We start from the raw sequence: 114,875 nt of genomic DNA on the forward strand, positions 1-114,875 counted from the left end.
GTCGCGCGCGCCGAAGAACCAGGCGAGCAGGATCACCGTGTAGATGGCCATCACGACGGCGGTGATGCGTTGCGCGAGCCAGTCGCGCAGACCGTAGTGCGCGCCGACGACAAGACGCTTCGGACCGATTCGGTTAGGGGCTGCCATTTTTTTAGAATGCTCCGAAGAGTTTCGCCGCGAAGGCGATCGTGAGAAGCGAGGACACGACGAACACGACGATGGAGGTCTGCTTGCCGCCTTCCTTGTTGACCGCGCGGTGCGTGTCCATCACGAGGTGACGGATGCCCGCGCAGAAGTGGAACAGGAACGCCCAGGCGAGCACCAGCGTGATGAGCTTGACGATGATGCCGGAGAGAAAGGCCTTGAAGACCTCGAAGCTCAGTTCGGAAGTCAGGCTCTGGTCGAAGAGGTACAGCAGGAACGGAAGGAAAACAAACAGCAGACCACCGCTCAAGCGATGAAGAATCGACACGCGCCCCGCAAGCGGCAGGCGGTACGCCGTCAATATCTGCCCGATACCGATGTTCCGGTATTCCGGCCTCGGTTTTTTTAATGTGTCAGCCACAGTAGACCCCTTTGCCTCTTTAGATAAACACAACGGCGCGCACCGCCGCTCGCTCCGATATAGGCGCGAATCGTGTCCTACCTCATCCTTTAATGATCGAACGGCGCTGTATTGCGGGAGGATTTATAGGACGGACCGCGCGATAGCGATATTTTGTCGCACCGCTGATATACTGTCCAATATCTATCGCGTCTTACTGAAATAGCTTTTTCAGATATCAGATGGAACTGCGTCATATTCGCTACTTTGTCGCCGTCGCTGAAGAACGCAACGTCACTCGCGCGGCCGAAAGACTTGGCATTGGGCAGCCGCCGCTCAGCCAGCAGATCCACGCTCTCGAAGACGAAATGGGCGTGCGGCTGTTTCGCCGCACCGGTCACGGCGTCGTATTGACAGAGGCTGGCGAGGCATTCGCCGCCGACGCAAAGCGCATCCTGTACGACACCCGGCTTGCGGTCGAAAAGGCGCAGAGCGCGGGCCGTGGCGAAATCGGGCAGCTCAACATCGGCTTTACCGGGTCCGCAGCGTTCAATCCTGTCGTGTCCAAGCTGATTCGCGGCTATCGGCAGGACTATCCGAACGTCACCCTCACGCTTGCCGAAGGCAACACCGCACAACTGCTCGCCTATCTCGGCGACGGCCGCGTGGACGTCGCCTTCGTGCGTCTCGGCAGCCAGTCGCCGGCGGGCGTGCAGTTCCACCACATTGCGATCGAGCCGATGCGCGTCGTATTGCCGGCAACGCATCGCCTCGCGAAGAAACGCAAAATCGCGCTGTCCGCATTAGCTGAAGACCCGTTCGTGATGCTTCCGCGAGAGGCGAGCCCCACGCTGCACGACGTCATTGTCGGAGCATGCAGGGAAGCCGGGTTCGAGCCGATCGCGGGACAGCAGGCGCCGCAGCTGTCGTCGGTGGTGAATCTGGTTGCTGCGGAGTTTGGCGTCTCGCTGGTGCCGGCTTCCGTGTGTCAGATACAGGTGGAAGGCGTCGCTTATACCGACGTGCTCGGCAACGCCATCTCGATCCGGCTCGTGCTGGCCTCACGCATCGAAGCCGCGCCAGCAAAGACAGCGAACTTCCTGCAGAAGGCGTTTGCGCTGGCGTCGTCGGTTACGTGAGGTGTCGAAGCCTCAGCTAAGTTCGACCGCTCGGAACGAGTTGTGCGCTGTCGTTGAGCGAAGTCTTGCGGCGCCTTCGAAGCAACTGTCGGCGTGAGTCGTCACGTCGGCGAGGAGCAGCGTTGCGGCGCTGTCTTTTTTAGCAACACATCAAGCGTCTATTGCGTCAGCGTGCAACAACGTTAGTCACGTTGCGTAGCGTGCTTATTCCTATCGTTACTCCCGATCGTTCCCGGCCTGGCGCGTCTTGCGCCGTAGCGCTGCCGCAATGGCATGCGACTTGCCTTGAACGACTCGCAGCCAGCCTGCGTTCCCCAGACGATGACGCCACTGCGGCTTCACGTCGATAACTCAACATCAACCATGTGGCATCAACCGGAGCAGCTGCTTTGCGCGAACTCTGGTCGACCGCAACGAGTTGCATGGGACCAGAGTAACGCGCCAAGGCGCGAACTCTGGTCGACAAGGAGACAAGGATGAAAGCTCGTTCTATTTCGACGATGCGGCCAGCGACGCTTGCGTTAAGCGTCGCCGCGGCCGTCAATCTGTTATGCGGACCGGTCGCCATGGCCGACGACTATCCGGCCGTCACCTACGAGCGTCTGACAGCCGCGCAAAGCGACCCCGGCTGGCTGACGTACTACCGCACCTACAACGGGCAGGCGCACTCGCCGCTCAAGCAGATCGACACGTCGAATGTGAAGCAGCTGAGACAGGTCTGGAGCTACAAGTTTCCAGCAGAGCTTCAACAGGGTTTTGAAGCGACGCCGATCGTCAATGGCCGTTATCTGTTCGTGACGACGCCGAAAGACAACGTCTATGCGTTCGATGCGGCGAGCGGCAAACAACTGTGGAAATTCGAGCCGAAGCTCGGCGCCGAGTCGTTCAAGACGGCATGCTGCGACGTGATCAACCGAGGCGTCGCGCTGTACGGCAGGAACGTCTATGTCGCGATGCTCAACGGCGACGTCGTCGCACTGGACGCACAAACGGGCTCGCTGGCCTGGCGCAAGGCGATGTTCGAGCCCGGGCTCGGGTACGCGTTTTCTCTTGCGCCGCTCGCGCTCGACGGCGCGCTGGTGGTGGGCAGCGCAGGCGGGGAATATGGTGCGCGCGGTTTCATCGCGGCATTGAATCCGGACAACGGCAACGTGCTGTGGAAGCGGTTCACCGTGCCAGCGGCTGGCGAGAAGGGAGCCGATACATGGCCCGACGGCATGCAGGAACATGGCGGCGCTCCCGCGTGGCTCACGGGCACGTATGACGCGGCATCGAAAACACTCTACTGGGGCGTGGGCAATCCGGGACCGTGGCTCGCCGATCTGCGGCCAGGCGACAATCTGTATTCGGACTCGCTGCTCGCGCTCGATCCGAAAACCGGCGATCTCAAATGGCACTACCAGTACACCAAACACGACACCTGGGACTATGACGGCGTCAACACGCCGGTGCTTGCAAACATCAAGTATCAGGACAAGGACTACGACGCGATTCTTCACGCGGACCGTAACGGCTTCTTTCACGCAATCGACCGCGGCACCGGCAAGCTGATCTACGCCAAGCCCTTCGTCAAGGCGACTTCTGTCACTGGCTATACAGCCGACGGCGCCCCGATTCAGGACCCGTCAAAATATCCGAAGACCGGCACGACGATCGAAACGTGCCCGAGCTTCCTCGGCGGCAAAAACTGGTGGTCGGTTTCATACGATCCGGACAAGCACATCGCGATCGTTCCCGCGTTGCATGCGTGCATGTCGCTGTCCGGCAAATCGGTGACTTACATGGAAGGGCTGCCGTACCTCGGCGAGGGCTTCGAGATCAAGCCGGAACCGGGAAGCAAGGGCTACGGAGAACTGCAGGCGATCGACGTCAGCACGGGCAAGAAACTCTGGAGTCACTGGAGCAAGCTGCCATGGAATGGCGGCGTGGCGACGACCGCGGGCGGCCTTGCGTTCAGCGGCTCGCTCGACGGCTATCTGTACGCATTCGACTCGGCGACCGGCAAGGTGCTATGGAAGAGCCCGAAACTCGCAAGCGGAATCGTGGCGCAGCCGTCGGTTTTCGAGGTGGACGGCAAGGAGTATGTCGCCATTCTCGCCGGTTACGGTGGCGCTAATCCGATCTGGGGCGGTCCGATGGCGAAGGCCGCGGAGAAGGTCCCACGCGGCGGCACGCTCTACGTGTTCGCACTCAATCACAGCTAATGTTGATGCGGCCGCCGCACCCGACTGCCCAGCGCATTAGCGTAAGCAGACGGAGCGCAGCGGCCCGGCCTTTCCCGGAAGCAAGATCATGAAGACTCGACTCAATTCCTTTGCTCTCGCCAGTGTGTTGCTGGCCGCCGGCGCGTCCATGCCGGTCGATGCCAGCGCCGGCGTGCGTGTTTGCACGTTCCCGGGCAGCCCGTCGACAGTACTCGACGAAGCGGTTGCGCGCGAAGCGTTCCGCACGGCGGGGATCGCACTCACGCTCGCTCCCGGCGGCTTCGCCAGTAGCGACGACGACGGCGTGTCGCTGAAAGAACTCGACAAGGCGCTTGCGCGCAAATGCGACGTGATTGCCGGCTTTCCGCGCTCTACAGTCGCGGATGGCTCCGACAGCAAGCTAACTTTCTCACGCGAGTACCTGCACTCGGGCTACGTGAGCGTGACCCTGCATGAGCCGGCCGCGCAGACAGGCGGTGCCGAGATCGTTGCGGCAACTTATGCGAGCCCCGCGCAGTTGATCGCCGTGCAGCAGCCGAACGTCAGGCTCGATCTGGAGAACACCGCTGAGCTTACCGTCGATGCGGTCGCAACAGGCCATGCGCAACGTGCGATCGTCTGGTATCCCGCTGTCGTCGCTTATACGAAAACGCATCCGGAGCCGCGCTTCAGGATCGCGCAAGCTGCTTCTGCGTATGCCGACTGGCATCTGGTATTCGCGTTCGGCAAGAGCGGTGCGACGTTGCAGCCGCGTATCGACGCGGCGTTACGCAAGATGGAGTCCGACGGCAGGCTCTCAACGTTGACGCGCGCCTGGACGCTGCCTCGCACAGCGCAGGCGAGGGTGCCGGACGCAACGGCGGTTGCCGCGGTTGCCGGGTTTGCCTATCGCGACGGTCCGCGCCATGCCGATACCGCGTGGGGAATTAGGCGGGCAGGCGGTCGTGAACTCCAGCAAGGCGGTTTCATCAAGGTCGATGCAACCGTATCAGCGGACGCACCTGGTTTTGACCGGTCGCAGGTGGCGCACGGCAAGACCTTATACTCGAGCGCGTGCGCGAAGTGCCATGGTCCGGATCTGCAAGGCTTGAATGCGCCCGCATTGCGCGGTCCGTCGTTCGCCCCGGCGGCGAATGCGAAGCTGACCATCGGCGGCGTTTACGGATACATGGCGACTAACATGCCCGCAGATCGTCCGGGCAAGATGAAGCCGCAAGACTACGCGGACATCATGGCGTTCCTGCTGTATTCGAACGGCTACAGCGCCGGGGCGAGCAAGCTGACGGACGACAATGCGAGAGCGTCGTCGAGACCGCTGAACGCCGGTACTTCGCAGTAGGTGCATCGGTTAGGAGGAGGCGCCGCAATCGGAGCGCGAGTCCCGGATTTGATAAGCCATCCTACTGACGCCGCCACGCGAGTCGCGCATCATGACTCGCGTGGCGGCGTTTTCTCGTTGCTTCAGCGAGTGGCGATATACATCGTGATCTCAAAACCAAAGCGCAGGTCGGTATAGGCGGGTGTAGTCCACTGCATGGATGTCTCCTTGGATATGACAAGTGATTCAAGAACCGCTTCGTGCAAGCGGTCATGTATTAAACGCAAGGTCTATGCCGAGCAGGTCAGGAGTATTTCGGAGTTATTGAAGCGCTAGACAAAGCGCTGTATCTCGACCGAAAACTTGACGGCGGATCAACGCGCCTTGCAACGCGCCGATGCGGCGCGTTGCGTCTGGCCCGAAGGTCACGCGCTGCTCAATTGCAGCACAGCGGTGTTCCAGAATGGAACACCGCAACGCAATGCAATGCGTGCAGTGCTGCAGCGCGATTTACGCAGCGTCTTCGCTATTATTCGCGTGCTGCGTCGGCAGCTTGCGATAGATCGTATTGCGCGAGATGCCAAGCGTGCGAGCCGCCGCCGACACATTGCCGCCATGTTGCGCCACCGCGTTCGCGATCACGCTGGCCGCTACGTCGTGAAGCCGCCCGCTCGCGAGCGGCGGCGCATCGACGGGGCGCGGGGACGACTGACCAACGGCGCGCAGATCGTCGAAGAAGTCATCGGGAAGATGCTCGCGCCGGATTTCGCCGTCGGCATCCACCATGACGGCCGCAGTGCGCAGCAGATTGCCGAGTTGCCGGAAGTTGCCTGGCCAAGCGCATCGCTCGAACAGCCTCATCACGTCGTCGGCAACACTGAGCGGCTGGCCGTCGGCGTTCTCGGCCGACGCACAATGCAGCATCTTCTGAATCACCGCCGACAGATCGGTGCGCTCGCGCAACGGAGGCAACTTGACCACCAGTCCATTGAGCCGGTAATACAAGTCTTCGCGAAAGCGGTTCTGCGCGATCATGGCGCGCAGATCGCGATGGGTCGCGCAAATGATGGCGACGTCGACCGGAATTGACTTTGCGGAGCCAAGCGGATTCACGAGACGCTCCTGCAGCACGCGCAATAGCCGCACTTGCAACGGATAGGGCATGTCGCCGATTTCGTCGAGAAACAGGGTTCCGCCGTCGGCCTGCAGCAGTTTGCCGACCGCGCCTTTGCGCCGCGCGCCGGTAAATGCGCCTTCTTCGTAGCCGAACAGTTCCGATTCGATCAATGTTTCGGGTATCGACGCGCAGTTCACCGCAACAAAGGGCGCTGCGCGGCGCGGCGAATCGTTGTGGATCGCCTGAGCGAGCAGTTCCTTGCCGGTACCTGTTTCTCCGGTGATCAGAATCGGGATGTTCTTGCCGATTACCTTGCGCACCTTCGCAATTACCGCTGCGATCTGCGGATCGCCGGTGTCGAGGTAGCCGAGCTTCGACAGCGGAGTCGCAGACGCCGCCGACTGGCCGCCGCGCTGCGGTACCGCTTCGGCCTGCGCGCGCGGCGCCGACGGGTCGTCGGCGAGCGTGGTGCGCCGGAATTGAACATGCGCGCAAACCACCGCGCCGTTGCTCAGGTTCAGCGACAGATGGCGGTCGCGGTGCATGCGCAGACGGTCCATCAACTGTGCGCTGGTGAGGCCGAATAGCGACGACAGCGTATGCGCCCGCAATCCGGCCAGCGGCAGACCCAATTGGAACTGTGCACTGCGATTCGCGGACAGGAAGCGGCCGTCGCAGGTGAACGCGGCAATGCCTTCCATCAACGTGCCGAGAAACTCGGCGCGCCCGTGAAAAGCAATCTGCAACGTCTCGCGAAAGGTGTTTGCAAACAGATGATTTTCGATCATCTGCACCGACATTTTCGCCAGCGCCATGGTGTGCTGATGATAGCTGCGGTGGTCGCCGGTGACATCGAGTACGCCGATCAGGTCGCCGTAAGGATCGAGGATCGGCACGCTTGAGCAGGTCAGAAACCGGTTGGCCGCGAGATAGTGCTGCTGGCCATGCACGACGGTCGGGCTGCGCTCGGCGAGCGCCATGCCGATCGCATTGGTGCCCTGGCGGTCTTCTGCCCAGTTCGCGCCCGGGCGCAAAGCGACTTTCTCCGCGCGCCGCAGAAAGTCGTCGTCGCCGATCGAATGAAGGATCAGGCCTTCGGCGTCGGTCAGCACGATCATGCTCTGGGTGTTCACAATCTGCTCATGCAGCGTCTCCATGACCGGCGTCGCGTGCGCGCACAGAATGCGGTTCTGCTCCAGCTTCAATGCGAGGTCGGCGGCGGGCAGCACGTCGTAGTCGGGGCGCGTCGAAGCGCTCAAACCGAAGACTTCCGAGCGTTCATGGGACTTTTGAATCGACGGCGTGAGCCAGCAATCCCCGTGAGGGGCGATTGGCGTTACAGCGTGATAAGTGTCACCGCGCATTGTCTCCTCCTGTTTGGCCCCGGTCGTTTTGCCGGGGTCGTGCTGGCGTGGCACGATGCAACTTCTGCGCCAGGAGTGCGTGCCTGGGGTGGTCACGCGCGATGTATAGAGTTATGCCACGTTCCGGCTAGCTCGATTGCGAGCCGGAGACCGATTCCCGGCAGGGCGCGTGACGCTCCTGTCTACGTTCGCGTCGAGCGCACAGCTACGCCATACGTGCTGACGATCCGCGCATCCTGTTCAGCGGCCGAAAACAGCTCCCACTCGAGTCCGTTCACATCGACGCTGCTTGAATACGCGTTGGCGGTATCGTCTTCGAATCCGACGTGCCGCAGTTGACCCGCCTGCTCCGGTTTCTCGTTGATCGAGAAGTTGAGCAGGTCGGTTCGCCACATGGCGTACTTGCCCGGCACGACGGCGTCGGGCGAATGTCCGAGCCGGCGGCTGTAGTCGGCAATAGATTCGTCGAGGCTCGCAACAGCGAGTGCAATGTGAAAACGCTTCATGATGGGCTCCGCGATGGTTATTCGTTTGGACGGTGCGCCCATCGTAGCCACTGCGCGCGAGCGCAACTAGGCAAGCGGTTATGCTGGTATGTGCGTTACCCGGTTATGCTCGCGCAGGTCGATCATGCCTGGCTTGCCTACCTCGGCGCCGCGACCTTGACGTCGTGCCAGTGGATCGCGCGTCGCCACGCCGCTTCGGATCGTGACACGCTGAACGCAGCCGCTGGCTTCGCGGCACTCTGGCCTCAGGTGCCTTTACAATTCAGCACTTGAATCCGATAAACGTGAAACGCGCGATGAGATACCACTTTGCATTGATCCTTGCGGCCGCCGCCGCGAGTACTGCCGCGAACGCTCAAACGTCCGCGAACGGCGAGACAGCCGCACTGCAATGTGCGATCGGGAAAGTGACGGGTGTGGGCGGGTCGGAACAGAGCGTTCGCGAATATCTCGCGACGCCTGAGCGGGACAAATACCGCTACATTGCGGACAACCCGATTCAATGCCGCATTTCCGACGAGGGCCGGGCGTCCGCATGTACCGGCATCACCACGCTTAAGCGCGAACAGGTGAGCGTGTACGATCAGATCGACAGCACGATGATCACCGTGGTCGCGCGCGTCGAGCTGGATCACGGCACGTATCCGGTGCTTATCGCCGTGCCGAGGAAAGACGTGCAGTGTCAGGAGTAAGTGATCTGGCTCTGCCGGCTTCGCGCGCTGCCGCGATTCCTATTGCAAAGGTAACTCGCCCATGCAAGCCAGATTCCGAATCGACGTGCTCGCGAGCATTCCTCGAAGCGTCTGGGTACTCGGAGGTGTGAGCCTTTTCATGGACATCTCGTCGGAGATCGTCCATAGCCTCTTGCCGATGTTCCTGACAGTGAGCCTCGGTGCAAGCGCGGCGACCATCGGCCTCATAGAAGGCATCGCCGAAGCGACCGCGCCGATAGTGAAGGTGTTCTCCGGCGCGCTTAGCGACTACCTTGGTAACCGCAAGTGGCTCGCGGTAACCGGCTATGCATTGGGTGCGTTGAGCAAGCCGCTCTTCGCGATTGCGCCGACCGTCGGCGTGGTGGTGAGCGCTCGCGTCATCGACAGAATCGGCAAGGGGATCCGCGGTGCCCCGCGGGACGCACTCGTTGCGGACGTCACGCCTGTCCACCTCCGAGGCGCCGCGTTCGGCTTGCGTCAGTCGCTCGATACCATCGGCGCGGTGTTGGGGCCGCTGTTCGCGGTGGTCATCATGTCGGTGTGGGCAGACAACTTCCGGCTTGCCTTCTGGCTTGCCGTCATACCTGGTGTACTGGCCGTCGCGCTGTTGATGTTCGGCATCCACGAGCCGGCGCGTGAAGCGGGAGCGAAGCGCGTCAATCCTGTGCGGCTCGAGAATCTGAAGAAGCTGGGGGCTCGCTACTGGTGGGTCGTCGCCATTGGCGCTGTGTTTGCCCTCGCCCGGTTCAGCGAAGCATTCCTCGTTTTGCGTGCGATGGGCAGTGGGGTACCCATCGCTCTGGTTCCGCTCGTCATGGTGGCGATGAATATCGTGTATTCGCTGTCGGCCTATCCGTTCGGTAAACTCGCGGACACGATGAATCACACGCGGCTGCTGATCGCGGGCGTCGTCGTGCTGATCGCTTCGGACCTAGTGCTCGCACACGGCAGCCACTGGGGCATCGTGCTGCTCGGCGTCGCATTGTGGGGTTTGCATATGGGCATGACGCAAGGGCTGCTCGCGACCATGGTTTCTCACACCGCGCCGGCGCAATTACGCGGCACTGCGTTCGGCTTTTTCAATCTGCTGGGCGGCGTCGTCACACTGCTTTCGAGCGTTATTGCCGGTGAGTTGTGGGACAAGTTCGGGGCTGCGGCTACCTTCCATGCAGGCGTCGTTTTCTGCGTCGCGACAATCGCGCTGCTGGTAGCCGGCAAGGCACCCGACACGCGCGCAGCGGCGGACTGACGAGCAAACAATGACCAAAGGCCGCCGCTATCCGTTGAGTTCCGCGACGAGGCGCGACAGGCGGGCGATGCGGTTACGGTACATGGGTGCTTGCGGACTCGTCTTCAGATGTTCGACGCGGTCGCGCCAATAGGTCGGCGGAAAAGGCGTCTGGGACGCCCATGAGATCACGCGCTCGAGGTGAACAAGCTCGTTTTCGAAAATGTGGTGGTGCATTGTTGACCCCCGTGGATGGCCAGTCTGGTCTGGTCACGACGTCGTTGAAATCTGACGCCGCGTAGGGCTGCTCAAGCAGCTCGTTTTCCGCGACTCATTACAACAGGGTGAGCCGTCGCAGCCTTTTCCCGGAGGAAAGGCAACGACGGCTGGACCAATCCCGCAGCGGATCTTCGGTGCATAGCCAAAAGATTTTCCGCTATTCAGTGCCACGCATTGCGAGCCGCTCCTCTGCGGGAGCATGGTCGTCATCTTTCTACACGGTCACCGCTACAACAGCACAGCCCTCTCTCAGTCTGGTGCCAACGGTGCTTTGCCGTTGGCGGCGATCTTCGTTGCACGCATTAGTTCGTATGACTAAACGACGGATTGCGACGATGAATCGCGATCGCACGATCCGCGGTGTCGACGGTCCCGTAACGGACGCGGCCACGCGGGCGTAGAACGTCGAACACATTGCAACGCGCGATCTTGTTTGGTCTCTCAGGCTCCCCGGTCATTCGGACAAGTTCGTTCGCAGCTTTCCGGCCACCTGCTTTCGTATAAGCAATGGTCGTGCCATATGTTGAGATGGCGTATGCGCGGGCGCATCGGCCAATCCGCTTTGCCTGTGTTGGTCGATCCCGTCCAGATGGACGGTCAAAGTTGGTCGTTTTCGTCCAGATGGACATGCGGCGCGCGTAATGGGGCGATTTCGTCCGGTGCGGGAGGACGCTTGGCAGCTTGATGGAAGAAACGCGGGGAGCACGAAAGGCGCAGAGGGGAGATCCGGCGCGGCAATGCGCGCCGCGCCGGACGAAAGCGGACAGAGGAGGGACTTTACGCCTGCAGGCTGACCTTGCTGTACGTCAGCCTGCTCGGGCGCACGCGCATACGCACCAGCGACACGAGGAAGCTGAACCCCGCCTGATTGGGATCGATCACGGGCACGTAAGCGCCGAGCGCCTCACCGAGCAGCGTCGAGACCCGGCTCGCGACGTCCACGAATCCCGTACAGCCGAGCAGAATCGCCTGAGCGCCGTCGTCCTTGATCGCTTTTAACGCCGCTTCGAAGGTGCGGACCACCACGACGTCGATGTTTTCCAGCTGCGCGACAGGGCAGTCGATCGCGCGAATCGACGCGAAGGTGTTCTCTATGCCGTAGGTTTCCGGATGACCGCGCTGCATCGCGAGCGTGCTTTGCAGGATCGTGATGATCGAGAAGCGCTGGCTGAGCGCGAGGGCCGTAAACGCCGACGCCGGAAAGCCACCGATGATCGGAATGTCGATCACTTCGCGCGCGGCTTCGACGCCGCACATATCGAAGTCGGTCAGCCAGATGCCGTCGAAACCGTCGTTTGCGATGGTCTGCGCCAGCTCGACCACCGGCATGCCGTTCTGCAGCCAGTTCGTGCGGTTCTCGATATCGGGATGGCCCGCGGTAATGTTGCGAATCTCCACCTCGACGTCGGGCGGCACGACCGGCGCAATCGCCTTCATGATGCGGTCGTTGTACTGAGACGTGGCGACGGGCACGAGCACGCAGATGCGGATGGGCGAGTTCAAGATGCGTCTCCCTTGCGTGCGGACTGCAGCGATTCAAGCGGCACGTAAGGGCCAAGGTAGCCAAGCGAGTTCAGCAACTGCATGAAGCTGTCGAGAATGAGGCCCGGTTTGCGCAATTCGGCTTCGGCGCGCCAGGCGATCAACGTCACGGGGCGTTTGCCGATCGCCGGATTCAGCGAACCATCGCCATTCACGAGGTCGCCGTTGCTAAAGACGGACTGTCCCTCGCCGCCGACGAAATACGCGACGCTGTCGGGCGCGAGCACGACCGGTTGCGCACACGTGCTGTCCCATACGAGTAGCGACTCGTTCTGATACATCACCGTATAGGTATGCTGTCCGGCCTGAATGCGAATCTTGCCGACGTCGAAGCCGCCGCTCGTATCGACTTTGGCCGAGACCAGTTCGCCCGGCTCGGAAACTGCCCGCGCCGCAAGTCCGCAACGTTCGACGAGATAGCCGGTCATCTGCCGGGCGCTGCCGATCTCTCCGCTTAGCAGCGCACGCCCGAGGTCCAGCGCGCGTGTCAGTGTGCCGCGAATCGGCGTCGCGCGGCCGATATCGGCCGGCGTCATCACCCACATCGCGAGTCCGCCGAACTGGCCGAACTCCGGGTCGGCCACGACCGGGCGCATCATCTGTTCGACAATCGCCGACACGTCCCGCTGATGAGTCGGCGCGCCCTGGCTGCCGCCGCGCGGCGTCACGTCCAGTTCGACGCACAGGCCGCCCTGGCTCACGAGGAACGCGGGCCGCGGATCGATCTCCGCAGCGGCGAAAGTCAGCATCGGCAACGAGGGCACCGCGCGCCCGGCGCCGTCGGCGTCGATGACGGCAAGGCCGAGTTTCGCCGCCACCAGTGCGGCCACCGTGAAGCCCAGCGCACCGCTTTCCGGCGGCATCACGTAGGCGAGTTTCGTGGATTGCGAGGCGAGCCGGGCCTGAACGTTCTGCACCGCCGTCACGGGGCCGAGCGGGTAGGTCGCTGAGTTGATCGCCTCGGGCGCGCCGAGATAGGCGACCATGACTGCCGCGCCCTCGGTGGCTTCATCGACGGAGACGACCTTGACGGTGTCGGTCGGGTAGTAGTCGCCGGCCACGAAATGCGCGGCCAGATGCCGTGCGGATTCGATGGTGCCGCCTCCGCCGCTGCCGAAGAAAGCTGCGCCCAGTAGCAGCGGTTCCAGATCTTCCCGGCTTAGCTCATATGCCATTTACGATTCCTTTAGTGTAGTTGTGGAACGAAGCATGTTGCTGGAGTTCGGCAAGCAGATTCGCGGCGCCGGCGACGCGGGGCGTTGCATCCGTCGGCAACGAACGCAGGCCGCGTTCGAGCGTCTCGATGGCTTCGGCGACGCGGCCAGTCGAGCGCAGCAAGTCGGCGAGATGGTGCGCGGCATCCACGCGCCCAGGCACCGAGCCGAACGCGAGTGCCGTCGACAGCGCCGTGCGCAGACCGAGTTCCGCGGCGTTCACGTCGCCGAGTGCCCACTGCGCGCGTGCGCGTGTGACGAGCAGCTTGCCCAGATACACGCGCTCCTGACGGGCGAGCGTCTCATCGATGGCCGTCGCCAGAATCGCCTCGCACGTTTTCGCGCGGCCGGCGCGCAGCAGCAATTCCCCGTGCTGCCACGTCTTGAACGAATAGAACAGGGCACCGCCATTGCAAACGACGTGGTTATCGTAACCGTCGAGCATGACAGTTTCCGCCTCGTCGGACTGCCCGAGCGCGCTGAGATGGCAGCCGCGCAGCACCTGCCCGACGCCCCGATAGAACGCGAAGCCGTGGGCGATCGACACCGACTCCAGTTCGCTCGCCAGCCGACCCAACCGGTCCACGTCATCGAACAGTGCGGCGAGCCACGCGGCGCCCTGCAGATTGACCACGTGAGCGAGCGCGTGCACGCCCGGTTCGGAGGTGCGCAGGATCAGCATTTCCATGGCGCGGCGTGCCTGTCCGAAGGCGCCGATCTGATAGGCGGCGAGTCCTTCGAAAGTCAACGCGAGACTCGCGAGGTCGATCCCTTGCGAGCCGGTGCGGATGTCGTTGCGCCCCACGCCGAGCAGATTGCCGCGCGCGAGGCAGGCGAGGGCTTCTTCGCTGTCGCCGAGCCAGAACAGCGTGTTTGTCATCGCGACGTGGGCTTCGTCGAGCGACACGCGATCGCCGCCGTTCTGCGCGCGCTCCAGCATGTTCTGCGCGGTTGCACGAGCCTGCTTGAGTTGCAGCGTCGTCAACTGCGTGGTCCAGATGCCGAACTGGATCGCGGCGATTTCAGCAGGGGTGCAGACGCCTTCGCCGACCGCCAGCGCCGCGGCGTAGCAGGCGGTGGCTTCCGCATACAGCCAGCCGTGCACGCTGCGCAAGCTCATGCCCAGAAGGCGATAGGCGTCGAACTGCAGGCGGCGCGCGGCATCCTGTTCGTGCGGCGTTTGCAGCACGTCGAGACAGCGGCGCAGCGGCGGAATCGCTTCGGCGAATTTCGATTCTTCGATCAACGCGCTTGCATGCTCCAGGCACTTGCGCGCTTCGCGGTGATGTTCCTCTCGCGACTTCAGACGTCGTTCGATTGTTTTGCGACCCACGCCGAGCATTGCGGCGGCCGCACTCTTGTTGCCGCTTGTCCGTTCGAGCGCGCGGTCGATCAGCAGGTCCTCGGCGGCGCTGAGCTTGTCGCGGCCTTCGAGCTGCATCAGCATGTCGGCGAGACTCGCGCGCGACACAGGCCCGCTGGTCTCGTTGGCGAGAAACGGCTCGAGCGTATCCACGTCGATAACCGTGCTTTCCGCAAGCACGCTCAACTGGCTGATCAGATTGCGCAGTTGCCGGATATGACCAGGCCACGAGTGCTGCGCAAGACGCCGCAGCGCGGCCGGCGCAAACTCCAGGCGGCGCGTGTGTTGTAGCGCGAAGTGGTTGACGAGCGCGGGGATATCCTCGACGCGCTGCTCGAGTCCCGGCACAGCGAGTACGAAGACCGCGAGCCGATAGAACAGATCCTCGCGGAAGAGTCCCGCGCGCGCGAGTTCGCGCAGGTCGCGGTGCGTCGCGGCAACCACGCGTCCGGCAAAGTGCAGACTGGTCGACGATCCCAGCGGACGGAATGTGCGCGTTTCAAGTACGCGCAGCAGTTTCGGCTGCATCGCGAGCGGCAATTCGCCGATTTCATCGAGCAGCAGCGTGCCCTTGCCAACCTGCTGGAAAAGCCCCTGGCGGTTTTCGCCCGCGCCGGTGAATGCGCCTTTGACGTGCCCGAACAGTTCGGCTTCGACGAGATGTTCGGGAATCGCGCCGCAATTGACGTCGACGAATGGTTGATCCTGGCGCAGGCTGTGTGCATGAACACGGCGCGCAACGAGCTCCTTGCCAGAACCGGTCGGCCCGATAATCAGCAGCGGATGATCGGTGGGAGCAACCCGATCGATCATCCGGACCAGTTGGCGAAACGCTGGCGCGCCGCCGACGAAAGAGCCGGAGTCGGCCTTGTCGTCGGCGAACGGAACGACTGGGGTATAACTCATTAGAAAGTAGGCTCCACATGATCCGCGTGCGGCGCTACGCGGAAATGGCCGTCGCAAGGACGGCAGTCATGCATCGATCCGGTGTCTGACGAACTTCCGATTCCGCTGTCGGAATAGTCCGCCTATGAAGTGACAGAGTATGAAGGTTAGTTGTCGATGTTGTCCTTCGAAAATAATCCTCGCGCCAGTACTTATGCGCTTTTCATCGCGCATCGAAACAGCATAAAAAGACGGGTGGCCGCCGCGGCGCAAGCGCGCCACGCCGGCTCACGGTACGTGGCTGGTATAACGGCGCCGCGCCAACGGTTCTTTAATGGCTGCGCGTGGTGTACATCGTGTACATCGTGTACAGGGGGGGTGCGTGTGGCCGCTGCCGGGCCGGCGATGTGAGGCGAAGGTAGTTGAACAGCCAGTTGGGTGCAGCTTTGTTGCGCATTGACGCGCAGGCTTCGATTTGTGAAATCGCCTCGGGCCGGTGACAACGATAGACGAGCGTGACGATCTATGATCGCCATGCTCGTGTTGCTTTATGACCGACCGATGCAACGGCCGGACAATCGGTGCTTACGGCCCGACGCGCAGGACGACTCCCGTGGAAATCTGCACCATCAGATAGTCGCCGCCAACGCCGACCCACGAATAGCCACGCGGCGGCGGAGCCAGCCGGTACGCGCGCCAGTCGTCGATCACATACTGACGGTCGCGGTATTCGGGAGGCAGGCGATCGCCCTTGCGCCAGTGTCCGGGCGCGTTCGCGGAGTTGCCTGGGCCGTCGGGGCTGTGTCCGGGCGGCATCTGCTTGTGGCCATGACCATTCGATTCATGACCATGGTTGGACCCATGACCGTGGCTCTCTTCGTGACCGTGGTCGCCGCCCTTGCCGGGGTTGTCGTGCGGCGGTTGTGCGAGAACGAGCGACGAAGCCAGCATACCCGCGCTCATCATCGACGCGAGAAATATGCGGGATTTAATCATTGACTATCTCCTGGGAACTAGCAGCTTGAAGGTTGCAGGGCACTGAAACGGACAACCGGAGCTAAATCCGTCAGGTTTGTATGTTAGCTGGCCGCAGTCACCGGCGCGCATACAAAATCTTGCTAACTGTTGCTCGCACAACTAGCGATGTTTTGCGTGCATTCGCGTAGCCCACAGCCGCAGTTCCCTTACGCTTTGCCGCGAATTCGCGATTCAAAGCTATGCCATGCATCGGAAAAATGCATTGGAAATTCTCCGATGCCGGCTTATCGCGGCACCGTATCTGCTAGCTCGTGCTGATTGCAATCTGCGAGGCGGCGCTATTCGAAGCTTGCGCTTCGAGTTCGTCGAGCCGCAGCAGAAGAAGGTCGAGCGAACGCAATTGCGCGTTCGTAAGGTGCTGCGAATCGAGCAGTCGATGAAGCCGCAGGCGCCAGTAGGCGGCCGGCAGGATCGGCCCCGCGAGATCTCCTGCCATTGACGCGCTCATTACTCGCGCAAGATGCGCGATCTCCAGGTCTATTAAAGTGACCATGCCCCACCTCGCAACGTTCGTTCTTGTTGTCTAACCAAGAGCTATTAAACATTAGTCCAAATGCGGCAAATAACCAATCAGGTCGATTATTGGCAGATGGCTAATGCCTGCAGCGCTCTTTTGGGAAAATGCACACAGCATCAGGCGCAAGCGGAAGCCGAGGTCTTTTCCGTTGCGACAGCAAATGGTAGATATTCCTGGTTACCGGCTGTTGCAATTTACACGATTTGCCGAGAGTCACGCTTAACACATCTTCACACGCGACGACACATAACGACACGCAACGACACACGACTGCATGCGACGGCATGCAACCCAACGCGGGCCGCATGCCGTCTCTCGCAGTCGCAACTCAGGCTCTGCTTCGCGGCGAAACAACGCGATTGTTGCCCGGTACTGCATTCCGGCCAACGGCCGAGCCGCCGCTTTCTTCCACGGGCGGTTGATGGCGGAAACCTGCATTGCCCGACACGATCGCGATAATCGCGCCGACGATCAGCGCCGCGAAAGAGAACCAGCTCGCGCGAGCGACGCCGCGTGCAGCCGTATCAGCGGCTTCGCGCGCCTGTTGTCCGGCTTCGGGGCTGGACGCCATCGACGCTGCCGACGCGATGGCCGACTGCATCTGCTGCTTGGCGGTGTCGACCATGGAGTTGGTCCCGCCTGCCTGGTTGGCCGCGGTCGCGCCCACTTGCGCGCCGACTTGCGCACTCGTCGCCGCGACACTACCCGCAGTGCTAACCGCGCCCGTGATGAGCGAAGTCATCCCGTAGAGGATGAACAGCGTCATCACAGCCCATGCTAGCAGGCCGTGCAGCCACCCGAGCACGGGCGCACACCGTCCTGCGTAGTACGAACCGACGAAGACCGCGAGAACCGTCGTTATGATTACCCACACGCCGGAGCCGAAGCCGAAGCCTTGCAGCGGGTCGGGTTTGGACATCGGCGCGAGCAACGACGCGCCGATTGCCGTGCCTAGCACGCTCATGACCAGATAGACGATCATTGAGAGAATAACGCCCGCGAAAATCGGGCCCCATGACAGCCGAGGCAGGCCGTCTTGTGTCGTGAGAAGTTTCATGATGTCTCCTGCAGAGAGGGAAGAGGTCGCCTGGTGCCGCGCACATAGCCCGGCACTTCCGCTTGCGCAAGCGCCATGCCGTGAACGGCCCGTGACGCGCCGCGTCAGCGCCTTGGCGCGCTATAAGCGCCGGCTTCCTCGATCAGCCAGGTTCTGAAGAGTTCGAGTGGTTTGCCGTGACTTAGCTCTGTCGGGTAGACCAGGTAGTACGCGGATTCCTCGACCGTGGTGGCCGCGAACGGAATAACGAGGCCGAGTTGCGAGAGCTGTTCGTCGACGAAAAATTTTGGAACGAGGGCGACGCCGAGGCCAGCGGCAGCGGCACTGATCAGCATGGAGTGCAGTTCGTACCGGACGCCTTGCATCGTGGCGTTATCTTCGACGCCGAGATTCGCGAACCAGCGGGACCAGGCGTCGGGGCGCGTGGTCGAATGGAGAAGCGGGTAGTTCAGTAATTCGTGTGCTCTCCTGACGGGCTTCGCAAGCAGTGACGGCGCGCAGACCGGCACCACTTCCTCGCCGAACAGATAGTCCGACGAGGTGCCCGGCCAGGTCGGCTTGCCATAGTGAATGGCGGCTTCGAAATGCGACTCTTCGAAGGGGAACGGGTCGGTGCGCACCCCCATGTTGATTCGAACGTCCGGGTTGCGATCGTTGAAGTCCTTCATTCGCGGAATCAGCCATTGCGACGCAAACGTGGGAAGCACCGCCAGTTCGAGGTAACCGCCGCCGCTGCCGTGCGCAATGATCGACAAGGTGTCGCGATCCAGGTTCTCCAGCGCGCGGCGCACCTGCGTGCCATACAGACGCCCGGCGCGAGTGAGCATCACGCGCTGCTTCGAGCGGACGAACAGGCGCACGCCAAGATTCGATTCGAGCGTCGCGATTTGCCGTGAGACCGCGCTCTCCGTGAGGAACAACTCTTTCGCAGCATGAGTGAAGCTTTCGTGCCGCGCCGCGGCCTCGAAGGCCAGCAACGCGCTCGTGCCGGGAATCTTGAACTTGCGCATGTTAATTCCGAAAAGTCATCAAGTGGCAATTTTATCTCGCTTTACGCCGCTTGCAACACTTTGAATAATGCGGTTCACGTATGCTTGGCTATTCCTTTGGTTATCCCTTGGCTACCGGTTTCGGTATGCCGTCGTTGAACACCTTCCGCTGCGGCGGTGCGCCCCGAGATAAAAGCAAATGCGCAATTCGAACGTTGAACGCCTGTTACTGAAACTGCTTGGTCCCGCTAAAACGGAGTCGCTCTTTACAACCCTGAGATTCCCCAGCGCGCTCGCGGATTGGGAAGACGGCACCGTGACGCGCGCCGAACTCGCGCAGGCGATGAACATGGCCTTGTTCGAGGATCTGCTGGAGCGTTCGCCGAATGGGCGCGCCTATACGACCGAAGCAATCGCGAACGGCGGATCTGTGTATTTCGATCATGGCGCGTTGCGCACCGTGCGGTGGGAGAGCAATGGGGCGCTACCGCCTGGCGAAGCGGCGTTCACTCGCATCCTGCGTCCGCTCGGTTTCAGGCTGAACGGCCGCTATCCGCTCGACAAGCTGGGCATGACCGGCCGCGCGTATGCGCATGAAGACGCGCCGGATGAAATCGCGCAGTTCTTCGTGAGCGAGTTGCATCCCGAACGCTTCTCCAGCGAATTCCAGCAGGCGGTCACTAACGTAGTGAATTCGTCGAAAGATCCGTTGACGCCGCTCGCCGTTTCGCAACTCTGGGAACTGGAGCGCGAAGGCTCGCTTCCTATCGACGCAGCTCACAAGCTGCTGCCGGTCATTGTCGGCGCGTTCGCTCGCCAGCACGCTCTGCCGAGCGAGGCGGATTACGAAGTCCTGTTGCGCGAGTCAGCGGAAATGGCGTGGATCGCTACCGAAGGCAACGCCTTCAATCACGCGACGGATCGCGTCGAAGACGTGTTCACGCTGTCGGAAGAAGAGAAAGGCAAGGGGCGGCCCATGAAGCCCGAGGTCGAGCGCTCGCGCTCCGGCCGTGTATTCCAGACCGCCTATCGTGCGGATACGGTCGAGCGCCAATTCCGATCCGTTGGCGACAAGCTCGTCACTCGTACGGTGCCCGGCTCCTTTTATGAGTTCATTACTCGCAAGCGCACGTTCGATCAGACATCGCGCAGCTGGGTTACGGACCTGCGTTTCGACGCCGGTAATGCACAAGGCATTTTCAAAATGACCGCAAACGCGGCACAGTAGGCGTATCTCAAGCCGATTCAACCGCAAGCCGGCATTTCCTATCAGAAATTCCGCTTGCTAATCAACGGCCGCAGCGGGGGCGGTTGGTGTTGCCGGCAAAAACCCGCGCGTGTATAGTTTCCGAACGTACCAAAATTTCGTATTGGAAATTCAAAGAGGTCTCAATCGTGAAAGCATCCGTCATTCTCTCGGAACTCGGCATTTCCCATCTCGCGGAAGCGGGCGATATTGCCGTTCATTCGCCGATCAACGGTGAACTCATCGGCCATGTAGCGAGCAAGACGGTTGCCGAGGTCGACGCCGCACTGGCTAACGCGCAAAAGGCTTACGCAAGCTGGCGCAACGTGCCGGCGCCGCGCCGGGGAGAACTGGTGCGTATTCTGGGTAACAAGCTGCGCGAGCAGAAGCACGCGCTCGGCAGCATCATCACGCTCGAGACAGGCAAGATCCTTCAGGAAGGCCTGGGCGAAGTGCAGGAAATGATCGACATCTGCGACTTCGCAGTTGGGCTGTCGCGTCAGCTTTACGGCTTGACCATCGCGTCGGAGCGGCCGGGCCATCGCATGGCTGAAACGTGGCATCCGCTCGGCGTGTGCACCGTCATTTCCGCGTTCAACTTTCCCGCAGCCGTGTGGTCGTGGAATGCGGCGCTTGCGCTGGTTTGCGGCAATGCGGTCATCTGGAAACCGTCGGAAAAGACACCGCTCACCGCGCTTGCAGTCGACAAGATTCTGCAAGACGCGTTGAAGGAATTCGGCGACGCTCCCGAAGGCCTCACGAGCGTCGTGAACGGTGGCCGCGATGTCGGCGCAAAGCTGGTTGCCGATCCGCGTTCCAATATCGTGAGCGCGACGGGCAGCACGGAAATGGGCCGCGCGGTCGGCGTCGAAGTGGCGCGCCGTTTTGGCCGCTCGATTCTCGAACTCGGCGGCAATAACGCGGGCATCGTCTCCGGCAGCGCCGATATGGAACTGGCGCTGCGCGGCATCGTCTTCTCTGCGGTCGGCACGGCCGGTCAGCGCTGCACGTCGCTGCGCCGCCTGTTCGTTCACGAAAGCGTGTACGACAAGGCCGTCGAACGATTGAAGGCGCTATACAGCAAGGTCGTGATCGGCAATCCGCTGGAGCAGGGCGTATTGATGGGGCCGCTGATCGACGAGCAGTCGTTCAACCGCATGCAAGCGGCACTTGAACAGGCAAAGAGCGAAGGCGGCAAGGTGTTCGGCGGCGAGCGTCATGCGGTGGCCGGCAATGAGAAGGGCTTCTATGTTCGTCCGGCAATCGTCGAAATGCCTTCGCAAACATCGGTGGTGCTGAAGGAAACCTTCGCGCCGATTCTCTACGTGCTCAAGTACAGCGATTTCAATGACGCGATCGGCGGAAACAACGCAGCGGTTCATGGTCTTTCGTCATGCGTCTTCACGACCGACCTGCGTGAAGCGGAGCGATTCCTGTCGGCGTCGGGCAGCGACTGCGGTATCGCGAACGTGAACATCGGACCGAGCGGTGCGGAAATTGGCGGTGCGTTCGGCGGCGAAAAGGAAACGGGCGGCGGCCGCGAATCGGGCTCCGATTCGTGGAAAGCCTATATGCGGCGCGCGACCAACACCGTCAACTATTCGTCGGCACTGCCGCTCGCTCAGGGCATCGATTTCAACATCGGCTGAGCGTTTTGCGCTGCATGTACACGGCTGTTTAACCACGGCCGTTTTTTCCGCGAGCTGTCGTTGCGGCCCTGCCGGACAAGTCGGCCACTGTATGTCGGCGGGCCCTTTTCCGGGGCCGCCCGGTCATGTGCAACCTGGAGCGAGTCGTGAGTTCACAAGTCGTTATTGTCGGTGGCGGCGTTATCGGCAGTTCCATTGCTTACTTCTTGCGCGCTTCCGATCCGACGGTTTCCGTGACCGTTATCGAACGTGATCCGAGCTACGCGAAGTCGTCGTCGGCATTATCGGCCGCTTCGATCCGGCAGCAGTTCTCCACGCCGCTGTCTATTCAGATGTCGTTGTACGGTATCGAATTTCTTCGCAATATCGGCGAGCTTCTTGAAGCGGACGGTAACAAGCCCTCGATCGATTTGCACGAAGGCGGTTACCTGTTCCTCGCCACGGCCGCCGGCGACGCAACGCTGCGTGAAAATCACGCGTTGCAGAAGAGCCTTGGCGCGGACATCAATCTGATGGACCAGCAAGTGCTGAAGGCCAGGTTCCCGTGGCTGAATGTCGCCGATCTCATGTCGGGCGCCTTCGGCGAGAGCGGTGAAGGATGGTTCGACGGCTACGGCCTCGTGCAGGCACTTCGCAAGAAAGCGCAGTCGCTCGGCGCGCGCTACATTGCCGCCGACGTGACCGATGTGGTTCGCTCGGGCCGCAAGATCAGTCACGTAATCGACAGCAATGGCGAGCGCTATGCATGCGATACGGTCGTGAACGCGGCAGGCGCATGGGCGCGGAAGATCGCAGGAATGATGGACATCGACATTCCGGTCTTTGCTCGCCGTCGCAGCATTTTTAATGTGTCGTCTCCGGCTCGCCTCGCGGCCTGTCCGTTGCTGATCGATCCGACCGGCGTCTATTTCCGGCCGGAAGGAAAGACCTACATTTGCGGCACATCGCCGGGCGCGGATAACGATCCTGACGACCTGCCGCTCGACGAGGTAGATCACCGCCTTTTCGACGACGTCATCTGGCCGGCGCTTGCGCATCGCGTGCCTGAGTTCGAAGCGCTGCGTGTCGAGAACTGCTGGTCGGGCTACTACGAGTACAACGTATTCGACCACAACGCGATCATCGGCTATCACCCGCAAATCGAAAACTGCGTGTTCGCAAACGGCTACAGCGGGCATGGTCTTCAGCAAGGCCCCGCAACGGGCCGCGGCGTGAGCGAACTGATTCTGAATGGACGGTATGTGTCGCTCGATCTCTCTTCGTTGAACTGGGACCGTCTGCTCGAAAACCGCCCCATCGTGGAAAAAAACGTGGTGTAGGCCCGCCACGAACAATGCCTGAACGACCGGGGCTCAGCCGCCGAAAACATGTACGAATTCACCGCGCCTTTCCAGAATCCTTCTGGCTCTCCCATTCGCGAACTGTTCAAGTATCTGGGTGAGCCGGGCATGATTTCATTCGCCGGCGGCTATCCCGCTAGCGATCTGTTCGACGTCGACGGTTTGCAGCAGGCCGCAGCGCGCGCTTATCGGGACCCGAACAGCTGCCTGCAGTATGGGCCGACCGACGGGTTGCCGCGTCTGAAGCACGAGCTCATGAACCTGATGGCCCATCGCGGCGTGTCATGCGCGCTGAACGAAATGCTGGTGACTACGGGCTCCCAGCAGGGGCTCGATCTGCTGCTTCGCGTGCTGGTGAGTCCCGGCGATGTCGTGCTGACCGAACAGCCTGCGTATCCGGCAACGCTTCAGGCGCTCAAGCTCCAGCAGGCCAGAATCGTTACCGTGCCTGTCGATGCACATGGCCTCGACGTCGACCACCTCGCCACGCTTCTGGCGTCGGGCACGTTCGCGCGACCGAAGCTGCTCTATACGGTCCCGACGTTTGCGAATCCGACCGGCGCAACGATCCCACGGGAGCGCCGCATCGCCTTGCTCCGGCTTGCGGTGCAATACAGGTTTCTTATCGTCGAAGACGATCCCTACGGCGATCTGCGCTTTTCGGGCGACGCGGTTCCGTCGATCATCTCCCTTGCGGCCGAAGTGGAGGGCTCACGTGACTGGGTCGTTCATTTCGCGAGCCTTTCGAAGATCGTCGCGCCTGGACTGCGCGTGGGCTGGACAATTGCACCGGCCGAAATCACGCGCCGTTGTGTGATTGCAAAGCAGACAGTCGACTTGTGCAGTGCGCCGTGGACGCAAGCCATTGCCGCCGAATATCTGGCGGACGGTGCGCTCGAACGACACCTGCCACGCATTACCGCAATGTACGGGCGCAAATGCGAGGCGCTATGCGAAGCACTGCGCTCGCTGCTCGGCGATGCGCTCCAGTTTCATCGGCCCGAGGGCGGCATGTTCGTCTGGGCGCGCATCGAAGGCATCGACGCCTCCGCGCTTCTACAGCGGGCGATCGACAACAAGGTCATGTTCGTTCCGGGCAAGGCATTTTTCGCGGACAGGCTCGACCCTGCATCGCTGCGTTTGTCGTTTGCGGCGCCCGGTATTGCCGATATCGAAGAAGGCGCAAAGCGGTTGCGGCGCGCATACGACATGGCATCCGCGGACAGCGCATGAGTCGTTGCTGTCGCTGTTTCTCGCGCGCTCACGCCAGATGAAACAGCGCGACGGTGGCACGCGGACTGGTCGCCTGTTGGACTAGCGCAGCGTTCTGCTGCGTCATCTGATCCATGTACCGGCGCGAACGGCGGCACTCAACGTTGTCCTACCGTGACGCCGGCCCCGTCGACTCTCTAACCTGTAGTAGCGCGCGCACTTCGTGGCCGCGTTGCGCCCGCTTGCCGTCCAGCATGTCGAGCAGATGTTGCGCGGTGAGTTTTCCGATTTCATGGGTATCCACGCGCATCGTGGTGAGCGTGGGGTGAATCTCTTTGGATATCTCGAGATCGTCGAAGCCCGTTACGGAAAGCTCGTGCGGTATCGCAATGCCGAGTTCTTCCGCTTCGCGCAGCACGCCGAGCGCGATGTGATCGTTGCCGCAGATAAGTGCAGTCGGGCGTTCGCTCGCGGCTTGCCAGATGGAGCGCAGACTGCGGCGCCCGAATGCGATTGTGGATTCCCCCTCGCACATGTGTTCGGGTCGCACCGCGAGGCCGTGGCGTTCGAGCGTCGCGCGAATGCCGGCGACGCGCGCCTGCACCCGGTCGTTGTCGCGCGTCGGCTGAATGCACACCGCGAATGAGCGATGACCGAGGGCGATCAGATGTTCTGTCATCTGCACATACGCTGCAAAATTATCGAAGCCGATGCAAACGTGCGGACTCTCCTTGCGATACGCGTATGTCACCGCGTACGGCACGCGATAGAGCCGCAACGCATCGAAGAGTTCTGGCGGATGAGCCTCGCCCACGATTGCCATCGCCTCGACGCCTCGCGCGAGCATCGCGCGCACCTGCACGAGCGCTTGCGCGGGATCGTAGTTCGAGCAGCCGAGCACAAGCGTGATGCCGCGCGCCGCAAACGCGGCCTGCATGCCGCTTACCTGTGAGGCGAACACCTGGTCGTCGAGCGTCGGAATGATGATGCCGGCAATGTGGCTGCGCGTGGACGCAAGCGCGCGCCCCGCGGCGTTGGGAAACCAGTTCAGCGTGAGCGCCGCCTGTTCGACGCGCTCGCGCACCGCAGCCGATACTTTCTCCGGCTCGTTGTAGACGCGCGATACGGTCGCCGTCGACACTCCCGCGAGCTTCGCGACATCCGACAGCACTGTGCGGCCCGTTCCGCGGCGCACGCGGCTCGTCTGGGTTCGGGCTGTGGCGGCGAAGTCGGCTGTGTCTGGTGTGTCGGGCGTGTCGGACATGAGTTCGGAAAGCAGGGGTGAAGCGGCAAGCCTGACATCTTACCGTCGCATCACTCGTAGCGTAGCCGCGGCGATCGCGCGAGCACGGCTCAAGCACTAGCGGCTGGAATCCAGTGCCGCGATGCGGGCGCGGAAATGCTCGGTGCCGGCCACGATCTTGTCGAGTATCGCATCCACCGCCCAGAACCGTTCGCGCACGTCGTAGTCGATTACGCGGCAGCGAATCGAGTTGAACGTGCCGATGCGCTGGTGATACATCTTCGCAAGCGCCGGATAGCCGAGCGATTCGGAGACGGCAGCGAGCACGAGGAACGTCGCGAGTTCATCTGCGAGGGCAGGGTCCTGGGCGGCGTCGTTGCGCAGCCATTTGTACAGGTCCGTATGAAAGTTCGTGAACACGCCGTTAAAGCCTGCCGAACCGGCTTTCATCGCGTCCCACGCAATCGCCGCGTTGGCATTGAGGATCTTCAACGGCGAGCCCTGCGCTAGCGCGACACGGCGCTTGACGGTCGCGAGATCGCAGCTCACGTCCTTCAACATGATGAAGCGGCCGGTGTCGATGCATAGCTTTAGTTCGTCATCCGAAAGAAGTCGCCGATACGGCGCAGGACACTCGTAGAGACCGAGCGGCATGTCGGACGGAAGACGCGCGAGCAGCCGCTTCAGATTCGCGGCGAACGCCTGCGTTCCCTCGCGAGCGGGATCGAGCCGGTTGGTGACTATCACAACGCCTTGTGCACCCGTCGCTGCCGCGACGTTGAGTTCTTCGGCTTGTGCGTCGGGATCGTCGCTGATGTGGCCGGACACCACGACAGGAATCCGCCCCGCGACCTTCTCGACGACGAACCGCCCGAGCGAGCCGCGCTCGGCGAGCGTGAGGAATTGCATCTCGCTCGACTGCGCGACCGCGAAGAGCGCGTCCGATCCCTGCGCGATATACCACTCGATCAGACGTTCAAGGCCGGCGTAGTCGATGGCGCCCGAGTCGTCGAACGGGGTCAGCATCACGGGGACAATGCCTTCAATTGACACGGTAGGTTGCTTCGCGATTGTCATGCTGTTGTACTCCAGAAGATATTGATTGGTCGGGCGAGAGGTGAACGGCTCATGCCGGTGCCTGGAGCGTCTCGTTTGCGGCGGGCTCGTCGGCGATCGGCTTGCGCACCAGCAGCAGATAACTCATCGCGCCGATAAACGCGATGCCCGCAGCCGTTAGCAAAGCCGGCACGAACGACCAGGTTTGCGCGATATAGCCGGTCAAGATCGGCGCGAGTGCGCCGCCAAGAAAACCGCCGAAATTCTGGATCGCGCCGAGCGAGCCGACGCGGTTCGGCGGCGCGGCCGCTGTCGCGAGCGCCCACGAACTCGCCGATGCGGCGTTGGCCAGAAAGATCACGACCGAGATACAGACGATTGCCAGCACGTTGCTCTCGACGAGCGCGGCCGGAATCGTGAACGCGACCATGCCGAGCATTGCGATAACCACGGCGTTACGGCGGCTCGCCACCGGGCTCGCGCTGCGGCTCGTGATGAGATCGGAAAACCAGCCGGCTGTGAGCGAGCCGAGAAAACCGCAGAAGAACGGCACCGATGCGGCGACACCGGTGTGCATCAGGCTCATGTGACGCTCCATCGTCAGATAGCCCGGCAGCCATGTCAGGTAGACCCAGTTCAGATAAACGGAGCCGAAGAAGCCGATCAGCATGCCCCACGTGGTGCCGTGCGAGAACAGCGAGCGCCATTCGGCGAATGTGACGGCCGGTGCCGGCTTGCGGTCCGCTTCATCGCCTTCCAGATAGCGGCGCTCCGTCTCGCTCATGGTCGCCTTGACCGGGTCGCGATAAACCGCGAACCATACGGCCGCAACGATCAGACCGGCCGCGCCCGTCGCGATGAACGCCCAGCGCCAGTGGAAGTTCACGACGAGCACCGAGAGGCAGAGCGGCGCGAGCGCGGTTCCGAGTGGTGACGCCGAGTTGAAGATGCCGGTCGGCTTGCCGCGTTCGCGCAACGGAAACCAGTTGCTGACCACGCGAGCCGCCGACGGAAATTGCGGCGCTTCGCCGATGCCGAGTACGATCCGCGCAAGCACGAACCAGCCGAATGTCGAGACAAAGCCGCCGGCGGCCTGCGCGAGCGACCACACGATCAGCCCCATGCCGAGCAGCTTGCGCGGTCCTATCCGGTCGACAAGCCCGCCAACCGGCAACTGGAAGAGCGCATAGCTCCACGAGAATGCGGACAGCAGCAGTCCCATTTGCCCGAGCGTCAGGCCCATGTCGTGACGGATCAACGGATTGGCGACAGCGAGGGTTCCGCGGTCGAGGTAGTTGACGATGCCGCTCACCATCAGCAGCGTGAGCGCCACGACCTGGGCGCGGCGAATTTTCGGTGGGGGCTGCTCGTGGCTCGGGGTTGCGCTCATGATCGTTGTCTCCGTTTCATGTTGCGTTTCAGCTAGGCGGGGCGTACCGATGCGATGTCGGGCGGCCGGGAGTTGCACGGCGCATCAGGCGGGCGCTGGCTTAGGGTCTGTGCCCTTCGGGTGTGGCGTTCGGCGCTTGATTCCGTTGCAGTTGTGTTTCCGATGCAGTTCATCACACTCCATGTTAGCGCTTACATTTGAGGCCAAGGCCACAGCTGTTGCGGCGGCCGCAGCGGGTAAGCTGTCCACGGAGTACGATGATAGCGCTTACATTCTGTGTCGCGTCGCTTCCACGCGCAAGCTCGAAAACACGGTTGACGGGTAAACACCGACCATCGCCGCATGGCGCTCTGAAGCGCGCGCACCGACACGCCGTAACTGGCACAGGGTTTGCGTAGGCCGTGTGCCCACACAGTATTAATAACGAGAACAACCATGCAACCTGACCAGACCGCTACTGAGTTTTCCCAGTCTCAACCTCTGCTCGCGACTTCGCTTGCGGGCGTGAGCGAGCGGGCGCCTCACCGCCAGATTGGCCTGCTTGCGCGCGTGACGTTCTGCTTTGCGTGGCTATTCGGGCTGGAGCCGTTTCTCACTGGCGTCGCCAGCGATCCATCGCAGCCCGGTCGGGATCGCCATTGATGCGTGTGCGCTGCCGAACTGACGGCGCGTGAAAGTTTCGCCAGTGAGCAGGGCAATTTCTACATTGGTGGCCACGGCGGGCACCAGAAGGGCCGCGAGCGCCCTTCGCGGGAATATCGGTTGCGATGCTGCTAGCGGGAGGAGCCTTTCCCGTCCACAGGAGCCTGTCATGCAAACCGACCCAACCGTTGATCCCGTAGCCGACCCTTCGAACCAACCCCTCGACGCGCCCGAAGATCAGCCGCGTCCGCTCCCCGGCACGCCGCCCGAAACCGATCCGCTGACCCCCGGCAGCGCTCCCGACGACGATGGCTCGCCAAGGCAATCCCGCACGCGGCCGTAGACCATGGCAGCAGCGCTGCTGGAATTGGGGAAACTACGCGTGAAAATGCGCACGGCCGTGCCGTTAATTTAGATGGAAGGCTGTTCGATGCATTGCCGTCCGCTTTCAGCACAGGGTTGGTCACGCGGCGGTCGGCGCCGCAGTTCACCTCCGGACACACCCGTGCTGAAGGCTTCACTTACTAGCCATCCAATGTAATTTCATGCGGCATCTGCGCCGCAATTTCGCACCGGCCGCCCGAAGGGCGGTTTTTTTATTGGCTCAGCCTGAAACCGTTGAGCCCCGTACATTGTGCACATCACCCGCGGTTCGACGTAATAACCGCGTTAATCAAAGCCGCTGAATGCCGTGATAACTGATTATCACGAATAAGCGCGGATTAAGCCGACTATACTGGGTGAATTAAGTTCCCCGGAATTCCAAACGTTTGATTGCTCGCCCATAGCGACTGCGACACTGCTCAATTAATCATCAGCAATACGTTTAGAAGTGCGGTTTTCCACGCCGCGCATTACTTCGCGCGTATTACAAGCTGTTGCATTCGCACAACTTTAGTTATTGAAAAGTTGCAAAGATTTAATGTTCGGCGCAGGCGAACGCCCTGTCCCTCATTCGAATAAATTTCCCAAAAACAAAGACTTAGCCTCTAAGGGCAACCGATTATTGCCAAATCGGCAAGACCGTGTTGTGCGAATTGCGGGCGCTCGCTACCAGGGTGGCCCCCTACACTCACGCTTCGTTTAGAGGGTGCCCCGGCCGGGCCAGAACGGTTCGGCGACAAGGGCGGCGGCGCGTTCGCGTACTGCCGAGGCTGGTCCCGCTCCCCCGCGAAATTTATCGAACAGGAGTCCCACGCATGAAAAAGAGTCTCATCGTCGTTGCGGTTGCCGCATCGTTCGCTTCCGTCGCTCACGCACAAAGCAGCGTCACCCTGTACGGGCTGCTGGACGCTGGCGTGACCTACACGAGCAACGTTGCTCACAACTCGAAGTGGGCAGCCGGCAGCGGCGGCATCGAACAGAGCCGTTTCGGCCTGCGCGGTTCGGAAGACCTGGGCGGCGGTCTGAAGGCAATCTTCACGTTGGAAAGCGGCTTTAACGTCAACAACGGCCGTTTCGCGAACAACAACGGCATGTTCAACCGTCAGGCATTCGTCGGTCTGTCGAGCGCGCAATTCGGTACGGTCACGCTGGGCCGTCAATACGACGCAGCGCAAGACTTCCTGGCACCGCTGACCGCAACGGGCAGCTGGGGCGGCACGTACTTCGCGCACCCGTTCAACAACGACAACCTGAACACGAACGGCGGCTTCGCAGTTAACAACTCGGTCAAGTACTCGAGCGCTAACTACGCTGGCTTCACGTTCGGCGGCACGTACGGCTTCTCGAACCAGGCTGGCGCATTCGCAAACAACCGCGAATACAGCCTCGGTGCTGCTTACCAGTGGCAAGGTCTGCGTTTGGGCGCTGCTTACGCACAGCAGAACAACCCGGGCGCAACGAACGCTGCTGGCACGGCTAGCAACGGCGGCGCGACCGACGGCGGCTTCCTGGGCGCAACGGGCAACTTCCGTCAACGTGAATTCGGCGCAGCAGGTTCGTACGCTTTCGGCCCGGCAACTGTCGGTCTGGCATGGACGCAATCGCGTATCGACAACGTTGCAGGCGTTCAGCAATCGCTGCGCGCTAACAACTACGAAGTCAACGGCAAGTACAACCTGACCCCGGCTCTCGGCCTGGGCGTGGCGTACACGTTCACCGACGGCAAGGGCTATGGCACTGCCGCAAACGGTGGCTCGACGTCGGTTCGCTACCACCAGATCGGCCTGCAGGCTGACTACTCGCTGTCGCGTCGTACGGACGTCTACGCTCAAGCCGTGTACCAGCACGCAATGGGCGACGGCGGTGTTGCTTCGATCTACAGCGGCGACATCACGCAAGCTCCGTCGTCGTCGAAGAACCAGACGGCTGCTACGGTCGGTCTGCGTCACCGCTTCTAAGCTTCAGCAGAAGCTGCTTGTTGTACAAAAAGGTGCCGTTCGCGGCACCTTTTTTTATGCGCGTTCCGTTTGAACGCGACAGCCAGATCAGGCAGGCTGGCCGACTTTGAACACCGCGACAGCCTCGCGCAAGTGCTCGGTCTGCTCATCGAGCGAACCTGCTGCGGCCGCGGCCTGTTCGACGAGCGCGGCGTTGCGCTGCGTGACGTCGTCCATCTGTCGAATCGCCAAGTTGACTTCGCCGATGCCGGAACTCTGTTCCTTCGACGCCGCCGAGATCTCGTTCATGATCGCCGTGACGCGGCGCACCGCCTCGACCACTTCGCCAATCGTACTGCCTGCTTTCCCGGCCAACGTCGAACCTTCGCCGACCTGCTCGACCGACTGGTCGATCAACACCTTGATTTCTTTCGCGGCTGTCGCGCTGCGCTGCGCGAGATTGCGGACTTCGCCCGCGACGACCGCAAAGCCGCGACCTTCCTCGCCGGCGCGTGCAGCTTCCACGGCTGCGTTGAGCGCGAGAATATTCGTCTGGAACGCAATGCCTTCGATCACGCTGATGATCTCGCCGATCTTGCGTGAGCTGTCGGTGATACCGGCCATTTTCTGAACGACGTCGTTGACGACTTCACCGCCGCGCGCGGCGATGCTCGATGCGTCCTTCGCAAGTTCGGACGCGGTGGCCGCGTTGCCGGCGTTCTGCGTGACGGTCTTGGTGAGTTCGTCCATGCTAGCGGCGGTTTGCTGCAACGACGCGGCCTGTTCTTCGGTACGGCTCGACAGGTCGAGATTGCCTGCGGCGATTTCCTTCGAGGCGACCGTGATCGTTTCAGCCGAATTCTTGATACGCGCGACGGTGGCCGCAAGCTGATCGCGCATTTCGCGCAGCGAGAAAAGCAGGCTGGATGCGTCGTCGCGGCGCAGGTCGATAGGTGTGGCCAGATCGCCGCGGGCAATGCGCATGGCGATTTCGGCCGCGGCGGACGGCTCGCCGCCGATCGAGCGCGACACGTTGCGCACGACGCGCGACGCGACGAACGACACGAGCACGCCCAGTACCAGCAGCATGCCGCCGGAGCGCAGCAGAGTCGCGTAGAACTGAGCCTGGATGTCGTCCATGTAGGCGCCGGCGATGAAGTCCCAGTTCCACGGCGCAAAGCGCTTCACGTAGCCGATTTTCTCGCTCGGCTTCGTGTCGCCGGGCTTCGGCCACCAGTAACGCAAATAGCCTGCGCCGCCCGCCGAGGCGCCCGCCGCGGCGATGTCGTGGTACAGCGCATTGCCCTTGGCGTCGCGAAAGCCGCTCATGTCCTTGCCGTTGAGTTGCGGGCTCATCGGGTGCGCGACCATCACCGAGTCGCTGCGCACAATCGTCACGTAGCCCGAGGTGCCGTAACGCTGCGCATTGACGCGGGCGATGGCTTGCTGCTTCGCTTCGTCGATGGAAAGCTTGCCGGCGTCCGCCTGCTTCGCGTAGTCGGCGACAATCGACGCCGCCATGTCGGTCACATCGGCCAGCGCGGAGCGCCGTGCGTCCATCTGTGCGCTACGCGCTTCGAACGCGTTCACTACGGTGACGATCAGCAGTGCCGCCCAGCAAAGCAGCAGGGGCACCCATAACTTCTGTTTCAAGGTCAGACGGTTCATTATTGGATTCGACGGTTCGTTGAGCGCGAGATAGGGGCGCTTGCCAGGCAGCGCCATAGTTCGCATAACGGCTGTCGAAGCAAATTCTTTATCCCTTGCCCGACGGTCGAGTCCGCACCGCACGCCAAATAAATCAAATAGTTGCGCGGTGGTCACATGGTTTGCGTCGAAGAGCGCGCGACCCTACGCATTGAATAGTTCGCTCCGCGCCGCGTCGATGATCGTCGCGACAGCCGGATGGCTGATGCGGCGTTCGATCGAGATCGCAAAGAATTCCTCGACGATGGTGTTGATTTGCCCGACGGTCGTGAGTTTATGTTCGGCCTGCAACTGGTTCTCCAGGACCGTCGGCGCGAATAGAAGGCCGCGGCCTTCACGGCCGAACGCCAGTGCCATCGCACTGTCGTCGAACTCGCCGACGATGCGCGGTGAAATTGCGCGCGATGCGAGCCAGTGATCCAGCTTGCGGCGCACCGCCGATTCGGTGCCGGGCAGCAGCAGCGGCAACTGTCCGAGCGACATGGGAAAGCGTTTCCGCACGCCCTGCAGTAGCGCTTCAGCGCCAAAGCAGCTTAGGGTCGAACGGCCGAGCCGGTGATTGAACGCCTTGATATTGACATCGGCGGGAATGGGCGCGTCCGCGATGATCAGGTCGAGGCGGTGCACGGCCAGTTGAGCGAGCAGCGCGTGCAGCTTGCCTTCGTGACAGATCACGCGCAGCGAAGCCGGTGCGCTCAGCGCCGGTTCCAGCAGCCGGTACGCGATCGCCTTGGGCACCGAGTCCGCAATGCCGACGCGAAACCGGGATTGCGTGCCGACCTCCTGCTCGCGGCGCACCGCGCTTTCCAGTTCCGAGCCTAGCGAGAATATTTCGTCGGCGTAATCGAGCGCCAGCCGGCCGGCGTCGGTTAATTCGAGCGTGCGCCCGCTCTTCTTAAAGAGCTTTTTATCCAGCGCTTCCTCGAGCAATTTGATCTGCCCGCTCAGCGTTTGCGGCGTGATGTGCAGTTGCTCACCCGCACGGACGATGCCGCCCGCGTGTGCCGCGACCCAGAAGTAATACAGATGCTTGAAATTCACGCGCCCTCCGTCGATTACACGACGTTACGGTTTTTGCGAACGATCAGCAACAAAAATACGAATTTTCCGTTGTCTCCAGTTCGGTTAGATTCAAGGCTCGTCCCGAGGCGTCAGCGGGCGGCTAATTGGAGCTGACAGAGGTGACCTATGGCATCCGTTGCACAGTTTCTGCGTTCGAAAGCGTCCCAGACAGTCTGGTCGATCGAGGCGTCGGCGTCGGTGTACGACGCGATTGCGGTCATGGCTCACCGGCAGGTCGGCGCGCTCATCGTGGCGCACGAAAGGCGCATTGCCGGCATCGTCACGGAGCGTGATTACGCACGCAAGATCGTTCTAATGGACCGTTCGTCGCGCAATACGCCGGTGCGCGACATCATGTCGACGGCGGTGCGCTATGTCGGCCCGGAGCAGACGACTGAGGAGTGCATGGCACTCATGACCGGACACCGCATACGTTATCTGCCCGTGATCGCCGCAGGGCAGGTGATCGGAATGGTGTCGATCGGCGACCTGATCAAGAACCAGATGTCGGAGCAGGAACACACGATCCGGCAACTGGAGCACTACATCCACGGCAACAGTTTGCAGGCCGCGCATGGCGGATTGCAGGCTGGCCGGTGGCAAGTTTAGAGCCGAAAAATTTTACTGTCCGTAAGGTAGCCGCGAGAAGATGACGCGCGGCGCGGGCGGCCCCTGACACATCAAGAGAGGTTTATATGTACAAGCAAACTGTCGATCACTTGCGGCGCGTTGCCAGCAAGGTGACACGCGGCACCGTAGCACTCGGTCTCGCGGGCGTGCTCGCGCTCGGCGCGCTCGCGGCCAACGACGCGCAAGCGAAGCGCGTCGGCGGCAGTCAAAGCATTGGGCGCCAGTCGCAGATGGCGTCGCCGTCCGCTCCGGCGCAACGAAGCCAGCAAGCTCAGCCGACGCAACAGTCCGCACAGGCTCCGGCCGCCACTCCGGCGCGCAACCGCTGGCTCGGTCCGCTGGCAGGCCTTGCCGCCGGCTTTGGTATTGCCGCGCTGCTGTCGTCACTTGGCCTCGGCGCGGGGCTCGCGCAAATGCTGTCGAACGTGCTGTTGATCGGCCTCGTAGTCGTTGCCGGCGTGATGCTGTTCAGGTTCATCGCTAATCGGCGCCGCCCGGATCTGGCTTATGGACACGGCGCGGCGAACCGGTCGCAGACCAACGGCTCGCCGCTCCACAACCAGGCCGGTAACGCGCGGCCGGACACGAACTTTTTCGGCATGCAACGCGCCGCGACGAATCTGGCTGGAGCAGCGGGCACGGTGAAGGCGCCCGTGCAACCGCTCGGGCTCGATCAGGCCGAGTTGGTGGCTTCGGCGAAAAGCATGTTCATGCGTTTGCAAGGCGCATGGGACCGCAACGAGCAAGGTGACCTGTTCGAATTGACCACGCCGGAGATGTTCGCGCAGATCAAGCGTGATCTGGAAAGCCGCGGTAGTGAGCCGAATCGTACGGAAGTACCGCAACTGGATGCCGAAGTGCTGGGTGTGGAAAGCAGCGCGAACGAGACACTCGTCAGCGTGCGCTTTTATGGTCAGATGCGCGAAGACGGCGCAGCGGCTGCCCAGCCGTTCCAGGAGGTGTGGAACATTGTCCGCGGCGCACAAGGCGACCAGGCGTGGCGGCTCGCGGGCATTCAGCAGCTCGACCGGTAAGGGAAGGACGGGGGAATCCATCAGTGGATGCCCCGTCTAACCATGAGAAACCGACGCAACGGCCGCGGAGTATCGTGCTCTATTTCACATTAGCCGAACGCTTCTTCCACCATGTCGACAGCACCCATTCGTCGGCGGCGAAATAAAGCGGGAGCTTCGCGGGATATCCAAGGTCGTTACGGTATGCAATGCGGTGGCTTGCGGAATACCAGTGCGGGACCACGTAATAGCCGTTCATCAATACCCGGTCCAGCGCGTGTGTCGCGTCAACAAGCTGCTCATGCGTTTGCGCCGATACGACCTGTTGCAGGATGGCATCGATAGCCGGGGACTTTACGCCGACCAGGTTATCGGAGCCCTGCCGATCGGCATACTTGCTGCCGAAACGCGAAAGCTGTTCGGTACCCGGCAACTGGACATCGGGCAAACGCACGGTTGTCATGTCGAAGTCGAACGCGTCGAGACGCTTTTGAACGAGCGCGAAATCGGCGGTGCGGAAATTCATCGTAATCCCCAGCTTCTGCAGATTGCGGCCAAACGCGGCGGCGACCGGCTCCATTGACGTGCCGCCGCCACTGTCGTCGAGAAGTTCGAACACGAACGGCTGCCCGTTCACGTCGCGCAGCGCACCGTCGCGATAAGACCAGCCCGCCTGCGCCAGCAGTTGGCGCGCCTTGACGAGATTGGCGCGCAGTGAACCTGGCGGGTCGGTGTCGGGCTGTTGCGGCATGTCGCCGAACACGGCCGGGTCCAGCTGTCCGCGCAGGGGCTCCAGAATCGCTAGCTCGCCTTCGCCTGGCTTTCCGCTCGCCTGCAACTCTGTGTTGGCAAAGAAGCTGCCGGTACGCTTGTACTGATCGAAAAAAAGCTGACGGTTGAGCCACTGGAAGTCGAGCGCGAGATCGAGTGCCTGACGTACCCGCACGTCGCGGAAAATGGGCCGTCGCAAGTTGATGAAGAAGCCTTGCATGCCCGCGCCGTTGTGGTGAGGAAACTCGCGCTTGATCAGCTCGCCGCTGTCGAAGCGCTTGCCGACATCGCGCCGCACCCAGCTCTGCGCGACGTTCTCGACGAGCACGTCGTACTCGCCCGCCCTGAATGCTTCCAGCTTCGCGACCGCGTCGGAATACAGTTTGTATTCGATGCGTGCAAAGTTGTGCGTGCCCACGCGCACCGGCAGCGACGCGCCCCAGTAGTTGGGGTTGCGCTTATAGCTGATAGTGCGACCGTTGTCGTATTTGTCGATCAGGTAATCTCCGCTCGCAATCGGCTTCTCGAACGCGAGCTGGTCGAAAGGAATGCGCGTGCCATCCGGCCTCATGCCCCACTTGCGCGAAAACACCGGGATTCCGCCCGCGAGCAGCGGCATTTCGCGCGTCGCGACCTTGTACTCGAAACGGATCGTGAGCCGGTCGACGACCACGGCCCGCGCGATCTGCCCGAAGTACACCGAGAACTGCGGCAGAGCCTGCGGACTCTTCAGCGTGTCGAACGAGAACTTGACGTCCTCGGCCGTGACTGCGTCGCCATTCGAAAAGCGCGCTTCCGGATTGATGTGGAAGGTTGTCGAAAAGCCATCCGGCGCTACGTCGATGTCGTCGGCGAGCAGGCAGTACGCGCTCGCGACTTCGTCGGAACTGCCGGTCGTCAGGCTCTCGAACATCAGTCCGAGTCCGGGCGCGGGATTGCCGCGCAGCGTGAACGGGTTGAATTTATCGAAGCTCGTCAGACGATTCGGGTTCGCGAGGACAAGCGTGCCGTCGCGCGGTGCGTCGGGGTTCACGTACTCGAAGTGCTTGAAGTCCGCCGGGTACCTGGGCTCGCCATATTGCGCGATGGCGTAGAAGGCGCACGCAGGATTCGCAATCCACATGGCCGATCCGCTGAGCACGAGCGCGGCCAGCAAGCGCCAGGTGTTGCGCGAGCGTACCCTCGTGTGAGTCATAAACTCCCTTGGCGCAGTGCTCCCATTTGAACGTCAATTGGACCGCCACGCGCCGCCGGCGTTTCATACAGCGAGTCGCAAAGCCGCGTCCGTGCGTTCGAGTTGGGGTATTCGGGCGCCCGCCGTCAGCGCCGACCAGGTCGCGAAGGCGGGAGCCCGTGTTGCGCAAAAGTGAGCACGTCACTCCACATGGGGCGACGCGGCAGCCGGCGACATTTCCGCGAGCAGCGACATCAGATATTCAATGTCCACCGGCTTGACGAGATGATGGTCGAATCCAGCGGCCTGCACGCGCAGATGATCGTCCGCCTGGCCGTACCCCGTCACCGCGATCAGCACCGGCCGGACCTCGCCCTTCAGGCGGATCAGCCGGGCGAGTTCATAGCCGTCCGTATCGGGCAGCCCAATGTCGAGCAACGCTGCATCGACGGGCTCGGCCTCGGCTATCGCGAGGGCGTCGTTGGCGCAGTATGCAACGTTGACGCGATAGCCCTCGCTCTCGCAAAGCAGCGCGAGTGAGTCGGCGGCGTCCTTGTTGTCGTCGACGATCAGCACATGCAGCGAAGCGCGCTCCGCATGCGACAGGCCCGCAACCGACGGTTCGTCGTGCAACGGCGCAGACACTTCGGGCGCGTGACAGAGCGGCAGCCTGATCGAAACCGTGGCGCCGCGGCCGGGCCCGGGACTCGTAATGTCGATCGAGCCGCCGTGCAATTCGACAAGCTTCTTCACGAGCGACAAGCCGATGCCGAGGCCACCATGCGCCCGGTCCAGCGTTCGCTCACCCTGTGCGAACAGATCGAAAATATGCGGCAGAAGATCGGGCGAGATGCCGCTGCCGTTGTCTTCAATGGTGACGGTCGCGAAGCGTTCGTCGGCGAGCGCGGTCACGCACACGTTGCCGCCGGGGTCCGTGTACTTGCACGCGTTGTTCAACACGTTGACGAGAATCTGCGACAGGCGCAGCGGGTCCGCGTGCAGCCAGACCGGCGTGGGCGGCAGCCGCACGGTGAGGTGCTGGCCGCGCGAGCTCGCCATTGACGACACCGTTTCGAGCGCGCCATAAACCGCGGTGCCGACCAGTAGCGGCTCGCGTCGAAGCACGATGCGGCCGTGCGTGATGCGCGAGACTTCCAGCAGATCGTCGACGAGTCGTGCCATGTGATCGACCTGCCGGCTCAGCATGCCGACCAGTTCGCCGGCCTTCATGCCGGCTTCTTTTTCTCGACGCAGTAGTGCAATGGCATTGCGCATCGGCGCGAGCGGGTTGCGCAGTTCGTGCGCGAGCATCGCGAGAAATTCGTCCTTGCGGCGGTCCGTTTCGCGCAATGCGAGTTCCAGCGTCTTGCGCTGCGTGATATCCACCGCGCTTGCAATTACGCGCCACGGGCGGCCGTCGGCGTCGCGCTGCAACACGGCCTGGCTTTGCAGCCAGCTTTCCCTGTTACCCAACGAGATGCGGAATTCCAGCGGCTTGTCGAATTCGCCAGTGAGCGCGACGCGGCGCATCGCTGCGTCCACCGACGCGCGGTCTTCAGCGTGCACGCGATGAAGCGCGGCGTCGTAGGTGAGCGCGCTCGGCGCGGCTGGCATGCTGGGCACTGCGTCTACGCTGTCCCAGCAGACCGTCCATGAATCGAGCGACAGATAACCAATCGTCATTCTGGCGGCACGCATGGCCACCTGTAGACGCAGATTGCGCTCTTCGAGCGCGGCGGCTGCGGCACGCTCGTCGGTGACGTCCGTCGCCATGCAAAACCATTCGCGCAACGTGCCGTCGTCGTCGCGTAAAGGCGCGGCCCGCGCGACCAGGGTCCGCCAGCTGGAATCGCGCCGGCGCAGCCGGAACGTCATCGAGGCGGGCATCTCGGCCTTCACGATCCGCGACCACTTCTCGCGAGCGCTTTCCTGGTCGTCGGGATGAACGAGGTCGAGCCATTCGCAGCCCGCGCTCAGGCCGTCCTGCGCCGCGAATGACTGCCAGTTGCCAAGCTGATGCGTATTCCCCTGTGCGTCCGCTATCCAGGTCAGTTCGGAACTCGCTTCGACGAGCGCGCGATAGCGCTGTTCGCTGCGTTCGCGTTCTGTCTGCGCGTCGTGCTGTTCCGTAATGTCGTATGTCACGCCGAATACGCGTTCGATTTCCGAGCCGGTTCCGCAGTCGGTTTCGCCGCGCGTTCTAAGCCACAAGCGCTGCCCATTCTCGAGCTGGACTGGAAAGTCCAATTCGAAAGGCACGCACTGATGCAAGCGGCCGGTCAGCTCGCGCGCGAACCAGGCGCGATGACTCTCGGGGATTCTGTCGAACAACCATTGCAGCGGCACTTCCGCCTGCTGGGGATCGAGACCGTAGATCTGCGCCAATTGAGCGCTGATTCGCGCCGTGCGGCTGCCCATGTCCCATTCCCACGCGCCGACACGCGCCGCGTCGAGCGCGAAGCGCAGACGCCGTTCGCCGACCTCGTAGGCTTCGCCGGCCTTCACGAAGTCGTCGATGTCCATCGCGATGCCGCATGCGCCGGACACGACGCGCGCGTCGTCGAAGATCGGCCGTATGCGCAGTTTGTGCCAGCGGTATTTGCCGTCGAAACGCTGCAGGCGCGCATTCACCTTCACGCTCTCGCCATCGGTAAGCGCGGTGCGCCATGCGTCGTGCACTTTCTTGACGTCGCATTCGAGAACGAACTGGTCCCAGTGCAACGTTGTATTGGGTGCGAACGGATTGCCGAGATATGTGCGGCAGGCAAGGTTGGCGTAGGTGACGATTCCGCGCGCTTCCGCGGTCCACACCAGAGCCGGAACCTGATCGGCAATATCGTTGTTGCTCATTGCGTTATCAATCGCACTGTTCGTACTGCTTCCAGGAGGACGTCTGCTCGGATCCAAGTGAGATTGAAGCGCCGCCCTGCACGGGCTACGCGAAGTTAATCGTCGTTTGCACGGTGCCTGGTTGCTATAGGGGAAACCATGGGATTGCGCGTTGCAGTGCCGCACTCGCTGCTCATGCGGTGGCCAATTCTGCAGACGTTTAGGCACGATCCGTGGATATCCCGCTCACCTCTGCTCATTGTGCTCCTGAAACCGACTGTAATAATACGTCGTGCGTGCAGCGGTACCGCCGCGCCATAACCGCAAGACATCAGACAATGCGGCGCCCATCGAGTGGGACAGGAGACGTGATGATCAAGACTTCGCCGGCAGGGTATGACCTCGGAAACTCACGTCGGCGGGGCGCGCGCATTGCGCTTCTGCCGCTTGCTGCGGCGCTGCTGTGCTGCGTCGCTTCAATCGAAGCGCGCGCCGCGGGTGCGCTGCCCGCGGGCGGAAGCTTCGTCCGCGGAAACGGCTCCATCAGCGGCGACGGCACGACGTTGACCATCAATCAGGGTCCGGGCCGGGGCGTGGTCGACTGGAATAGCTTTTCGATAGGCGCCGGCAACCGCGTCGTGTTCGCCAACGGTAACGGCGCGACGCTCAATCGGGTCACTGGCGGCTCTCCGTCCGTCATCATGGGTACGCTGACGGCCAGCGGCAGCGTCTACCTGATCAATCCGCAAGGCATCGTTGTCGGATCGAGGGGCGTCATTTCGACGAACGGTCGTTTCGTCGCGTCGACGCTCGACGTCGTCGACCCCGACGCTTTCATGAACGGCCAGTCGTTGACACTCGCGGGCAACTCCGGCGCGAGCATCGTCAACATGGGCACCATCGCATCCGGCACCGGCGACGTGTTTCTCATCGCGCGACAACAGGTCACCAACTCCGGCACTATCAGCGCGCCGAACGGCACGGTGGAACTGGCAGTCGCGCAGCAGGTGTTGCTGCAGGACTCGTCTTCGGGCAGACAGGTCTTCGTGCAACCTGGCCAGGAGGGCGCGGGCGGAACTATCACGAATCGCGGCTTGATCGAGGCGGCGCAGGTCAGCCTGCAGGCCGTGGACGGCAACATCTACGCGCTCGCCGGCAATCACGAAGCGATCCGTGCGACAGGCACGACCACACGCGACGGACATGTCTGGCTGGTCGCGGGGCATGGCACGCTGCAACCGGGCGGCTCGATCGAGGCAACCGGCGGCACCGTCGACATGAGCGCGGACACGCTGGCGTTTCCCACCGGCGGCGCGACGGTGCGGGCAAACCAGTGGAACATTGCGACGCCTGCATTCACCGTAGACGGCAATGCGGCGCAAGCGCTCTCCGCGAGCCTCGGCACCGGCACATCGGTCAACCTGCAGACGACCGGCGCGAACGGCAGCACCGGCGACATCGACGTGAACTCGGGAATCGGCTGGCAGGGCAACGCCTCGTTGACGCTTGCGGCGTATCGGAACCTGACGGTTGCGCAAGGTGCAACCATCGGCAATCAGGGCGGCGGAAGCCTAACGTTGCGCGCGGACTCCGCGAGTGTCGACAACGGCGGCAGCGTGGCGAATCGCGGTGTGATCGACTGGTCGCGCAGCACGGGTATCGTCAATGCGCTCTACGACATGAACGGGTCGTACAGCGCCGGCACGTTGCTGGGCAATCCGGCATGGACCGCCCCGGCCGGCAGCGGCCAGGTCACGCAGATCACGGCCTACAAGCTGGTCAATAACGTAACGGACCTCCAGAACATTTCGCAGGACCTGGCGGGTAATTACGCGCTCGGCACGGACATCGACGCGACCGGCTATACATTGGCGCCGATCGGCAACCATACGACGCCCTTCACCGGCCAGTTCGACGGCATGTGGCACAACGTGCGCAACGCAAAGATCGAGATTGCCGACTTCAGCAAGGATTATTCGTCGGGCCTCTTTGGTCTTGTCGGCCAGGCCGGCGTGTTGCGCGATGTCGGCGTGGAAGACAGTTCGGTGAACACGAGCCACTCGGGCAGCGGGCTGCTCGCCGGCGTGAACCAGGGCGTCATCGCGAACGCGCATTCGACCGGCACGGCCTCGGAACTCTTTCAAAACGGCACTACGTTCGGCGGCCTGGTAGGCCGCAACGAAGGCCGCATCGAGCGCTCGTGGAGCAGTGCCGCGATCTCTGGCTCGGACGCGAACGGCGGACTCGTCGGCTACAACCTCGGTTCCATCGCGCAGTCGTATGCAACGGGCAGCGTGAGTCCGGTTTTCTCGACGGGGTACGGCGGCGCACTTGTCGGTATCAACGACGGAACCGTCACGCAGTCGTTCGCGACAGGCGCGGTTCAAACGCGATACATGCCGACGCATGGCGTGAGTGCGTTCGGCTCGGGCACGCTCGCGCAGGACGTCTATTGGAACAAGGAGACGACAGGGCAGCCCGCGAGTGGCGGGAGCTTGCCGCCGTCGAACGGGCTTACCACCGCGCAGATGAGCGACCCGGCGAATTTCGCGGGCTATGACTTCGGAGCGAACGGCGTGTGGGCGATGCCGTCTGGCGCGACGCAACCCGTGTTGCGCTGGCAGCTTGCCCATTAGGCGGCGCGCTTCATTCGCGGATGAACCGTCGCGCGTGTCGCCCGCGTGTTGGGCGCTGCTGACGTCATGCGTCGTCGCGGCTCTTCAGTCTTCGCCCGTGTTCGCGCAGGCCTGGCGCGACGTTGCTCCGCGGCCGGCGCCGCCGACTCCGCGCAGTGCGCCATCGCAACCTCCCGCGCAGTCCGAAGCGGATTCCGCGCAGATCGCGGTGACGAAGCTCGAAGGTCTGGTGTTCGAACCCGCGGGCGCGAACGCGCCAGCGGCAGCCGCACAGCCAGGCATTGCCGCTGAATCTTTGCCCGTACTTGACCCGGCTTTTCTCCGCACGTTCGCGACCGATCTCGGCAAGCCCCTCACCTTCGGACGGCTTGCCGAGATCCGCCGCGCCGTGGTCGAGCGTTATCGCGCGGCCGGCAAGCCGCTCGTGGATGTCTATGTGCCGGAGCAGGACGTAAGCTCGGGCGTCGTGCATATCGCGGTCGCGGAATTTCGCCTGGGGCAACTGCGCACGAGCGGCAACCGCTACTTCTCCGACGATCTGCTGAAGCGCGAAATGCCGCTCGAAGCGGGCGGGCCGATCCTGCAATCGGACGTGTCGCTGGGTCTGGCCGTACTCAACGCGAATCCCTATCGACGCGTGGATGCCGTCTTCGCGCCCGGAGAAGCGGCGAATTCGACCGACGTCATCCTGCAGACCGACGACCGTCTGCCGCTGCGGGTGAACGCCGGCTACGACAACGCGGGCGTGCGCGACCTCGGTCGCGACCGCTTTTTCGCAGGCGTCGACTACGGCAATCTGTTCGGGCTCGACCAGCACATCGCGTATCAATTCACGGCCAGCAACGATTTTTTCAGCGGCAACCCGGACATTGAAGGGCGCGCCAACCGCGCGCGTTTCACCGCACACGCGCTGAGCTATATCGCGCCGCTGCCGTGGCACGACAGCATCGAGCTATTCGGCGTCTATGCGCAAAGCACGCCGCGTCTGCCGGACAGTTATGGGCAAACCGGCATTTCGGCGCAGATGAGTTTCCGCTACGACTGGCGTTTGCCGACGACAGCGGATGCGGCGCAACTCGTCCAGTTCGGGTACGACTTCAAGCGCAGTAATAACGATCTGGAATTCGGCGGCTTTCAGGTGTTCAACTCGAACACGCACATACACCAGTTTCTGCTGACGTACGACTTCAGCAAGCCGGGCGATGCAGGAGCAGGGCATGCCTCCGCAACGCTTGTGGCAAGTCCCGGCAGATTGGACGGCTCCAACAACGACGCGGCGTTCGCCACGGCGCGGCACGGCGCGACAGTGCGCTACGCGTATCTGCAACTCGCTGCGCAGCGCGCGTTCGCGCTCGGCGGGGGATTCACGTTGACCGGGCGAGGCGCGTTCCAGTGGACGCCGAATACGCTACTGCCGAGCGAGGAAATGGGCCTGGGCGGAGAGTCCAGTGTGCGAGGTTACGAGCCGTATGTCGTGCTAGGCGATCGTGGCTGGAACGTACAGACCGAATTGCGCGCGCCCGCGCTGCCGTTCGGCACGAGCAACGCGGCGGCGCAGCCCTTTGTGTTTATCGACGCCGGCCATGTGTGGAATCGAATCGATCAACCTGCTGAGATGAGTAACGGGTCGCTGGTCAGCGTCGGCGCGGGGGTGCGTTTCCAATGGTCGCGTTTCGTCGATTTTCGCTGCACTTACGGCGTGCCGCTACGTGCGCCAACGCCGGGCGGCTCGAAAGCGCCGATGGTGCTTCTCTACGTTTCGATCGGTACTTAAAGCGCAAGCGATTCTGCGCAGCACATTTTTAATCGGAAGACAATTACTTAGCGTAACTGATGACTAGCAATCGACGATTTTTCACTAGATCGGTTGCATATACTTGGCTTACGCGCGGGATGCTTGGCAAAGGAGCGTGAGCGCGGAGCCGTTCGCGTTCGTCTTGCGCGTCTGGGTCCCGGCTGGAAGTAAGGGGAAACGTCATGGCGACATATGTTGTTCTTGCACAATTTACTGACCAAGGCATACGCAACGTAAAGAACAGCGCGCAACGCGCTGGTCAGGCAGCGGAAATGGCCAGGAGCTTCGGCTGTGAAATGAAGGAGATCTATTGGACGATGGGGCAATTCGACATTGTCACCATCGTTGAAGCACCGGACGAGCAGAGCTTTTTGTCGTTCGGCCTTGCGCTAGGTTCAGCGGGAAATGTGAAAACCCAAACGCTTCGTGCTTTCTCCAAGGATGAATTCAGCGCATGTCTCGGCAAGCTTCCATAAGACGGATCGCAGAAGCCTGGCGAAGCGTAAGGGTCTGTTGTCGACGCGTCGGCTAGATAGCCGCAAGGATGCAACGCTATTAGCCGGCGCGTGCAACGAGTATCAGGTCTCGCCGATCATTGATCCGTTATTCGATGCTCAAAGGGCGCATCGCATTCAACAGTGGCCGCATCGGCCCTTTCAAACGTGAGATTGACGGAACGCGCCCCTAACGGCCGCGTTCTATGTCGCGTGCCCGCGGGCACTGTCAGCAACTGACCGGCTCGCAATTCCACCGGGCCGTCTTCGAAGTCAATGATAAGCGTGCCTTCGATCACGAGAAACGTTTCGTCCGAATCCGGATGGAAGTGCCAGACAAACGGCGCATCCATGACGCTCAGATGCACATCGTGATCGTTGGCGCTCGTCAGTATCTGATTCGAGTACCCGCGAAGCGTGCGGGCGGCAAGCGCGCCAATGTCGATTGCTTGAATCATGTTCTCTCCGCGAATTGCCCTGTTCCGGTGTACAGAGTAACGCGGTATCGGATTCAGCGCTGAATGCCTACGGCAGTTGCTTATGGAAGAACGTCGTACCGCAAAATTCCCCGTCGGGCATCAACGCATAGTTGGGCACTTCTCCCACGCGGTGCCAGCCCGCACGTTCGTAAAGTCTCTCGGCGTCTCCGCCCGTGACGGTGTCGAGCACGAGCACGGACTTGCCGGCACGCCGCGCTTCTTCGTCGACGGCGGTCATGAGCCGCGCGGCAATGCCCTGGCGCCTCGCTGCACGGCATACGAGCATCTTCGCGACGTCCGCGCGATGCGGCTGATTTTCAGGTAGCGCAGTGACCAGTTGCACAGTGCCGACGAGCTTGCCGTCCGGAGATTCAGCGACAAGAAGGATTCGTTCGTTGCGCGCCACGCCATTGGCCACCTGCTTCCAGAATTGCAACGCAGTCTCTTTCGAAATGGGCAACATGAAGCTGACTGACGCGCCGCCCTCAACGCAGTCGATCAATAGATCGGCGAGTCGATCGGCGTAGTTCATTGCTTCGTCAGCGCCAATGCGCCGAACGGCCATTGTTTCAGTCATCTTGCGCTCCGCGAGTCGAGGGGCAAAGTGCACAGCGCTACGAGATAGCGAGCGCGTCGGCGCGACGTGTTACGAAAACGAATCGGGCTGTCCAGTTTCATGGTGAGACAGTCGCCGGTTTCGAGCTGCCATTGCCGATCTCCCACGGTGATTTCCATCGAGCCATCTATGAGCCATATCTGTTGATGGATATCGGCGTCGCGCGCGCTTGTGTCGTAACTCACTTCCTTGCCACGCGGGAAATCTACTTCGACCAACTGGATAGGCGACCAGGCGGGCGGCGACACGTTACGCCGTATGTATCCTGATACGGGGTCTCTCCATACCGGCTGATCGCGCAGCGACGAATGCGGCGAAAGCTCGGTTGCTGAAGCATTATCTGGATGCTCGAAGAGCGATGCCAGCGGCACGCCGAGTGCGGTGGCGAGTTTGTCGAGCACGACTGCGGTTGGACTACTTTCCCCGCGCTCGATAAGCGAGATGTTGGAGCGACTCACCGAACTTCGCTCGGCAAGCGCCTCCAGCGACCACGCTTTTGCGTCGCGCAGTTCGCGAATGCGTCGCGCGATGATCTGGTGAACGTCCATGTTCCAGTTTAATGGAGATTGTTGTCCGGTAAACTAGACGTCGCGATTTGGCTTGTCAAGAGCATTGACCGATGCGGCGCGAGGCCTGCAGGCACAACCCTCTAGGCATCCTTGTCCGCGGCGGCCTGCTCGTCGCGCGCATATTGAGTTGGCGGCCGGCCGACGTGCCGCGTGAAGGCGACGCTAAACGTGCTCGCGGAACTGTAGCCGACGCGCTCCGCAATCTCCGCGATACGCCCCGCGTTTCGTCGCAGCATGTCCTTCGCGAGCGCCATGCGCCAGGTGAGCAGATATTGCATCGGCGCTACGCCGACCTCGCGACTGAAGCGCTCGAAGAACGTCGAGCGCGAGAGGGCGGCCTCTTTCGCAAGCTCGGCGACCGTCCACGAGTGCGTAGGGCGCTGGTGCATGCCGCGAATCGCGGCAGCGAGTCGGCAGTCCGAAAGCCCGCAAACCAGACCAGGCGATGCGTTCGTTTTTGCGGACGAGCGCAGCGCCTCGATCAGCAACACCTCCAGCAGTCGCGAGAGCACGACTTCACGCGCGGGCCGCTGCTCGCGCGATTCTTCCCGCACCAGGTCAACGAGCGTCGCGAGTCGCTGTTCGCCACGCACATGCACGAGCTGCGGCAGCAGCGAAACCAGCAGCGACGCATCCGGTGAACCGAAGGTGCAATGCCCCGCCATCATTCGTGCGTCGATGCTGTTGCCAGGTGCGCCGATTCTGAATTCGCCATTTCCGAGCGCGACGGGCGCGGGCGTTTCGATGCCCGGCGGTGGAGGCTCGAGGCTCGACATCGCGACGCCATAGGCCGCGGGAATCAGCACGAAGTCGCCTGACGTGAGTTCGATCGGGTCATGCCCGTCGATGGCGATGCGGCATCCGCCCTCCAGTAGTACGCAATAGAACGGTTGCCCCGCGTCGGAGCGACTGATGCGCCAGGGGCTCGCACCGAAAACCAGTTTCGAGAACCGCGCACTCGGTTGCAGCAGCGTCACCACTTCGGCTAGTGGGTCGGTCACGGTCGGACTCTCGCAAATGATTTTCGGACGTTTGATTGTAGCGAGTACGGCGCTGGCAATCTATCGTACGAGCAGTCGCCAACCTTTCCCACAGGAGTTTCGATGCAAACCGTGCTTATCACTGGCTGCTCTTCCGGCTTCGGCCGCGAGATTGCCCGCTATTTTCTCGCTCATGACTGGAGCGTCGTCGCGACCATGCGCACGCCGCGCGCGGACGTGCTGCCGCCTTCGGAGCGCCTGCGCATACTGGCGCTGGACGTCACGAACCCGAACAGCATCCGCGAGGCCGTAGAGGCGGCGGGACCGGTCGACGTGCTCGTCAACAATGCGGGCGTCGGCGCGGCATCTCCGGCTGAGTTGACTCCACTATCAACGGTGCGCGAGGTGTTCGAGACTAACACTTTCGGCACGATCGCAATGACGCAGGCAGTGCTGCCGCAGCTCCGGCAGCGCGGAGCCGGCGTGGTCGTGAACGTGACATCGAGCGTGACGCTGAGGGCACTGCCGCTGCTCGCCGCGTATCGCGCAAGCAAAGCGGCAGTGAATGCCTTTACCGAGTCGATGGCTCTGGAACTCGAGCAATTCGGCGTGCGGGCGCGTCTGGTGTTGCCGGGGCGCGCGCCCGATACCCGCTTCGGCGAGAACGCGCGCGCCAACATGCACGGGTTTGAGCATGAGGCGTACGAGGATCTCGGCAAGAAGGTCTTTGCGCAGTTCGCGGATACGTCCGCGCAGATCACGCATGCGGAGGATGTCGCCAAAGCGGTGTGGCGCGCCGCGACCGATCCGTCAGCCCCGATGCACATTCCGGCTGGTGCCGATGCCGAAGCATGGGCGGCCGCGGCTCGCTGACCGGCTACCGTCGAACGAATCTGCTCGATGCCATTCGGGAACGCCGGGTCGAGCAAACCGCACGCGACCAGTTCGCATGCGCTCGGCCGCACGCTTTCACACAAGCCGCGATCCGCCGTCGAGGTTGAGCGTCGCCCCGTTCATCCAGCCGTTGGTCATGAGGAAGAGGACGCCCGCGCCCGCTTCGTCCGCGGTGCCTAACCGCTTCAGCGGCAGCGAATTGCGCATCGATTCGACAACTGCGTCGCGATTGGCGCCGAGCGCCTTGCTGAAGATCGGTGTGTCGATCGGCCCGGGCGACAACGCGTTGACGCGGACCGGCGCGAGTTCCAGCGCAAGGCCGCGGGCAAAAGCCTCCATCGCGGCGGAAGCAGCGGCGAGCACTGCCGTCCCATATGCGGTGGGGCGGTCGGCGAGCGCGCCTGAAATCAGCGTGATCGAACCGTCCTGGCTCAAGCGGTCGCCGACCGCGCGGACCGCATGGACCGCGGACCAGATCCGCTCGTCGAACGCGCGGCGCAGATAGTCGACTTCGGCCTCGCGAATCTTTCCCGCTACGAAGGTGCCAGCCAGCAGCACCAGATGATCGACTCGCGCGATGTCGCGGAGCGCAGCTTCGAGCGCAGCGCCGTCAGTAACGTCAGCCGCGCGCCAGCCGTCGAAGCCGTGCTTCGCGGCCACTTCTTCCGTGTTGGCCGCATTGCGCCCGACCACGATCACATGTGCGCCGGCGGCCTTGGCCTGAGTCGCGGCCGCGAGACCGATGCCCGACGTGCCGCCGACAATGACCACGGTCTTGCCTTCGAGGTTGCTGGAAGTGCCGATGCTCGATGCGTTGCTCATGTTGTTCTCCGTTGTGGACGCCACGCGGCGTCGATGGAGGGCAGATTAAATTGAAGCTGCCGCCTTGATAATTGGGCTGAGATTCGCTTTAATCATGCCACCATGGAACAAATCGGACTTGAACGACTAACAGGCTTGATTGCCTTCGCGCGAGCTGCTTCGCTCGGCAGCTACACAGCGGCGGCGCGGGCGCTGTCGGTTTCGCCGTCGGCGGTCAGCAAGAGCGTGCAGCGGCTCGAACAGCACTTCGGGCTGCGACTCTTCAGCCGGACCACGCGCTCGCTCACGCTGACCCCGGAAGGCCGCGACCTGCTCGAGCGCGCGCAGCGCCTGCTGCGGGAAGCCGAAGACATCGAGCAGGCGGTAGTCGCCGCCCGCGCGGAACCCGCCGGCACCATCAAGGTCACCGCACCGCTGCCGGTTGGCGTTCATATCCTCGCGCCAGCGCTGCCCGCCTTTCGCGCGCGGTATCCAAAGGTCAAAGTCGATATGCGCCTCGGCGATCAGTATGTGGACCTCATAGCGGAAGGCGTCGATATCGCCATACGCGCTGGCGACCCCGGCGATTCGCGGCTGATCTCGCGTCACCTTGCGCCGCACCGGCTGTGCACGTTCGCATCGCCCGACTATCTGCGTCGACGCGGCGAGCCCCGGCATCCGGACGAGCTTCAGGCACACGAGTGCGTGAATTTCCGTTATCAGAGCACCGGTCAGGAAGCGCGCTGGCCGTTCCAGACGGGCAAGAGCGTGCTGGAGATTGCGCCGGACGCGCCCATTACCATCGACGTCAGCGACGCGGTTGCTGCGGTGCTGGTGGCGGGCGGCGGCATCGGCCTTTCAGCGACGTATATCGCGGCGCCGTATGTGAAGCGCGGAGAACTGGTGCCGGTCATGTACGAGTTCGCGCACGCCCGCTTTCCGCTGACGGCGCTATGGCCGGAGAGCCGGCGCGGCAATCCGAACGTGAAGGCGTTCGTTGCGTTTCTCGCCGAAATCTTTCCATCTCCGGCTCCGTGGGACCAGCACATCGAGGCAGTTGCCCGCGCGCGCAGGCTTGACCGCGGACGGTAACGTCCGTCAATCGAATGCCGGCGCTTTCCCAAGCGCCATTGCCATCGCCTGCAATGCGACCAGGTAACCATTCGCACCGAGACCGCAGATCACGCCCGTGGCTGCGCGCGAAATCAGCGAGTGCCGATAGGTTTCGTCGCGTTTGTGAATGTTGGTGATGTGTAGCTCGATCAACGGTTGCTGGATAAGTTTGACGGCATCGAAGACAGGCACCGACGCAAACGAAAAGCCCGCCGGATTGATGATCACTGCGGCGTTGCGCTCGAACGCCTCCTGCAACCAGTCGACGAGCGTCGCTTCGCTATTGGTCTGGCGGAAGTCACATGTCAGCGCCAGTTGCTCAGCGAGCGCCTCGACCCGCTGCTGTATCTGCGCAAGCGTAGTCGCGCCGTAGAGATGCGGCTCGCGCTTGCCGAGCATGTTCAGGTTCGAGCCATTCAGCACATAGACGAGGTCAGTCATTATCGGTTGCCTGTTTCATAAAAGCGGAAGTTGCGTGGTGCGTGACGCGTGATGCGAAGACGCGACGGGCATCAAGTGTGGCGCCCGTTGCCGATGCCGGCCGACACATAATCCGAATCGCCCGTCACTGCGGAAGTGGAATCGGTGCGATTCATGTCGATGCCGAGCGTTTCGCGCGCCGTCAGGATCGCGATCAGCGAAATGACGTTGAACGCGACGCATACGGCCACCACGCCCCACGGCGAACCGTGGCAAACCGAGAACAGCCACACCGCGAGCACGGGCATCGGACCACCTGCGATGAGGTTCGCGCCGGTATATGCGAGGGCCGAACCGGAGTAGCGCACGTTAGTCGGGAAGGCTTCCGCGAATGCGACCGGTTGAATGCCGCTCTGGAACTGCGTGAAACCCAGGAAAAAGCCCATGGCCGCAAGCATCGGCAGGAAGCTCTTCGTGTCGAGAATCTGGAAGTAGACGAACAGCATCAGCAAGGTCGCCGTGGAACCGATGGCGAGCGCCTTGCGGCGGCCGATCCGGTCGCTCAGCATGCCGCCCGCGAGCGCTCCGACAATCGCGCAGACGTTCGCGCCCATCAACAGCAGAAAGCCGGTTTGCTTCGGGATGGCAAGCGTCTTCGTGATGTAGCTGAGCGAGAACACGACGATCAGATAAAAGATCGCGGCCGGTCCGCAGAAGAACAGCATCCAGCGCAGCACGGTCCGCCAGTGCAGACGCAGCGCGTCACGCAGCGGACTGCTCACATGCACAACTTCCGTCTTGCGCAGCTCGACGAAGGCCGGCGTCTCGCTGACCTTCAGGCGGATATATACGCCGACGATCACCAGCACGAAGCTCAGCACAAACGGTATGCGCCAGCCATACGAGTCGAACGCGCTCGCCGACATCGTGGAGGCGAGCAGTAGCAGCACGCCGTTGGCCATGATCTGACTCAGCGGTGAGCACAAGCCCAGCAGGCCGGAATACTTGCCGCGGCGATCCGCGCTGGCGTGTTCGATGGCCATCAGCTGCGCGCCAGTCGATTCGCCACCCAGCGCGAAGCCTTGCAGAATGCGCAGTACGACGAGCAGGATCGGCGCCCATACGCCGATGCTGGCATAGGTCGGCAGCAAGCCCATCAGCATCGACGCCAGACCCATCACCGTGACCGTGCCGAGCATCAGGTTGCGGCGCCCGAGCTTGTCGCCAAGGTGTCCGCAGATGATCGCACCGAGCGGACGCGCGGCCAGACCTACGCCGAACGTAGCCAGCGAAGCCAGCAACGCGGAAGTCGAGTCCATCGACGGGAAAAACAGTTTGGGAAGTACCGTTGCGGCCAGCGCGCCGTAGAGCGTGAAATCGAACCACTCCAGTGCGGTGCCGACTGCGGCGGCGGTTACCGCGCGCGTGCGCATCGCCGCGGACGAGCTGTGTTGTGCGTCATGTGCCATGTTGTCTCCTTGACCTGCCGCCGTGCGAAACATGCCGTGCGGAATATGGCGGAAGCGCGGACGGTTGCCGCCGTCCGCTGCTCCCGCGCTTTATACGTTGCTGTTTGCCGGGACTCCGGGTGCTCCGGGAATCTCGTGAACCAAGATTAGCATTGGTAGTTGGGACGCTATTCCAGGGTGGAATTCCGTTTCATAGCGTGCAATCATTCGACTTCACCGCACTCCGCTAAAGCACGCGGATCTCTGGAGATAGATAATGCCCGGCGTCACAGAACGCACCATGGCGGTCCTTGAATTTCTGGCCACGCAGATGGAAGGCACACCGCTCGCACTGATCGCGGATGAGCTCGATATTCCGCGCAGCGCGTGTCACCGCCTGCTGGTCGATTTGAAGAATTGCGGCTATGTGCGGCAGTTGCGCGAGCACGGCGACTATGTGCTGACCACCAAGCTCGTCGGCTTGGGGTTGGGGTATCTCGCGACATCGGGGATCGTGGATATCGCGCAGACCGTCCTTGATCGCCTCGCCGAAAAATCGGGCGAACTGGTGCGGCTTGCAATCGTCGACGGCGACAGGCTGACGTGGGTCGCCAAGTCGCAAGGCGCATTGAAAGGCCTGCGCTACGACCCTGACATGGGCATGGACACGATCCTGTCGTGCAGCGCCACGGGCCACGCGTGGATGATGACGATGACCGACGAGCGAGCGCTGGAACTTGTCTCGCGGCAAGGCTTCGGGCAGCCCAAACAGTACGGCCCGAACGCGCCGACTACAATTGCCGGCTTGTTGAAATTCGTTCACGCCGCGCGCGAGCGCGGCTATGCAACCATCAACGAAGTGTTTGCGCCCGGCATGACGGCGATGGCCGCGCCCGTCCTGCGACGCGGTTATCCCGCCATGGGTGTGATCAGCATAGCGGGACCGCTCGTGCGGCTCGACGAGAAGCGCATGGCGAGCCTCGGCTCGACGCTAATCGCGGCAGCCGCCGAACTGGCGGCCGCAAGCCACGCATCGCCACTATTCGATCGCCGACGTTAATGGCGTGACCGGCGCAGCCGCTCTCGCGCTTCGGCTCAACGCGGAATGAGCCGCTCGGCCTTGAGCCGGTCGAATAGTTCGAAGAATGCGTCAGGCGTACTCTGATAATCGAGGAATCCGGCCTTGCGGCTCTTCGTCATATCGGTCAGCACTTCCATTGGACGCCCCAGATCTGCGTCTGTATGCCACCATGACGCGAGCTTGCCGATATCGCTTTCGCGCAGATCGAACTGTGCGGCAATGTCGGACCATTGCTTGCCCGCATCGTGCATGCGGTTTTCGAGCGGACGCACGACGCCGTCAAACGGTGCCGCTTCCACGCCGAAGTATTCCGCGAGTCGCGGCCACAGCCATTTCCAACGAAACACGTCGCCGTTGACCACGTTGAAGTCTTCATTGCGCGCATTCGGCGATGTGGCGGCCCATTCGAGATGCCGTGCGAGAAGGCGGGCGTCGGTCATGTCGGTGAGACTTTCCCATTGCGCGGCGGAGCCCGGGAAGACGAACGGCTGACCGGTGTGTTTGCACAGCGTTGCATAGACGGCGAGCGTCATGCCCATGTTCATCGCATTGCCGATCGCGAAGCCGATGATCGTGTGCGGACGATGCACGCTCCAACTGAAGCCGTATTGCGCGGCGGCATCGAACAGGCGGTCTTCCTGCTCGTAGTAGAAGTTATCGACGTTCTGACGTCCCTGCTCCTCGCGAAACGGTGTTATGGGCACGGCACCCGTTGCATATGCCTCGAACGGACCGAGATAGTGCTTGAGCCCTGTAACCAGTGCCGCGTGCCGCAATGTGCCCGTCGTACCGAGCGCGTCCAGCACATGCTGCACCATGCCGCCGTTCACGCGGATGTTCTCCTGCTCCGTGGCTTGCCGCGCCCACGCGGTGAAGAACACATGGGTGAAAGTCTTGCCGGCTAGCGCCGCGCTAACGGATTGCGCGGAGGTCAGGTCGGCGGTGGTGGCTTCTATGCCGGGCGGCACGGCCGTGCGGCCGCGCGAGAGGCCCGCCACGTTCCAGCCGGTCGAGCGCAACTGGTTGGCAAGATTGCTGCCGACGATACCGCTTGCGCCGATGATGATTGCGCGTTTTTCCATGAGAGAGATAGCCAAGTAAGTGAATTCCTGTCGACCCGGGCGGGTTCTGCGACCGGCCGTTACGGCCTTTACCGCCTTTACCCGGGAATGAAGCGCGTCTCCTCAAAACCCGTTCGAAGCCGTCGAACGACCATTGCTCAGGCGGCGCGCCGTTTGAAGCATAGTTGCAGCAAGCGGCGGACCGCGCATATCACGGCGCCCGCAAGGCTGAAGTAAGGCGAGTGCGGACGCGGGACCCAATCGTCAAAGCTGCGGATCGAGTAGCGCGACGGTGCGTTCCAGCAGCTTTTCGGCGAGCGGACGACGGCGCCAGTCCTCTAGCGTGATGCGTTTAGCGTGAACGACGTCGTTGTCGAAAATCGCCGTCTGCTGGCGCGCGAAGTCGCGATCGTAGATGTTGAGATTGGCCTCGTCATTGAGTTTGAACGAGCGGCTGTCGAAGTTAGTCGAGCCGACCGACACCAGAAACTCGTCTACTACAATCAGCTTGCAGTGGAACATCGTTGGCTGGTACTCGTATATCTCGACGCCTGCCTCCAGAAGGTCGCCCCAGCAGGCTGAGCTGCTGAACATATGCGCGAGACCGTCGCCCGCGGCGTCGATCTCTGGAAAGTATGGCGAGCCGTGCAGCACGTTACCGGTTGCCTTGACCCAATTGTCCATGAAGACAGCCTGCATCTGTCCGACCGCCGGGCCTGCGACGCGAAAGTGCGTGTCGCGCCAGTGCTTCTCGTCCTGCGCGTGACCGGTCCATTCGTCGGCGATACCCACGCCGCCCGTATAGCCGATGCGTCCGTCGATCACGAGCAGCTTGCGGTGCGTGCGATCGTTCATGCGGCCGAGGCCCGTCCAGTGCGGCTTGTGATACTGGATGACTTCGGCACCCGCATCGCGCAGCATCTGTAGATAGCGCTTATCCATCTTCGACGAGCCGACCCAGTCGAGCAGTACATGCACTGCGACACCCGCACGCGCCTTCTCGGACAATGCATGCGCAATCTTTTCGCCGATCGCGCCGGACCAGTAAATGAAAGTCTCGAAGGTGATCGTGTGCTGCGCCGAGAGGATGCCTTCCATCATCGAAGGAAAGATCTCGTCGCCGTTCACGAGCACCTGGAAGTGATTGCCCCCGATAACGGGCGGCCCAAGCAGCAGCCCCATTGAGCGGGTGAACTGAGGATCGTCGCTCGCGTAGAGCCTTTCGATCTTGTGCTCGATCTTCTTCTCGCCGCTCGTCAGGTTCGCGACTACAAGCACGACGACGAGCGTTACCGCGACCGTCAGGATAATCAGGGCAATCGTCGGCATGCGCGGGCCTCCGTAGCGGACGTTCGTCCGGAACCGTAAGTGTACGGGCGTTTTGGGCGACGGATGAGTCAGCAAGCGCACGATATTGCCTGTGCGTCGGCAGAGGAGTGTGGAATCCCGCGCGACGATTGGTGCGACCTTGCCTTTGATCGCGGAGTTCACCGAACCTGGCCGATTGTGGTGAACAAGTCGGCGCTCAAAGTCGAGTTGGCTTGCCCAAGCGACGACCGGTTGCGAAACGAAGGCCTCTATTATCGAGCGATACGCACCTGCGCGAGAACCAGCGTTACAGCCCACAGCAGGAACGCGGCCATGCTGAACGCAAAGCCAAGCGTGCAGACGCCGGCCCAGCCCGTGCGCGTATATACGTAGGTAGAAGCTGCCGCGCCGAGACCGCTTCCCGCCGAATAAAAGAGCATATAGCAACCGACCAGGCGACTTTGTGCTTCAGGCCGAAGCCTGAAGATCATGCTCTGGTTGATGACATGAACCGCCTGGCCACCCATGTCGAGCAACACGATGCCCGCGATCAACGCCAGCATGCTGTGTTGCATGAAGCCAATCGGTATCCACGACACGAGCAGGCACACGAGCGCCGCCCCGGTAGTCCATTGTCGAAGGCCGCGATCGGCAAGGCGCCCGGCTCGGGCTGCGGCCAACGCCCCGATCGCACCAACCAGCCCGAAGGCGCCGATCTGCGTATGCGACATAGCAAACGGTGGTGCGCTGAGCGGTAATACAAGAGCGCTCCAGAAGGTGCCGAATGCCGCGAACATCAGGAGCCCGATCGTGCCGCGAACCTGTAGAACCCGTTCCGACACAAGCAGGGTAACCATCGACCGTAGCAATTCCGGGTAGCTCATTTTGACGGGGTTCACGCGTGGCGCCGGCAACGCGATCCGCAGCACGATCAGCATGACGATTGTCAACAGCCCCGATATCAGATAGACCGACCGCCAGCCGAGCAGATCGGTAATGAGGCCCGCGAAGCAGCGAGCCATCAGCAGACCGACCACCACCCCGCTTTGAGCCGCGCCGACCACCCGGCCGCGCTCCGATTCGTGCGCAAGCGCCGCTGCGTATGCAATGAGTCCTTGCGTCATGGCGGTACCGAGCATGCCGACTCCGACCATGCCGATCATCAGCATGATCGGCGAACCCACCATTCCGGTCATGGTCAATGCGGCGGCCAGCAGTATCAGTTGCGCACAGATCAAGCGTTTCCGGTTCATGAGATCGCCGAGCGGGACGAGAAGCAGCAACGCCAGCGCGCAACCGAGTTGCGTTGCGGTGATCACCCCGCCGACCGCGGCCTGCTGGATGCCAAAGTCTGCGGCAATCGCGTCGAGAAGCGGTTGCGCATAGTAGACATTGGCGACGCTCATCGCGCAACACGCTGCGAGGAGTAGAACCAGCGCTGCCGGTATGGCGTGCCGCACCTGAACCTCGCCTGACTTGGGCCGGTCCGTCACAACGCACCGTGTGCATCCAGAATCCATGTATCGCCCTTACGCAAACTGATGTGTAGTTGCAAAATAAAACTAGATGAAGTGTATTCACGCTTGTTTTAAAATGCAACTGGTTCGAGCGTGGCGGAGTTTTTCACCTCTTCGTGTGGCGCGCGGGCTGAACGATAACGGCTGGATCAAAAGGAGGTGTTGCAGATGGCTGCGCGTAAGAGTCTTGCGGATTCGTCATGCCCGGTTGCACGAGCACTTGATATCGTAGGGGACCGGTGGGCGCTGCTGATCGTGCGTGACGCATTCGACGGCGTGCGCCGTTTCGGGCAATTCCAAGAGAGCCTGGACATTGCGCGCAACATCCTGACCGACCGGCTGCGGCGTCTCGTAGTAGCGGAAGTGCTTGAAGTGGTCGCCGCATCTGACGGTTCCGCATATCAGGAGTACATCCTGACGCCGAAGGGTGAAGCGCTCTTTCCGGTGATCGTCACGTTGCGGCAGTGGGGCGAAGGCAACTTGTTCGGACGCGGCGAAAAGCGCTCGCAGTTGATCGACCGGGCGAGCGGCAGACCGGTGCCTAAGGTGACACTGCGCAGCGCGGATGGAGAGGCGCTGGCGCCAGCTGATACCTTCGTGAAGAAAGTCGCGGTGCGGGTCTAGCAGGTGACCATACCGCTGGGGCCGGCGGCGATAGTCGTGCGACGGTGGCGACTCTGGTTACCTCAATGACGCGAAACGAGTTCGACACGCACAGATAGCGAAAAGTGTTCACCATGCCGAGCCACGAGACGCCGGCACCGTTGCACGCTCTTGTAAGCACGTCATCACGATGTGCGATGCACACGCCGCAGAAAGTCGAGCGTCAACGTGGCGATCTCGTCAGTCGCCTCCTCGAGCGCGAAGTGGCCCGCATCGAGCACATGCACTTCCGCGTCCGGAACATCGCGCTGGTAAGCATGCGCGCCCGACACCGTGAACGACGGATCGTATTTGCCCCACGTCACGAGCGTCGGCGGCTGGTGCTCCCGCAACCAGGCCTGCCAGCGCGGATAGGATTCCAGATTCGTGCGGTAGTCGTAGAAGAGGTCGGTCTGGATCGCAGCCTGTCCGGGGCGCGCCAGAAAGTGTTGCTCGTCGCGCCAGTTGTCCGGATCGTAGCGTTGTGGATCGGGACTCGTGCCCACGTGGCGCAGCTTCAATGCATCCGGCGACGCGAGATTGAGCCATAAGCGGTCTTCGTGCTGGGCGCGGTCTTTCCAGAACGCTTTGCGCGTTTCCCACAACGGTCCGAGCCCCTCTTCATGCGCGACAGCGTTCTGGACCACGATGCCGGTCACTTTCTCCGGTCTCGCCATCGCAAGACGGAATCCCACCGGGCCGCCGTAGTCGGCCATGAAGAGGACATAACGATCGAGCTTGAGCGCGTCGGTGAACTGTTCGATGGATCGCGCGAGATTGTCGAACGTGTACGCGTAGCGATCCGGCAGGGGAGCTTCGCTGTTGCCGAAGCCCGGATAGTCCGGTGCGATCAGATGAAACTCGCGCGCGAGAAACGGCATCAGCGGTTCGTACATGCGCGAGGATGACGGAAAGCCATGCAGCAGCAGAACAGTCGGTGCATCTTTCGGGCCGGCTTCGCGATAGAAAATATCGACGCCATCCACGTTGACGGTCGGATAGCGGAAGGTAGAGCGGGTTGCGTCCATGGTTGGTCCTCCAGTCTGAGAGTACGGTTTCAGGTCTGATGCTCGCTTGCGGGTGGTGCGGGCGGTGCAGGTTGTGCGGATGCCGGCGTCTGCAGCGCATGCAGAGCACCGGCCGCCACGGCGAACAGGGCGGCGGCGACACACACGCCCGTCCAGTGTCCATGCGCCCACGCCGGTCCGGCGAGCAGCGCGCCGATTGCGCTGCCGACGAAAAAAAGTCCAGTGAAGAGGCCGTTCACGCGGCCGCGCACATGCGGGTTCAGCAGGTTGACCGCGCGGCGCCCCAGCGCCTGATCGCCGATCACGCCGAGGTCGAGCAGCAGTGCAGCGACGACTAGCAGCGCCAGCGAAGCGGCAGGAGACAAGCGGTCGCTTCCTCCGAGTAGCGCGATTCCGGCCGCGAACGCGACGATCGTGTGGAAGGCGATCGTGCTTTGCCGGTCGAAACCTCGATCGCCGAGGCGTCCCGCAACCGGCGCGATGATCGTGCTGCCCGCGCCGGCGAGCGCGAACAGCCCGATGCCGGTATGACCGAGGCGAAGCGGCGCGCTCGCGAGCTTCAGTGCGACGCTGGTCCAGAACAGGTTGAACGACACCATCAGCAGGCCCTGATAGAGCGCGCGGCGCCGCAGCACGGGCTCGTCGCGAATCAGATGCAGCAGCGAGCCGATCAGGGCCGCATACGAGCTACGGTGCACTGGACGCCGTTCCGGTACATGCGTCCAGAGCCACGCGGTCATCGTTGCGAGCGCGGCAGCGTCGATTGCATAGTAGCTGCGCCAGCCGAACGCGCTGGCGATCAGACTCGCCGCCGGCCTCGACAGCAGCACGCCGAGCATCAGCCCGCTCATCACGTCGCCGACCACGCGACCGCGATCCGCCTCCTGCGCCTGCGAAGCGACTACCGGCACGAGCATCTGGATTGCGCTCGACGTCAAGCCGACGAAGAACGACGCGATCAGGAATGCTACCGGCTCGCGGGCGGCGGCGACCACGGTCAACGACACCACCTGCGCGCCGAGTGTCGCGATGATGAGCCGGCGGTTCGGCAACAGATCGACGAGCGGTACCAGAAGCAGCAGCCCGGCGGAGTAGCCGGCGAGCGTAAGCATGGTCACGAGGTTGGCCCACCGGCCGAGTCCCACCGAGGTGGCGAGATCGTTGACCAATCCCTGCGACGCGTACAGACCCAGTACCGCGATGCCTACGGCAATCGCATAAGGTCGCGTAGAAATGCGCGCCGACGCCGCGACGCCGGCTGGATTCAGTTCATTCGCTGACATGGACATGCGCTCCGGCAAAAAACCATGCTCTGAATGCTACCCGCGCATTCGTGATAGATAATCAGGCTGCAAACTGACTCTTTCTCCCATAAAAATGGATAATGGATCGTTACGCGACCTCGAAACCTTCGTCGCTATAGCGGAAGAGGGCAACCTTACTGCCGCTGCACGAAGGCTCGACAAGTCGTTGCAGGCGGTTAGCCGCTCGCTGCAGGTGCTGGAGCGCGAGGCAGGCACGCTGCTCGTCGCGCGTACCACCCGTCAGTGTCGGCTCACCACTGCAGGCGAGAAGTTCTACGCGCGCATCAAGCAGGTGCTCGGCGATCTTGCGATGGCGCGCGCTGAACTCGCCGACTACGCGACCGCCGTGTCGGGGCGTTTGCGTATCTGCGGTCCGACGCTCTTCGGTCCGCGCTATATCGCGCCGCTGCTGGCGGCGTTTCTCGAGCGCTATCCCGAACTCACGGCGTCGCTGGATCTTTCCGAGGAGTACGACGACCCCGCGACGACCGGTGCGGACGTCACAATCCGTATCGGTGAGACGCCTGACTCGAATCTGATCGCGCGGCGGCTCGGCACGATCCGTCGCGTGACGTTCGCCTCGCCTGCTTATCTGGAAGCGCGCGGGCGTCCGGCGCGGCCTGCGGATCTCAAGCAGCACGATTGCGTGGTGCGTTCGGCGCTGCCGGAGGCCTCGCTGTGGCGTTACCGCAGCAAACGCGGCGAGGACGAGTCGGTGCAGGTGCGCGGCCGCTTCGAAAGCAACAGCACGGCGGCGCTGAACGACGCGGTAGCGAGTGGTCTCGGCATCGGCCGGGCCGCGTACTGGCAGATCGGCGACCTCGTGCAGCAGCGCCGCGTGGAACTTGTTCTGACCGACTACGAACTGTCTCCGCTGCCGTTGCAGGCGCTATGGCTACCCACGCGGCGTCTGCCCGCGCGCACGCGTCTGTTCGTGGAGTTTCTGGCGGCGCGGCTGGAAAGCGTCGCCTTATAGTACGGCGGCGCCGATCAGGCAATCAGCCTTGTGCCTTCCGCAGCCGTTAGGCTAGTCTCGTACGAGCACCAGATGGATTTTGCACTTCGGGAATAAAAGTGACACGCCGGCAGTCTGCTGTTGGTCGGTCACACTTTGCCGTTACAGCAGGGATTCCGAGAGATGGCCGATCCGATTACCGTGCAGCGCTTCGAGAAGCTCGTGTTAGTTCATATGAATTCGGCCTTCAACGTTGCGCGTTGGCTCACGCATAACGACCAGGATGCACAGGACGTGGTCCAGGAGGCGTACCTTCGCGCGTTCAGGTTCTTTGGCGGATTTCGCGGGGATGACGCGCGCGCGTGGCTCTTGAGCATCGTGCGTAATACCTTCTACACGTGGTACCTCCAGAACCGGAGTCACACGGCAGATACCACGATGTTCGAGGAAGAAATGCATAGCCTCGAAACCGGCGCCGCTGATCGGGACGACGGTCCGGAAGCCGTACTGATCCGCAGCCAAAGCCGGAAACGGGTGCACAAGGCATTGCAGAGTCTGAGCCTGGAGTATCGCGAAGTGATCGTGCTGCGCGAACTGGAAGACTTGTCGTACAAGGAGATTGCGGCCATCGTGGGCATTCCGATGGGCACTGTGATGTCTCGCCTCGGGCGCGGGCGCCGGCAACTCGCATTACTGCTCGCACCGACGGATGAGGAGGCATGATGGATCACGAACAGGCGTTGCAACTGCTGCCAGGCTATATCGACGAGGAACTGAGCCTGTCGGAGTCGCTTGATTTCGAACGCCACCTCGCAACCTGCGAGGAATGCCGACGGATTTACGAGCAAGATCGTCAGGTCAACGCGCAGCTCAGGCAGGCGGATTTGCGCATGGATGCACCGCCGGAGCTGGTGAAACGGATCAAGGCTGCGCTGCCGGGGCCCCCCTCGCTCTGGCAACGGCTGCGCGATCGGTTCGGCGGGCGGTCCGCGGGCCGGTCGCTCGGTTGGTCACCGGTTGGCGCGATGGTGTTGAGCATTGTCGCGCTAGTGGGAGGCGCGAGTCTGTTCGTCGCGGCGCCCTCCGGCGAGACGCGCCTGACGGAGGAACTCGTCGACAGTCATGTTCGCTCATTGCAGGTCAACCACCTCTCCGACGTGATCTCAACGGACCGGCATACGGTCAAGCCCTGGTTCGACGGGAAGCTCGATTTCGCGCCGCCAGTAGTCGACCTCGCGCAGCAGGGGTATCCGCTGATCGGTGGCCGGCTCGATTATCTTAACGGCCGGTCGGTTGCGGTGATGGTGTATCGCTACAAGTTGCACCCGGTCAATCTTTACGTGTGGCCAGGTAACGATGCAGGCGCTCCGCCGCCGCGCATTTACGAGGAGAAGGGTTATCACGTCGCCCACTGGAGCGTCGCGGGGATGAATTACTGGGCGATCACCGACGCCGGTAAAGCGGAACTGAACGGCTTCATAACGACTCTGCTTGCGCATCCCGCTTCGTAGCCGCAGCGCTGCACGCGCGTTGTAATCGCAGGGGCGCGACGGAATCCCGGCCATTGCGTTGTTGCGCCGGTCGTCGTGAACATTCCGAAACGGAACGCGTATTGTCAAACGGATCTTTATTATTTCGGGTTACTAAAGATTGTGACGTGCAACACGCCTCTGTTGTGCAATGAAGTGCTGAATTGCGGCATCCCCAATGCGACGCAGCGACCGCCATGGAATAAATCACATTCCCCCGCAGTCTACTGATTGAACGCAGCCGGCTGGTCCAGCCGCCTGCCTCATCAATCTCCATTGTGAGGTGAATATGTCGTCAGATCATCCATCCGATCCGTCGCGCCGGGGCGTACTTAAATGTTTAGCGTTCGGTGGCGTGGGCACCGTGTTTGTATTAACCGGCGGTGTTCTTTTGCCGGTAGATTTGGCCCTCGCGGCCACACCCAAGGACGCTTCAGCAGGCTCGGGAGGAGTCCCGCTCTTCCTGCAGATCAGCGACTCACACATTGGCTTCAAAAAGGAAGCGAATCCGGACGTCGCGGGCACGCTCAAGCAGACAATTGATTTCGTCAACGCAATGCCCGTTAAACCGGCGCTGACGATTCATACAGGCGACATCACGCATCTTTCGAAGCCTGAGGAGTTCGACCTCGCGGCGCAGCTGATGTCGGGCCTGAACATTACCGAACTGCACACCGTGCCGGGCGAGCACGATGTTACCGATGGACCCGGGGCGGAGTATTTCAAACGTTTCGGTCAAGCGTCGGACAACAAGGGTTACTACAGCTTCGACCACAGTGGCGTGCATTTTGTTGGTCTCGTCAACGTAATGCACTTCAAGACTAATGGCCTGGGAAGCCTGGGCGACGAGCAACTCGAGTGGCTGGAGAAAGATCTGAAGGGCCGCTCTTCGAGTACGCCGATCGTGGTCTTCGCGCACATGCCGATGTGGACGATCTACGAACCGTGGGGTTGGGGTACTGGCGATGCGGGACAGGCTATGAGTTATCTGAAGCGCTTCGGGTCGGTGACCGTGCTAAACGGCCATATCCATCAGATCGTATCGAAAGTGGAAGGCAACGTTACTTTCCATACCGCTCGCTCGACAGCCTATCCGCAGCCGACAGCTGGCAACGGGCCAGGACCCGGGCCGCTTACGGTGTCCAGTGCAGAACTCCCACGGATGCTGGGCGTAACGAGCGTCAAGATCATGCGGCATCCAGTGAGAGCGACGCTCGCCGATACGACGCTCGTCTGAGCGCAAGACCCTGGCTACCAACGAGGATCCAATCATGCAAACGACTACCTTTCGCTACGCCTTTGTTATCGGTGTTGGAGTGGCGATGCTCATTGCAATGTGTGCTATTTCCGCCGTCGTGCAAGCTCAGCAGTCCAGCACTGTTGTCATCAAGGATTTTATGTTCTCGCCGATGTCGCTTACGGTCAAAGCCGGGGCGACCGTGACCTGGAAAAACCTTGATAGCGAACCGCACGTGGTTGTCAACGATGCGGGTCTCTTCCGCTCAGCCGCGCTCGATCAGAACGACACTTACCAGTTCAAGTTCGATAAGCCGGGAGTCTATAAGGTCTTCTGCAGCATACATCCGAATATGAAGGAGACGATTACTGTGCAGTAAATGTACTCGAGTAGACAGGCGGGCGCTGAAATACCAACTTATTAGGGCGAGTCGGTCGCCGGCCGTTTATGCGTTTCGTTTACGCGTTTGTTACTAACGGCCGAAATGCAGTGACATGTGTACTTCGTCGTACGTGTGTCCGTCGACCATCAAGGAGTTTCGCTCCCGTCCGAACTGCTCGAACCCGAGCGACGTATAAACGTGGATTGCCGCCGGGTTGTTTGCGTTCACGGTCAGGTTCACCTGTGTGATCTCAGGGATGGACCGCGCGAAGGCGAGCACCTCGGCGACGAGCGTTTTGCTAACGCCTGAACCCCTCATGTCGGGCGCGACATATACGCCCCACAGGAAGGCCTTGTGATTCAGTTTTCGCCGGTTCTCGCGTCCGAGTCCAGCTATTCCTATCAGACGCGAGCCTTCAAAAGCACCGAATACTCCGCGGTCGATTCGTGTCGCCGGCTGGCTTTCAATGACATCAGCCGAACGGTCGACTTCCTCTTCGTAGCTGGACGCGAAAGACGTGGGTGCTTCTCTGAGTCCGCAGAGGCGAAGGGAGTGGAACGAAGGCGCGTCCTGTGTGCCAAGTAGACGTACAAGCATCTTCGGCGAATCCCTTGTGTCACAGCTTATGTCGCAGATTGATCGATTGTCGATTTTCGACGATGTCACGTCCCGCGTCGACAACTAACGCCGCGATCGTTCCGTGCGAGGCGTAGTTCGACGAATTTTTCGCGCACGTTCGCTTGGACCTGGCTCCGCCGAATTCTGCGCCGCCGCCGTCACGATCCACTTCTTGAATGCAATGACCGCGTCATCGTCCGCGCGATCCGTGTTCACGACCAACGTGTAATCGGGTCCGCGCCCTGCCGGCTCTGCTATAGGACACACGAGACGCCCCGTGGCGATCTCGCGCTCGATGAGCGGCAGCGACGCCAACGTTACGCCAAGGCCTTCAGCTGCTGCGCCAAGTTGGAGAAAAACATGATCGAAGTCGAGATGGCGCGCACCCTGCAAGCCTGGTGCGCCGGCCTCCCGTAACCAGTCGGACCAGGCTGTGCGGGTGCTCGTTGAGTGAAGGAGCGTGTGATTTCGCAGATCGGCGACCGTCCTGATAGGGTGGCTTTTCAGCACCGCTGGACTGCACGCGGGCAGACGCAAGTCGGGCATCAGCGTCGTTGACGTGAGGCCTGCCGCGTCCTCGGGTCCTGAGCGCACGCCGACGTCGAAGGCATCGCCGACATAACGCAACTTGCGTGAGGTCGTCGAGAGCCGAACTTCGATGTCCGGGTAGCGCGCCTGGAAATCTGCCAGGCGCGGTATTAGCCAGCACAACGCGAAGCTCGCCAGCGTATTCACACGTACTACACCGGTTATACGACGCGTAATGGATTTGTGGCGCAACCGGGTGACCGAGCTGCTCAGCCGCGCAAATGCGCCTTCGACATCGTTCAGTAGAGCCGCGCCCTGATCGGTAGGAACGACGCCGCGAGAGCGGCGCTCAAAGAGCGGAACGCCGAACCAGTCTTCCAGCAACCGGATCTGTTTGCCGACTGCCCAGTGGGTGACGTGCAGATCGCTCGCCGCAGCGGCGAAACTCCCCAGGCGGGCGACCGCCTCGAAGTGCCGCAACGCATTCAATGGCGGCAACTTTTCAGCGTCTTTCTCCGTGCGTTTGTTTGTACCCATGTGGTGACTTTTTCTCCCGTCTAACCCAATTTTACGTCAGTTGTGGCGGGTTCTGGACGAACCTAGACTAGGGGTCTCCTGTAACGAAACGCGCCAGCTGTCGCGATGGCCCGCGCTTGCGCCATTTCATTGGACTATGAGACTTTTCTCTTTCTCATCCCCTACGACGGATGTAACTGACGGACCCGGTCAGTCGAGTTCCGTCTCACGCACGCGCGTCTTGTGGCTCTCGTGCATGGCGCACGCGCTGCACGACGGGTACACCGACATGATCTACGCGTTGCTGCCCGTATGGCAGGCGGAGTTCGGACTCAGTTACGGCGCCCTGGCGATCTTGCGCGGCGTCTACGCCGGCACCATGGCGACGCTGCAATTGCCCGCTGGACGCCTCGCCCGCACATTCGGCACGCGCGCGACACTTGCGTTCGGCACGTTTCTCGCCGCGCTCGGCTATGCCGTCGCAGGTATGTCTGGAACCCTGGTCGGCTTATGTGTCGCGCTCGCCATCTCCGGAGGTGGCTCAAGCACGCAGCATCCGCTGGCTTCGGGAGCAGTCTCGCGCGTGTATGGACGCAACGCCCGAGGGCCGCTCAGCGTCTACAATTTTTCGGGCGACCTCGGAAAATCCGCGCTTCCGGCGGCTATCTCGCTTCTCATTACCATCATGCCGTGGCGCCATGCGCTTTGGGCCGTGTCGATCGTTGGCGTTTTAGCGGCGGCAGTGATTGCACTTTTTCTCCCATCGATACCGCGTGACGGTGCTTCCATGGAGAAAACGTCAACGCAGCACAGCAACGATTCGCGATCCGGCTTCTCACTGCTCTTCACGATCGGCGTGCTCGACACAGCCGTGCGGATGGGCCTATTGACCTTCCTGCCATTTCTCCTGAAAGCAAAAGGCATATCGCAACCGATAATGGGCACGGCGCTCGCGCTCGTTTTCATTGGTGGCGCCGCCGGCAAGTTCGTTTGTGGCTGGCTCGGCGCTCGCGTGGGCGTGATCGGTACTGTATTCGCGACCGAAGGCGGTACCGCAGCGTTGATTCTTGCCGTGATTTACCTCCCACTGACGCCCGCCATGGTCTTGTTGCCGCTGCTTGGCGCGATGCTCAACGGGACATCGTCCGTTCTATACGGCACGGTGCCGGAGTTGACTTCGGTCGAGCGTACCGAGCGAGCGTTTGCGCTTTTCTATACCGGCACCATCGCGTCGGGAGCCCTCTCTCCGGTCGCTTACGGGTTTCTCGGCGATCAAATCGGTGTACACGGTGCCACTATTGCGACGGCGGCCACGGCGCTGGCCGTCTTGCCACTGACGCTTGTCCTTCGGCCGCATTTGCGCACGACGTGAGTTCGTTCGCGGCGCACGCCTGGCTCCTGGTCAACAGCCCGCATCGGCTCGGTCTCAGTCCCAATCAATATCTCGCCATCATATGGAGGTTCACTCGATGAATAGTGTTTCGCAGGCCCCGTTGATTCTGATAACGGGCGGAGGCCGTGGCGTGGGCGCGGCGACTGCGCGGCTTGCTGCCGCACGAGGTTACGATGTAGCGATCAGCTTCGTCTCCGATGAATCTGCCGCCCTTACCGTGGCGGCCGATGTCGAAGCTCTTGGGCGCCGGGCTCTAGCCGTGCGTGCAGATAGCGCGGATCCTGAGCAGGTCGCTCAGCTATTTGCCGCGATTGACCGGAAGTTCGGCCGGATCGATGTACTGGTGAACAACGCCGCGATAATTGCGCAGCAGTCCAGACTGGAGAATCTCGATTTCGCGCGGATGCAGCGTATCTTCGCGGTCAACTCGATAGGCCCGATCCTTTGTGCGCAACAGGCGGTGAAGCGGATGTCGCATCGCTACAAAGGACGAGGCGGCGTCGTGATCAACATTTCATCGGCATCGGCCAGGCTTGGCAGTCCGAACGAATATGTCGACTACGCTGCATCGAAGGGCGCCGTTGAAACATTCACAACCGGCTTCGCCAAGGAAGTTGCGCGGGACGGGATACGCGTCAACTGTATTCGCCCCGGCCACATCTACACTGACATGCATGCCAGCGGCGGCGAGCCAGGACGAGTGGATCGCGTCAAAGACTCGATTCCAATGGGAAGAGGCGGCCAGCCCGAAGAGGTTGCGCGGGCAATCCTATGGCTCGCAAGCGACGAGGCCTCTTTCATCACCGGCACTTTCCTCGATGTCACTGGCGGCAAGTGAAAGCGGGGTGCCACGCCGGCGACACCGGCGATAACGTTGGCGGCGCGACTGCCATAAGCTGCCCAACGGCTGCCCCTCGGCAGCCATATGACAGCTCGCGCCGCCGAGTCTGCTTTCGTTATTGCGCAACGAGTGCCGGGTGCTTCATCAGAGTCGCGGCTGCGGACGACGACGAAGCAGGGTTCTGACCGGTAATCAGAAGACCGTCTGTGACGACATACGGCGCCCAGTCTTCGGTCTTCGAATAGATGCCGCCCTTGGCCTTGAGTTCGTCTTCCACGAGGAACGGCACGATCTCGGTCAGCCCCACCGCGGCTTCCTCTGAATTCGTGAAGCCCGTCACCTGTTTGCCCTGAACCAGGGGCTTGCCGTCCGGCGTGGTGACATGGCGCAGCACGCCCGGCGCGTGACACACAAGCGCAACGGGCTTGCCGGCAGCGATGAACGACTGGATCAATTCGATGGAATGCCGGTCTTCCGCGAGATCCCACAGTGGCCCGTGACCGCCCGGATAGAAGACCGTGTCGAACTGCGCCTGCGAAACACTGTCGAGGCGAACCGTGGCCGCAAGTTGCGCCTTCGCCGCTGCATCGGTCTCGAAGCGACGGGTTGAGTCGGTCTGATTGGCCGGCTCGTTGCTCTTCGGATCGAGCGGCGGCTGCCCGCCTTGCGGCGACGCAAGCACGATCTCCGCGCCGGCGTCCTTGAACGCGTAGTAGGGCGCTGCCAGTTCTTCGAGCCAGAATCCGGTCTTGCGGCCTGTGTTGCCCAATTGATCGTGCGAGGTCAGAACCATCAGTACTTTCATGTTGCTTCTCCTTCGAGTGGGACGTTGAGCCTGCTACATAGTAGACCAGTCGTCTAGTAAAAAAGGCTAAGGAAGACACTTCGCCGAAGTGCCGCTTGTTACCTGCTTCTCAGCCGGAAACCGGGTGAAGCATCAGCCGGGTGCTCGCCATGGCGGTCTCGAACGGCTGCAGATTGCGCACGATCTTGACCATCACGCTCGCGCCCAGCCAAAGCTGATAGAGACTTTGCGCGACGCTCGACGGGTCTTCGCTGACCGAAAGGGAGCCTTCCTCCACGCCGGCCTGAATAGCGCGCGCCAACCGTTCGATGATGCCCGACGTGCCGCGCTTCAGCGTGGCGCGCATGGCTTCGGACATATCCGCAACTTCCGCGCCGAGCTTGACGGCAAGACACTTGCCCTGACAGTCGGAGAATGACTGAGTTTCCTGCCAGATCTGCCAGTAATTCATGAGGCGTTCCGCCATCGTCAAACCGGGCTCGCCCAGCGTATTGTCGAGGTCGGCCAGGTATTCGTCGAAGTAACTTTCGAGCAGCGCCACGCCGAACGCGTCTTTCGAACCGAAGTAGTGATAAAACGAACCCTTCGGCACGCCCGCGGCGGACAGGATCTCGTTCAGCCCCACGGCTGAAAAACCTTTCGCGCCGATGATTCGCTGTCCGACGGCGATGATGTTCTCGCGAGTGTCAGCCGACTCGGTGATGTTTGCGGTAGCCATGTGTGCACTGTATAGGCTAGTAGACCAGTCGTCTACTACTTTTTCGATCAAGCGAAGTTACCAGGCGCCTGCACCCCTACGGGGAAGGACGCCCTTTGACCATAGCGCTTAGCGGCCGTCGTTGCGCCGGCTCTATGTGCCGCCTACTATTCACTGTCGAAGTCGGCAGAACTCAATCCCGTCGCATACCAGACCTTCTACTCTTACAACCGAATCTGCAGTTACTACGACATCGGCGACGCACGTCTCGCAGCATGGGGCTACCGCGAGAGCTACAGCGAGGTGCGCCGCATTGCCGACATCATGTTCTTTTGCGCCGGACATGGTCACCTTGCATCTCGACGGCCGACAACTCTATCTTGAACCAGGCCAGACAGCGATTGCGCACGGCCCCGATCGCGACCTGATGGTCGACAAGGTGTCGCCCGTTCGCAAACATCATTGACGGCGGCGTGCAGTCGCGAGCTCGCCCAACTGCGGAGCAAACAATGGCTCGACTGCTATCGGTGAATGTTGGACTTCCGCGAGACATCGAGTGGAAAGGCCGTACTGTTTACACCGGCATCTGGAAGAGTCCCGTGCAAGGTCGCTGCTGGGCGGCGCGGCTGAATCTGGCGGGCGACGGTCAAGGTGACCTGGCGGGGCACGGTGGAGAGCAGCGCGCTGTCTTCGTCTATCAGATCGATTCGTACCGGCACTGGCAGCAGGAGCTGAACAGGTCCGACTTCGTGCACGGACACTTTGGCGAGAACTTCACGGTTGAAGGACTGCCCGACTCGGTGGTGTGCATTGGCGACCGTTATCGGATCGGCAGCGCGCTGTTCGAGGTGACGCAACCGCGCGTCACCTGCTATCGCGTCGGCATCCGAACGAACGAGCCGCGAATGCCGGCCTTGCTCACATCCAGTGGAAGACCTGGGTTCTATCTCCGCGTCGTGCATGAGGGTGAAGTGGGCGCGGGCGATGAAATAGTGAAAGTCGACGAGGCAAAAGAGCAAATGACCGTCGCGCAGATCAACGCGCTGCTCTATTCGCCGGATCATCCGCTGAATCTACTCGAACGAGCGTTGCGGATTGAAGCGCTGTCGCCGGGATGGCGTTCCTCGTTCGAGGCGTTACTCGACAGCCGCACGACCGGCTCTGCCAGTGGGAACGCCGGGCTAGCGCCCGCGGCGGCGCGCCACGCGGTTCAGCCGGGATTCCGGCCGCTCACGGTGGCCACTATCGAAGAGGAGTCCGCAGACGTCGTGTCGTTCACGCTGAAAAGTCCGGACGGTGAACTGCAACCGGCCTTGCCGGGCCAGTATGTTGTGCTGCGTCTTCAACCGACGGGGGACGGGCCGCCGCTCTTTCGCAGCTACTCGCTATCGAGTGCGCTGTCGACAGGAAGTTACCGCATCAGCGTGAAAATCGAGCCTAATGGGTTGGCTGGAGCCTGGTTGCGCCAGAACGTGCGGGCAGGCGATACGCTCGATATCAGTTCGCCCCGTGGAAGCTTTGTCCTGCAGCCTGGAGACGGCGCCGTAGTGCTGCTTAGCGCAGGAATCGGCGCAACACCTGTTCTGGCTATGCTGCACGAGCTGTCGTCGCAACACTCGACGCGGCAGGTCTTGTGGCTGCATACGGCGCGTGACCGGCAGCATCATCCATTTGCCGCGGAAGCGCGGCGCTTTATGCTCGCGCTCGTGCATGGCCGCAGCTACGTTTGTTATACCGCGGCGGGACCGCATGACCGGCTCGGTGAGGATTTCGATGCGACCGGGCGACTGTCGCAACACATCCTCAGCGAGGTCGGCGTTTCTCCTGGAGCGGACGTCTATCTTTGCGGACCGGCGCCTTTCATGGTCGACATGAAAAAGGCGCTGGCCGCTTTGGGCATCGCGCCGGAGCGGCTCCATGCCGAAACTTTCAACGGCGGAGAGTCGTTGAATCCTGGTATTGTCGATTCGCAGAAACGAACGCCACATCGTCCCGTAGACGAGGCCAACACCGGTCCACTAGTCTCGTTCGCACGCAGTGGCATTGCTGCGCATTGGAACGGCTCGACTTATCAAAGCATTCTGGAGTTGGCCGAGGCATGCGATGTTCCCGTTAGATGGTCGTGCCGCACGGGCGTCTGTCACAACTGCGAGAGCGGATTAGTCTCCGGTTCCATCAGTTACGATCCTGATCCGCTCGATCCACCGGCACGCGGGAACGTGTTGATCTGCTGCTGCAGACCGCGGGACGACGTGGTGATCGATCTTTGAATGATCGAGCGTGGTTGACGGGGTGCGTACCTCGACGAACCTTACGGACGGCCAGAGATACGTGGCCATCGGGCGCCTTCAACTCCAGCACCATGATCGTGACTATGACTGCGAAGACCCCGTCCGTGAATGCGGTCAGCCGGTCGGCGCTCATTTTTCCATTCGGCATCGTTCGCCCCCTGCGGTGAGCAATGCGCGGATCCAGTTGTGATTGTAGTCACCAACACCGCTGCTCACCGCCGAAGTATGAACTGCAGAATCCGGCCGGTCCGACGCATGCATCGCTGGATTGACCCTTGTCCATTGGCGCTTCGCTCATTGGTGATCGCAACGGCTGAAGCGGCGGTCAATGCGAGGGCATGACAAAGACGTTTGATCCAGGGGCAACGGTACAGCCCCATGTCTAGTAACCATTAAAAAGCACTTTGAAAAGTTACAAAAGACGTCTAGCATAGAGGCCACAACTCGCAGCCTAGTCGACTCGATCTTGCGTCTCTACTGGAGGTCTACCATGTCAAACGGAAATCACATTCCATCTGTATCGATCAAGCGTGTCGAGGCGGATGGCATCGATATGTTCTATCGGGAAGCAGGCGAGAAGGACGCACCGGTGGTCCTACTTCTGCACGGTTTTCCATCGTCGTCCCACATGTACCGCGATCTGATTCCACGACTTGCAGACCGCTACAGGGTAATCGCGCCGGACTTACCGGGCTTTGGCTTTACGAACGTTCCGGCATCGCGTGGCTACAGATACACGTTCGATGCACTGGCGGAGACAGTGGCGGCATTTGTCGACAAGCTCGGACTCACGAGCTACGCGATTTACGTGTTCGACTATGGAGCGCCGACAGGTTTTCGTCTGGCACTGAAGTACCCGGACCGCGTGCTCGCGCTGATTTCGCAAAACGGCAATGCGTACGAAGAAGGTTTGGGCGACGCCTGGGCGCCGATCAGAAAGTACTGGGCTGAACCTTCGGCGGCGAACCGGCAAGTGGTGCACGACGCAGTGCTGAATTTCGAAGGAACCAGGTTTCAGTATGTGCACGGAGTATCGAATCCGGACTCGATCGCGCCGGAGTCCTACACACTCGATGCGGCGCTGCTCGAGCGTCCAGGCCAGAAAGATATCCAGCTGGATCTGTTTTTGGACTATGCGTCGAATGTGAAGATGTATCCGACGTTCCAGAAGTTCTTCCGCGACGTGAAACCGCCCACGCTGGTTATCTGGGGCAGGCATGATCCGTTCTTTATTCCGCCTGGCGCCCAGGCGTTCCGCCGTGATATCCCGCAAGCGACGGTGACGATGCTCGATACCGGACACTTCGCCGTTGAAACGCACGCGCAAGAGATTGCGTCTGCGATCAAGGAGTTGCTTGGCAAACTTTCGTGATTCGTGGTGCATCGTCGTCGTTTGGACTAGCCGCAGTCGAGACGAACTAAGCGAACAGAAAAATGGGCGACGTACACCGCGAATAGGGCGCAGCTGCCTATTGCGACAAAGGCCGAGTGTGCTTTCAAAGTGGATGGCGCGGTTCTCGTTATCGGAAAGTCGGGGTGGGGAAGGATGTATTGCCCCACCGAGCGCTTTACTCGAGTTCCGTGTTGTCCTTCTGACGCTGGCGAAATTGGGCTACTTTGTGACGGTTCCCGCAAAGGGCCATGCTGCACCAGCGTCTACGATGGGCTTTGGTTCTGTCATAGAACCATAGTACGCAATCGTCTGCCTCGCACTTGCGAACAAGATCGAAGTCGCCCGTCGCGATCAGTTCCGCAGCAGCCCGGGCTACCGGCGCCAAAAGCTGTTCAGGCGTGTCGATATCAAAGTGGTCTCTTACTTCGAACGTGCCGTTGCTTGCCCGTGCAAGTTGCACTGTGTATCTGCCGTGCATTAGAAAAGAGTTAAGCGCGCCAATATCAACGTTCTTGCCATGTTTGCGCTGCATAACCAGTTTCCGGATCATTTCCCTCAACGCCCGCGCTGTGTCCGCCAAAACGTCACGCGGAAAGGCGCGCTGGTGCCGCTCGCCGAGATATCCCATTCTCTTCAACCAGGCTACCACGTCTTTATTGGTTGCCAGGTACTCCACCGGCCCCTCTTCACCTTGCGCGAGAGTGTTGAGAAAATCCAGCGCGGGGTCGTCGGCAAGTATCAGGAATTCTTGGGCGGGCATCAGGCGTTCTCCGGTAACCTGATTGTAATTGTAACCATTGAAAGTGCATATAACAAGTTATGGTGACTCTTGGCCAACCGCAATCGCAAGCACATGCATTCATTCTTTGTGCAATCAGCCGCGAGCAGAAATCAATTCTGACGGCCGCGCGCCCGGGGTGGTTTCGGTATCATCGTCGGGCCGCGTTTCTGGCATGAACACTGCGAAAAAGACTAGCGCGAAGACGCTAATTGCAGCCAGGGTGAGGAAGCCCGTCGCGAAGCCGAACTTCTCGACGACATATCCCCCCGTGACATTGCTGAGCGCCGCGCCTATCCCGACTGCAAGCGCCATTAGACCCTGAGCGAGGTTGAACCGCCCCGTTCCACGCATCACGTCTGACGCGATGACCACGCCGATCACGCCGAAGATGCCGGCAGCAATCCCGTCGAGTAACTGGATCAGGACCACCGCATAGGGGCTGTTCGTCATAGAAAAGAGGACACCTCGCACCGGCAAGACAGCGAGCGCAACGAGGAAGATGCTCTTGCGTCCAATTCCCCGGCGTAGCGCGCGGCCCACACCCGCAGCGACTGCGACCATGACGAGTTGCGCCGCGATCACGCACGCGCTCAGTGCGATGACATCCATTCCCGGATGGACCTTGGCGATGACCTGGCCCGCGAGCGGCAGCATAGCCGCGTTGCCGAAGTGAAAAAGCAGCACCGAGACGATGAACACCTTCAGGTCACGCTTCTTCCATAGCGCCGAGAAGGGAAGCGGGTCGTGGCGCGTGTGCTCATCCGAAGTACTGTCGGCACCGCGCGCAAGCTCATGGTCGATTTCTTTCGGGTGGATCAACAGGACCACGAGGGCGCTCGCTACTGCGAAGCCGCATACGAGATAGAACAGCCATCTGACGCCGACATACTGTCCAAGCCCGCCCGCCAGGATCGCGGCCGTGAAGTTCCCTGCGTGGTTGAACCCTTCGTTGCGGCTTATTCGCGCGGGCATCAGCCGGTGACCGACCACGCCAAGGCTCAGCGCGGCAAGACAGGGGGGAATGATCGCCGACGCTGCGCCGAGCGTGATCTGCGCGGCGAGCACGGCTGGCAGCTTCGGGAAAAATGCGATCAGAAGACATCCGGCTCCGACCAGCAAACCGGATATTGCGATCAACATGCGCTTCACGCGAACTGCGTCGACGATCAGGCCGGCAGGAACCTGGCAGATTGCCGCTGCTATGCCGCTCGCGGCCATGACGAGGCCGATGTTCCCCGAGCTCCAATGCTGGGTGCCTTTGAGGTACACCGACAGGAAAGGCCCCAAACCGTCCCGCACATCGGCCATCAGGAAATTGAGGGCATCCAGACCGCGCAGGCTTCGGGACGATGGGCGCGCGGGTGCTTCACGCTCCACTGATTGCTGTGCACGATCCGCGCTCACGCTTTCCTCCCGTTGCTACGCGACTCGAATTCGCGTCCCGCCGTGAGTTCGCGATTAATCTGCGTTCGCCGAAGCGTCATCGTCGTCGACAAGTTCGGCGATGTGCTCGACTTCGACGGTCTTTCCGTACCGGTTCTTCACTGCGTGACCCCACACTTGTACGTGCGCGCCGGGGGCGAGGTAACTGGACAGTTCGTCTGCGGCGTGCGGAGGCATCCGCACGGAAGTGCCGTCGCTCAGCAATGCACCGCGCAGTTCTCCTTTCGGCCCATATAGCGAGAGCTTTACTTCGCCACTGAGCTCGATCGGGCGGGTGTTTGCATGCGGCTTCTCGTGCTTTTTGCCATGACCATGCGGGCCTTCGTCGACAATCTCAACGCCAGTTGCCGACGTCAACTGAACAGCAGCGACGATATCGGCGGCGCGCGGCTTGACCCCGCGCACGCGAACCTTGTCACCCACGCTGATGTGTTTTGCGATCTGACGGGACAGATGCGGCGGGAAATGCACCTGTCTGCCGTTGCTGAGAATCAGGCCGTCCAGTTCTCCATGGGAATTCAGCAGAAACTGGCTGACGGTACCGCGGGTTTCCTGCAGGCAAGTCGGGTCGATCCAATGCATGGCGTAGCTCCAATAAAGATAATTAGTTGCGGGCGTCGCTATACAACTGCGTGACGTTGCCAGGCGCGCCGAACGCGGTAGCCTGCAACGCTTCGCCGTATTGATTGCGCGTTCCGTAGCCGCTCGCGGCAACCACCACATCCGGTCGCAGCAGATTCGCAAACTGCTGCGCCACGGGCGGAGGCATTCTGATGATGGTGCCGCTGGCGAGCATCACGCCGTCAGGCTCTCCGTGGGGCGCAGTCATGACCCGCGCAACAGTACCCTTGACGCTGAGTTTCACCAGACCCACGCCACGTAGTGCGGGCGGCATAGGCATTGCGCCGATCGGCGGCGGCTGGTCGACGATCTGCTGCGACGTCCGTTCATTTGTGATTTGCTGCGCTGTGACGTCGCCCGCGCCATTGGGAACGCCTGCAATTCGAACGGGATCGCCTTGATGAACGACGCTTACCAGTTGCGAACCCATATGCGGCGGAAAGCGGACCAGCGAGCCGTCTTCCAGAACGAAGCCATCGACGTCGCCTTCAGGGTTGATCACAAAGCGGCTTACCGTACCGTTTGCGACTCGCACCTGTTGCTGATCGGTCGCGAGCGCGGGTGCACGTACCGGTGGAGGAGGGGCCACAGGTGCTGCGGTTGTCGTCGGCGCAGGCGTGCCCGCGAGTGGCGCGGGTGGAGGCGCGCCTAGTCCTTCGGCGGGCCGCGTCTGAGCGGCGCAAGCAATGGTGACGAGACCGAGCGAGAGTGCTGCGACCCGGGCAAGCTTCGCGGTGGAGTGCGTGAGACTCGCGGGCGTGGCTTGCCGGCAAGTGTGGATGGATTGCTTGAGAGCCATGATGTTCTCCGATAAACGACACGGAGACTTTTGCAAAGCCTATGCCATGCAGTGGGTCCTTCTAGAAAGGGACTTTGCGCGCGATGCAGCAGGACATCTGTCCATCTTTCAGACACACGATGTCGGCTTGCTTGACACCTCACTCGATCTTGAGCGCGGCCAGCTTTGCATAGAGCGTCTGGCGGCTGATTCCAAGGCGCCGGGCTGCATCCGCCCGGTTATTGTTCGCAAGCCCCAACGCGTGAGAGATCAACGCGCGCTCCAGGGCTTCCACTGCGTCGGGAAGCGTCATCTCGAGCAAGCCGGTGCCTACGAGTGGCTCGCCAATGTCCGGCTTGCCATTGAGAAAGCCGAGATCCTCCGCCGTGATCATCGCTCCAGGTGCGAGCGCACCGGCGCGTTCCACTGCGTTTCTCAGTTCACGCACATTGCCCGGCCATGCGTAACCAACGAGCAGACGCTGCGCCGGCGGCGACAGACGCAGTGCGCGTGATCTTGCTTTCGCGACCTCGGCAAGGAAGTGTTCTGCGAGCGGCAGGATATCTGCTAGCCGCTCGCGCAGCGGAGGTAACGCGATTGGAATGATGTTCAGCCGGTAGAGCAGGTCCTCCCTGAATTCCCCCGCCTCGACCATTGTCTGCAAGTTTCTGTGCGTAGCGGCAACGAGCCTGATGTCGACAGGAATCACGCGGTTGGAACCAAGCGGGGTGATCTGCCGCTCCTGAATTACCCGTAACAGTTTGGCCTGCATGGGCAATGGCATGTCGCCGATTTCATCGAGCAGCAAGGTTCCACCGTCAGCCGCTGCAAAGCAGCCGGCCCGGTCCGCGGTTGCACCCGTGAACGCACCTTTGACGTGGCCAAACAATTCACTCTCGAGGAGCTCGGCGGGAATCGCTGCGCAATTCACTGCGACGAACGGCTTGCCGCTGCGCCTGGACGCGTCATGAAGCACGCGCGCCGCGACTTCCTTTCCTGTTCCTGTTTCGCCGGTAAAGAGGACGGTTGCCTCGGACGATGCTGCGCGTCCGATCTGTTTCTGTACCTCGCGCAACGTCTCGCTCACTCCGAGTAGCCGGGGCCTGGCGCCCGTCGACTCCGCGCTGAAAGGATGCGATGCGTTTGCGTCGGAATCATTCGTGCTCGTGGAGGCGATGATGCGCGCGAGTAGTGACTGGATTGCCTGTCTACCGACCGGCTTGGTCAAGTGGTCGAACGCTCCGAGCGTCATTGCCCCAATCGTGTTATCGCTCGATGCGAAGCCCGTGAGCATCACCACCGGCAACGCCTGCCCCGTCGCCGTTTTTCGCAGAGCTTCCAGCACTGCCAGCCCGTCCATGCCAGGCAGGCGGAAGTCGAGGAACATGCAGGTGAATGGTGCACCAGTGTTATCGAGAAGTTCTAGCGCCTCTTCGCCGGAGCGTGCCTCGTCCACGCTATGTCCGAGGTCAACCAGCGTTTCGACGAGGCCCTCGCGGAAGCCGTTGTCGTCGTCGACTACGAGTATGTGTGCCATGGAATCTCAATGACGAAACATGCGCCGCTCTCCATATCGGCTACGTACGCGCGGCCGCCATGCGCCGTAGCCACCTCTCTCGCCACTGCGAGCCCGAGTCCCGAGCCGTCGGGTCGTCCCGTGACGAATGGTTCAAAAATGCGTTCGCGGTCAGCTAACGCAACTCCTGGGCCATTATCGACGACTGCAATTCGCAACAGGTTCGCGTGACCGGTTTCGACGCGATTTGCGTTGACGGTCACGTTCCCTTGCGGCGGGGCATGCCGGATTGCATTCAGGATCAGATTATCGACTGCCCTTGCCATCTGTAAGGGGTCGAACTTTGCTGGGGCAGCGTCAGCAGCCGGCTTGGACGGCGGCGTCAAGTCGGCATTGACATAGAGATTCACGCCCTTGATCCGCGCCTGCTCCTGATGTGTCGCGGCTGTAGACGTCACCCATTGTGCGGCGTCGACTGTCTTCATCACGAGGGTGACTGGCTGCGTCAAAGCGAGCAGGCTCGTTACCTGGGTTTCGATGCGCTCTACCTGGCCGAGAGCCGACGTCAGCGATTGACGCGGTGTGTCCTCTTCGTGTGCGAGAGCGTTTTCCAGCTTCAGCCTGACCGCCCCGAGCGGATTGCGAATTTCATGCGCCACCTGTGCGGCCAGTTTGCCGAGAGAGGCAAACCGCTCGGCTTGCGACAACTTCTCGTGCAAGGCGGAGGCCCGGGCTTGCGACTCCCTCAAGCGCGCAGCGAAGACGTTGACGGCATTGACGATTTTGTCGAGGTCGGGCTCGCCGGAAGGCGGAAGCTGGGAACACGAGGCTGCCGTCCCGGACGATAAGGCCTGTTCGAGTTGCGACAGGTTTTTCCGCCAACGGCGCAAGCCCAAACCGAGCACAAGAGCGAGAAGCAAAATGGCCGTTAGAACGACGACCAGCGACAGCATGAGCATGTGCCCATATTGCCCGAGAGGAGCTTGCGCCCTTGTAAGGGTCCATGCATAGAGCGCAGGGCTGCCGGCCACGGGACACGCAGAAGCGACGGTTGCGCCTTCTCCTGCAGGAACGGAATCAGAAACGGCCGCACCTGCCGACGCTGCCCGATGCAGCGCGCGGAGTATCAGCGGCGTTTCTGCTTGCGGGATATCCCGCTTAACGCCAGTGCCTTCATATGTTGGGAAAGAATAGGCAAGAAAGCCGTTCGCGGTTCGGGATGACGTGTCTCCCGAGGCATGCGATGGCCCCGCGGCATCGCTCTTCCAGAAGCCTCCTTCGATTTTCGGAGCCTGAATGAGGACGGTATCGAGTACCGCATGCATCAGGTCGGCGTCGTAAGCATTGCTCGCGGCGAGACGGGACAACGAGTAACGTGCCGCCACGTGCTCACAAGCCGCGATGGATTGTTGACTCGCGGCGGAAATCTGCCGGCTCTGGTCCGTCTGGAACAGCAGCCAGATCACGCCGGCGAGCAGCGTGCAGACCACGGCGATCAACGCCCAGAGAAGCACAAGCTGGTTGGCGAAAGAGATTCGTTTCATTGTGCGGTGCTCCGCTGCAGGAAGTTGAATCCAGCCCGCGATTCTAGACCGCGCCCATTAACCAGCGTTCAAAGCACCGCCAAACGTCTGCCAGGCCTCCGCCTGCAAAAAGCGGCTCGCCGCAACAGGGCCTTTACTTTTTGCTGCCTTTGCCGTAAACCCGGTCATCGGCTATCCCCGACACTCGGGCAATCTTCTGCCGCAGGACAGGACCCGCCTCCTTGGGTCGACAATGTTGCCGCTTGGGAGGAAGACTCTCGGCCGAGTGTACTAACCAGAACGTTACCGTGTCTGTTTCTATTACCACTGGAAAACTAGCTGTTCTCGCAGGCCGGCATCCTTTGATTGTCGGTGCGCTAGGTAGTCTGATGGCGTTGGGCGTGATGGTCATCAGCCTCGCCACTCTCCTGGCCTCTCGTGACGCCGCAATTCAGCATGCTCATGAAACGTCCAGGAATGTCACCGCGGTTCTGGTCACCAACATCGCTCGAACAATTGAAACATCAGACAATTCGCTGCGCACCTTGATCGCCGCGCTGAACAAGCCTGCTCCAGACCATGGATCCAGATTTGCGTCACGAATTGCTGTTCGACCGGACCGCTGCCGCGTATGTCACCGGCATGGGAGTCACGGATGATCGTGGTCGTGTGATCGACGGCTGCTGCTCCAGATCCCACACCTGGGACTTTAGCGATCGCGACTATTTCATTGCGCATCGCGAGTCTGCGGATGCCGGGCTTTATGTCTCATCGGTGTATGCGGCGCGGTCGCGGCCGGGTGCTCAGTCCATTGCGATGACTAGAAGGATGAACCGTCCCGACGGGTCGTTCGAGGGCGTGGCGATCGTCGCCATCGACATCGAATATTTCAAGCAGCTTCTTGCGAAACTGGACGTGGGGTCGCACGGTATCGCTGCGATCGTTCGTACGGACGGCACGCTCGTGGCGAGAAATCCCCCGATCAGCAAGGCAGGGCTGGTCAACGTCGGCAGGTCACCTACCTTTCCGCGGATGGTGAACCATGATTCCGGCTTCTATGCTGCCCCGTCGATTGCTGACGGAGTGCTTCGTCTGTACACGTTTCAGCGTGTCCCCGGAACGCCGCTCATTGCCGTCGTCGCGCCAGCGGAAAGCGATGTTCTTGCCGCGTGGAAACGGTTGTCATGGATAGTGGGAGTTTCAGCTTCGTCTGTTAGCCTCGCGTTTTGCACTGTGGTCTGGCTCCTTGCTTTTGCTCTGCGCGACCACGCGAACACGCAGGTGCTGCTTATGGAGCTGACACAAACCGATCCATTGACAGGGCTTAAAAACCGGCGTGCGCTCGACAACGTGCTCGAAAACGAATGGGAAAGACTTCAGCGCGGCGATGGTTCGTTGTCGCTACTGTTTGTCGATGCCGACAATTTCAAACAATACAACGACAGTCACGGTCACGCTCAAGGTGATATTGCGCTGAAACATCTCGCGGATTGTATCGATCGGCACGTGCGTCGCCGTGGCGATCTCGCCGCTCGATACGGCGGAGAGGAGTTTGTCGTCGTGCTGCCCAACACCGACGAAGCGGGAGCGTTTCAGATTGGAGAAGCTATACGTCGCGAAGTCGAATATCGGCAGCCGGCAGCATCGTCTGAGACGATTCCACCTTTCACGGTCAGCATCGGGTGCGCGACCGGTCGACGGTCACGTCCGTCGTCCCTGGAGGAATTGACGAGTTCTGCCGATCTGGCGCTGTACGCGGCCAAAAGGCGTGGGAGGAACGCGGTCGTCTGCGCCGGCGATCTCGTTGCACCGGCTGAGCCGCAGATCTGATTGCAGTCTGCGACTGCGACTGCGACTGTCGCAAGTTGTGAGGCAGCGCGATGCCGCTTTAAAGCGTTGAGCAGTTCACGCCGCCCAGGTTCTGGATGCTCGTCATGTTTGGGAGTAATGTAATCGGTGCTGCACCGGGGTCGGCCCGCGGGCATTACCTTGTCGTGGCCGACATAGAAGCCGCGCGCCGACTTGCTGCGCCGGGGCGTGCAAATCAGCGAAGCGTGCCATGACGCGGGCGGCGTGTTCCATCGCAGCGACGGAGACAATCGCGTGAGCTGTGGCCAACCTGAGCGAAAGAGTTATGCCTCGTTCGCCACGTTCAGCGACCCGCATCGCAACCGCTGGTTCTTGCAGGAAGTGACTGCGCGCCTCTCGGCGCATGTCAAAACGCGCGACCCACGGTTCGACGGTCAGATTGTCGACGTGCTGCTTGCGGCGGCGAAAGAATCGGTCGCGCATCGTCCATCGTCCATCGTCCATCGCAGCGGCCAATCGAACCTCAAGCAGGAGTTGGCATGTCAGACGACATTCTTCCCGAACTCTCTTCGCGCCGTAAATTCATAAGTGCGGCGGCAGCCGTCGCCGCTGCGGGTTCAGCGCCACGGTTCTCGTTTGCCGATACGGCTATCACGAGCACCTCGCAGCCGGACGGCGGCGACAAGACTGCGCTGCGTCCGTTGCGCGTTCACGCGTCGGACGCGCAACTCGCGGACTTGCGACGGCGCATCAAGGCGACGAAGTGGCCCACGCGCGAGACTGTCTCCGACGCAACGCAAGGCGTGCAGCTCGTGACGATGCAGCGCCTCGCGCGCTATTGGACTACTGAGTACGACTGGCGGAAGGTCGAAGCGAAACTCAACGCTCAGCCGCAGTTCGTCACCGAAATCGACGGGCTCGACATTCACTTCATCCACGTGCGGTCCAGGCACCCGAACGCGTTGCCGATGATCGTCACTCATGGTTGGCCGGGTTCGATCATCGAGCAGATGAAGATTATCGGTCCGCTGACGAACCCGACCGCTCATGGCGGAACCGCAGCGGACGCGTTCGATGTCGTGATCCCGTCGTTGCCCGGATATGGTTTTTCGGGCAAACCGACGGCGAGCGGCTGGGATCCTGGGCGTATCGCTCGTGCATGGGTCGTGCTGATGCAGCGGCTCGGCTACACGCGTTATGTCGCGCAGGGCGGCGACTGGGGCAATGCCGTGACCGAGCAGATGGCGCTGCTGACGCCGCCTGGTCTGCTTGCGATTCACACGAACATGCCGGCCACTGTTCCCGACGACATTGCCGATGTGCTGAAATACGGCAAGCCCGCGCCGGCCGGTCTGTCGGAAGACGAGAAGCATGCATTCGACCAGCTGGATTTCTTCTACAAGCACGGGCTCGGCTATGCGCTCGAAATGGCGAACCGTCCGCAGACGCTGTACGGCATCGAGGACTCGCCAATCGGTTCTGCCGCATGGATGCTGGATCACGACGCGAGCAGCCAGGCGATGATCGCGCGCGTTTTCGATGGACAGCCGGAAGGGCTGACACGCGACGACGTTCTGGACAACGTCACGCTTTACTGGCTGACGGGCACGGCGATCTCGTCGGCGCGGCTGTACTGGGAGAACAAGTTGAATTTTTTCGCGCCGAAACATGTACCGATTCCGGTCGCCGTGAGCGTCTTTCCCGACGAGATCTACGCCGCGCCGCGCAGTTGGACGGAACAGGCGTACCCTAAGCTGATGCACTACAACCGCCTTCCCAAGGGCGGGCACTTCGCGGCGTGGGAACAGCCTCAGATCTTCACGCAGGAAATTCGCGCAAGCTTTTCGTCTTTGCGCTGACCTGGCGCCCGTGCCGATGTGTGAATGACCGCTCGGCGCGGTCACGAACGACCTCTGTCAGAAGCGGGCTGTAACAGGCGGCGGACGACTACACACCCAGGATTTTGCCGACCGTCTCATTGAATTCGTCGGTAGCGTTCTGGATCGCCTCGTCGGCCTCGTCGTCGAGGTTGTCCGCGTTCTCATCCAGCACCTCCTGCAGCGTCAGGTACGCTGAAATGATGCCATCCATCTGGTGGCTTTCGACGCGGGCATACACGGCCTCGCCCACCGCTTCCATGAAGTCGCCCCGGCTTCCGCCCACCAGGCCGTCAGCGTTATTTTCCAGATCGTCCTTGAATTGTTCGACGTTTGCCATTTTTTCCTCCGGAAGGTCATATCAGATTAGCGGTTCCGTTTCCTCGCTGTGGTCGCGCCGCGTAATGCGTGCGTCAACAGTACGGCCATATTACGGAACCCGCAACGCAGCCTGCGGCTACGTCGCCATGCCCAGCGTTCGCACGAGATCGGCCAGCCGATACGGTTTGTGGATAAACGCAAAGTCGTCGAGATTGCCGTGCTGTGCCTTGAGGGCGGGCAGAGGGTACCCCGATGCAAGCACGATTCTGATCTCAGGACGGAGGTCGCGCGTTGAACGCGCGAGCTGGATGCCATCGATTCCCTTGGGCATCACGACGTCGGTGAACAAAACGCGGATATCGTCGCGACGACCCAACGCGTTCATTGCTTCGGACCCGTTGCTGGCAGTCAGCACCTCGTATCCAAGGCTGCGGAACAGCGCCGCCGTCGCGTCCAGCAGATCCGGCTCGTCTTCCACGACCAGCACCGTATCGAGTGTCGGGCCCGTTAAGGAGTCCGCGTCGCCCGGTGCGCCTTTCGCGATCGGCAGATACATGCTGACGACCGTACCCTGGTCCGGTTCGCTGCGGATCACCACGTCGCCGCCAGACTGCGAGATGAAGCCGTACACCTGGCTCAGGCCAAGGCCGGTGCCCTTGCCCACCTCCTTGGTGGTAAAGAACGGTTCAAACGCACGCGCCACAACCTCGGGAGGCATTCCCGAGCCGGTGTCCGCCACGGAGACCCTGACATACGGGCCCTCCACGAGCGTGCCAACCGTGCCTTCGCGGACTTCGACATTTTCAACGGTGATCGCGATTTTTCCGCCTGAGGGCATTGCGTCGCGCGCATTGACGATCAGGTTGAGCAACGCGGACTCGAAGCGGGCTACGTCCAGCAAGACGGGCCGGGGCCGCGGCTCCGGTCTTATCTCCAGCTCGATCGTGCTGTTTCCCGCGCGGCGAAGGACCGCTTCAAAGCCGCGGATCACCGCGTTCAGATTACTTTTTTCGACCTTGAGCGGCTGCTGCCGCGCGAATGAGAGCAACTGCTGCGTCAGCGTCGCGCCCCGGGCGACTGCGCGTTGCATGGTTTCCAGCATCCTCAGATCGGCGTGGTCCTGCACACGCAGCGACAGCACATCGAGTCCGTTCGACATGACCGCCAGCAGGTTGTTGAAGTCGTGGGCGACGCCGCCGGTCAACTTGCCCAGCGATTCCATCTTCTGTGACTGGAACAGCGCGGCGTTGGCGCGCTCGAGCGCCTCGGCTGCCTGTTTGCGTTCCGTCACGTCGCGCGTCACTTTCGCAAAGCCGACAAGCTCGCCTGCGCCGTCGCGGATTGCATCGACCACCACGTGCGCCCAGAAGCGGGTGCCGTCCTTGCGGACCCGCCATCCTTCGCGCTCGGCCCGGCCCTCCGCGGCGGCGGTCGACAGCGTCAGCGCGGGCAGGCCGCTCGCCCGATCGTCCTCGGTATAGAAGCACGAGAAATGTTTGCCGAGAATTTCGTCGCGTGTGTAACCCTTGATCCGTTCGGCGCCGGCATTCCAGTTCGTCACCTCGCCGGCTGGCGAAAGCATGTAGATCGCGTAGTCCGTGACGCCCTGAACCAGCAGCCGGAACTGCTCCTCGCTTTCACGCAACGCTTCCTGGGCCATCTTCCGGTCCGTGATGTCGCGCGTGATCTTGGCGAAGCCGATGAGGTTGCCGGAATCGTCACGCAGCGGATCGATCACCACGCTCGCCCAGAACTGGCTGCCGTCCTTCCGGACCCGCCAGCCTTCGTCCTCGAATTTCCCTTCGTCGCGCGCAGTTCGCAGCGCGAGGGCCGGCCGGCCGCCAGTCCGGTCACTCTCCGTGTAAAAAACGGAAAGATGCTGGCCCAAGATTTCCTTGGCTTCATAGCCTTTGAAGCGTTGGGCGCCTGCATTCCACGTTTTGATAAAACCTTCCGCGTCCAGCATGAAAATCGCGTAATCCCTTACGCCTGCCACGAGAAGCTGGAAAGACTCCTCTCTTGAAAGATCCCCAAGGGGCGGTGCGAAATTAGTCATTGTGTTTGTGCCGGGCAGCGCCCTGTCAGCGGTTTGTCACGCGGGGCCCTCGAGGCCTGTGCCACTGGCACGGCAGCAAAATCCGCGCCAGACTCCGCAATGATGGACGGTTGGGTGTGTAGGTCCGCATTGGACTCTGCTGGTAAGCCTCCTGCTTCGGCCGCAAATACGATTCCGCCTCCTGCCGTTGCCCGCGTTCCCGCTACGAGCAGACGTCTACCATTTCGGCCGGAGTTCTGGCATCGACACAGCTCGTCTCCACCGCGCCGGCACAGCACGAGGCGTACAAGCGCAAGGCAATAAAAGGAGTTCGGACGGTGGGAAGGGGTATACAGTGAATAGACCGGTGGCATTAGATGGACCGGTCATCCAGAGGTAATCATGCGATCAGAAATAAAAAAACCCATTGTTCCTGCGGCGAATGAAACCGCTTATAACAGGGATCGCCGGGCGCAGGCTCACGCGCTTGAGGCGGCCGACGCTAACCGGGCAGAACAAAGGCGCGTCAGTTATTCACTTATCGACTCTACCGCGGACAAGTGGCGATATTCAGCGAAGCCGGCAAAGGATTAATCGTGGCTCTCCATTTCCCGAATCCGAGCCGTAGCTACGATGCCGTGCGGCACTGCGTACTTTTCTGGGGATATGACGATTCCCGGGAAATCACGTTTCAGGTTGACTGCGCAACGCTAAAAGGCATGCAGCCGGCACTCGGTTCCGACGAACGGTCGGTTCTTGTCGCATTCGACGAATATCGCGAGAAACTACTGGAAATTGCGAAAACGCGGTATGTCCGCGGTCCACAAAATCACTATTCGATTTGATGGGGCTTCATACTTCTGCCCGCGTTCGCTATCAGTCTCCGGTGCGCGGGTGGGCGCATGCTCGACATTGCCCGGCAGTTCTGCGAACCGATCGAAACCTCTAAGTGTTGGACCCCGGTCCGCTTTGGGATCGGACCGGAGTATCAAGACAGCTTTTTTATACAGTTTTTGAACCGTAGATCGCGCCAGCCTACTGGCGGCACGGGTTAATACTTAGAGTCGGAATCCCTTCATTCCTTCCGCTTCGGCGGCAGCATGGCGCTCCTCGCTTGCCTCGATGGGTTCCATGGCCTCGTCGACGGAAGCTGTCGCGCGCTCCGTGGCTGCCCTGGTTTCACTGACAATTGCGCCCGATCCTCCATCTTCGTCGCTCGGAGGTTGCAGCATGTCTTCAAGCATGGCTCTCAACTCCGCCGTGTCCCACGGCGCGCCGTGCTGCGTTTTCCTCTTGATGTAATGCCTGACCTCTGCATCCTGCTCCGGAGTCAATGGAAGGCCATGAAAGGTGCTTTGTGGGGTAGCTTCGACCATGGCTTTGCTCCTTAGATCTGTACTCCTTTCAGTGTAGGCCTGTTGTGTAAAGGAAGCTTCTACTATCGGTCGGTGCAGGGCGCAAGGTGGTCGAGCGGCGTGCAGAACCCGTTTTGCTTTCGAAGTTGCCGGCAGTCGATCTTTCGCGAGATCAGCCGAAACCACGCTGATTCCTGATTCCTGATTCCTGATTCCCGATCCTGTCAGCAGACGAGAACATGTTAACTATATCCGTTCGTCTCTCGGGAAGACCAGGCGCGCTATCAGTCCGCCGCCTTGATGATTGCCAAGAATAAGATGACCTCCTGCGCTTGCGACGAGTTTCTTGACCAGAGCCAGCCCCAGTCCCCAATGACGTCCGCTTTCGTTGCCGCTGCCGAGGCGTACGAATGCTGCGGTTGCATCTGCCAACCTGGACTGCGTGATTCCTGCACCGTGGTCCCTTATGCTCAAGATCCACTCGGCACGCGTTCGCGAAGTTTTAATCTCGATCGGCGGAATTCCATGATCCAGAGCATTGTCGACCAGATTGAACATGACGCGCTCGAGAAGCGGGCGCGGCAGCGCGAATTCTGCGCCCGCCTCGAAAGTGCAGATGAACAGGTTGGCGTCCAGCGAGCTTGTCATCACGAATCGATCATGGATGAATGCTTCCACGCACAGATCGGTATGCCGCCTGGTTGAGGACCAGGTCCCTTCGACGAACTGCTTGGCAAGATGCGAGAACAGGTCGATATCTTCTACGAGCGCTACGCGTTTCTGCCATTCCTTCACCAGAAGTGCACGCTCACGCAGGCGGGCCGCGTGCGATTCGAGATGAAGTTCCAGGGCCGCGAGGGTAGACGATTGCTCTGCACTTGAGTCGATGCGGCGAGTGAGCAATTCGTTGGATATACGCGCCAGTTGCCGTAACTGCTTTGGGCCTCTTTCCGGAATGACTTCGTGGGAACGGTATGCGCTGCCAACCTTGCTAAAGGCTGTCGACAGACTGCGTAGCGGCCGCCCTATTGCCCAACTCGCTGCAAATCCGAAACCAATAGACAGCAAGACAATCGACCATGCCGAGAAAGCAATGGAGTCCCAACGCAGATACGTGGGCGCGTTTTCGAACGAGAGAGAGTCATCCGGCGAAGTGGTTGAGCGGTTCCAATATTGGTGATCCGGAGAGGGGAACCAGGCTTGGGCACCCAGAGCCTCACCTTGGTCCTGCCGGAGGTTGACCAGCGTTGGCCGTTCCACAACCACCACAGCGGGCGGTGCGGCGGAGATCCACGTCAATGGTTGGGAAGATGAACGCTTCCCCGCGTCAGCTTGCTGGAACTTCGGCCGTACCTGGTCCTGCTGCGACGCATAGGCCGAGTCCGATCCTGCGAGGCCGAAATGCTGCGAAGCAACTGCCATCGCGCCGCAGTCGATGCTTGAACTGAGTATGGCAGCCAATATGATGACTGGTTGAATCAACCTGTTCACGGGTTCCTCTTCAGTTCTGTTTGAAAGTAGCGTGCCCGCGTTAGAGGCCGTATTCCGTTCGAAAGATGCGGGGCGACGCCGCATTGCAAAGCTCAACTGTAGCCAATGATCAACCATCGAGACGAGTCGAGATGCTCCGAACACTGGCAGCATCGCTGAAATCCTTACATCTTATTTCGCGCGAGCGAGGCTCCCGCCGATTCATTACTCGGCGAGCTTTGTAATGAGTGCGAGCAACAGGCCAGGCGGCCAGCCCTTCTGCACGTAACCATCGAACTCACTGTCCGTCAGATGCCGGCGCACTTCGATTTCGTCGAACGCGGTATGGGCAACGATTGCAATACCGGTGGTACGCTTGTGGCGCCGCAGCGCGCGGGCCGCCTCATAGCCGTTGCATTGCGGCATCGAAATGTCCATCAGGATGACGTGCGGGACCCATGCAATGCCGACTTCGATCGCGTCGCTGCCGCCGAAAACAGCCCGGGACTCCAGGTCCTCCAGCGACAGATAGGCAGCCAGCGCAAGGGCCGCATTGTGGTTGTCGTCGACGACCAGCACGCGCAATCGTGCTCCATTCACCGGCACCCGGCGCGCAGTCCATGGCCGGGGTGCCCGGTCGAATAGCTTTGGAATGTTCATGAGAATGGCTCCAGTACGCTGCTATTGACGCACCGTCTGTGCCCGATGGTCCATGCCGGCACAGTGAACCTCTCGTGATCCCAGCGAGCTAAGAAAGCCAACCGCAGGAGTTGCGCACTCCATTGACTCGGAGGGTAACCAGATGGTGAGGACGCGACGGAGCGGCAATGAGAACACCGCAAAGACCGACTTTGCGGACGTCCAGCAACTCGGAGGATGAGACGCGCTTGGTGAAGTGAAGCGGCGGTACGTCCGGAAGCTCGGCACAGGCTCGTCAGTTTGAATGCGTCGGAGTGGCATCTACCGTGTCGGTCTTTTTGGGGAGCAGGCAAGGCCGGTTAGATCTTTCGATTTCGCAACCGGCCTCACCGTTCCTTAAAGAGTTGATGCCCGATGACGGCATGCCTGGGAAGTCCATCCGCTGCGAAGCAAGCGGCTACTGTCCGCTTGCTTCCAGCGACACGTTAGATGGGCTTCTTCCCGACCTCATCCAGGCGCGCGGTCTTGTCGGTCCCTTCCACCCGCTCAACCTCGACTTCGGTGCCACGCACTGTATCGTTGACAGTTTCAGTGCGGCTGCTCGACTCCTTGCCAACCACCACTTCTTCAACGACTCTGGCTGTCTTCGCGACCACGGCCTGCTCCGCAGTTTCGCGAACCTCGACAGAACTTTCGGTCAGATCGGCCGTAGTTGCAGGGCGGTCCACCGCTCGCCGTTCTATTGTCGCGTGTTCCTCGCGCAGGGTAACCGCTTCGCTAACGGGTGTTTCGGTGACGCGCGAATAAACACGCACGCCTCCTGTTGACACTTCGCGTTTGCCGACTTCGAGCGATTCCTGTACGACTGGAAACGCCTGGCGTTCGGCAGCAATTTCATCGCTCGTGTATGCGGGCGCATTGCGGTCATATCCGGTATAGCCCGCGCCGCGCCATTGTGCGACGCGCGAATCGATGTCGACAGCGCCCGCAGCATACAACGCCTCTTGCACTCTCTCCACAGACGACTCGTCATTCACTTCCACAGACAATAATGCACCGCCGCGACGTACGGCTTCCTGATAGTGGCCGGCTTCTTCCGGGCGATCGTCGTCACCGAAGAGCCGTTTGAAAAAATGTTCGATGCGGCTCATCGCGCCTTCGTGCTCGTGGCCAGTGGCGTCTGCTGCGGGGACCGGTGTCGTCCCGAGGCCCGTATCGGTTGCGGCGGACGTGCCGAATCCTGCGTCCTGAGCGTGGACGGCCATGTTTGCAGCCGCAACGCCGTCTGCTTCCAGGCGGCTCTTTGCGGCTTCTGCCTGCGCGAACGAATCGAATACGCCGATGATAGTGTGAGTCATTGCAGATCTCCCTAAAGAATGAACCAGTCCTACGCAAGTCCAGGTGGAACGCGTGTCGCCTGTCGCGCAACGACCGTTCCCAGGACGCGCTACTCGGTGTCCGTTTCTGGTTTCCACTCGCCGTCCGTGCCTTCCCGCCGCTCAATCACTAATTCTTCGGACTTCAAAGTGAACTCGCGAACTGCTTCCTGCTGTGATTCGATGGTCGTTACGTGCACCTCTTCCTTCAACATGAGTTGCATTTTTACTACCGGCACATACTCGAAGACCGGAATGATGAGCGTGTCGCCTTCCTGCCGCGGCGCGTAGCGCTCATCGACGGGCCGACTGATCGGCACGCGCCGGACTTCAACGTGCTCCTGGCGCAGGGTGACGGAAACCGGTTTGGTCTCCTCCTGGATGACCTTGCGGACCCGGACTGAACCAGTCTCGATCGTGTCGACGTCAACCTTCAGTTGTTCTTGCACAGCAGTGAGGCGCAATTCGTCGGACGCATCGGGTGCGTCAGACGGGTCCGCGCGGTCGGCGGATTGCGCCACGGGTTTGGCCGATTCAGGCATGTCCATCAGTTGCCTCCAGGCGAAGCGGATGTTCAATAAGTGTGGACGCGTGCAGGTGTGACACGCCGACCAGGCACCGCACGCGGCTGCGTGTGTCGAAAGATTCTCCAGCGTCTACCGGCGATGTGAACCGGCGCGATGTCACGCAGCGCCGCAATGCAGAGGGCGCAAGGGGCGTGCCCTGTCGGCGGGAGGACACACGCACCGCTTGTCAGGGAAACACGTTCATCGAGCGGTCAGTTGCTTGTGTGGTTCCGCCCAACATATTGGACGGGTTGAATGCAACGGAACCGGCAGCCCGCAGGTATGATGTCGCTCTGTCCAATTGACACCAATACAGGAGCGGACTTTGACCGAACAAAATGACTTGGCAACGATCTTTGAAAAAGATGAAGAAGCCGTTCTGAAAGCGTGGGTGGCCGGACAGATGTCCGGTGGAGTGCGCCAAGGTGTCATCTCGGAAGCTACCGTGCGCGACACATCGCGTGCGTTTCTCGCGTTGTTTGCAAGCGCAGTCAAAAGCGGCTACGACGAACAGTTGTCCGGAGAGGCCTGGGAAGCGGTCCGCGCTCATCTGACTGCGTTGTCCCGGGAGCGCGTGATTCAAGGCTTTTCCCCGGTAGAAACTGCCACTTTCATTTTTTCACTGAAGAAGCCGCTGTTCGAAGCATTGCGCAAGTCGCTCGGCAAGAACCTGGAAGCGCTCGGCGACGAGTTGTGGAAGCTTACTCAGACTCTCGACAGCCTCGGGCTCATCACGATTGAAGCGTATCAGGCGAGCCGCCAGCAGATCATCGAGCGCCAGCAGCAAGAATTGCTGGATCTCACAACACCAGTGGTGCGCCTGTGGGACTCCATCGTCGCGCTGCCGCTAATCGGCACGCTCGACAGCGAACGTACCCAGGTCGTCATGGAAAGCCTGCTCGACTCCATCGTCGAGAACGAGGCGGCGATCGCGATCATAGACATCACCGGCGTGCCGACCGTCGACACGCTGGTCGCGCAGCATCTGCTCAAGACCGTCGCGGCCGCTCGGCTAATGGGCGCGGAGTGCATCATCAGCGGGATTCGTCCGCAGATTGCACAAACTATCGTCCACCTTGGCGTCGACCTCGGTGACGTCGTCACGAAGGCAACGCTCGCCGAAGCACTGAAAATCGCATTGCGACGAGTCGGCATGACGGTCACAAAAATCGCTACCGCAAAGCAGGAAAACTGAGATGGAGCAGATCCCGGTCCTCAAGCTCGGCGAATTCCTGCTCGTCTCAATTCAAGTAGAGCTGCATGACGAGCTGGTGATGAGCTTGCAGGACGATTTGACGTCAAGGATCGAGCGTACGCATGCAAAAGGCGTGTTGATCGACATCTCCGCACTGGAGATCGTCGATTCTTTCATTGGCCGCACGCTGGGGCATATCGCAGCGATGGCGCGGGTAATGGACGCCACTACAGTGCTGGTGGGCATGCGGCCTGCTGTAGCAATTACGCTAGTCGAACTGGGCATGTCGTTGCACGGTATCCGCACGGCGCTCGACGTGGACAAGGGAATGGCCTTGCTGCGCAGGTCGCTCGAAGACGCGGGAGATCCCTCATCGTTACCTTAAGCGAATCCGTCCTCGAGGTTCGAACGGCCGATCAGGTGAACCTTGCACGCAAGACGGTTCAGGAGTGGGCAACGCGGCTGGCCTTCGGCACGCTCGATCGAACCAAGTTCGTCACGGCGGCGAGCGAGCTTGCGCGAAACACGCTTGTGCACGGCCGAGGGGGCAAACTCACCATCTCCGAAGTCCAGCGCGACGGCCGTATTGGCATCAAGCTCGTTTTCGAAGACACGGGGCCGGGTATTCCGGATATCGAGCGGGCGCTTCAGGACGGGTTCAGCACCGCCAAAAGTATGGGACTGGGATTAGGCGGTGCACGCCGACTCGTCAATGAGTTCGACATTACGTCGACAGTGGGCGTGGGAACCAAAGTGAGCATCATTCAATGGAAACGACGCTAACCCTGGCCGACAAGAGCGGCGTCGCAGATGCGCGCAGGCGCGCGGTTCAGATGGCGCAGTCGCTCGGCCTGCCCGAAAAATCGCAGGCCGACGCCGCGCTGATCGTCACCGAGGCGGCCACCAATATCCTCAAGTACGCGGGGCATGGCGAAATTGTGCTGAAGAGCGCCGAGGAAGGCGGCGCGAGTAGTCTCGACGTGATCGCACTCGACCGCGGTCCGGGTATCGTCAATCTCGCCGCGGCGTGTTCCGACGGATTCTCGACGGGCGGCAGCCTTGGCGCCGGTCTCGGAACGATCGCCCGTCATTCGGCGCTCTTCGACATCTACTCGGTCACCGGTAACGGCACGGCTCTGTTCGCGCGGGTTGCCGATAAACCAGCCGCAAAGGTTTCACCCTTTCAGGTTGGCGCGAGGTCCACGCCGAAGCTCGGCCAGGACATAAGCGGCGACGCATGGGCCGTGCGCCATACGCCGGACAGCATGTGGGTGACATTGCTCGACGGCCTCGGTCATGGGCCGCTCGCGGCTGAGGCGTCGCGTCGTGCCGTCGACGTTTTCATGGCAGCCGATCCGGTCGCATTCCCCGCGGACGTCATGCGCGACGTTCATTCCGGCATCAAGGCGACGCGCGGCGCAGTCATGGCGATTGCGAAATTCGAGCCCGCAAACGCAGTTCTGTCGTTCGCGGGCATCGGTAATATCGTGAGCGTCGTTCATACCGGCGATAGCGCGCAGCACCTGCTTTCCATGGACGGCACCGTCGGCTATAACATGCGCGCAGTTCGCCCGGGGGAAGCCCGTTGGATACCGGGCAGTGTGTTCATCGCCACCACGGACGGCCTGTCCACGCGTTGGAATCTGAACCGCCATCCCGGTTTGACGAACCGGCACCCGAGCCTGATCGCCAGCGTGCTGCACCGCGACTTCGCCCGCGATGCGGACGACGCGACAGTCGTTGTCGTAAAGGCGATTTGACATGCGACACAGAATCCTCGCGACGCCCGTCAGTTCCAATCTGAGCCTCGTCACGGTGCGCGATCGTTCACGCCAGATCGGCGAACTGTTCGGCCTCGACAATTTGCAGCGCACGCGCTTTATCACCGCCGTCTCCGAGATAGCGCGCAACGCGGTGCAGTTTGCCGGCGGCGGCATGCTGACCTTTTTTGTCGGCGACGCCACCGATGCGGCGGAGACGCAGTGCGTGGTCGCGCAAATTAGCGACAACGGGCCGGGCATCGCGAATCTCGATGCGTTGCTGGTCGATCCCAGCGGTCGGCCGGGCGTCACGGGGGTGGGTATCCCGGGCAGTCAACGCATGATGGATGGCTTCTTTGTGCAGTCGCAGGCGGGCAAAGGTACCACCGTAACGCTCGAGATGTTCCTGCCTCGGGGTACGGCACGTCTTTCCGTGCGCGCGCTCGGCGCGCTCGTCGGCCAACTCACTCACCGCAAAGCTCAGACTCCCGTTGAAGAACTCGAGCAGCAGAACCGCGAAATGCTTCTCGCGCTCGAAGAGCTTCGTCGCAAGCGTGCCGAACTCGAGGAAGCCGATCTCCGCAAGAACGAGTTTCTCGCCATGCTGGCGCACGAACTGCGAAATCCGTTGGCAGCAATATCGTTGTCGCTCGAACTGGAAGCGCGTGCCGGGACGAGCGAGTCCGGCCACACGTTTGCTGTGATCGCACGGCAGACTGCGCAACTGTCGCGGATGGTCGAAGATCTGCTCGACGTGTCGCGGCTTACGCGCGGCAAGGTCGAACTGCAGACTGAAGTGGTACGTATCGATTCGCTTATCGACGGCGGGATCGAGATGGCTCTGGCCGAAATCAAACGGCGGGGTCACACAGTACGGATCGACTATCCGGCGGAGCTTGTCTCGGTTCGCGTAGATATCGCGCGGCTCAAGCAAGTGTTCAACAACATCATCCACAACGCGGCGCGATATACACCGCAGCCTGACACCATCGCAATCACGGTCACGAACACGGACAGCGAGGTTACGATCGCGGTTGCGGATCGCGGCATCGGGATCGATCCCGACATGCTGCCTCACGTGTTCGATCTCTTTGCCCAGGCGACGATTGGAATCGGCAGGCAGGATGCCGGCCTCGGCATCGGGCTGACCGTCGTGCAGCGGCTCGTGCACGATCACGGCGGATCGGTGAGAGCGTACAGCGACGGTCCCGGCAAGGGAACGCGGGTTGTCGTGTCGCTGCCGGTCGTAGAGGCGCAGGTGACTCGCGACGATCCTGTCGCCGGCGCCGAAACGCCGTGGGCGAGCGTCCAGCACAACGTGCTGGTGGTGGACGACAACCGCGATTCGGCCGATGCCCTCGCTGCGCTGCTCGACATGCATGGGCATCAGTGCAGAGTCGCGTACGACGGCGCGTCGGCGCTGCAACTTGCAGAGACCTTTCCCGCGACGGTCGGCGTGGTGGACCTCGGCCTGCCCGATATGTCGGGATTCGACGTGGCGAGGGCATTGCTCGCCAGGCCCGCGTTGGCATCGCTAAGGTTAATTGCTTTGAGCGGCTATTCCACTGCGCCGTTTCGGACTGAAGCAGCCGAGGCCGGGTTTAGCCACTTCTTCTCGAAGCCCGTGGCCATCGAGGAGCTTTTGCAGTTTCTGGCGAAGGGGTAATCCCACGCGTCACGGCGATCATGCGGCAGTGAAACCCGGCACATGAGCAGCTATGCCGAGCTTCACTGGCCCGCCGGCGTATGCATCATCTCCGGCAGCGGTCCGGTAGTGGACCGGGGCGTTAGAAGATGTTGCGCAGGCCCACGGCGACGCCGGTCTGGTTGTTGCGGCCCGGGAAGTCCGCGTTCGTGGGCGCGGACGCAATCATATTTCGGCTTAATTAAACGGACGCTGACTTTTTGCGACGGTGTCGTCCGCTTGCAACATTGTTGGGGAGTTGATAGCGGCAGGCCGCGAGCGTTAGTAAGTTTCCGAAAGAAAAAACCTTTTGGCAGCTACCGGAAGGGCCTTAGTTTCCGCTCCTCATTATTTGCCGCCGCACCTGGGTTCAGTTGCCTGCAGTTGCGCGCTGTTCCCAGCCAAAGCAGGCACGCAAACGTTTGGCTAAATTAATTATCGGGTCCGAAATATTTCCGGGCACCTGGCTCCATGCAAATAAATCCGCGATGGATCGCTAAAGTTCGCGTTTCCCCCGCCGTTAGCACAGTCACCGGCCGTCCCGACTTGATGTCCGACCCGGTTTTTCTCCGGACAGAAAGGGCAAGGGATGTGGCTGGCCATACCGGGTTTCCAAACCTTCCCGGGCGGGTCCATTTAACTGTTTTCGGGGAATTGCATGACCAAACTTCTTAAAGCATTCGTTCGTGACGAGCGTGGCGTCAGCGCCATGGAATACGCGATTCTGGCAGGCATCGTCGTTGTCGCGCTGGCGGCCGTCGGTACGACGTTCAGCAGCAGCATGTCCGACATCTTTACGAATCTGACCACCAAGGTCAAATCGGCAGCAGGCAGCTAATCAGTCAGCATCCGGTCCGGGTCGTGAACGCCCGGACTTTTGCGGCTCTTTCCCGATTCGCCACCGAGCCCATCGTGCACGTACTGTCTCTCGTCATCCGTCTTGCCGTGCTAGGTGCGTTGCTCTGGCTCGCTGTCACCGACGTTCGTTCGCGGCGACTGCCAACCCGCGTCGTGCTGGCAATCGGTGTGCTGTTTTTCGTCGATGCGGCCGTGCTTCGCCTGAGCATCGACCAGGTGATCGTCCATCTCGCGTTGGCATTGGGCGTCTTTGCTGTTTGCGCCGCGCTGTTCGCGGCAAAGATGTTAGGCGGCGGCGACGCCAAACTCGCCTCCGTCATTTTCCTGTGGGTCGGCCTGAGTCTCGCGCTGCCGGCCCTGACTCTGATTTCCGTGATCGGGACGGTAGTGTCCCTGATCAGTCTTGCCACTCGAAACATGGATTCCGACCAGCGTTCCGGGCCGTTGCGAGCGCTCGCGATGTTTTCAGGTGCGCGCGGCGTCCCCTACGGCGTAGCCCTCGCGTTCGGCGGCGGTCTGGCGATCGTGCTTCCAGCCTTGCTGCCGCTGATCCTCAAGCGATAGGACGTCGTCCCCATGTCAAATGTCATCAAGTTCGCCGTGCTTATCGTCGGGGCGGTGCTGATTGCGCTGATCGTGCGCGTAGTGCTTGCGAGCGCTTCGCATCCGTCCAAGCCGGTGATCAATACGCAAAAGGTGCGGGTCAGCGCTGCCGACCTGCCGCAGGGCCTGCTGCTGCGCGACGAGGACCTCGGCTGGAAAGCCGTGCCGACAGGCGAGGTGCCGAGCGGCGCGATCGTCGCCGGAGCGAGTGACGCGCCCGAACTCAAGGGCGCGTTGCTGCGCCACGCAGCGGCTGCCGGCACGATGCTGGTGGCCGACGACGTGATCCTGCCGAGCGCGCCCGGCTTTCTCGCAGCCACGCTGAAGCCCGAAATGCGCGCCGTGTCCGTGGCTGTGGACGACGTGTCTGGCAATGCCGGTCTGATCCAACCCGGCGACTATGTCGACCTCCTGCTCACGCAACAGATGGATCGCCGCACCGATTCACCCGACCTCGCCGTGTCGAGCGAAACCGTGGTCGAACACGTACGCGTGCTTGCGGTCGGTTCGGAAATCAAGCGGCCCAAGAACGGCGACGCCCCGGACGCACTCGGCAACCGCGCTCGCACCGTCACTCTGGAAGTCACGCCGCGCATGGGCGAAGTCGTGTCGGTCGCGGCGCGTCTCGGTAGCCTGTCGCTCGCGCTGCGCAGCTTCGCCACCGCATCGCGCGATCCGGTGACAGCAGCATCAGCCGCCGCCGCGCAGTCTGCGCCCGTGTGGGCCGGCGACATCTCGCGCGCCGTGCGCGAGCTGCCGCGCTCGCGCCAGTCCCAGGTCGTGGCCGCAGCGGCGCCCGCACCCGCGATGGCGCGGCCGGTCATGATCTACCGAGGCTCGGAGAAATCGGAAGCAGCTGCGGGTACCGCGGCGTCAGGCGACGGCACGCCGCCGCTGCCCTCTATTCCCGCGGCGCGTTGATGACGCTGAGTGCCATTCACACCGCTTGTACACCGCTTGCCCGGTTCACTCGCCAGCATAGAGAAGATCACATGCAGTTCAGTTCCATTCGCAGAGCGACATTAGTGATGGCTCTCACGGTGTTCGGCACCGGATCCTCTCTCGCGGCTTCTCCCATGACGACGCAGATGCCGGCGGCCGCACCCTCCGCAACGGTCATGCGCGGCGATGTCGCGGCGCGCGCCGGCGTGCAGGACGCGCCATCGGCGCCGCTGAGCATCAGTGCGGGGAAGGGCACGCTCATTCGTCTGGACCAGGCCGCGACCGCGGTGTTCGTCGCGGAGCCGTCCGTCGCTGATGTTCACGTGCCGTCGCCGACTGCCGTGTTCGTACTCGGCAAGAAGGCCGGCACGACCACGCTGTACGTGCTGGGCGCCAACAATAAGACACTCGTGCAGCGCACGATTGTGGTCGGCCGCGACATGGACAGCCTGCGCGCGATGATCGCCGCGCGCTTTCCGAGTATGAACGTGCAACTGAGCACGGGCCAGGGCTCGCTGCAGATTGCGGGCAACGCGCCGAACCCGGCCGATGCCGAAGCGGTCGTCGAAGCGGTCACGCCGTACCTGGCGGAAAAGGAAGTGCTGATCAACCGCATGACGATCGACCGGCCGCTGCAGGTGCAATTGCGCGTGCGGATCACCGAAGTGGACCGCAACGTCACGCAGCAGCTCGGCATCAACTGGCAGGCGATGGGCAGCGCGGTCGGCAACTTCTATGGTGGCATCTTCAGCGGCCGCCCGATTTATAACCTGTCGCAGCCGATCGTCAACTCGCGCGGTCAGACCAGCTACCCGGTCAATCTGGCGACCAACAACGCGTTCTCGCTGTTCGGTGCGTTCAAGACGAACAACGTCGATATCCAGGCACTCGTCGATGCGTTGAATCAGGAAGGTCTGCTGACCGTGCTCGCGGAGCCGAACCTCGTGGCCCTGTCCGGACAGACGGCGAGCTTTCTCGCAGGCGGCGAATTCCCGATTCCGGTTTCGCAGACCAACGGCGCGATCTCGGTGGACTTCAAGCAGTTCGGCGTGAAGCTGGACTTCACGCCGACGGTGCTGAACTCCCGCCGCATCAGCCTGAAGGTGCGTCCGGAAGTGAGCCAGATCGACACGTCGGTAAGCGTCACGACCGGGGGCATTACGGTGCCGGGCCTGAGCGTGCGGCGCGCGGACACCACCGTCGAGTTGGCCAGCGGTCAGAGCTTCGCCGTCGCCGGGCTGTTGCAGAGCAATAGCACCGACATCGTTTCGCAGGTGCCGGGCATGGGCTCCATTCCGATTCTCGGCAAGCTGTTCTCGTCGACGAATTATCAGAACAACAAGACCGAACTCGTGATCATGGTGACGCCGTATCTGGTCGAGCCAACCGATCCGTCGAAACTGCGCACGCCGCTCGATTCGCTGCTGTCGCCGAGCAGCGACGTCGAATATAGCTACCGCCGTCAATCCGGCGACGCCGCGGCCGACTCCGGTCAACCGCGTCTCGTCGGCGCGGCCGGCTACGTCTATTGAGCACGACATCATGAAAACGCTCCGCCTTCTATCGCTTCTCGTCGCCTGCGCCGTCGCGGCAAGCGTCAGCGGCTGCTTCAAGCCGCCGCGCGGCATGCCCGATGCGTCGACGATCGGCTTCGACGGCCATTCCGGGGTGCCGCCCGATTGCGCAAGCCTCACGCGCCCGTCGCTATTGACCGACGCGGGCTGGCGCCGGCCGAGCATGCAATGGGGCTGCGCGACGTACACCAACCTTGCCGCGCAGGTCGCCAATCCGCAGGACCTCGTTCAGCCACAGCCGCTCGGCCCGGCCGATGCCGCGGTGGCGGCGAGCGCGGTGCATCGCTATGAGACCGGCCGTGTAATTCCGCTCGACACCGCCACGTCACGCAATACCAAATGACGCGCGCCACTCTCACCAGACGACATCATGGCCACGATTGACTTCAGCTTCACGAAGAGCAACAGCGGACCCCGGCTCGCCGAGTTCATCGCGTTCGTCGGCGACCGCAAGACGGAGCAGGTGCTCAAGAGCTTCGTGCTCGAACAGGCGATGCCGCATACGCACGTCGCGATTGGCGGCGTCAACGAGGCGATCGCGCATCTGTCGAAGGTGGAACGCTCGCCGCAATTCCTGCTGATCGACCTGCACGATTCGGTGATGCCGCTCTCGGACCTGGGCCGGCTCGCGGAAGTGTGCGAGCCGTCGGTGCAAGTCGTTGCGCTCGGCGAACGCAACGACGTGGGCCTGTTCCGCAGTCTGCTGAAAATCGGCGTGCGCGACTATCTCGTCAAGCCGCTCACGGTGGAACTGCTCAAGCGCACGGTGAACGTGGCCGAGGGCAAGGTCAGTCCGGTGATGCTGGCGCGCTCCGGCAAGACGATCGCGTTCGCCGGCACGCGCGGCGGTGTCGGCACTACAACGATCGCCCTCAATGTGGCGCGCCATCTGGCCGAGGACACTCACCGCCGGGTCGCTTACGTCGACCTGAACCTGTACGGCGGCGCGGCGAACAGCATGCTCGGGATCAAGAGCAACAACGGCCTGAACGACGTGCTGCAGAACGTGCACCGGCTGGACCCCCAGTACGTGGAGCGCACGCTCGTCGCGAAAGGCGCGCGGCTCTTCATGCTGTCCGCCGAACTCGATTACGGCAGCGCGCGGACTTTCAAGCCTGGCGCGCTCGGGCGTGTGCTCGAACTGCTGTGCGACAGCTTCCACTATGTGATTCTCGATGTCGGCAGCATGACCGACCCGCTTGCGACCGACGCCTTCGATTTCGCGTCGCGCGCGTATCTGATCGCCGAACGCTCGGTGCACTCGACTCGCGAGACGATCCGCCGCTTGCCGTTTATCGAGGACCGCGACAACAACCCGCCGACCTCGTTGCTGCTGAACAACCCGAACGCGGCGAGCGCCGGCAAGGTCGACGTGTCCGACTTCACGTCGGCGGTCGGACGTCAGCCGCTGTACGAGATTCCGTTCGAATCGAAGGCCATTGCGGTTGCCGAGAATCTTGGTGAAGCGCCGAACGAGAAATCGTCGAACGGCTTCAATCAGAGCATCACGCGGATCAGCCATGACCTCACCGGGCAGCCCGCGGTCGCGGAACGCAACTTCCTGCAGAAATTCAGGTTCAGGAGAGGCTGATGTTCGGGCAAAAGCAGGTGCGCACGGTCGAGCCGACGGACGAAGTTGCCGTCGCGGAGAGCATCGCCCCGCCCGAGCCGGTGGCGGCGCCCAGCGTGCACGCTGCGAATGGTCCTGAAGGCAACGAAACGCTGGTTCGATCGGATCTGTTCAAGACCATCCGTACCGGCGTGTTCGGTTTGATGAACGCGTCCGCAGCCGTGGGCCGCACGCGCGATCAGATGAAAGTCGGCGTCGAACAGCTCGTGATGGAGATCGCCGAACGCGAGCATCTGAACATCACGCTTGCGGAGCAGGTGCAGATCGTCGGTGAACTGCTGAACGACATGTTCGGTCTCGGCCCGATCGAACCCCTGCTCGTCGATGAGACCATTACCGACGTTCTCGTCAACGGACCGGATCAGGTCTATGTCGAACGGCACGGCCGGCTCGAACTCACGCCGTTCAAGTTTCGCGACAACGCGCACGTGGTCAACGTCGCGCAACGGATCGCAGCGGGCGTGGGGCGGCGTGTCGACGAAAGCAGCCCGATGGTCGACGCACGTCTCGCCGACGGCAGCCGGGTCAACGTGGTGTTGCCGCCGCTTGCGATTCACGGCGCGACGATCTCCATCCGGAAGTTCTCGAAACGCAACATCACGCTTCACCGGATGGCGCAGCAAGGCAACATGTCACAGAAGATGGCGAACCTGCTGAAGGTCGCAAGCACCTGCCGGCTGAACGTCATCGTGTCAGGCGGCACGGGTTCGGGTAAGACCACGCTGCTCAACGCGCTGTCGCATTTCATCGGACTCGGCGAGCGAACCATCACGATTGAAGACGCCGCCGAACTGCAGCTCGTGCAGCCGCATGTCGTCAGTCTGGAGACGCGGCCCGAGAATGCAGAAGGACTTGGCGGCGTCACGCAGCGCGATCTTGTGCGCAACGCGCTGCGGATGCGCCCCGACCGCATCATTCTTGGTGAAACGCGCGGTCCTGAGGCGTTCGACGTTTTGCAGGCGATGAACACGGGCCACGACGGCTCGATGACCACGATCCACGCGAACACTCCGCGCGACGGCATCACGCGGCTTGAAAGCATGGTGATGATGGCCAACGGCAACCTGCCCTTGCTGTCGATTCGCCGGCAGATTGCGAGCGCAGTCCATCTGATCGTGCAGATCGAACGGATGCGCGACGGCATGCGCCGGGTGACGCGGATTACCGAGCTCGTCGGCATGGAAGGCGACGTCATTATCACGCAGGACCTGTTCACCTTCCACTACGACGCCACGGCTTATAACGAAGAGGTCAAGGGCGTCTACGAGTCCGCCCAGGTGCGTCCCGCGTTTGCCGCGCGCGCCGCGTATTACGGACTCGAAGAAGCGCTGCTCGAGGCGATGCGGCCATGACCCGGATCGATCTGCTGACAGCGTGTTCGTTCATCATCGTGCTGATGCTCGGCGTCATGTGGCTAACCCTGCAGGACATACGGAAGAAGCAGCCCCACGCGCGCATCAATGCGCGCATGGAGGAAACGTTCTCCGCCGGCAGGTCCCGCACGAGAAGCACGAAAGCGCACACCACAGATCTGTTCACGATCAGCCGGCGCGAGAACGCGTTGAGCCGCTGGTACGGCCCGAAAGCGGCACGGCTTCGCACCGTCGCCGGCAGTAAAGGTATTCGCACTGTGCTCGCCGCCGGCGTGGCGGGCGCGCTGCTTGCCTTTCTGATGACGCACTTCATGCCGTTGCCGGGCTTCGCGAAGCCGCTCATCATGATTGGCCTGCCGGTGTTCGCGGTCAAGCGTGCGTACAGTTTTCTGGTGCAGCGCTTCAGGCGGCGCTTTCTGGACGGCTTCCCCGATGTGATCGACCTGATTGTGCGCGCGGTGCGCGCGGGCGTGCCCGTCACGCAAGTGATCACGACCGTGTCGGGCGAGTGCACCGAACCGATTCGCGACGAGTTCAAGCTGATGAGCGATTCGCTGCAGGTCGGTCTCGATCTCGAAGAAGTGCTGAACGTCGCCGTCAAACGGATCGAAATCGCGGACTTCTCGTTCTTTTGCGTCTGCCTGCTGCTACAGCGCGAAACGGGTGGGCAACTCGGCGAAACGCTTGAGGGCCTTTCCGGCATCGTGCGAACCCGGCGTGAAATTCGTCAGAAAACCAAGGCGCTGACCGCTGAAGCGCGCATCACAACCAAGATCATGGCCGCGATTCCGGCTGTGATCATGCTGGCCATGTACGCGCTCAACCGCAGCTATCTGTACATTCTGTTCGATACTGAATCTGGTCACAAACTGCTGACTTTCGGCGCGATCTCGCTCGTGTTCGGGCTGGTCGTGATCAACAAGATTTCCAGGCTGGATACGTCGCGATGAGTCCGGGCAACGTCCAAACGCTGATCAATCTGCTGATGTTGTTTGCGCTGTTCGCCGCGCTTGCGATCTGGTGGATGACCAAACACGGCGGCCGCCGCGGACGGATCGCCGAGCGCACGCGCCAGGCTGCGCTGATCGCGCGCGCCGATGGCGGCGAGCCCGAGGAGTTGGAAAAAGGCAGCGGCGTGCGTCAGCGCCTTATCCGGCGCCTGACGATTATTGGCGACCGCCTGCCGCTATTCGACGCGAAGTACCGCCTTAAGCTACAAAAGGAAATGCTGCAAGGCGGCTATCGCAGCCGCTCCGCCGTCTCGATCCTGCTCGCGATCAAGTTCGCGACCGGCCTCGTCTGCGCGGCGCTGACGGTCATGCTTGGATCGCATATTCCGGTCATCGGCGCTTTTCCGGCGGTGCGCGGAACGATGATGCTGTTCGTCTTCATCGTCGGGATGATCATTCCGGAGTACGTCGTCGCGTTCCGCGCATCGCGGCGCCGCAAGGAAATGGCGGCATGCTTGCCCGATGCGCTAGATCTGCTCGTGATCTGTACCAACGCTGGTAACAGTCTCGGCGTCAGCATCCGCCGCGTGGCCGATGAACTCGCGACCATCTGTCCGCCGCTGTCCAGCGAATTCGCGCTGACCGCCGACGAACTGAAACTCTCCGGCGACAGCACACGCGCGCTTCACGAACTGGCCGAACGCATCAACTTGCCGTCGATCCGCGCGCTGATCGCCACGCTCACCCAGTCGATGCGATACGGCACCCCGATCACGCAGGCCTTGCGCACGCTGTCACGCACCGAACGTCTCGCGCATATCGTGTCGCTGGAAGAGAAGGCCGCCAAGCTCGCGCCGAAGATGGTCGTGCCAATGATGCTCTTCATCCTGCCCGCTGTCGTCGTAATCGCGGCGGGGCCGGCTGTTATTCAACTAATGAACGCGCTCGGAAAGCAATGAAAATCGCTCACACCACCATCGCTGTACTCGCGCTGCGCGCACGCGGCGCGAGGCTTCTGTGCTCCGCTCCGCGCGCCGCCCTGCAGGCGTGTGCCGTATCGCTGCTGATGCTGGGCGCAGCGTGCACCACGACTGAGCACGTCAGCGAAGCGCGGCCCGTCATGCGCAATACCACGCCGAGCAACATGAGCGAACTGCGCATCGCGGAAACGGCGCTCGACTCGGGCAACCTCGAACTCGCGACGTCGCTGTACGAGAAGATAGTGAAGGCAAATCCGCGTTCGGTCCAGGGCTTGACCGGCTTGGGCAACACGCTTTACGCGGTAGGCGACTACACGCGTGCCGGCGTGTATTACGACCACGCGAGCGAGGCGGACGCAAACGCGCCTGCGCCGCTGATAGGACATGCACGCGTGGCAATTCACCAGCGCCGTTTCGACGATGCGATCGCCACCTATCGCCGCGTGCTCGCAATGACCCCGAACGACCCGCTCGCGTTGGCAGGGCTCGGTGCGGCGATCGACTTGTCGGGCGATCACGCAGGCGCGCAGGCCGTCTTACGCGAAGGCCTCAGCAAGAACCCCGGCGATCCGATGCTCAGCGTGAATCTCGGGCTGTCGCTGGTTCTCGGTGGCAATCCGCGGGAGGGGGCGAATGTGCTGCTCGACGTCACGCGTTACCCGGCCGCGCCGACGCAGGCTCGCCAGGATCTCGCGCTCGCCTACGGCTTGCTCGGCAACACGGACGCGGCTGCCGAAATCCTCGGGCACGATCTGCCCAAAGCATCGGTGCAGGACAATCTGCGCTTCTATGAAATCCAGCGCGAGCGTCTTGGACGGCATCCCGGTGCGGATGCGGGCGCGGCGAAAACTGCCACTGTGCCGGGTGTTCCGGTGCAGGCCGCGAGTCTGCGATGACAGCGGCGGCCCGGCTGCGACGGCGCGGACTCGGGCGCGCGCTGGTTGACGACAGCGGCGTGTCGGCGATCGAATTCGCGCTGCTCTCGCCGGTGGTGTTCTTTCTCGCGTTGGGCACCGTCGAACTTGCGCTCGACATGATCGTCGACGCTTCGGTTCAGATCGCGGCTCAGTCCGCTTCACGCACGGGCCTGACCACGACGGTCCCGACCGGCAGCACGCGCGCGAATCAGGCCGCGAGCATTGTGATGGACACGCTTGGCGGCTGGCAAAAGATTGGCGGCACCGTCACGATTAGCACGCTTAACTACGGCACCTACAACAACGTGGGTACGCCGACTTATCAGTCGAACATGGGCGGGTACGGCGATGTGGTCTCTTACCAGATCACCGTCACGTTGCCGGAAGGCTTCACGGGTTTGCCGAAGTATTTCGGCGTTCCAATGCCGCTGACGTTTCAACGCAACTACCTCGTACAGAACGAAAAATGATACGCATTGCCGACAGATTGCCGCCGCTCTTGCGCCGCCGCCTGCGCATCGGACGGCGCACGCTTATGCCGATTTTTCGCTCGGATCGCGGCAGCGTTGCGATTGAGTTCGTGGTTCTCGTGCCGCTGATGCTGCTGGTCATGCTCGGCTTCAGCGAGGTCTATCTGTACATGCGCGCGGTGAGCCTCGTCGAACATACCGCGTTTACGCTGGCCGACTCGTTGGGACAGATGTCGTCGGTCGTCAACGACTCGGGCACGACGTCGTCGAACAGCCTGGGTTCGATCTGGAATGCCGCCGCGATGATCGCCACGCCCAATAGCTTGAAAACGCGGGGTGGCGTGTATGTGACGTCGATCTGCGATCAAAAAATCAACCTTTGCTCGGCGAGCAGTCCGAGCAACATCGTGAATTCGCCATCTGCGCCGACGATGGCCGCTGGCACGCCACTGCTGTTCTGGCAGCGCAGCGCTCCGTGGACTTTGTCGGGCATGAAGTCCAAAGAAACCACCGGCAATCTGCTGCCGACCACCTGGCCTTTTCGCAACGGCGATTCCGCGATCGTAATCGAGGTGTTCTATTCGTACACGCCGTTTTCGATGACGCTGCCCTTCTGGAGCAATGCGCCGGGCACGCAGATCATCTATGAGCGCGTCTATGTGCGGCCGCGCTCGGGCAGCGCGCTTTCTCTGGTGGCGGCGTCATGAAGCGCGTCATCGACATGCGCCGCACGGTGCCGTCCGAGCCGCGCTCGCTGTCGGCGTTGCTCAAGGGCGACGAGGGCGCGATTACCGTCGTCTTCGCGTTGTGCGCTACGCTGATGATCGGCTCCATGTGCACTGCGATCGACACGATTCATTATCAGATGACGCAGACGCGCGTGCAGATGGCGCTCGACGTCGCGACGCTGTCATCGGGTGTCAACCTTATGCATTACAGCGCGACCACCGGCAGCAGTCTCGCGCAATGGCAAGCCGACGCGCGCGCTTACTACAACGCGAACATGCCGTCCGGCTACATGGAATTCTCCATGCCGGACGCGCAGTTCTCGGCGACTGTCACCGGCCAGCCGTCCACCGGTCAGACTATCAAGCTTGCCGCCGCGGGCTCGGCGCCGTTGCTCGCGCCGATCATTTTCGGCAAGGGCACGTCGAGCGGCAATTCCGGCTCCGGTTCGGGATCGGACGGGTCGTGGCCCGACAAGGTGACGATCACCGCGTCGAACACCGCGCTGCGCATGCCCCAAAGCCAGCTCGAACTGGTGCTGGTGCTCGACAATACCGGGTCAATGGCGGACTCCGCGAGCAGCAATTCGCAGGGTACGAAGATTCAGGGGCTACGCACTGCCGCGACCGATCTGGTGAACGACATCCTCGGCGTACAAAACAACAATTCCTACATCGGACTCGTGCCCTTCACCACGATGGTGAACCTCGGCAGCTCGCTGCTTTCGAGCGGCAGCTGGATGTCGCCGACCTTCGCGTACAACCCCAACAACGTTTACATGACGGCTCAGTCGGGCATCACAGGTTCAGGATGGGGCGGCTGTGCAGTCGAGCCGCGCGACGCGGGCTTGAGTCTCTATCCGAAGGCCTATGCGCCTAAAGACGCTCCGGGCTTCACGCCGTTCTACTACAACGTGCCCAAAACGGGTTTCACGGTCACGACCTACAAGAGCACCAGCAAAGGCAGCAGTAACTACTGCGTTGTGCAAAGTAAAAAATCGGTCGCCGGCGTTCCGCTGACCGTGCAGAGCAACGGTTCCACCACCACCTGCGGCATCGGTACCGGCGTGGGCATTGCGGAGGCCTGGGGCCAGGCGAGCCAGACGAATCCGAGCATGAGGGTCTACGACCAGAACGGTAACGTCAACGGGTCAGGAAGTCCCTGTTCGATTGCTCCGGTCAAATTCCTCACCAAAGACCCAACGACGCTGACGACTGCAATTGGCAATATGCAGGCGGCGGGCTCCACGATGATCCCGACCGGCTTGCTCTGGGGCTGGCGCATGTTGTCATCGGACTGGTCAAGCAGTGTGTCGAATGGCAATGGCTGGGTGTCAACCGATAAGACCTTGCCGCGCCCCGAAACCACTCAAGGCTTGCAGCGCGTCGCCATTGTTCTGACCGACGGCCAAAACGACCCGGGCAGCGCGAACGGGATCATGCCCGCGCCGTCGTTCAACGGTTTGACAGGTGTCGGCAGCAGCTTGTTGAAAGCGCCGACGGTGACGCGCGACGACGGCACGTCCCTTTCGAACGGGTCGACCACATCGGTAACCGACATCAACGCTTTCCAGCTCGCCGTGTGCACCGCGATGAAGAACGACGGCATCATCATCTATGCGATCACGTTCGGGAGCGATGCATCGAGTTCAGTCGCACAGACAACGATGCGAGGCTGCGCGTCGCCAGGCAACTACTATCACGCGCCCACCAATGCGACGCTCGATGCGATCTTCCAGCAGATCGCGGGCAACCTTGGTGTGCTGCGTCTCACGCAGTGATCGTGAAAAGCGCTGGTTTGTTGGCGGCCAATCTCACCTCGCGAGCGGTTCGCGCGTCGAGCGGTGTCGATTTCCTACGGCGCTGTTTTCTTCGCCAGCACCAGATAATGCGCCCGACCGGTCTTGCTTTCGTCGTATTGCAGAAGAAGATCGCCAGGCGGCACTGTCATGTCCGGAAACGATTTGATGATGCCACCGCTTCTTATCGTTCGGTCCCAGTCCGGCACTGGGCCGAGGGTGTAAAAACTGATCCCGTACGCCGGTGCGTCGCACATTACGGATGCATCCGACGCAGCTTGCGAAACATACCCACGGCACTTCTTGCTGCCGTACAAGACGGCAGCCTGCGAGGCGCCAACGCCCTCAAGTCCGTTACGTGCGCAGAGGTCTCAAACCGGCGCGAACTTCTTGCGCGAACAGTTGGGGTTGCTCCCACGCCGCAAAGTGTCCGCCTTTCTCGGGCCGGTTGTAATAGATGAGGTTGTGATACGCCCGCTCTGCCCAACTGCGCGGCGCCTGATAGTTCTCTCGCGGAAATACGCTTATTGCGGCCGGCACCGACACGTCGGCAGCTGCAGTGAAATTGAAGTGCGACTCCCAGTAAAAACGCGCCGCGGAGATCCCCGTGTTGGTCAACCAGTAGAGCGTGATGTCGTCGAGAACATCGTCCCGTGTCATTGCGCCTGCCGATTCACCGTTCACGTCGCGACCGAACACCGCGGAGGTCAACGCTGCCGCCGGCTGCGTGTACCCGTCACCGTGATCGAGCAGCCAGCCTGCCAGGCCAATGGGTGAGTCAGAGATGCCATACAACGTCTGCGGACGGGTGCCCATCTCCAGTGCGTAGGCGCGTCGCTTCATTGCCGCGCTGGCGAGCTGCTCGTAGGCATGCCGTTCGTCAGCGGAAAGGTTGGGCGGGGGCGCGTCACCCGCCTGAAGTGCTTTGACGATTTCGGGCGGCACGGTTGCGGGAAAATTGACGTGGATACCTAACAATTCAGGCGGCGCCTGTTTGGCCATGACGTTGCAGACGACACCGCCGAGATCGCCGCCTTGCGCCGCGAATTTCGCGTAACCAAGACGCTTCATCAGTACGACCCAGGCACGCGCCGTACGCTCGGGACCCCAGCCCGTTTGCGTGGGCTTGCCCGAAAGTCCGTAACCCGGCAAGGACGGAATCACCAGATGGAAGGCGTCCGATGCACTCGCGCCATACGCCGTCGGATTAGTCAACGGATCGATGATCTTGAACTGCTCGATAACCGACCCGGGCCACCCATGCGTGACCACAAGCGGCATCGCGTTTTCATGTTTCGAACGAACATGGATGAAATGGATATCCAGCCCATCGATCTCCGTGACGAAATTCGGTAGCCCGTTCAATCTTGCCTCGACCTTGCGCCAGTCGTAATCGGTCGACCAATGACGCGCGAGCTCCTGGAGCATGGCGAGCGGTACGCCTTGAGAGTCGTCGGCGACCGTCTCACGCTCTGGCCATCTCGTCGTCTTGATGCGTCGCCGCAAGTCGCTCAGTTGCGATTCAGGTACATGCACGCGTAGCGCACGAATAGCGGTATTGTCGCCGTCCGTAGCCGGGGCAACGTCAATGATCGGTCGATTCGTTTGCGCAAAAGCAAGCGGACTGAGCGAGCCCGCAGCAACGGCAGCCGTTGCCACGCTGACAAAGCGGCGGCGAGATAGCAATTGCGGAATGGTGTCTGACATAGGTTCTCCGACTGGCGATGAAGCGAGATTCACAGTCAATGGCAACGCGATCGCGCGCGCCGTCTATGACGATGCGCAGAGTGCGCGCGTAGCGATAGGCACAGATGTATGCCTGTTTCCAGGAAGTGAGGTTTGCAAGCGCATGTGCCAAGGCGCTGTGTAATAGAAAGAGGAACCGCGTGCGCGGGGACTGCTTGGATGTCAAGCCGTGGCTACACCGCGAGTGAACTCAGCGCAGTGGAGTTTCACGAAGTCCCGCATGTGTACGCACGCTCGCACACTGCGCGGTCTGACACGTCTACTGCGGGCGCATACACTAAAAAGTAGGTGAAGATGCAGTCGTGTTCCACCTGAATCTGACGAGTCAGCAGCCTTTCCCGGCGGCTGCTGACATGCTTGAACGCAAACTACCCAATGCGGGTTCGTCGCATGTAGAGGGTTAATTAAAAGAAAGACATGTACGGTTAATGCGCGCGCGCCGTGATCAGTTCGTCATGCTCTCAGGCAACCGTGGTGCGCAGATCGTCCGGGCCTTGCTCCTGGATCGGTTTGCCGTGAGCGACACGTTCATGAATGGGGGCAGTCGGTGTGCGATCGATCAGGAGACTCAGTAGCGCCGGACGGTTGTAGTGGCCCGCCGAGTCCATCACATCTTGCGTCGGTCGACCGACCTTGCTATCGACGGAGTTATCCGGTAACAAACGCGCCGTCGGCCTAACCCGCCCGCGTCACTCGCAAATCAGCCGGTGTTTGCAATGCCGATTGAGAGCCCACAACCGGCGTCGCAGCCGGCGGAATCAGCTTGCCTCGCACCAGCAAGGCAAGCGTCTTGAACGCCAGAATCGCGACGATCACGTTGGCCAGAATGAACAGAACCGGTGCGGCCCATTCGACTGCACCAGCAGTGCCTCGTTCGACCATACGCAGCGCCATCGTCGGTAAAGCGGCTACGCCGAAGCTGAAGGCCCAGTAACCAGGCACGAAAGCCTGTTGACGAATCCACGGCAGCAACCGCAACAGCAACAACGCCTGATAAAGGCCATAACCGAGCAGGATCAGCGCGAACAGATCGGGCGTGCCGCTCGTCAGGCCAAGGTAAGTCACGCCACCCACCACCGGCGGCGCGAGCTGAATGCCGAGGGTCGGACGCAATGCTTCAGGCAGGGGCTCATGCACGGCTGCACGATGCAGAATCAGCGATTCGATGGCAAGCCAGGACAGCAAGCCCGCACCGAAGAACAGCCCGCCCAGTTGATGAAAACCGAAGGCCGCCGCCGCCGTGCCCGCAACGAAACTCGGCGCCACGGTCGGCAGGTAAATGGCCGGCGTGACGAGTTCCGGCTTGCGCCCGCCTTGCCAGAGTCGTCCATGCAGATACACGCCGAGTGCCAGTTGTGCGACCACGGCAACGCCGAACAGCGCGAGCGCCAGGCGATATGCGTGCGGCTGCAAAAGCTGCGCGGCCAGCATGCTCGACACGGGCCCAAGCGCCGCGAACGACGACTGCACGGGATGCTGCATTTCCGCACGAGCCTCGGCAGTGCGGGTCAGCCACTTTTGCGCGTAGGCGACGAGAATGGCGAGCCACACGACTAACGCGGCCACCGTCGTCAAGATTCCAATGGCGGCCGGCAAGTGCCACAGCCTGATCGCCACGCGCCACAGATTGGCGAGCGCCAGTGCGCCCACCGCGATCCCGAAGAATGCAACTGGTACCGAGCCACGATTGCTGTCCATCACCGATCCTCCAGAAGTTGCGTCGCGCTCCACTGTTCCGGATTCGCGCGATCGATGACGTACTGTAGGACCCGGCCCGCAAATACTGAACGCTGGGCGCGCTCAACAAATTGCGCAATCGTCTCAAGATGCGCTGCAGTCTCGCCTAAAACCCGTACAACTCGGCCGGATTATCGACGAGTATCTTGCGGCGAACTTCCTGGCTTTCCGTTAGCTGCATCGTCCAGTCGAGCATGCGCGCGTCGTCGGGCACGGGCTTTACGTTGGGGTGCGGCCAATTCGATGCCCACACGCCGCGCCCCGGAAAACGCGTCGAGAGCGTGCGCACGAGCCACGACACGTCGTCGAAATCAGGCGCGCCGTTGCGCGAGCTTTCATATGGGGCGGACAGCTTGATCCAGCAACGCGGACCGTCGAGCAGGCGGCACAATGACGCGAACCCTTCGCTTTCCGGTGTGACCGGCGCGAGAAACTTGCCGAGATGATCGATGACCAGATTCGATGGCAAGCTCGCCAGCAGCGCTTCATGATCAGGCAGCGTGTGCCCGTCGAGTTGCAGGTTGATATTCCATCCCATTGGTGCGATGCGCGCCGACATAGGCTTGAGTCCATCCCACGGCAAAACGCCGCCCGGAAGCATCATGAAACGCACGCCACGTATGCCGGCATCGTGCAGGCGCTGCAATTCGTCATCGCTGACATCGGGCGGCACGACCGCGACGCCACGCGCACCGTTGCCGAGCTGCGCAATGGCCGCGAGCGTGCAGCGGTTGTCGAAGCCGTACCCCGTTGGCTGCACGACGATCGCGCGCGACAAACCGAGCGCGCGCTGCACTTCGCGATATGCCGAAGCAGGTGCCGGCGGCGGCGTGAAAGTCGCGCTCGCCGCGAGCGGATAGCCTTCCTCGTACACGTGGATGTGGCAATCGCACGCGCCTGCGAAATCGATGGGACGGGTCATCGGGCGTCCGTCGGCATGGCAAAGCCCGAGACGCGAAATGCGTGCGCCGCATTCACGGCGCCGGCGGGCATGCGGCCCTGAAACAGTGCTTCGGTTTGCGCGACGGTTTCCATCGATTGATGCTCGATGGCGCCCGGCGTCAGCCCGCCGATGTGCGGCGTCGCGATCACGCGCGAATGGGCCGCCAACACGGGCGATGGCATCTGATCCGCTGCGCGGCCGACGTCGAGCGCGCATCCTGCCAGATGACCACGCTCCAGCGCAGCGAGCAGAGCGGCGTCGTCGACGAGTTCGCCGCGCGCCGCGTTGATGAAGTACGCGCCAGCTTTCATCGCTGCGAAGGCCTGCGCGTTCATCAGGTTCGCAGTCTGCGGCGTGGCGGGCGCAAGGCATACGACGAAGTCTGACTCGGCGAGCAGCTCGTCCAGGGCGACCTGCTGCACGCGCGCGTCGTCGATCGTCGCAAATGGATCGGACACGATCACGCGCATGCCGAAGGCCGAAGCGAGAGGGCACAGGTAGCGCGATATCTGCCCATAACCGATCACGCCGAACGTGCTGCTGCGCAACTCGCGGCCCATCTTCGGAACAGGTGTTTCATGCCGGTGATACGCCTGCGCATACGCGGTCGTTCCTCGCGCGAGATCGAGCATCGCGCCGATCACCCACTCCGACACGGCCGGTACGAAGCCTGCGCTCGCCTGCGTGACGAGCACGCCGAGTTCGCTCGCGGCATCTATATCGATGGTACGGATATCCACCGCGCAGCGCACGAAGGCGGCCAGCTTCGGCAGCGCTTCGAACAACGCGCGCGGCGCGGGCGTCTGCCGGTAAGCGATGATGACATCGGCATCGCGCGCCGCGTCGACGAGTTCGGTGAGCGTCAGCTCGCGATCTTCGGGGTTGTACGTGGCGTCGGCGAACTTCGCGAGCGCCGCCGCCGCGCGTGCGCCGAAGTAATGGTCCAGCATGTGCCGGGGATGACTCACGAATACCTTGTTCATGTCCTTATCCTGCCTTTCTGGCTTGCTTCGCTTTTGCCGCAGTTTTGCCCGGGCGCGCGACCGATTCGCGCTCCACGAGCGTGATATCCGCGAAGAGCGCCTGCTCCGATGCGGGCATGGGTTCGTCGTGCGGACGCATCGCTCGCTCGACCATCGCGGCGGCCATCGCCGGCACCGGAAGTTGCACGGTCGTGAGCGCCGGGTTCGAGATCGCCGCGAGGAA

Annotated in this window: 105 protein-coding genes and 2 pseudogenes (1 of these 107 running past the window's edge); 50 read left to right on the forward strand and 57 right to left on the reverse strand. The window is 61.7% G+C overall.

Translation table 11 applies throughout. The features are described from left to right. Together JMY24_RS26470 and sdhC are read right to left on the reverse strand one after the other, a co-directional pair. Nucleotides 1-147: pseudogene (locus tag JMY24_RS26470) on the reverse strand (succinate dehydrogenase, hydrophobic membrane anchor protein); the annotation flags it as partial. A 4-nt stretch (nt 148-151) separates the two neighbouring features. Beyond that, on the reverse strand, nt 152-565 hold the full coding sequence (gene sdhC / locus JMY24_RS26475; protein ID WP_201703215.1) for a succinate dehydrogenase, cytochrome b556 subunit: 414 nt from the start codon (nt 563-565) through the stop codon (nt 152-154). A gap of 221 nt (nt 566-786) precedes the next feature. On the opposite strand from sdhC, the gene JMY24_RS26480 reads away from it, so the two are divergent. The 3 genes from JMY24_RS26480 to JMY24_RS26490 all read left to right on the forward strand — a co-directional run bounded on the left by JMY24_RS26480 (nt 787) and on the right by JMY24_RS26490 (nt 5,226). Further along, entirely contained in the window at nt 787-1,683 is an 897-nt protein-coding gene (locus JMY24_RS26480) for a LysR family transcriptional regulator (RefSeq protein ID WP_201703216.1), read from the forward strand. A 476-nt stretch (nt 1,684-2,159) separates the two neighbouring features. Next, nucleotides 2,160-3,887, forward strand: coding sequence for a methanol/ethanol family PQQ-dependent dehydrogenase (locus tag JMY24_RS26485; protein ID WP_128598644.1), 1,728 nt, complete (start codon nt 2,160-2,162; stop codon nt 3,885-3,887). A gap of 88 nt (nt 3,888-3,975) precedes the next feature. After that, nucleotides 3,976-5,226 carry a c-type cytochrome gene (locus tag JMY24_RS26490; RefSeq protein ID WP_201703217.1) on the forward strand — a complete coding sequence of 417 codons (1,251 nt, stop codon included), beginning with the start codon at nt 3,976-3,978 and terminating at the stop codon, nt 5,224-5,226. 122 nt (nt 5,227-5,348) lie between these two features. Here the strand turns inward: JMY24_RS26490 and pqqA are convergent, their stop codons facing one another. From pqqA to JMY24_RS26505, 3 genes are all read right to left on the reverse strand, one after another. Beyond that, nucleotides 5,349-5,423, reverse strand: a complete 75-nt coding sequence (gene pqqA, locus JMY24_RS26495) for a pyrroloquinoline quinone precursor peptide PqqA (RefSeq protein WP_033379411.1) — start codon at nt 5,421-5,423, stop codon at nt 5,349-5,351. Between the two features lie 292 nt (nt 5,424-5,715). After that, the gene (locus JMY24_RS26500) at nt 5,716-7,686 is read right to left on the reverse strand and encodes a sigma-54-dependent Fis family transcriptional regulator (RefSeq protein ID WP_201703218.1); all 1,971 of its coding nucleotides are present in this window, start codon (nt 7,684-7,686) and stop codon (nt 5,716-5,718) included. A 182-nt stretch (nt 7,687-7,868) separates the two neighbouring features. Continuing rightward, nucleotides 7,869-8,192 carry a VOC family protein gene (locus JMY24_RS26505; RefSeq protein ID WP_128595113.1) on the reverse strand — a complete coding sequence of 108 codons (324 nt, stop codon included), beginning with the start codon at nt 8,190-8,192 and terminating at the stop codon, nt 7,869-7,871. 296 nt (nt 8,193-8,488) lie between these two features. Between JMY24_RS26505 and JMY24_RS26510 the strand changes: the two genes are divergently transcribed. Then, nucleotides 8,489-8,884, forward strand: a complete 396-nt coding sequence (locus tag JMY24_RS26510; protein ID WP_128595112.1) for a hypothetical protein — start codon at nt 8,489-8,491, stop codon at nt 8,882-8,884. A gap of 61 nt (nt 8,885-8,945) precedes the next feature. Then, nucleotides 8,946-10,154 (forward strand): MFS transporter, encoded by a 1,209-nt coding sequence (locus JMY24_RS26515; protein ID WP_128595111.1) that lies wholly within the window; start codon nt 8,946-8,948, stop codon nt 10,152-10,154. Between the two features lie 27 nt (nt 10,155-10,181). Here the strand turns inward: JMY24_RS26515 and JMY24_RS26520 are convergent, their stop codons facing one another. The 8 genes from JMY24_RS26520 to JMY24_RS26555 all read right to left on the reverse strand — a co-directional run bounded on the left by JMY24_RS26520 (nt 10,182) and on the right by JMY24_RS26555 (nt 19,038). After that, nucleotides 10,182-10,370 (reverse strand): hypothetical protein, encoded by a 189-nt coding sequence (locus tag JMY24_RS26520; RefSeq protein ID WP_128595110.1) that lies wholly within the window; start codon nt 10,368-10,370, stop codon nt 10,182-10,184. An 819-nt stretch (nt 10,371-11,189) separates the two neighbouring features. Then, entirely contained in the window at nt 11,190-11,915 is a 726-nt protein-coding gene (locus tag JMY24_RS26525; protein ID WP_128595109.1) for an aspartate/glutamate racemase family protein, read from the reverse strand. Continuing rightward, nucleotides 11,912-13,129 carry an S-methyl thiohydantoin desulfurase domain-containing protein gene (locus JMY24_RS26530; RefSeq protein ID WP_128595108.1) on the reverse strand — a complete coding sequence of 406 codons (1,218 nt, stop codon included), beginning with the start codon at nt 13,127-13,129 and terminating at the stop codon, nt 11,912-11,914. Before JMY24_RS26530 ends, JMY24_RS26525 begins: the two co-directional genes overlap by 4 nt. Further along, nucleotides 13,119-15,437, reverse strand: a complete 2,319-nt coding sequence (locus tag JMY24_RS26535; RefSeq protein ID WP_128595107.1) for a sigma-54-dependent transcriptional regulator — start codon at nt 15,435-15,437, stop codon at nt 13,119-13,121. The genes JMY24_RS26530 and JMY24_RS26535 overlap by 11 nt, the downstream gene beginning before the upstream one ends. A 564-nt stretch (nt 15,438-16,001) precedes the next feature. Beyond that, a complete protein-coding gene (locus JMY24_RS26540; protein WP_128595106.1) occupies nt 16,002-16,412 on the reverse strand; it encodes an RcnB family protein in 411 nt (136 codons plus the stop codon). 286 nt (nt 16,413-16,698) lie between these two features. After that, on the reverse strand, nt 16,699-16,890 hold the full coding sequence (locus tag JMY24_RS26545; protein ID WP_236597516.1) for a hypothetical protein: 192 nt from the start codon (nt 16,888-16,890) through the stop codon (nt 16,699-16,701). A 409-nt stretch (nt 16,891-17,299) separates the two neighbouring features. Continuing rightward, on the reverse strand, nt 17,300-18,028 hold the full coding sequence (locus JMY24_RS26550) for a YrzE family protein (protein ID WP_128595105.1): 729 nt from the start codon (nt 18,026-18,028) through the stop codon (nt 17,300-17,302). Nucleotides 18,029-18,132: 104 nt separating this feature from the next. Next, nucleotides 18,133-19,038: a LysR family transcriptional regulator gene (locus tag JMY24_RS26555; protein WP_128595104.1), complete on the reverse strand. Its 906-nt coding sequence runs from the start codon at nt 19,036-19,038 to the stop codon at nt 18,133-18,135. A gap of 178 nt (nt 19,039-19,216) precedes the next feature. Here JMY24_RS26555 and JMY24_RS26560 point away from each other — a divergent pair, with 178 nt between their 5' ends. The 4 genes from JMY24_RS26560 to JMY24_RS26575 all read left to right on the forward strand — a co-directional run bounded on the left by JMY24_RS26560 (nt 19,217) and on the right by JMY24_RS26575 (nt 24,485). Continuing rightward, nucleotides 19,217-20,245 carry a DUF1338 domain-containing protein gene (locus JMY24_RS26560; protein ID WP_128595103.1) on the forward strand — a complete coding sequence of 343 codons (1,029 nt, stop codon included), beginning with the start codon at nt 19,217-19,219 and terminating at the stop codon, nt 20,243-20,245. Between the two features lie 167 nt (nt 20,246-20,412). Continuing rightward, nucleotides 20,413-21,912 (forward strand): L-piperidine-6-carboxylate dehydrogenase, encoded by a 1,500-nt coding sequence (amaB, locus tag JMY24_RS26565; RefSeq protein ID WP_128595102.1) that lies wholly within the window; start codon nt 20,413-20,415, stop codon nt 21,910-21,912. Between the two features lie 146 nt (nt 21,913-22,058). After that, nucleotides 22,059-23,231, forward strand: coding sequence for an NAD(P)/FAD-dependent oxidoreductase (locus JMY24_RS26570; protein WP_201703220.1), 1,173 nt, complete (start codon nt 22,059-22,061; stop codon nt 23,229-23,231). A 48-nt stretch (nt 23,232-23,279) separates the two neighbouring features. Further along, nucleotides 23,280-24,485, forward strand: a complete 1,206-nt coding sequence (locus JMY24_RS26575) for an aminotransferase-like domain-containing protein (RefSeq protein WP_128595101.1) — start codon at nt 23,280-23,282, stop codon at nt 24,483-24,485. Between the two features lie 148 nt (nt 24,486-24,633). Here JMY24_RS26575 and JMY24_RS26580 read toward each other — a convergent pair whose 3' ends face one another. From JMY24_RS26580 to JMY24_RS26590, 3 genes are all read right to left on the reverse strand, one after another. Further along, entirely contained in the window at nt 24,634-25,635 is a 1,002-nt protein-coding gene (locus JMY24_RS26580; protein ID WP_128595115.1) for a LacI family DNA-binding transcriptional regulator, read from the reverse strand. Nucleotides 25,636-25,824: 189 nt separating this feature from the next. Next, nucleotides 25,825-26,784 carry a dihydrodipicolinate synthase family protein gene (locus JMY24_RS26585; protein WP_128595100.1) on the reverse strand — a complete coding sequence of 320 codons (960 nt, stop codon included), beginning with the start codon at nt 26,782-26,784 and terminating at the stop codon, nt 25,825-25,827. Nucleotides 26,785-26,833: 49 nt separating this feature from the next. Continuing rightward, complete coding sequence (locus tag JMY24_RS26590) at nt 26,834-28,153, reverse strand: MFS transporter (RefSeq protein WP_128592110.1); 1,320 nt, start codon at nt 28,151-28,153, stop codon at nt 26,834-26,836. Between the two features lie 435 nt (nt 28,154-28,588). Between JMY24_RS26590 and JMY24_RS26595 the strand changes: the two genes are divergently transcribed. Both JMY24_RS26595 and JMY24_RS26600 read left to right on the forward strand, forming a co-directional pair. Then, nucleotides 28,589-28,795, forward strand: coding sequence for a hypothetical protein (locus JMY24_RS26595; RefSeq protein WP_128595099.1), 207 nt, complete (start codon nt 28,589-28,591; stop codon nt 28,793-28,795). 1,199 nt (nt 28,796-29,994) lie between these two features. After that, entirely contained in the window at nt 29,995-31,137 is a 1,143-nt protein-coding gene (locus JMY24_RS26600) for a porin (protein ID WP_128595098.1), read from the forward strand. A gap of 87 nt (nt 31,138-31,224) precedes the next feature. Here JMY24_RS26600 and JMY24_RS26605 read toward each other — a convergent pair whose 3' ends face one another. Together JMY24_RS26605 and nhaR are read right to left on the reverse strand one after the other, a co-directional pair. Next, nucleotides 31,225-32,784 carry a methyl-accepting chemotaxis protein gene (locus tag JMY24_RS26605; protein WP_128595097.1) on the reverse strand — a complete coding sequence of 520 codons (1,560 nt, stop codon included), beginning with the start codon at nt 32,782-32,784 and terminating at the stop codon, nt 31,225-31,227. A gap of 183 nt (nt 32,785-32,967) precedes the next feature. Then, the gene (gene nhaR / locus JMY24_RS26610; protein ID WP_128585813.1) at nt 32,968-33,864 is read right to left on the reverse strand and encodes a transcriptional activator NhaR; all 897 of its coding nucleotides are present in this window, start codon (nt 33,862-33,864) and stop codon (nt 32,968-32,970) included. Nucleotides 33,865-34,011: 147 nt separating this feature from the next. Between nhaR and JMY24_RS26615 the strand changes: the two genes are divergently transcribed. After that, nucleotides 34,012-34,494 (forward strand): CBS domain-containing protein, encoded by a 483-nt coding sequence (locus JMY24_RS26615; protein ID WP_128585812.1) that lies wholly within the window; start codon nt 34,012-34,014, stop codon nt 34,492-34,494. 86 nt (nt 34,495-34,580) lie between these two features. After that, on the forward strand, nt 34,581-35,549 hold the full coding sequence (locus tag JMY24_RS26620; RefSeq protein WP_201703221.1) for a Tim44 domain-containing protein: 969 nt from the start codon (nt 34,581-34,583) through the stop codon (nt 35,547-35,549). Nucleotides 35,550-35,628: 79 nt separating this feature from the next. On the opposite strand, the gene JMY24_RS26625 is transcribed toward JMY24_RS26620, so the two are convergent. Together JMY24_RS26625 and JMY24_RS26630 are read right to left on the reverse strand one after the other, a co-directional pair. Next, nucleotides 35,629-37,422, reverse strand: coding sequence for an extracellular solute-binding protein (locus JMY24_RS26625; protein WP_413231272.1), 1,794 nt, complete (start codon nt 37,420-37,422; stop codon nt 35,629-35,631). A 252-nt stretch (nt 37,423-37,674) separates the two neighbouring features. Beyond that, complete coding sequence (locus JMY24_RS26630; protein WP_201703223.1) at nt 37,675-40,323, reverse strand: PAS domain-containing hybrid sensor histidine kinase/response regulator; 2,649 nt, start codon at nt 40,321-40,323, stop codon at nt 37,675-37,677. A gap of 350 nt (nt 40,324-40,673) precedes the next feature. Between JMY24_RS26630 and JMY24_RS26635 the strand changes: the two genes are divergently transcribed. From JMY24_RS26635 to JMY24_RS26645, 3 genes are all read left to right on the forward strand, one after another. Then, on the forward strand, nt 40,674-42,938 hold the full coding sequence (locus JMY24_RS26635) for a two-partner secretion domain-containing protein (protein ID WP_128598205.1): 2,265 nt from the start codon (nt 40,674-40,676) through the stop codon (nt 42,936-42,938). A 34-nt stretch (nt 42,939-42,972) separates the two neighbouring features. Continuing rightward, on the forward strand, nt 42,973-44,712 hold the full coding sequence (locus JMY24_RS26640) for a ShlB/FhaC/HecB family hemolysin secretion/activation protein (RefSeq protein WP_236597518.1): 1,740 nt from the start codon (nt 42,973-42,975) through the stop codon (nt 44,710-44,712). Between the two features lie 203 nt (nt 44,713-44,915). Beyond that, entirely contained in the window at nt 44,916-45,209 is a 294-nt protein-coding gene (locus JMY24_RS26645) for a GYD domain-containing protein (protein ID WP_128585808.1), read from the forward strand. A 116-nt stretch (nt 45,210-45,325) separates the two neighbouring features. Here JMY24_RS26645 and JMY24_RS26650 read toward each other — a convergent pair whose 3' ends face one another. The 4 genes from JMY24_RS26650 to JMY24_RS26665 form a co-directional block, all read right to left on the reverse strand. Further along, nucleotides 45,326-45,685, reverse strand: coding sequence for a cupin domain-containing protein (locus JMY24_RS26650; protein WP_128597669.1), 360 nt, complete (start codon nt 45,683-45,685; stop codon nt 45,326-45,328). Nucleotides 45,686-45,752: 67 nt separating this feature from the next. Further along, a complete protein-coding gene (locus JMY24_RS26655; RefSeq protein WP_128597670.1) occupies nt 45,753-46,283 on the reverse strand; it encodes a GNAT family N-acetyltransferase in 531 nt (176 codons plus the stop codon). Continuing rightward, nucleotides 46,280-46,870: a helix-turn-helix domain-containing protein gene (locus JMY24_RS26660; protein WP_128585805.1), complete on the reverse strand. Its 591-nt coding sequence runs from the start codon at nt 46,868-46,870 to the stop codon at nt 46,280-46,282. The genes JMY24_RS26655 and JMY24_RS26660 overlap by 4 nt, the downstream gene beginning before the upstream one ends. 101 nt (nt 46,871-46,971) lie before the next feature. After that, nucleotides 46,972-47,892, reverse strand: coding sequence for an AraC family transcriptional regulator (locus tag JMY24_RS26665; RefSeq protein ID WP_193425354.1), 921 nt, complete (start codon nt 47,890-47,892; stop codon nt 46,972-46,974). A gap of 102 nt (nt 47,893-47,994) precedes the next feature. Here JMY24_RS26665 and JMY24_RS26670 point away from each other — a divergent pair, with 102 nt between their 5' ends. Next, nucleotides 47,995-48,744 (forward strand): SDR family oxidoreductase, encoded by a 750-nt coding sequence (locus JMY24_RS26670; protein ID WP_128597672.1) that lies wholly within the window; start codon nt 47,995-47,997, stop codon nt 48,742-48,744. A 96-nt stretch (nt 48,745-48,840) separates the two neighbouring features. Here the strand turns inward: JMY24_RS26670 and JMY24_RS26675 are convergent, their stop codons facing one another. Beyond that, nucleotides 48,841-49,587: an SDR family oxidoreductase gene (locus JMY24_RS26675; protein ID WP_128585803.1), complete on the reverse strand. Its 747-nt coding sequence runs from the start codon at nt 49,585-49,587 to the stop codon at nt 48,841-48,843. Nucleotides 49,588-49,689: 102 nt separating this feature from the next. Here JMY24_RS26675 and JMY24_RS26680 point away from each other — a divergent pair, with 102 nt between their 5' ends. Further along, nucleotides 49,690-50,658 (forward strand): LysR family transcriptional regulator, encoded by a 969-nt coding sequence (locus tag JMY24_RS26680; RefSeq protein WP_128597673.1) that lies wholly within the window; start codon nt 49,690-49,692, stop codon nt 50,656-50,658. A gap of 6 nt (nt 50,659-50,664) precedes the next feature. Here the strand turns inward: JMY24_RS26680 and JMY24_RS26685 are convergent, their stop codons facing one another. Next, the gene (locus JMY24_RS26685) at nt 50,665-51,120 is read right to left on the reverse strand and encodes a type II 3-dehydroquinate dehydratase (RefSeq protein WP_128597674.1); all 456 of its coding nucleotides are present in this window, start codon (nt 51,118-51,120) and stop codon (nt 50,665-50,667) included. A gap of 71 nt (nt 51,121-51,191) precedes the next feature. After that, nucleotides 51,192-52,568, reverse strand: a complete 1,377-nt coding sequence (locus JMY24_RS26690) for an MFS transporter (RefSeq protein WP_128597675.1) — start codon at nt 52,566-52,568, stop codon at nt 51,192-51,194. Nucleotides 52,569-52,824: 256 nt separating this feature from the next. On the opposite strand from JMY24_RS26690, the gene JMY24_RS26695 reads away from it, so the two are divergent. Beyond that, complete coding sequence (locus JMY24_RS26695; RefSeq protein ID WP_128584264.1) at nt 52,825-53,607, forward strand: IclR family transcriptional regulator; 783 nt, start codon at nt 52,825-52,827, stop codon at nt 53,605-53,607. Between the two features lie 35 nt (nt 53,608-53,642). On the opposite strand, the gene JMY24_RS26700 is transcribed toward JMY24_RS26695, so the two are convergent. The 3 genes from JMY24_RS26700 to JMY24_RS26710 form a co-directional block, all read right to left on the reverse strand. Beyond that, complete coding sequence (locus JMY24_RS26700) at nt 53,643-54,710, reverse strand: SDR family oxidoreductase (RefSeq protein ID WP_128597696.1); 1,068 nt, start codon at nt 54,708-54,710, stop codon at nt 53,643-53,645. Between the two features lie 243 nt (nt 54,711-54,953). Next, nucleotides 54,954-56,018 carry a phospholipase D-like domain-containing protein gene (locus JMY24_RS26705; protein WP_128597676.1) on the reverse strand — a complete coding sequence of 355 codons (1,065 nt, stop codon included), beginning with the start codon at nt 56,016-56,018 and terminating at the stop codon, nt 54,954-54,956. A 251-nt stretch (nt 56,019-56,269) separates the two neighbouring features. After that, on the reverse strand, nt 56,270-57,517 hold the full coding sequence (locus JMY24_RS26710) for an MFS transporter (protein ID WP_167375353.1): 1,248 nt from the start codon (nt 57,515-57,517) through the stop codon (nt 56,270-56,272). 165 nt (nt 57,518-57,682) lie between these two features. Between JMY24_RS26710 and JMY24_RS26715 the strand changes: the two genes are divergently transcribed. Then, on the forward strand, nt 57,683-58,138 hold the full coding sequence (locus JMY24_RS26715; RefSeq protein ID WP_128597677.1) for a winged helix-turn-helix transcriptional regulator: 456 nt from the start codon (nt 57,683-57,685) through the stop codon (nt 58,136-58,138). A 164-nt stretch (nt 58,139-58,302) separates the two neighbouring features. Here JMY24_RS26715 and JMY24_RS26720 read toward each other — a convergent pair whose 3' ends face one another. Together JMY24_RS26720 and JMY24_RS26725 are read right to left on the reverse strand one after the other, a co-directional pair. Further along, nucleotides 58,303-59,184 carry an alpha/beta fold hydrolase gene (locus JMY24_RS26720; protein WP_128597678.1) on the reverse strand — a complete coding sequence of 294 codons (882 nt, stop codon included), beginning with the start codon at nt 59,182-59,184 and terminating at the stop codon, nt 58,303-58,305. A 29-nt stretch (nt 59,185-59,213) separates the two neighbouring features. Further along, complete coding sequence (locus JMY24_RS26725) at nt 59,214-60,467, reverse strand: MFS transporter (protein ID WP_128597679.1); 1,254 nt, start codon at nt 60,465-60,467, stop codon at nt 59,214-59,216. Nucleotides 60,468-60,561: 94 nt separating this feature from the next. Between JMY24_RS26725 and JMY24_RS26730 the strand changes: the two genes are divergently transcribed. The 5 genes from JMY24_RS26730 (at nt 60,562) to JMY24_RS26750 (ending at nt 64,588) form a co-directional block, all read left to right on the forward strand. Next, nucleotides 60,562-61,464, forward strand: coding sequence for a LysR family transcriptional regulator (locus tag JMY24_RS26730; protein WP_128597680.1), 903 nt, complete (start codon nt 60,562-60,564; stop codon nt 61,462-61,464). 162 nt (nt 61,465-61,626) lie between these two features. Then, a complete protein-coding gene (locus tag JMY24_RS26735) occupies nt 61,627-62,166 on the forward strand; it encodes a sigma-70 family RNA polymerase sigma factor (protein WP_128597681.1) in 540 nt (179 codons plus the stop codon). Beyond that, nucleotides 62,163-62,954 carry an anti-sigma factor family protein gene (locus JMY24_RS26740; RefSeq protein WP_236597520.1) on the forward strand — a complete coding sequence of 264 codons (792 nt, stop codon included), beginning with the start codon at nt 62,163-62,165 and terminating at the stop codon, nt 62,952-62,954. Before JMY24_RS26735 ends, JMY24_RS26740 begins: the two co-directional genes overlap by 4 nt. A gap of 307 nt (nt 62,955-63,261) precedes the next feature. Further along, complete coding sequence (locus tag JMY24_RS26745; protein WP_128584256.1) at nt 63,262-64,209, forward strand: metallophosphoesterase family protein; 948 nt, start codon at nt 63,262-63,264, stop codon at nt 64,207-64,209. Between the two features lie 85 nt (nt 64,210-64,294). Further along, nucleotides 64,295-64,588, forward strand: coding sequence for a cupredoxin domain-containing protein (locus JMY24_RS26750; protein ID WP_236597531.1), 294 nt, complete (start codon nt 64,295-64,297; stop codon nt 64,586-64,588). A gap of 93 nt (nt 64,589-64,681) precedes the next feature. Here JMY24_RS26750 and JMY24_RS26755 read toward each other — a convergent pair whose 3' ends face one another. Both JMY24_RS26755 and JMY24_RS26760 read right to left on the reverse strand, forming a co-directional pair. After that, complete coding sequence (locus JMY24_RS26755; protein WP_128597683.1) at nt 64,682-65,188, reverse strand: GNAT family N-acetyltransferase; 507 nt, start codon at nt 65,186-65,188, stop codon at nt 64,682-64,684. Between the two features lie 84 nt (nt 65,189-65,272). Further along, complete coding sequence (locus JMY24_RS26760) at nt 65,273-66,274, reverse strand: LysR substrate-binding domain-containing protein (protein WP_128597684.1); 1,002 nt, start codon at nt 66,272-66,274, stop codon at nt 65,273-65,275. 136 nt (nt 66,275-66,410) lie between these two features. On the opposite strand from JMY24_RS26760, the gene JMY24_RS26765 reads away from it, so the two are divergent. Together JMY24_RS26765 and JMY24_RS26770 are read left to right on the forward strand one after the other, a co-directional pair. Continuing rightward, nucleotides 66,411-67,625 carry an MFS transporter gene (locus JMY24_RS26765; RefSeq protein WP_128597685.1) on the forward strand — a complete coding sequence of 405 codons (1,215 nt, stop codon included), beginning with the start codon at nt 66,411-66,413 and terminating at the stop codon, nt 67,623-67,625. 97 nt (nt 67,626-67,722) lie between these two features. After that, nucleotides 67,723-68,484, forward strand: a complete 762-nt coding sequence (locus JMY24_RS26770; protein ID WP_128597686.1) for a glucose 1-dehydrogenase — start codon at nt 67,723-67,725, stop codon at nt 68,482-68,484. A 118-nt stretch (nt 68,485-68,602) separates the two neighbouring features. Here the strand turns inward: JMY24_RS26770 and JMY24_RS26775 are convergent, their stop codons facing one another. Further along, nucleotides 68,603-69,292 carry a type 1 glutamine amidotransferase domain-containing protein gene (locus JMY24_RS26775; protein ID WP_128597687.1) on the reverse strand — a complete coding sequence of 230 codons (690 nt, stop codon included), beginning with the start codon at nt 69,290-69,292 and terminating at the stop codon, nt 68,603-68,605. A 109-nt stretch (nt 69,293-69,401) separates the two neighbouring features. Continuing rightward, entirely contained in the window at nt 69,402-70,010 is a 609-nt protein-coding gene (locus JMY24_RS26780; RefSeq protein ID WP_128597688.1) for a TetR/AcrR family transcriptional regulator, read from the reverse strand. Nucleotides 70,011-70,498: 488 nt separating this feature from the next. Here JMY24_RS26780 and JMY24_RS26785 point away from each other — a divergent pair, with 488 nt between their 5' ends. Then, entirely contained in the window at nt 70,499-72,259 is a 1,761-nt protein-coding gene (locus JMY24_RS26785; protein WP_128597689.1) for an MOSC and FAD-binding oxidoreductase domain-containing protein, read from the forward strand. On the opposite strand, the gene JMY24_RS39280 is transcribed toward JMY24_RS26785, so the two are convergent. After that, on the reverse strand, nt 72,165-72,428 hold the full coding sequence (locus JMY24_RS39280) for a TMEM175 family protein (RefSeq protein WP_328809266.1): 264 nt from the start codon (nt 72,426-72,428) through the stop codon (nt 72,165-72,167). The genes JMY24_RS26785 and JMY24_RS39280 overlap by 95 nt on opposite strands. A gap of 342 nt (nt 72,429-72,770) precedes the next feature. Here JMY24_RS39280 and JMY24_RS26795 point away from each other — a divergent pair, with 342 nt between their 5' ends. Beyond that, nucleotides 72,771-73,652 (forward strand): alpha/beta fold hydrolase, encoded by an 882-nt coding sequence (locus tag JMY24_RS26795; protein ID WP_201703224.1) that lies wholly within the window; start codon nt 72,771-72,773, stop codon nt 73,650-73,652. 196 nt (nt 73,653-73,848) lie between these two features. Here the strand turns inward: JMY24_RS26795 and JMY24_RS26800 are convergent, their stop codons facing one another. From JMY24_RS26800 to JMY24_RS26825, 6 genes are all read right to left on the reverse strand, one after another. Further along, nucleotides 73,849-74,433, reverse strand: a complete 585-nt coding sequence (locus JMY24_RS26800) for a CGNR zinc finger domain-containing protein (RefSeq protein ID WP_128597690.1) — start codon at nt 74,431-74,433, stop codon at nt 73,849-73,851. Between the two features lie 114 nt (nt 74,434-74,547). Further along, nucleotides 74,548-75,858, reverse strand: coding sequence for an MFS transporter (locus JMY24_RS26805; protein ID WP_201703225.1), 1,311 nt, complete (start codon nt 75,856-75,858; stop codon nt 74,548-74,550). Between the two features lie 54 nt (nt 75,859-75,912). Continuing rightward, the gene (locus tag JMY24_RS26810) at nt 75,913-76,479 is read right to left on the reverse strand and encodes a hypothetical protein (protein WP_128597691.1); all 567 of its coding nucleotides are present in this window, start codon (nt 76,477-76,479) and stop codon (nt 75,913-75,915) included. A gap of 22 nt (nt 76,480-76,501) precedes the next feature. Continuing rightward, entirely contained in the window at nt 76,502-77,317 is an 816-nt protein-coding gene (locus JMY24_RS26815; protein WP_236597522.1) for a hypothetical protein, read from the reverse strand. A 139-nt stretch (nt 77,318-77,456) separates the two neighbouring features. After that, nucleotides 77,457-78,833 (reverse strand): sigma-54-dependent transcriptional regulator, encoded by a 1,377-nt coding sequence (locus JMY24_RS26820; RefSeq protein ID WP_128597692.1) that lies wholly within the window; start codon nt 78,831-78,833, stop codon nt 77,457-77,459. Continuing rightward, entirely contained in the window at nt 78,815-80,356 is a 1,542-nt protein-coding gene (locus JMY24_RS26825; protein WP_128597693.1) for a sensor histidine kinase, read from the reverse strand. Before JMY24_RS26825 ends, JMY24_RS26820 begins: the two co-directional genes overlap by 19 nt. 368 nt (nt 80,357-80,724) lie before the next feature. On the opposite strand from JMY24_RS26825, the pseudogene JMY24_RS26830 reads away from it, so the two are divergent. Both JMY24_RS26830 and JMY24_RS26835 read left to right on the forward strand, forming a co-directional pair. Next, a pseudogene (locus tag JMY24_RS26830) lies at nt 80,725-82,165 on the forward strand (diguanylate cyclase). Between the two features lie 518 nt (nt 82,166-82,683). Continuing rightward, on the forward strand, nt 82,684-84,003 hold the full coding sequence (locus JMY24_RS26835; protein ID WP_201703226.1) for an epoxide hydrolase family protein: 1,320 nt from the start codon (nt 82,684-82,686) through the stop codon (nt 84,001-84,003). A gap of 88 nt (nt 84,004-84,091) precedes the next feature. Here JMY24_RS26835 and JMY24_RS26840 read toward each other — a convergent pair whose 3' ends face one another. Both JMY24_RS26840 and JMY24_RS26845 read right to left on the reverse strand, forming a co-directional pair. After that, the gene (locus JMY24_RS26840) at nt 84,092-84,361 is read right to left on the reverse strand and encodes a hypothetical protein (protein ID WP_193425359.1); all 270 of its coding nucleotides are present in this window, start codon (nt 84,359-84,361) and stop codon (nt 84,092-84,094) included. Nucleotides 84,362-84,478: 117 nt separating this feature from the next. After that, nucleotides 84,479-86,398, reverse strand: a complete 1,920-nt coding sequence (locus JMY24_RS26845) for a hybrid sensor histidine kinase/response regulator (protein WP_201703228.1) — start codon at nt 86,396-86,398, stop codon at nt 84,479-84,481. Nucleotides 86,399-86,973: 575 nt separating this feature from the next. Here JMY24_RS26845 and JMY24_RS26850 point away from each other — a divergent pair. Further along, entirely contained in the window at nt 86,974-87,222 is a 249-nt protein-coding gene (locus JMY24_RS26850; RefSeq protein ID WP_128584238.1) for a DUF1488 family protein, read from the forward strand. Between the two features lie 213 nt (nt 87,223-87,435). Here JMY24_RS26850 and JMY24_RS26855 read toward each other — a convergent pair whose 3' ends face one another. The 5 genes from JMY24_RS26855 to JMY24_RS26875 all read right to left on the reverse strand — a co-directional run bounded on the left by JMY24_RS26855 (nt 87,436) and on the right by JMY24_RS26875 (nt 91,765). Continuing rightward, nucleotides 87,436-87,753 carry a hypothetical protein gene (locus JMY24_RS26855; protein ID WP_128597290.1) on the reverse strand — a complete coding sequence of 106 codons (318 nt, stop codon included), beginning with the start codon at nt 87,751-87,753 and terminating at the stop codon, nt 87,436-87,438. 225 nt (nt 87,754-87,978) lie between these two features. After that, nucleotides 87,979-89,376, reverse strand: a complete 1,398-nt coding sequence (locus tag JMY24_RS26860) for a sensor histidine kinase (RefSeq protein WP_128597289.1) — start codon at nt 89,374-89,376, stop codon at nt 87,979-87,981. A gap of 51 nt (nt 89,377-89,427) precedes the next feature. Then, a complete protein-coding gene (locus tag JMY24_RS26865; RefSeq protein WP_128597288.1) occupies nt 89,428-89,862 on the reverse strand; it encodes a response regulator in 435 nt (144 codons plus the stop codon). 464 nt (nt 89,863-90,326) lie between these two features. Next, complete coding sequence (locus JMY24_RS26870; RefSeq protein WP_128597287.1) at nt 90,327-91,199, reverse strand: YsnF/AvaK domain-containing protein; 873 nt, start codon at nt 91,197-91,199, stop codon at nt 90,327-90,329. A gap of 89 nt (nt 91,200-91,288) precedes the next feature. Further along, the gene (locus tag JMY24_RS26875; RefSeq protein WP_128597286.1) at nt 91,289-91,765 is read right to left on the reverse strand and encodes a YsnF/AvaK domain-containing protein; all 477 of its coding nucleotides are present in this window, start codon (nt 91,763-91,765) and stop codon (nt 91,289-91,291) included. Between the two features lie 343 nt (nt 91,766-92,108). On the opposite strand from JMY24_RS26875, the gene JMY24_RS26880 reads away from it, so the two are divergent. The 18 genes from JMY24_RS26880 to JMY24_RS26965 all read left to right on the forward strand — a co-directional run bounded on the left by JMY24_RS26880 (nt 92,109) and on the right by JMY24_RS26965 (nt 109,225). Then, nucleotides 92,109-92,978, forward strand: a complete 870-nt coding sequence (locus tag JMY24_RS26880; protein ID WP_201703230.1) for an STAS domain-containing protein — start codon at nt 92,109-92,111, stop codon at nt 92,976-92,978. 1 nt (nt 92,979) lies between these two features. Next, the gene (locus tag JMY24_RS26885; protein ID WP_020066792.1) at nt 92,980-93,363 is read left to right on the forward strand and encodes an STAS domain-containing protein; all 384 of its coding nucleotides are present in this window, start codon (nt 92,980-92,982) and stop codon (nt 93,361-93,363) included. 35 nt (nt 93,364-93,398) lie between these two features. Then, entirely contained in the window at nt 93,399-93,761 is a 363-nt protein-coding gene (locus JMY24_RS26890) for an anti-sigma regulatory factor (protein WP_020066791.1), read from the forward strand. Next, nucleotides 93,746-94,738, forward strand: a complete 993-nt coding sequence (locus JMY24_RS26895) for an ATP-binding SpoIIE family protein phosphatase (RefSeq protein ID WP_128597285.1) — start codon at nt 93,746-93,748, stop codon at nt 94,736-94,738. The genes JMY24_RS26890 and JMY24_RS26895 overlap by 16 nt, the downstream gene beginning before the upstream one ends. 1 nt (nt 94,739) lies before the next feature. Continuing rightward, on the forward strand, nt 94,740-96,404 hold the full coding sequence (locus JMY24_RS26900; RefSeq protein ID WP_128597284.1) for an ATP-binding response regulator: 1,665 nt from the start codon (nt 94,740-94,742) through the stop codon (nt 96,402-96,404). Nucleotides 96,405-97,080: 676 nt separating this feature from the next. After that, nucleotides 97,081-97,260: a Flp family type IVb pilin gene (locus JMY24_RS26905; protein ID WP_128597283.1), complete on the forward strand. Its 180-nt coding sequence runs from the start codon at nt 97,081-97,083 to the stop codon at nt 97,258-97,260. Nucleotides 97,261-97,367: 107 nt separating this feature from the next. Next, on the forward strand, nt 97,368-97,844 hold the full coding sequence (locus JMY24_RS26910; RefSeq protein WP_236597533.1) for an A24 family peptidase: 477 nt from the start codon (nt 97,368-97,370) through the stop codon (nt 97,842-97,844). A 12-nt stretch (nt 97,845-97,856) separates the two neighbouring features. Further along, complete coding sequence (gene cpaB / locus JMY24_RS26915; RefSeq protein WP_201703234.1) at nt 97,857-98,804, forward strand: Flp pilus assembly protein CpaB; 948 nt, start codon at nt 97,857-97,859, stop codon at nt 98,802-98,804. Nucleotides 98,805-98,911: 107 nt separating this feature from the next. Beyond that, nucleotides 98,912-100,357, forward strand: coding sequence for a type II and III secretion system protein family protein (locus JMY24_RS26920; protein ID WP_164853843.1), 1,446 nt, complete (start codon nt 98,912-98,914; stop codon nt 100,355-100,357). 10 nt (nt 100,358-100,367) lie between these two features. After that, on the forward strand, nt 100,368-100,742 hold the full coding sequence (locus tag JMY24_RS26925) for a CpaD family pilus assembly lipoprotein (protein ID WP_128598283.1): 375 nt from the start codon (nt 100,368-100,370) through the stop codon (nt 100,740-100,742). A 27-nt stretch (nt 100,743-100,769) separates the two neighbouring features. Further along, complete coding sequence (locus tag JMY24_RS26930; protein WP_128598284.1) at nt 100,770-101,990, forward strand: AAA family ATPase; 1,221 nt, start codon at nt 100,770-100,772, stop codon at nt 101,988-101,990. Next, on the forward strand, nt 101,990-103,381 hold the full coding sequence (locus JMY24_RS26935) for a CpaF family protein (RefSeq protein WP_128598285.1): 1,392 nt from the start codon (nt 101,990-101,992) through the stop codon (nt 103,379-103,381). The genes JMY24_RS26930 and JMY24_RS26935 overlap by 1 nt, the downstream gene beginning before the upstream one ends. Continuing rightward, entirely contained in the window at nt 103,378-104,352 is a 975-nt protein-coding gene (locus JMY24_RS26940) for a type II secretion system F family protein (RefSeq protein WP_128598286.1), read from the forward strand. The genes JMY24_RS26935 and JMY24_RS26940 overlap by 4 nt, the downstream gene beginning before the upstream one ends. Beyond that, a complete protein-coding gene (locus JMY24_RS26945; protein ID WP_201703236.1) occupies nt 104,349-105,311 on the forward strand; it encodes a type II secretion system F family protein in 963 nt (320 codons plus the stop codon). The genes JMY24_RS26940 and JMY24_RS26945 overlap by 4 nt, the downstream gene beginning before the upstream one ends. Next, a complete protein-coding gene (locus tag JMY24_RS26950; protein ID WP_128596130.1) occupies nt 105,308-106,228 on the forward strand; it encodes a tetratricopeptide repeat protein in 921 nt (306 codons plus the stop codon). The genes JMY24_RS26945 and JMY24_RS26950 overlap by 4 nt, the downstream gene beginning before the upstream one ends. Further along, complete coding sequence (locus JMY24_RS26955; RefSeq protein WP_128596131.1) at nt 106,225-106,719, forward strand: TadE/TadG family type IV pilus assembly protein; 495 nt, start codon at nt 106,225-106,227, stop codon at nt 106,717-106,719. The genes JMY24_RS26950 and JMY24_RS26955 overlap by 4 nt, the downstream gene beginning before the upstream one ends. 65 nt (nt 106,720-106,784) lie before the next feature. After that, the gene (locus JMY24_RS26960; protein WP_236597524.1) at nt 106,785-107,426 is read left to right on the forward strand and encodes a TadE/TadG family type IV pilus assembly protein; all 642 of its coding nucleotides are present in this window, start codon (nt 106,785-106,787) and stop codon (nt 107,424-107,426) included. Continuing rightward, nucleotides 107,423-109,225, forward strand: coding sequence for a TadE/TadG family type IV pilus assembly protein (locus JMY24_RS26965; RefSeq protein WP_236597525.1), 1,803 nt, complete (start codon nt 107,423-107,425; stop codon nt 109,223-109,225). Before JMY24_RS26960 ends, JMY24_RS26965 begins: the two co-directional genes overlap by 4 nt. Nucleotides 109,226-109,299: 74 nt before the next feature. Here the strand turns inward: JMY24_RS26965 and JMY24_RS26970 are convergent, their stop codons facing one another. The 7 genes from JMY24_RS26970 to JMY24_RS27000 all read right to left on the reverse strand — a co-directional run. Further along, nucleotides 109,300-109,560 (reverse strand): hypothetical protein, encoded by a 261-nt coding sequence (locus JMY24_RS26970; protein ID WP_201703238.1) that lies wholly within the window; start codon nt 109,558-109,560, stop codon nt 109,300-109,302. A 37-nt stretch (nt 109,561-109,597) separates the two neighbouring features. Then, on the reverse strand, nt 109,598-110,950 hold the full coding sequence (locus JMY24_RS26975; RefSeq protein WP_128596133.1) for an epoxide hydrolase family protein: 1,353 nt from the start codon (nt 110,948-110,950) through the stop codon (nt 109,598-109,600). Between the two features lie 500 nt (nt 110,951-111,450). Further along, nucleotides 111,451-111,597, reverse strand: coding sequence for a hypothetical protein (locus JMY24_RS26980; RefSeq protein WP_236597526.1), 147 nt, complete (start codon nt 111,595-111,597; stop codon nt 111,451-111,453). A gap of 67 nt (nt 111,598-111,664) precedes the next feature. Then, the gene (tehA, locus tag JMY24_RS26985; protein ID WP_128596134.1) at nt 111,665-112,687 is read right to left on the reverse strand and encodes a dicarboxylate transporter/tellurite-resistance protein TehA; all 1,023 of its coding nucleotides are present in this window, start codon (nt 112,685-112,687) and stop codon (nt 111,665-111,667) included. Nucleotides 112,688-112,832: 145 nt separating this feature from the next. Next, nucleotides 112,833-113,648, reverse strand: coding sequence for an amidohydrolase family protein (locus JMY24_RS26990; protein ID WP_128596135.1), 816 nt, complete (start codon nt 113,646-113,648; stop codon nt 112,833-112,835). Further along, entirely contained in the window at nt 113,645-114,652 is a 1,008-nt protein-coding gene (locus JMY24_RS26995) for a hydroxyacid dehydrogenase (RefSeq protein ID WP_128596136.1), read from the reverse strand. Before JMY24_RS26995 ends, JMY24_RS26990 begins: the two co-directional genes overlap by 4 nt. A gap of 4 nt (nt 114,653-114,656) precedes the next feature. After that, on the reverse strand, nt 114,657-114,875 hold the end of the coding sequence (locus tag JMY24_RS27000; RefSeq protein ID WP_128596137.1) for a LacI family DNA-binding transcriptional regulator. It continues 861 nt past the right edge of the window; 219 of the gene's 1,080 nt are visible here — the last part of the coding sequence; its start codon lies beyond the right edge, outside the window — the gene reads right to left on this strand; its stop codon occupies nt 114,657-114,659.

Origin of the sequence: Paraburkholderia kirstenboschensis (genome assembly GCF_904848585.1) — a bacterium.
In the GTDB taxonomy this organism is placed as follows: Bacteria; Pseudomonadota; Gammaproteobacteria; order Burkholderiales; family Burkholderiaceae; genus Paraburkholderia; species Paraburkholderia kirstenboschensis.

Coding starts and splice junctions, on each gene's coding strand:
- JMY24_RS26480 (WP_201703216.1), top strand. CDS start 787: ATGGAACTGCGTCATATTCGCTACTTTGTCGCCGTCGCTGAAGAACGC.
- JMY24_RS26485 (WP_128598644.1), top strand. CDS start 2,160: ATGAAAGCTCGTTCTATTTCGACGATGCGGCCAGCGACGCTTGCGTTA.
- JMY24_RS26490 (WP_201703217.1), top strand. CDS start 3,976: ATGAAGACTCGACTCAATTCCTTTGCTCTCGCCAGTGTGTTGCTGGCC.
- JMY24_RS26500 (WP_201703218.1), bottom strand. CDS start 7,686: ATGCGCGGTGACACTTATCACGCTGTAACGCCAATCGCCCCTCACGGG.
- JMY24_RS26505 (WP_128595113.1), bottom strand. CDS start 8,192: ATGAAGCGTTTTCACATTGCACTCGCTGTTGCGAGCCTCGACGAATCT.
- JMY24_RS26510 (WP_128595112.1), top strand. CDS start 8,489: ATGAGATACCACTTTGCATTGATCCTTGCGGCCGCCGCCGCGAGTACT.
- JMY24_RS26515 (WP_128595111.1), top strand. CDS start 8,946: ATGCAAGCCAGATTCCGAATCGACGTGCTCGCGAGCATTCCTCGAAGC.
- JMY24_RS26520 (WP_128595110.1), bottom strand. CDS start 10,370: ATGCACCACCACATTTTCGAAAACGAGCTTGTTCACCTCGAGCGCGTG.
- JMY24_RS26530 (WP_128595108.1), bottom strand. CDS start 13,129: ATGGCATATGAGCTAAGCCGGGAAGATCTGGAACCGCTGCTACTGGGC.
- JMY24_RS26535 (WP_128595107.1), bottom strand. CDS start 15,437: ATGAGTTATACCCCAGTCGTTCCGTTCGCCGACGACAAGGCCGACTCC.
- JMY24_RS26540 (WP_128595106.1), bottom strand. CDS start 16,412: ATGATTAAATCCCGCATATTTCTCGCGTCGATGATGAGCGCGGGTATG.
- JMY24_RS26545 (WP_236597516.1), bottom strand. CDS start 16,890: ATGGCAGGAGATCTCGCGGGGCCGATCCTGCCGGCCGCCTACTGGCGC.
- JMY24_RS26550 (WP_128595105.1), bottom strand. CDS start 18,028: ATGAAACTTCTCACGACACAAGACGGCCTGCCTCGGCTGTCATGGGGC.
- JMY24_RS26555 (WP_128595104.1), bottom strand. CDS start 19,038: ATGCGCAAGTTCAAGATTCCCGGCACGAGCGCGTTGCTGGCCTTCGAG.
- JMY24_RS26560 (WP_128595103.1), top strand. CDS start 19,217: ATGCGCAATTCGAACGTTGAACGCCTGTTACTGAAACTGCTTGGTCCC.
- JMY24_RS26575 (WP_128595101.1), top strand. CDS start 23,280: ATGTACGAATTCACCGCGCCTTTCCAGAATCCTTCTGGCTCTCCCATT.
- JMY24_RS26585 (WP_128595100.1), bottom strand. CDS start 26,784: ATGACAATCGCGAAGCAACCTACCGTGTCAATTGAAGGCATTGTCCCC.
- JMY24_RS26590 (WP_128592110.1), bottom strand. CDS start 28,153: ATGAGCGCAACCCCGAGCCACGAGCAGCCCCCACCGAAAATTCGCCGC.
- JMY24_RS26595 (WP_128595099.1), top strand. CDS start 28,589: ATGCAACCTGACCAGACCGCTACTGAGTTTTCCCAGTCTCAACCTCTG.
- JMY24_RS26600 (WP_128595098.1), top strand. CDS start 29,995: ATGAAAAAGAGTCTCATCGTCGTTGCGGTTGCCGCATCGTTCGCTTCC.
- JMY24_RS26605 (WP_128595097.1), bottom strand. CDS start 32,784: ATGAACCGTCTGACCTTGAAACAGAAGTTATGGGTGCCCCTGCTGCTT.
- JMY24_RS26615 (WP_128585812.1), top strand. CDS start 34,012: ATGGCATCCGTTGCACAGTTTCTGCGTTCGAAAGCGTCCCAGACAGTC.
- JMY24_RS26620 (WP_201703221.1), top strand. CDS start 34,581: ATGTACAAGCAAACTGTCGATCACTTGCGGCGCGTTGCCAGCAAGGTG.
- JMY24_RS26625 (WP_413231272.1), bottom strand. CDS start 37,422: ATGTGGATTGCGAATCCTGCGTGCGCCTTCTACGCCATCGCGCAATAT.
- JMY24_RS26630 (WP_201703223.1), bottom strand. CDS start 40,323: ATGAGCAACAACGATATTGCCGATCAGGTTCCGGCTCTGGTGTGGACC.
- JMY24_RS26635 (WP_128598205.1), top strand. CDS start 40,674: ATGATCAAGACTTCGCCGGCAGGGTATGACCTCGGAAACTCACGTCGG.
- JMY24_RS26645 (WP_128585808.1), top strand. CDS start 44,916: ATGGCGACATATGTTGTTCTTGCACAATTTACTGACCAAGGCATACGC.
- JMY24_RS26650 (WP_128597669.1), bottom strand. CDS start 45,685: ATGATTCAAGCAATCGACATTGGCGCGCTTGCCGCCCGCACGCTTCGC.
- JMY24_RS26655 (WP_128597670.1), bottom strand. CDS start 46,283: ATGACTGAAACAATGGCCGTTCGGCGCATTGGCGCTGACGAAGCAATG.
- JMY24_RS26660 (WP_128585805.1), bottom strand. CDS start 46,870: ATGGACGTTCACCAGATCATCGCGCGACGCATTCGCGAACTGCGCGAC.
- JMY24_RS26670 (WP_128597672.1), top strand. CDS start 47,995: ATGCAAACCGTGCTTATCACTGGCTGCTCTTCCGGCTTCGGCCGCGAG.
- JMY24_RS26675 (WP_128585803.1), bottom strand. CDS start 49,587: ATGAGCAACGCATCGAGCATCGGCACTTCCAGCAACCTCGAAGGCAAG.
- JMY24_RS26680 (WP_128597673.1), top strand. CDS start 49,690: ATGGAACAAATCGGACTTGAACGACTAACAGGCTTGATTGCCTTCGCG.
- JMY24_RS26685 (WP_128597674.1), bottom strand. CDS start 51,120: ATGACTGACCTCGTCTATGTGCTGAATGGCTCGAACCTGAACATGCTC.
- JMY24_RS26690 (WP_128597675.1), bottom strand. CDS start 52,568: ATGGCACATGACGCACAACACAGCTCGTCCGCGGCGATGCGCACGCGC.
- JMY24_RS26695 (WP_128584264.1), top strand. CDS start 52,825: ATGCCCGGCGTCACAGAACGCACCATGGCGGTCCTTGAATTTCTGGCC.
- JMY24_RS26700 (WP_128597696.1), bottom strand. CDS start 54,710: ATGGAAAAACGCGCAATCATCATCGGCGCAAGCGGTATCGTCGGCAGC.
- JMY24_RS26705 (WP_128597676.1), bottom strand. CDS start 56,018: ATGCCGACGATTGCCCTGATTATCCTGACGGTCGCGGTAACGCTCGTC.
- JMY24_RS26710 (WP_167375353.1), bottom strand. CDS start 57,517: ATGGATTCTGGATGCACACGGTGCGTTGTGACGGACCGGCCCAAGTCA.
- JMY24_RS26715 (WP_128597677.1), top strand. CDS start 57,683: ATGGCTGCGCGTAAGAGTCTTGCGGATTCGTCATGCCCGGTTGCACGA.
- JMY24_RS26720 (WP_128597678.1), bottom strand. CDS start 59,184: ATGGACGCAACCCGCTCTACCTTCCGCTATCCGACCGTCAACGTGGAT.
- JMY24_RS26725 (WP_128597679.1), bottom strand. CDS start 60,467: ATGTCAGCGAATGAACTGAATCCAGCCGGCGTCGCGGCGTCGGCGCGC.
- JMY24_RS26730 (WP_128597680.1), top strand. CDS start 60,562: ATGGATAATGGATCGTTACGCGACCTCGAAACCTTCGTCGCTATAGCG.
- JMY24_RS26735 (WP_128597681.1), top strand. CDS start 61,627: ATGGCCGATCCGATTACCGTGCAGCGCTTCGAGAAGCTCGTGTTAGTT.
- JMY24_RS26740 (WP_236597520.1), top strand. CDS start 62,163: ATGATGGATCACGAACAGGCGTTGCAACTGCTGCCAGGCTATATCGAC.
- JMY24_RS26745 (WP_128584256.1), top strand. CDS start 63,262: ATGTCGTCAGATCATCCATCCGATCCGTCGCGCCGGGGCGTACTTAAA.
- JMY24_RS26750 (WP_236597531.1), top strand. CDS start 64,295: ATGCTCATTGCAATGTGTGCTATTTCCGCCGTCGTGCAAGCTCAGCAG.
- JMY24_RS26755 (WP_128597683.1), bottom strand. CDS start 65,188: ATGCTTGTACGTCTACTTGGCACACAGGACGCGCCTTCGTTCCACTCC.
- JMY24_RS26760 (WP_128597684.1), bottom strand. CDS start 66,274: ATGGGTACAAACAAACGCACGGAGAAAGACGCTGAAAAGTTGCCGCCA.
- JMY24_RS26765 (WP_128597685.1), top strand. CDS start 66,411: ATGAGACTTTTCTCTTTCTCATCCCCTACGACGGATGTAACTGACGGA.
- JMY24_RS26770 (WP_128597686.1), top strand. CDS start 67,723: ATGAATAGTGTTTCGCAGGCCCCGTTGATTCTGATAACGGGCGGAGGC.
- JMY24_RS26775 (WP_128597687.1), bottom strand. CDS start 69,292: ATGAAAGTACTGATGGTTCTGACCTCGCACGATCAATTGGGCAACACA.
- JMY24_RS26780 (WP_128597688.1), bottom strand. CDS start 70,010: ATGGCTACCGCAAACATCACCGAGTCGGCTGACACTCGCGAGAACATC.
- JMY24_RS26785 (WP_128597689.1), top strand. CDS start 70,499: ATGGCTCGACTGCTATCGGTGAATGTTGGACTTCCGCGAGACATCGAG.
- JMY24_RS39280 (WP_328809266.1), bottom strand. CDS start 72,428: ATGCCGAATGGAAAAATGAGCGCCGACCGGCTGACCGCATTCACGGAC.
- JMY24_RS26795 (WP_201703224.1), top strand. CDS start 72,771: ATGTCAAACGGAAATCACATTCCATCTGTATCGATCAAGCGTGTCGAG.
- JMY24_RS26800 (WP_128597690.1), bottom strand. CDS start 74,433: ATGCCCGCCCAAGAATTCCTGATACTTGCCGACGACCCCGCGCTGGAT.
- JMY24_RS26810 (WP_128597691.1), bottom strand. CDS start 76,479: ATGCATTGGATCGACCCGACTTGCCTGCAGGAAACCCGCGGTACCGTC.
- JMY24_RS26815 (WP_236597522.1), bottom strand. CDS start 77,317: ATGGCTCTCAAGCAATCCATCCACACTTGCCGGCAAGCCACGCCCGCG.
- JMY24_RS26820 (WP_128597692.1), bottom strand. CDS start 78,833: ATGGCACACATACTCGTAGTCGACGACGACAACGGCTTCCGCGAGGGC.
- JMY24_RS26825 (WP_128597693.1), bottom strand. CDS start 80,356: ATGAAACGAATCTCTTTCGCCAACCAGCTTGTGCTTCTCTGGGCGTTG.
- JMY24_RS26835 (WP_201703226.1), top strand. CDS start 82,684: ATGTCAGACGACATTCTTCCCGAACTCTCTTCGCGCCGTAAATTCATA.
- JMY24_RS26840 (WP_193425359.1), bottom strand. CDS start 84,361: ATGGCAAACGTCGAACAATTCAAGGACGATCTGGAAAATAACGCTGAC.
- JMY24_RS26845 (WP_201703228.1), bottom strand. CDS start 86,398: ATGACTAATTTCGCACCGCCCCTTGGGGATCTTTCAAGAGAGGAGTCT.
- JMY24_RS26855 (WP_128597290.1), bottom strand. CDS start 87,753: ATGGTCGAAGCTACCCCACAAAGCACCTTTCATGGCCTTCCATTGACT.
- JMY24_RS26860 (WP_128597289.1), bottom strand. CDS start 89,376: ATGCTGCCAGTGTTCGGAGCATCTCGACTCGTCTCGATGGTTGATCAT.
- JMY24_RS26865 (WP_128597288.1), bottom strand. CDS start 89,862: ATGAACATTCCAAAGCTATTCGACCGGGCACCCCGGCCATGGACTGCG.
- JMY24_RS26870 (WP_128597287.1), bottom strand. CDS start 91,199: ATGACTCACACTATCATCGGCGTATTCGATTCGTTCGCGCAGGCAGAA.
- JMY24_RS26875 (WP_128597286.1), bottom strand. CDS start 91,765: ATGGACATGCCTGAATCGGCCAAACCCGTGGCGCAATCCGCCGACCGC.
- JMY24_RS26885 (WP_020066792.1), top strand. CDS start 92,980: ATGGAGCAGATCCCGGTCCTCAAGCTCGGCGAATTCCTGCTCGTCTCA.
- JMY24_RS26895 (WP_128597285.1), top strand. CDS start 93,746: ATGGAAACGACGCTAACCCTGGCCGACAAGAGCGGCGTCGCAGATGCG.
- JMY24_RS26900 (WP_128597284.1), top strand. CDS start 94,740: ATGCGACACAGAATCCTCGCGACGCCCGTCAGTTCCAATCTGAGCCTC.
- JMY24_RS26905 (WP_128597283.1), top strand. CDS start 97,081: ATGACCAAACTTCTTAAAGCATTCGTTCGTGACGAGCGTGGCGTCAGC.
- cpaB (WP_201703234.1), top strand. CDS start 97,857: ATGTCAAATGTCATCAAGTTCGCCGTGCTTATCGTCGGGGCGGTGCTG.
- JMY24_RS26920 (WP_164853843.1), top strand. CDS start 98,912: ATGGCTCTCACGGTGTTCGGCACCGGATCCTCTCTCGCGGCTTCTCCC.
- JMY24_RS26925 (WP_128598283.1), top strand. CDS start 100,368: ATGAAAACGCTCCGCCTTCTATCGCTTCTCGTCGCCTGCGCCGTCGCG.
- JMY24_RS26930 (WP_128598284.1), top strand. CDS start 100,770: ATGGCCACGATTGACTTCAGCTTCACGAAGAGCAACAGCGGACCCCGG.
- JMY24_RS26935 (WP_128598285.1), top strand. CDS start 101,990: ATGTTCGGGCAAAAGCAGGTGCGCACGGTCGAGCCGACGGACGAAGTT.
- JMY24_RS26940 (WP_128598286.1), top strand. CDS start 103,378: ATGACCCGGATCGATCTGCTGACAGCGTGTTCGTTCATCATCGTGCTG.
- JMY24_RS26945 (WP_201703236.1), top strand. CDS start 104,349: ATGAGTCCGGGCAACGTCCAAACGCTGATCAATCTGCTGATGTTGTTT.
- JMY24_RS26950 (WP_128596130.1), top strand. CDS start 105,308: ATGAAAATCGCTCACACCACCATCGCTGTACTCGCGCTGCGCGCACGC.
- JMY24_RS26955 (WP_128596131.1), top strand. CDS start 106,225: ATGACAGCGGCGGCCCGGCTGCGACGGCGCGGACTCGGGCGCGCGCTG.
- JMY24_RS26960 (WP_236597524.1), top strand. CDS start 106,785: ATGCCGATTTTTCGCTCGGATCGCGGCAGCGTTGCGATTGAGTTCGTG.
- JMY24_RS26965 (WP_236597525.1), top strand. CDS start 107,423: ATGAAGCGCGTCATCGACATGCGCCGCACGGTGCCGTCCGAGCCGCGC.
- JMY24_RS26975 (WP_128596133.1), bottom strand. CDS start 110,950: ATGTCAGACACCATTCCGCAATTGCTATCTCGCCGCCGCTTTGTCAGC.
- JMY24_RS26980 (WP_236597526.1), bottom strand. CDS start 111,597: ATGGACTCGGCGGGCCACTACAACCGTCCGGCGCTACTGAGTCTCCTG.
- tehA (WP_128596134.1), bottom strand. CDS start 112,687: ATGGACAGCAATCGTGGCTCGGTACCAGTTGCATTCTTCGGGATCGCG.
- JMY24_RS26990 (WP_128596135.1), bottom strand. CDS start 113,648: ATGACCCGTCCCATCGATTTCGCAGGCGCGTGCGATTGCCACATCCAC.
- JMY24_RS26995 (WP_128596136.1), bottom strand. CDS start 114,652: ATGAACAAGGTATTCGTGAGTCATCCCCGGCACATGCTGGACCATTAC.